The 115,343-nt window shown below is 50.3% G+C and carries 108 protein-coding genes (2 of these 108 cut by a window edge); 92 read left to right on the top strand and 16 right to left on the bottom strand.

Going from position 1 to position 115,343, the window contains the following annotated elements; genetic code table 11:
• On the bottom strand, nt 1-3 hold the start of the coding sequence (locus CFI03_RS15410) for a winged helix-turn-helix transcriptional regulator (RefSeq protein WP_248757885.1). The gene continues 336 nt to the left of window position 1, outside the view; the window shows 3 of its 339 coding nt (coding positions 1-3); its start codon is at nt 1-3; the stop codon falls past the left edge of the window.
• A gap of 153 nt (nt 4-156) precedes the next feature.
• Between CFI03_RS15410 and CFI03_RS15415 the strand changes: the two genes are divergently transcribed.
• Together CFI03_RS15415 and CFI03_RS15420 are read left to right on the top strand one after the other, a co-directional pair.
• Nucleotides 157-1,131 carry an aldo/keto reductase family protein gene (locus CFI03_RS15415; protein ID WP_201008369.1) on the top strand — a complete coding sequence of 325 codons (975 nt, stop codon included), beginning with the start codon at nt 157-159 and terminating at the stop codon, nt 1,129-1,131.
• Nucleotides 1,132-1,207: 76 nt separating this feature from the next.
• Nucleotides 1,208-2,362 (top strand): MFS transporter, encoded by a 1,155-nt coding sequence (locus tag CFI03_RS15420; protein ID WP_248757886.1) that lies wholly within the window; start codon nt 1,208-1,210, stop codon nt 2,360-2,362.
• A 51-nt stretch (nt 2,363-2,413) separates the two neighbouring features.
• Here the strand turns inward: CFI03_RS15420 and CFI03_RS15425 are convergent, their stop codons facing one another.
• Entirely contained in the window at nt 2,414-3,163 is a 750-nt protein-coding gene (locus tag CFI03_RS15425; RefSeq protein WP_127495362.1) for a hypothetical protein, read from the bottom strand.
• Between the two features lie 371 nt (nt 3,164-3,534).
• Between CFI03_RS15425 and coxB the strand changes: the two genes are divergently transcribed.
• The 12 genes from coxB to CFI03_RS15485 all read left to right on the top strand — a co-directional run bounded on the left by coxB (nt 3,535) and on the right by CFI03_RS15485 (nt 14,260).
• Nucleotides 3,535-4,581, top strand: coding sequence for a cytochrome c oxidase subunit II (gene coxB, locus CFI03_RS15430; RefSeq protein ID WP_015846853.1), 1,047 nt, complete (start codon nt 3,535-3,537; stop codon nt 4,579-4,581).
• A gap of 67 nt (nt 4,582-4,648) precedes the next feature.
• Nucleotides 4,649-6,493, top strand: a complete 1,845-nt coding sequence (ctaD, locus tag CFI03_RS15435; RefSeq protein ID WP_248757990.1) for a cytochrome c oxidase subunit I — start codon at nt 4,649-4,651, stop codon at nt 6,491-6,493.
• Complete coding sequence (locus tag CFI03_RS15440; protein ID WP_201008371.1) at nt 6,490-7,107, top strand: cytochrome (ubi)quinol oxidase subunit III; 618 nt, start codon at nt 6,490-6,492, stop codon at nt 7,105-7,107. The genes ctaD and CFI03_RS15440 overlap by 4 nt, the downstream gene beginning before the upstream one ends.
• A 3-nt stretch (nt 7,108-7,110) precedes the next feature.
• Nucleotides 7,111-7,428, top strand: a complete 318-nt coding sequence (locus tag CFI03_RS15445; protein ID WP_015846850.1) for a cytochrome C oxidase subunit IV family protein — start codon at nt 7,111-7,113, stop codon at nt 7,426-7,428.
• Nucleotides 7,429-7,514: 86 nt separating this feature from the next.
• A complete protein-coding gene (gene ctaG / locus CFI03_RS15450; RefSeq protein ID WP_201008372.1) occupies nt 7,515-8,444 on the top strand; it encodes a cytochrome c oxidase assembly factor CtaG in 930 nt (309 codons plus the stop codon).
• A gap of 104 nt (nt 8,445-8,548) precedes the next feature.
• A complete protein-coding gene (locus CFI03_RS15455; protein ID WP_015846848.1) occupies nt 8,549-9,013 on the top strand; it encodes a DUF420 domain-containing protein in 465 nt (154 codons plus the stop codon).
• Between the two features lie 161 nt (nt 9,014-9,174).
• Nucleotides 9,175-9,900, top strand: coding sequence for a hypothetical protein (locus CFI03_RS15460; protein ID WP_248757887.1), 726 nt, complete (start codon nt 9,175-9,177; stop codon nt 9,898-9,900).
• 19 nt (nt 9,901-9,919) lie between these two features.
• Nucleotides 9,920-10,309, top strand: a complete 390-nt coding sequence (locus CFI03_RS15465; protein WP_248757888.1) for a GntR family transcriptional regulator — start codon at nt 9,920-9,922, stop codon at nt 10,307-10,309.
• A 3-nt stretch (nt 10,310-10,312) separates the two neighbouring features.
• Entirely contained in the window at nt 10,313-11,221 is a 909-nt protein-coding gene (locus CFI03_RS15470) for an ABC transporter ATP-binding protein (RefSeq protein ID WP_248757889.1), read from the top strand.
• Between the two features lie 86 nt (nt 11,222-11,307).
• Complete coding sequence (locus CFI03_RS15475) at nt 11,308-12,213, top strand: ABC transporter ATP-binding protein (RefSeq protein WP_248757890.1); 906 nt, start codon at nt 11,308-11,310, stop codon at nt 12,211-12,213.
• Nucleotides 12,206-13,519 (top strand): ABC transporter permease, encoded by a 1,314-nt coding sequence (locus tag CFI03_RS15480; RefSeq protein ID WP_201008376.1) that lies wholly within the window; start codon nt 12,206-12,208, stop codon nt 13,517-13,519. The genes CFI03_RS15475 and CFI03_RS15480 overlap by 8 nt, the downstream gene beginning before the upstream one ends.
• Before the next feature lie 345 nt (nt 13,520-13,864).
• On the top strand, nt 13,865-14,260 hold the full coding sequence (locus CFI03_RS15485) for a hypothetical protein (RefSeq protein WP_248757891.1): 396 nt from the start codon (nt 13,865-13,867) through the stop codon (nt 14,258-14,260).
• 103 nt (nt 14,261-14,363) lie between these two features.
• On the opposite strand, the gene CFI03_RS15490 is transcribed toward CFI03_RS15485, so the two are convergent.
• The gene (locus CFI03_RS15490) at nt 14,364-14,747 is read right to left on the bottom strand and encodes a hypothetical protein (protein ID WP_248757892.1); all 384 of its coding nucleotides are present in this window, start codon (nt 14,745-14,747) and stop codon (nt 14,364-14,366) included.
• Nucleotides 14,748-15,036: 289 nt separating this feature from the next.
• Here CFI03_RS15490 and CFI03_RS15495 point away from each other — a divergent pair, with 289 nt between their 5' ends.
• The 4 genes from CFI03_RS15495 (at nt 15,037) to CFI03_RS15510 (ending at nt 16,707) form a co-directional block, all read left to right on the top strand.
• Entirely contained in the window at nt 15,037-15,624 is a 588-nt protein-coding gene (locus CFI03_RS15495) for a hypothetical protein (RefSeq protein WP_248757893.1), read from the top strand.
• Between the two features lie 83 nt (nt 15,625-15,707).
• Nucleotides 15,708-15,896: a hypothetical protein gene (locus CFI03_RS15500; RefSeq protein WP_248757894.1), complete on the top strand. Its 189-nt coding sequence runs from the start codon at nt 15,708-15,710 to the stop codon at nt 15,894-15,896.
• A 72-nt stretch (nt 15,897-15,968) separates the two neighbouring features.
• Nucleotides 15,969-16,205 (top strand): hypothetical protein, encoded by a 237-nt coding sequence (locus CFI03_RS15505; RefSeq protein WP_248757895.1) that lies wholly within the window; start codon nt 15,969-15,971, stop codon nt 16,203-16,205.
• Nucleotides 16,206-16,302: 97 nt separating this feature from the next.
• Nucleotides 16,303-16,707: a hypothetical protein gene (locus CFI03_RS15510; RefSeq protein WP_248757896.1), complete on the top strand. Its 405-nt coding sequence runs from the start codon at nt 16,303-16,305 to the stop codon at nt 16,705-16,707.
• Nucleotides 16,708-16,784: 77 nt separating this feature from the next.
• Here the strand turns inward: CFI03_RS15510 and CFI03_RS15515 are convergent, their stop codons facing one another.
• The gene (locus CFI03_RS15515; protein ID WP_248757897.1) at nt 16,785-17,171 is read right to left on the bottom strand and encodes a hypothetical protein; all 387 of its coding nucleotides are present in this window, start codon (nt 17,169-17,171) and stop codon (nt 16,785-16,787) included.
• A gap of 549 nt (nt 17,172-17,720) precedes the next feature.
• Between CFI03_RS15515 and CFI03_RS15520 the strand changes: the two genes are divergently transcribed.
• The 7 genes from CFI03_RS15520 (at nt 17,721) to CFI03_RS15550 (ending at nt 21,918) form a co-directional block, all read left to right on the top strand.
• Entirely contained in the window at nt 17,721-18,050 is a 330-nt protein-coding gene (locus CFI03_RS15520) for a hypothetical protein (protein ID WP_248757898.1), read from the top strand.
• A gap of 98 nt (nt 18,051-18,148) precedes the next feature.
• Nucleotides 18,149-18,526, top strand: a complete 378-nt coding sequence (locus CFI03_RS15525) for a hypothetical protein (RefSeq protein ID WP_248757899.1) — start codon at nt 18,149-18,151, stop codon at nt 18,524-18,526.
• A 149-nt stretch (nt 18,527-18,675) separates the two neighbouring features.
• The gene (locus CFI03_RS15530; protein ID WP_248757900.1) at nt 18,676-18,966 is read left to right on the top strand and encodes a hypothetical protein; all 291 of its coding nucleotides are present in this window, start codon (nt 18,676-18,678) and stop codon (nt 18,964-18,966) included.
• A 562-nt stretch (nt 18,967-19,528) separates the two neighbouring features.
• Nucleotides 19,529-20,005: a hypothetical protein gene (locus tag CFI03_RS15535; protein WP_248757901.1), complete on the top strand. Its 477-nt coding sequence runs from the start codon at nt 19,529-19,531 to the stop codon at nt 20,003-20,005.
• Between the two features lie 247 nt (nt 20,006-20,252).
• Entirely contained in the window at nt 20,253-21,131 is an 879-nt protein-coding gene (locus CFI03_RS15540; RefSeq protein ID WP_248757902.1) for a VOC family protein, read from the top strand.
• Between the two features lie 8 nt (nt 21,132-21,139).
• Complete coding sequence (locus CFI03_RS15545; RefSeq protein WP_248757903.1) at nt 21,140-21,553, top strand: VOC family protein; 414 nt, start codon at nt 21,140-21,142, stop codon at nt 21,551-21,553.
• Between the two features lie 62 nt (nt 21,554-21,615).
• Complete coding sequence (locus CFI03_RS15550; protein WP_248757904.1) at nt 21,616-21,918, top strand: hypothetical protein; 303 nt, start codon at nt 21,616-21,618, stop codon at nt 21,916-21,918.
• Between the two features lie 340 nt (nt 21,919-22,258).
• On the opposite strand, the gene CFI03_RS15555 is transcribed toward CFI03_RS15550, so the two are convergent.
• Nucleotides 22,259-23,071 (bottom strand): AraC family transcriptional regulator, encoded by an 813-nt coding sequence (locus CFI03_RS15555; RefSeq protein ID WP_248757905.1) that lies wholly within the window; start codon nt 23,069-23,071, stop codon nt 22,259-22,261.
• Nucleotides 23,072-23,191: 120 nt separating this feature from the next.
• Between CFI03_RS15555 and CFI03_RS15560 the strand changes: the two genes are divergently transcribed.
• The 11 genes from CFI03_RS15560 (at nt 23,192) to CFI03_RS15610 (ending at nt 35,640) form a co-directional block, all read left to right on the top strand.
• Nucleotides 23,192-24,712 carry an ABC transporter substrate-binding protein gene (locus CFI03_RS15560; RefSeq protein WP_248757906.1) on the top strand — a complete coding sequence of 507 codons (1,521 nt, stop codon included), beginning with the start codon at nt 23,192-23,194 and terminating at the stop codon, nt 24,710-24,712.
• Nucleotides 24,713-24,780: 68 nt separating this feature from the next.
• Nucleotides 24,781-25,758, top strand: a complete 978-nt coding sequence (locus tag CFI03_RS15565) for a carbohydrate ABC transporter permease (RefSeq protein WP_248757907.1) — start codon at nt 24,781-24,783, stop codon at nt 25,756-25,758.
• Nucleotides 25,755-26,606: a carbohydrate ABC transporter permease gene (locus CFI03_RS15570; RefSeq protein ID WP_248757908.1), complete on the top strand. Its 852-nt coding sequence runs from the start codon at nt 25,755-25,757 to the stop codon at nt 26,604-26,606. Before CFI03_RS15565 ends, CFI03_RS15570 begins: the two co-directional genes overlap by 4 nt.
• Before the next feature lie 67 nt (nt 26,607-26,673).
• Entirely contained in the window at nt 26,674-28,143 is a 1,470-nt protein-coding gene (locus CFI03_RS15575; RefSeq protein WP_248757909.1) for a sulfatase family protein, read from the top strand.
• A gap of 463 nt (nt 28,144-28,606) precedes the next feature.
• Entirely contained in the window at nt 28,607-29,128 is a 522-nt protein-coding gene (locus CFI03_RS15580) for a TetR/AcrR family transcriptional regulator (RefSeq protein WP_248757910.1), read from the top strand.
• A gap of 243 nt (nt 29,129-29,371) precedes the next feature.
• On the top strand, nt 29,372-30,814 hold the full coding sequence (locus CFI03_RS15585; RefSeq protein ID WP_248757911.1) for a DHA2 family efflux MFS transporter permease subunit: 1,443 nt from the start codon (nt 29,372-29,374) through the stop codon (nt 30,812-30,814).
• A gap of 23 nt (nt 30,815-30,837) precedes the next feature.
• The gene (locus CFI03_RS15590; RefSeq protein WP_248757912.1) at nt 30,838-31,707 is read left to right on the top strand and encodes a Rossmann-fold NAD(P)-binding domain-containing protein; all 870 of its coding nucleotides are present in this window, start codon (nt 30,838-30,840) and stop codon (nt 31,705-31,707) included.
• Nucleotides 31,700-33,172, top strand: coding sequence for a multicopper oxidase family protein (locus tag CFI03_RS15595; RefSeq protein ID WP_248757913.1), 1,473 nt, complete (start codon nt 31,700-31,702; stop codon nt 33,170-33,172). The genes CFI03_RS15590 and CFI03_RS15595 overlap by 8 nt, the downstream gene beginning before the upstream one ends.
• Before the next feature lie 42 nt (nt 33,173-33,214).
• The gene (locus CFI03_RS15600) at nt 33,215-33,757 is read left to right on the top strand and encodes a TetR/AcrR family transcriptional regulator (RefSeq protein WP_248757914.1); all 543 of its coding nucleotides are present in this window, start codon (nt 33,215-33,217) and stop codon (nt 33,755-33,757) included.
• 68 nt (nt 33,758-33,825) lie between these two features.
• Entirely contained in the window at nt 33,826-34,788 is a 963-nt protein-coding gene (locus CFI03_RS15605) for an NAD(P)H-binding protein (protein WP_248757915.1), read from the top strand.
• A 411-nt stretch (nt 34,789-35,199) separates the two neighbouring features.
• Nucleotides 35,200-35,640, top strand: coding sequence for a cell wall hydrolase (locus CFI03_RS15610; RefSeq protein WP_127495350.1), 441 nt, complete (start codon nt 35,200-35,202; stop codon nt 35,638-35,640).
• A gap of 62 nt (nt 35,641-35,702) precedes the next feature.
• On the opposite strand, the gene map is transcribed toward CFI03_RS15610, so the two are convergent.
• A complete protein-coding gene (map, locus tag CFI03_RS15615; protein WP_248757916.1) occupies nt 35,703-36,449 on the bottom strand; it encodes a type I methionyl aminopeptidase in 747 nt (248 codons plus the stop codon).
• Between the two features lie 7 nt (nt 36,450-36,456).
• Nucleotides 36,457-37,041 carry a TetR/AcrR family transcriptional regulator gene (locus tag CFI03_RS15620; protein ID WP_248757917.1) on the bottom strand — a complete coding sequence of 195 codons (585 nt, stop codon included), beginning with the start codon at nt 37,039-37,041 and terminating at the stop codon, nt 36,457-36,459.
• A gap of 359 nt (nt 37,042-37,400) precedes the next feature.
• Here CFI03_RS15620 and CFI03_RS15625 point away from each other — a divergent pair, with 359 nt between their 5' ends.
• The 5 genes from CFI03_RS15625 (at nt 37,401) to CFI03_RS15645 (ending at nt 42,484) form a co-directional block, all read left to right on the top strand.
• Nucleotides 37,401-37,991, top strand: a complete 591-nt coding sequence (locus tag CFI03_RS15625) for a DUF6199 family natural product biosynthesis protein (protein WP_248757918.1) — start codon at nt 37,401-37,403, stop codon at nt 37,989-37,991.
• A gap of 265 nt (nt 37,992-38,256) precedes the next feature.
• Nucleotides 38,257-38,988: a hypothetical protein gene (locus CFI03_RS15630; RefSeq protein WP_248757919.1), complete on the top strand. Its 732-nt coding sequence runs from the start codon at nt 38,257-38,259 to the stop codon at nt 38,986-38,988.
• Nucleotides 38,989-39,000: 12 nt separating this feature from the next.
• Entirely contained in the window at nt 39,001-40,689 is a 1,689-nt protein-coding gene (locus CFI03_RS15635) for a vWA domain-containing protein (protein ID WP_248757920.1), read from the top strand.
• A gap of 21 nt (nt 40,690-40,710) precedes the next feature.
• The gene (locus CFI03_RS15640; protein ID WP_248757921.1) at nt 40,711-41,850 is read left to right on the top strand and encodes a toxic anion resistance protein; all 1,140 of its coding nucleotides are present in this window, start codon (nt 40,711-40,713) and stop codon (nt 41,848-41,850) included.
• A gap of 94 nt (nt 41,851-41,944) precedes the next feature.
• Nucleotides 41,945-42,484 (top strand): RDD family protein, encoded by a 540-nt coding sequence (locus tag CFI03_RS15645; RefSeq protein WP_248757922.1) that lies wholly within the window; start codon nt 41,945-41,947, stop codon nt 42,482-42,484.
• Here CFI03_RS15645 and CFI03_RS15650 read toward each other — a convergent pair whose 3' ends face one another.
• Nucleotides 42,485-43,375, bottom strand: coding sequence for a YihY/virulence factor BrkB family protein (locus CFI03_RS15650; RefSeq protein WP_248757923.1), 891 nt, complete (start codon nt 43,373-43,375; stop codon nt 42,485-42,487).
• Between the two features lie 117 nt (nt 43,376-43,492).
• Between CFI03_RS15650 and CFI03_RS15655 the strand changes: the two genes are divergently transcribed.
• Nucleotides 43,493-43,948, top strand: a complete 456-nt coding sequence (locus CFI03_RS15655; RefSeq protein WP_248757924.1) for a DinB family protein — start codon at nt 43,493-43,495, stop codon at nt 43,946-43,948.
• Between the two features lie 4 nt (nt 43,949-43,952).
• Here the strand turns inward: CFI03_RS15655 and CFI03_RS15660 are convergent, their stop codons facing one another.
• A complete protein-coding gene (locus CFI03_RS15660) occupies nt 43,953-44,342 on the bottom strand; it encodes a hypothetical protein (RefSeq protein ID WP_248757925.1) in 390 nt (129 codons plus the stop codon).
• A gap of 344 nt (nt 44,343-44,686) precedes the next feature.
• Between CFI03_RS15660 and CFI03_RS15665 the strand changes: the two genes are divergently transcribed.
• The 4 genes from CFI03_RS15665 (at nt 44,687) to CFI03_RS15680 (ending at nt 49,551) form a co-directional block, all read left to right on the top strand.
• The gene (locus tag CFI03_RS15665; protein WP_248757926.1) at nt 44,687-44,941 is read left to right on the top strand and encodes a DUF896 domain-containing protein; all 255 of its coding nucleotides are present in this window, start codon (nt 44,687-44,689) and stop codon (nt 44,939-44,941) included.
• A gap of 20 nt (nt 44,942-44,961) precedes the next feature.
• Nucleotides 44,962-45,360, top strand: a complete 399-nt coding sequence (locus tag CFI03_RS15670; RefSeq protein ID WP_248757927.1) for a DoxX family protein — start codon at nt 44,962-44,964, stop codon at nt 45,358-45,360.
• A 68-nt stretch (nt 45,361-45,428) separates the two neighbouring features.
• Nucleotides 45,429-46,457 (top strand): LacI family DNA-binding transcriptional regulator, encoded by a 1,029-nt coding sequence (locus CFI03_RS15675; protein ID WP_248757928.1) that lies wholly within the window; start codon nt 45,429-45,431, stop codon nt 46,455-46,457.
• Between the two features lie 157 nt (nt 46,458-46,614).
• Nucleotides 46,615-49,551, top strand: coding sequence for a DUF4832 domain-containing protein (locus tag CFI03_RS15680; protein ID WP_248757929.1), 2,937 nt, complete (start codon nt 46,615-46,617; stop codon nt 49,549-49,551).
• Between the two features lie 46 nt (nt 49,552-49,597).
• Here the strand turns inward: CFI03_RS15680 and CFI03_RS15685 are convergent, their stop codons facing one another.
• Together CFI03_RS15685 and CFI03_RS15690 are read right to left on the bottom strand one after the other, a co-directional pair.
• Nucleotides 49,598-50,899, bottom strand: coding sequence for a Gfo/Idh/MocA family protein (locus tag CFI03_RS15685; RefSeq protein WP_248757930.1), 1,302 nt, complete (start codon nt 50,897-50,899; stop codon nt 49,598-49,600).
• Between the two features lie 29 nt (nt 50,900-50,928).
• Nucleotides 50,929-52,464, bottom strand: a complete 1,536-nt coding sequence (locus CFI03_RS15690; protein WP_248757931.1) for a glycoside hydrolase family 31 protein — start codon at nt 52,462-52,464, stop codon at nt 50,929-50,931.
• A 242-nt stretch (nt 52,465-52,706) separates the two neighbouring features.
• Between CFI03_RS15690 and CFI03_RS15695 the strand changes: the two genes are divergently transcribed.
• The 10 genes from CFI03_RS15695 to CFI03_RS15740 all read left to right on the top strand — a co-directional run bounded on the left by CFI03_RS15695 (nt 52,707) and on the right by CFI03_RS15740 (nt 70,783).
• Complete coding sequence (locus tag CFI03_RS15695; protein ID WP_248757932.1) at nt 52,707-54,041, top strand: ABC transporter substrate-binding protein; 1,335 nt, start codon at nt 52,707-52,709, stop codon at nt 54,039-54,041.
• 79 nt (nt 54,042-54,120) lie between these two features.
• Entirely contained in the window at nt 54,121-54,996 is an 876-nt protein-coding gene (locus tag CFI03_RS15700; protein WP_248757991.1) for a carbohydrate ABC transporter permease, read from the top strand.
• 20 nt (nt 54,997-55,016) lie between these two features.
• Nucleotides 55,017-55,847 (top strand): carbohydrate ABC transporter permease, encoded by an 831-nt coding sequence (locus tag CFI03_RS15705; RefSeq protein WP_201008245.1) that lies wholly within the window; start codon nt 55,017-55,019, stop codon nt 55,845-55,847.
• Nucleotides 55,848-55,967: 120 nt separating this feature from the next.
• Entirely contained in the window at nt 55,968-62,342 is a 6,375-nt protein-coding gene (locus CFI03_RS15710) for an S-layer homology domain-containing protein (RefSeq protein WP_248757933.1), read from the top strand.
• Nucleotides 62,343-62,479: 137 nt separating this feature from the next.
• A complete protein-coding gene (locus CFI03_RS15715; RefSeq protein WP_248757934.1) occupies nt 62,480-64,000 on the top strand; it encodes an ABC transporter substrate-binding protein in 1,521 nt (506 codons plus the stop codon).
• Nucleotides 64,001-64,035: 35 nt separating this feature from the next.
• Nucleotides 64,036-65,745, top strand: a complete 1,710-nt coding sequence (locus CFI03_RS15720) for a sensor histidine kinase (protein WP_248757935.1) — start codon at nt 64,036-64,038, stop codon at nt 65,743-65,745.
• A 2-nt stretch (nt 65,746-65,747) separates the two neighbouring features.
• A complete protein-coding gene (locus CFI03_RS15725) occupies nt 65,748-67,361 on the top strand; it encodes a response regulator transcription factor (RefSeq protein WP_248757936.1) in 1,614 nt (537 codons plus the stop codon).
• Between the two features lie 14 nt (nt 67,362-67,375).
• Nucleotides 67,376-68,197, top strand: a complete 822-nt coding sequence (locus CFI03_RS15730; protein ID WP_283094556.1) for an acyltransferase domain-containing protein — start codon at nt 67,376-67,378, stop codon at nt 68,195-68,197.
• 90 nt (nt 68,198-68,287) lie between these two features.
• Nucleotides 68,288-69,145 carry a sugar phosphate isomerase/epimerase family protein gene (locus tag CFI03_RS15735; RefSeq protein WP_248757938.1) on the top strand — a complete coding sequence of 286 codons (858 nt, stop codon included), beginning with the start codon at nt 68,288-68,290 and terminating at the stop codon, nt 69,143-69,145.
• 138 nt (nt 69,146-69,283) lie between these two features.
• The gene (locus tag CFI03_RS15740; protein WP_248757939.1) at nt 69,284-70,783 is read left to right on the top strand and encodes a PAS domain-containing sensor histidine kinase; all 1,500 of its coding nucleotides are present in this window, start codon (nt 69,284-69,286) and stop codon (nt 70,781-70,783) included.
• 41 nt (nt 70,784-70,824) lie between these two features.
• On the opposite strand, the gene CFI03_RS15745 is transcribed toward CFI03_RS15740, so the two are convergent.
• Complete coding sequence (locus CFI03_RS15745) at nt 70,825-71,007, bottom strand: hypothetical protein (protein WP_248757940.1); 183 nt, start codon at nt 71,005-71,007, stop codon at nt 70,825-70,827.
• Nucleotides 71,008-71,073: 66 nt separating this feature from the next.
• A complete protein-coding gene (locus tag CFI03_RS15750; RefSeq protein WP_248757941.1) occupies nt 71,074-72,759 on the bottom strand; it encodes a ribonuclease J in 1,686 nt (561 codons plus the stop codon).
• Nucleotides 72,760-72,920: 161 nt separating this feature from the next.
• On the opposite strand from CFI03_RS15750, the gene CFI03_RS15755 reads away from it, so the two are divergent.
• The 3 genes from CFI03_RS15755 (at nt 72,921) to CFI03_RS15765 (ending at nt 75,132) form a co-directional block, all read left to right on the top strand.
• The gene (locus CFI03_RS15755) at nt 72,921-73,757 is read left to right on the top strand and encodes an SPL family radical SAM protein (protein WP_248757942.1); all 837 of its coding nucleotides are present in this window, start codon (nt 72,921-72,923) and stop codon (nt 73,755-73,757) included.
• A 93-nt stretch (nt 73,758-73,850) separates the two neighbouring features.
• Nucleotides 73,851-74,510, top strand: a complete 660-nt coding sequence (locus CFI03_RS15760) for an SGNH/GDSL hydrolase family protein (protein ID WP_248757943.1) — start codon at nt 73,851-73,853, stop codon at nt 74,508-74,510.
• 70 nt (nt 74,511-74,580) lie between these two features.
• On the top strand, nt 74,581-75,132 hold the full coding sequence (locus CFI03_RS15765; protein WP_248757944.1) for a hypothetical protein: 552 nt from the start codon (nt 74,581-74,583) through the stop codon (nt 75,130-75,132).
• Between the two features lie 43 nt (nt 75,133-75,175).
• On the opposite strand, the gene CFI03_RS15770 is transcribed toward CFI03_RS15765, so the two are convergent.
• From CFI03_RS15770 to CFI03_RS15780, 3 genes are all read right to left on the bottom strand, one after another.
• A complete protein-coding gene (locus CFI03_RS15770) occupies nt 75,176-77,563 on the bottom strand; it encodes an MMPL family transporter (RefSeq protein WP_248757945.1) in 2,388 nt (795 codons plus the stop codon).
• 36 nt (nt 77,564-77,599) lie between these two features.
• Nucleotides 77,600-78,214, bottom strand: coding sequence for a TetR/AcrR family transcriptional regulator (locus CFI03_RS15775; protein ID WP_248757946.1), 615 nt, complete (start codon nt 78,212-78,214; stop codon nt 77,600-77,602).
• A 226-nt stretch (nt 78,215-78,440) separates the two neighbouring features.
• Nucleotides 78,441-79,244, bottom strand: a complete 804-nt coding sequence (locus CFI03_RS15780) for an alpha/beta hydrolase (protein ID WP_248757947.1) — start codon at nt 79,242-79,244, stop codon at nt 78,441-78,443.
• 246 nt (nt 79,245-79,490) lie between these two features.
• Between CFI03_RS15780 and CFI03_RS15785 the strand changes: the two genes are divergently transcribed.
• From CFI03_RS15785 to CFI03_RS15945, 33 genes are all read left to right on the top strand, one after another.
• Nucleotides 79,491-80,042 carry a hemerythrin domain-containing protein gene (locus CFI03_RS15785; protein ID WP_248757948.1) on the top strand — a complete coding sequence of 184 codons (552 nt, stop codon included), beginning with the start codon at nt 79,491-79,493 and terminating at the stop codon, nt 80,040-80,042.
• Nucleotides 80,043-80,145: 103 nt separating this feature from the next.
• The gene (gene adhE, locus CFI03_RS15790; protein ID WP_248757949.1) at nt 80,146-82,752 is read left to right on the top strand and encodes a bifunctional acetaldehyde-CoA/alcohol dehydrogenase; all 2,607 of its coding nucleotides are present in this window, start codon (nt 80,146-80,148) and stop codon (nt 82,750-82,752) included.
• Between the two features lie 89 nt (nt 82,753-82,841).
• On the top strand, nt 82,842-83,411 hold the full coding sequence (gene mobA / locus CFI03_RS15795) for a molybdenum cofactor guanylyltransferase (protein ID WP_248757950.1): 570 nt from the start codon (nt 82,842-82,844) through the stop codon (nt 83,409-83,411).
• Between the two features lie 85 nt (nt 83,412-83,496).
• Entirely contained in the window at nt 83,497-85,767 is a 2,271-nt protein-coding gene (pflB, locus tag CFI03_RS15800; RefSeq protein ID WP_248757951.1) for a formate C-acetyltransferase, read from the top strand.
• 21 nt (nt 85,768-85,788) lie between these two features.
• Nucleotides 85,789-86,529, top strand: a complete 741-nt coding sequence (gene pflA, locus CFI03_RS15805) for a pyruvate formate-lyase-activating protein (protein WP_248757952.1) — start codon at nt 85,789-85,791, stop codon at nt 86,527-86,529.
• A 98-nt stretch (nt 86,530-86,627) separates the two neighbouring features.
• Nucleotides 86,628-87,338 (top strand): Crp/Fnr family transcriptional regulator, encoded by a 711-nt coding sequence (locus tag CFI03_RS15810; RefSeq protein ID WP_248757953.1) that lies wholly within the window; start codon nt 86,628-86,630, stop codon nt 87,336-87,338.
• 155 nt (nt 87,339-87,493) lie between these two features.
• Entirely contained in the window at nt 87,494-87,934 is a 441-nt protein-coding gene (locus CFI03_RS15815) for a hypothetical protein (RefSeq protein WP_248757954.1), read from the top strand.
• Entirely contained in the window at nt 87,934-88,587 is a 654-nt protein-coding gene (locus tag CFI03_RS15820) for a response regulator transcription factor (protein WP_283094557.1), read from the top strand. The genes CFI03_RS15815 and CFI03_RS15820 overlap by 1 nt, the downstream gene beginning before the upstream one ends.
• The gene (locus CFI03_RS15825) at nt 88,580-89,683 is read left to right on the top strand and encodes a sensor histidine kinase (RefSeq protein ID WP_248757955.1); all 1,104 of its coding nucleotides are present in this window, start codon (nt 88,580-88,582) and stop codon (nt 89,681-89,683) included. Before CFI03_RS15820 ends, CFI03_RS15825 begins: the two co-directional genes overlap by 8 nt.
• Nucleotides 89,684-89,759: 76 nt before the next feature.
• Nucleotides 89,760-90,185: a nucleoside-diphosphate kinase gene (gene ndk, locus CFI03_RS15830; RefSeq protein WP_248757956.1), complete on the top strand. Its 426-nt coding sequence runs from the start codon at nt 89,760-89,762 to the stop codon at nt 90,183-90,185.
• 118 nt (nt 90,186-90,303) lie between these two features.
• Entirely contained in the window at nt 90,304-90,834 is a 531-nt protein-coding gene (locus CFI03_RS15835; RefSeq protein WP_248757957.1) for a TQO small subunit DoxD, read from the top strand.
• Between the two features lie 21 nt (nt 90,835-90,855).
• Complete coding sequence (locus tag CFI03_RS15840; RefSeq protein ID WP_127498440.1) at nt 90,856-91,044, top strand: hypothetical protein; 189 nt, start codon at nt 90,856-90,858, stop codon at nt 91,042-91,044.
• Nucleotides 91,045-91,209: 165 nt separating this feature from the next.
• Entirely contained in the window at nt 91,210-92,349 is a 1,140-nt protein-coding gene (locus CFI03_RS15845; protein ID WP_248757958.1) for a glycoside hydrolase family 88 protein, read from the top strand.
• A 56-nt stretch (nt 92,350-92,405) separates the two neighbouring features.
• Nucleotides 92,406-94,184 carry a cache domain-containing sensor histidine kinase gene (locus CFI03_RS15850; RefSeq protein ID WP_248757959.1) on the top strand — a complete coding sequence of 593 codons (1,779 nt, stop codon included), beginning with the start codon at nt 92,406-92,408 and terminating at the stop codon, nt 94,182-94,184.
• A complete protein-coding gene (locus CFI03_RS15855; RefSeq protein ID WP_248757960.1) occupies nt 94,177-95,775 on the top strand; it encodes a response regulator transcription factor in 1,599 nt (532 codons plus the stop codon). The genes CFI03_RS15850 and CFI03_RS15855 overlap by 8 nt, the downstream gene beginning before the upstream one ends.
• Nucleotides 95,776-96,272: 497 nt before the next feature.
• Nucleotides 96,273-97,205, top strand: coding sequence for a carbohydrate ABC transporter permease (locus CFI03_RS15860; RefSeq protein ID WP_248757961.1), 933 nt, complete (start codon nt 96,273-96,275; stop codon nt 97,203-97,205).
• Between the two features lie 75 nt (nt 97,206-97,280).
• Complete coding sequence (locus CFI03_RS15865; protein WP_248757993.1) at nt 97,281-98,051, top strand: carbohydrate ABC transporter permease; 771 nt, start codon at nt 97,281-97,283, stop codon at nt 98,049-98,051.
• A 107-nt stretch (nt 98,052-98,158) separates the two neighbouring features.
• Nucleotides 98,159-99,535, top strand: a complete 1,377-nt coding sequence (locus tag CFI03_RS15870) for an ABC transporter substrate-binding protein (protein ID WP_248757962.1) — start codon at nt 98,159-98,161, stop codon at nt 99,533-99,535.
• Nucleotides 99,536-99,724: 189 nt separating this feature from the next.
• Nucleotides 99,725-101,542: a glycoside hydrolase family 35 protein gene (locus tag CFI03_RS15875; RefSeq protein ID WP_248757963.1), complete on the top strand. Its 1,818-nt coding sequence runs from the start codon at nt 99,725-99,727 to the stop codon at nt 101,540-101,542.
• A 70-nt stretch (nt 101,543-101,612) separates the two neighbouring features.
• Nucleotides 101,613-102,857 carry an alpha-L-fucosidase gene (locus CFI03_RS15880; protein ID WP_248757964.1) on the top strand — a complete coding sequence of 415 codons (1,245 nt, stop codon included), beginning with the start codon at nt 101,613-101,615 and terminating at the stop codon, nt 102,855-102,857.
• A 244-nt stretch (nt 102,858-103,101) separates the two neighbouring features.
• Nucleotides 103,102-103,986 carry a LysR family transcriptional regulator gene (locus tag CFI03_RS15885; protein ID WP_015846783.1) on the top strand — a complete coding sequence of 295 codons (885 nt, stop codon included), beginning with the start codon at nt 103,102-103,104 and terminating at the stop codon, nt 103,984-103,986.
• Between the two features lie 138 nt (nt 103,987-104,124).
• Nucleotides 104,125-104,658 carry a GNAT family N-acetyltransferase gene (locus tag CFI03_RS15890; RefSeq protein ID WP_248757965.1) on the top strand — a complete coding sequence of 178 codons (534 nt, stop codon included), beginning with the start codon at nt 104,125-104,127 and terminating at the stop codon, nt 104,656-104,658.
• A 23-nt stretch (nt 104,659-104,681) separates the two neighbouring features.
• The gene (locus tag CFI03_RS15895; protein ID WP_248757966.1) at nt 104,682-105,551 is read left to right on the top strand and encodes a transporter substrate-binding domain-containing protein; all 870 of its coding nucleotides are present in this window, start codon (nt 104,682-104,684) and stop codon (nt 105,549-105,551) included.
• 40 nt (nt 105,552-105,591) lie between these two features.
• On the top strand, nt 105,592-106,380 hold the full coding sequence (locus CFI03_RS15900) for an amino acid ABC transporter permease (protein WP_248757967.1): 789 nt from the start codon (nt 105,592-105,594) through the stop codon (nt 106,378-106,380).
• Nucleotides 106,370-107,080: an amino acid ABC transporter permease gene (locus CFI03_RS15905; RefSeq protein ID WP_127498466.1), complete on the top strand. Its 711-nt coding sequence runs from the start codon at nt 106,370-106,372 to the stop codon at nt 107,078-107,080. Before CFI03_RS15900 ends, CFI03_RS15905 begins: the two co-directional genes overlap by 11 nt.
• Complete coding sequence (locus tag CFI03_RS15910; RefSeq protein WP_127498468.1) at nt 107,077-107,829, top strand: amino acid ABC transporter ATP-binding protein; 753 nt, start codon at nt 107,077-107,079, stop codon at nt 107,827-107,829. The genes CFI03_RS15905 and CFI03_RS15910 overlap by 4 nt, the downstream gene beginning before the upstream one ends.
• A gap of 137 nt (nt 107,830-107,966) precedes the next feature.
• Complete coding sequence (locus CFI03_RS15915; protein ID WP_248757968.1) at nt 107,967-108,977, top strand: LLM class flavin-dependent oxidoreductase; 1,011 nt, start codon at nt 107,967-107,969, stop codon at nt 108,975-108,977.
• 21 nt (nt 108,978-108,998) lie between these two features.
• On the top strand, nt 108,999-110,186 hold the full coding sequence (locus CFI03_RS15920) for a M20 peptidase aminoacylase family protein (protein WP_248757969.1): 1,188 nt from the start codon (nt 108,999-109,001) through the stop codon (nt 110,184-110,186).
• Nucleotides 110,183-110,695: a DinB family protein gene (locus tag CFI03_RS15925; RefSeq protein ID WP_248757970.1), complete on the top strand. Its 513-nt coding sequence runs from the start codon at nt 110,183-110,185 to the stop codon at nt 110,693-110,695. Before CFI03_RS15920 ends, CFI03_RS15925 begins: the two co-directional genes overlap by 4 nt.
• A complete protein-coding gene (locus CFI03_RS15930) occupies nt 110,692-112,020 on the top strand; it encodes an LLM class flavin-dependent oxidoreductase (RefSeq protein WP_248757971.1) in 1,329 nt (442 codons plus the stop codon). Before CFI03_RS15925 ends, CFI03_RS15930 begins: the two co-directional genes overlap by 4 nt.
• Nucleotides 112,017-113,246, top strand: coding sequence for a M20 metallopeptidase family protein (locus CFI03_RS15935; protein ID WP_248757972.1), 1,230 nt, complete (start codon nt 112,017-112,019; stop codon nt 113,244-113,246). The genes CFI03_RS15930 and CFI03_RS15935 overlap by 4 nt, the downstream gene beginning before the upstream one ends.
• A 244-nt stretch (nt 113,247-113,490) precedes the next feature.
• Nucleotides 113,491-114,834 (top strand): LLM class flavin-dependent oxidoreductase, encoded by a 1,344-nt coding sequence (locus CFI03_RS15940; protein WP_248757973.1) that lies wholly within the window; start codon nt 113,491-113,493, stop codon nt 114,832-114,834.
• A gap of 22 nt (nt 114,835-114,856) precedes the next feature.
• Nucleotides 114,857-115,343, top strand: partial view of an ABC transporter substrate-binding protein gene (locus CFI03_RS15945; RefSeq protein ID WP_248757974.1) — the start only. 1,187 nt of this gene lie beyond the right edge of the window; only the first 487 of its 1,674 coding nucleotides appear in the window; the start codon lies at nt 114,857-114,859; its stop codon lies off the right edge, out of view.

Below are 115,343 nucleotides of genomic sequence, written 5' to 3' on the forward strand. Positions count from 1 at the left end.
CATTAAAGCTCCTTTCTTTCTTAACGAGCCAAAGTTACCTTCAGTATAGTATATATAATAGAAATAATAAATTAAAAAAACATTCACTACTTTAAAAAGAATACGGACTGCCTTACACTTAGCCTTGAAAGAGATCAGGCGAGGAGGAGTCAACGGATGAAATACAGAAGACTCGGAGGCAGCGGATTAAAGGTTAGCGAGATTGGTCTTGGAAGCTGGCTTACTTACGGCGACGCCACGGAGAAAGATACGGCAAGAGAATGTATCCGGTATGCGTACGAGAACGGGATTAACTTCTTCGATACGGCAAATGCGTATAACCGGGGAGAAGCCGAGAAGGTAATGGGTGAAGCCCTTAAGGAATTCCGGCGCAGCAGCTACGTGCTGGCTACCAAAGTGTATTTTCCGATGGACGCCGGCCCTAATGACCGGGGTTTGTCTCGCAAACATATTATGGAGCAATGCGATGCCAGCTTAAAACGTCTCGGCACGGATTATATTGACCTATACCAGTGCCACCGCTATGACGCGGAGACCCCGGTGGAAGAGACTCTTCGAGCATTGGACGATCTGGTTGCCTCCGGCAAAGTTCTCTATGCGGGAATCAGCGAGTGGACGGGCGCGCAAATTACCGATGCGGTTGGGATCGGCAAACGCCTTGGTCTTCGCCCTCTAGTCTCCAACCAGCCGATCTACAATATGATTGAGCGTTACATCGAGAAGGAAGTACTCCCGGTAAGCGAAAGAGAGGGCCTTGGGCAAGTCGTGTTCTCTCCTTTGGCGCAGGGCGTGTTAACGGGGAAATACAAACCGGGACAAGCTGCCCCTTCAGGCAGCCGCGCGGCTAATGACCGTACGAACTTCGTCATTAATAGCTATATGCGGGAGGATGTGCTGGCCTGCGTTCAAAAGCTGGAGCAGCTGGCGGGCGAAATCGGCGGTACCTTATCGCAATTTGCCCTTGCCTGGGTGCTGCGCCAGCCGGGTGTAAGCTCCGCAATCATCGGTTCAAGCCGGCCTTCGCAAATCAAAGAGAACCTGGGGGCTATCGATCTAGTATTGACGGACGAAGTACTTGCGCGCGCAGATGAAATTCTCTCCGAGATTGAAGGGTTTGCTCCGCTTCGTTAAGCAAGTTTCGAATGCATTCCTTCATTTAAATAGGGTATGATGGGTTCAGGTTTAATGAAGGGATGAAAGATAAGATATGAAGCTTGTTTTGCTAAGGGGATACAACTTCTTCTATTTCTCGATGTTTGCGATGTTTCTGTCGTTCCTTCCGTTATATTTCGCGGAGAAAGGCATTACGGCATCGGAGATCGGGGTTATTCTGGGGACGGGAAGCATGATCGGAGTGGTCTCGCAGCCGCTCTGGGGAATGATCAGCGATAAATATAAAACGGTCAAGGCAGTGCTCTTGATCCTGCTTATTGCTTCGATTGGCCTTGGGATGGCGCTGTTCTCGATATCGCTAATGCCAGCCGCATTTGCGCTGACGGCGGCAATGTACTTCTTCCTGATGCCGGCCGACCCGTTAACCGAGAGCATGAATTACCGCTTGGCGGAAAAAGCGGGGGTTGGCTTTGGTACCGTCCGGATGTACGGCGCGCTTGGGTATGCTGTCGCTTCCTATATAATAGGCTATATTGGCGACAGGTACGGAATGGGCAGCTTTATGTATCTGTTTGCCGCTTACGGCGTTCTCGCGTTTTTGCTCTGCGCCATGCTGCCTGAAACTCCGGCAGCCGGCAAGCCGGTGGCTTGGCGGGATATGAAGCCCTTCTTCAAGGACAAGCGTACCGTACAGTTTCTGCTGCTGGTGCTTCTGATCGCGATCCCGCACCGGATGAACGACAGCTACGTCGGCTTGTACGTGCAAAGCCTTGGCGGCGGGGTAGGGATGGTTGGATTGGCCTGGTTCATAATGACGCTGGCCGAGGTCGTATTCTTCGCTTTAATTAACCGGTTCATCAAGCCGGGCAAGGAACTGCAGGTCATCTCCGTAGCGGCGTTTTTTTATGTGCTTCGTTTTGTCCTGTCGGCCTGGTGGGATAACCCGGTAGCGATTGTATGGCTGCAGCTTTTGCAGGGCGTTTCGTTTGTCCTGTTCTATGCGGCATCCATTCAATATCTGTATACCTTGATTCCGGAGCAGTGGAAAGCGACCGGACAAACGATACTCGCGATGCTGCTGTTCGGGATATCGAGTATTATATCCTCGACGGTGGGTGGCTGGCTCTTTGACTGGATAGGGGGACCTGCCTTGTACGCTTGCATGTCGGCTTTGTCGTTTATCGGGGCTTGCTGCGGACTGCTTATTCAGCGGAATGTGAATCAAATGAAAAGGATCAGGGCAACCTGATCCTTTTTGCATATATACATATATAATAGAAGAGATTTTTTTGGAAATTCATTAATGGGTAGGAATAATGGATTGTCCGTTTTTTTGTTTGGCGCGCATATTATCGTAATCCTTAATCTTCTGAGGCATGATATCTCCGCCCGCAAACTGGTATTTCACGAGGGTATTAAAGTCCTGAAGCCATGGAGTAAGGGAATGATTCATCCAGGCTTCTTTCGCATATTCGTTAAGTTCGTTCACAAAATCCATGTTGGCCGAAATATGCACTTCCTGGACAGCCGGGGCAAGCTCCCTGACCTTCACGGCTACGGTCTGCTTCAGCTCAGGGGAAAGCATGCTGTGGTCATTTACAGTGAATAGGGAGTTATAGGGCGTGACAAGATGACGGTTATCCCAGCGTTGACTGCCGGTGTCATGATTGTATACGCCCTCGCTTGAACCGCTGCGGTCCTGTTCGTCGGTACGCCCTGCGCTCTTGGTGCCAACGGCCGACCAATCGAGAGCAAGGCCTACATAGGCATTCTTGTCGGTGAGCATTACGATGGCGGTGCCTACGCCGCCAAGCTTGGAAACTTCATTAGACAGCTTATTGCTGTATTCGAAAAAGGCATTGTCATGCTGGCGGGGATTGTTGGCGGAAGAAGTCCCGTACATTTTGCCGCCAAGCATTTTGGCGTCGCCGGCTTTCCGGCTACCGTAATCGTGATCGCTGCTTCTGCTGAGCTTCTCATAACCGCAGGCCGCAGTCATGCTTATCAATAAACAAGAAATCATCAATAATCCGGATACTCGTTTGTTCATGGGGAATCAGCCTCCATTCGGGCAGTTATAGGAATAGGGTTTGTAGGGAACGATGAAATATACACTTTGGCCTCCATACATAATTGACCATGGGTTTGGTGCACAATGTAGGGTAGGGAAACCGTGTTTGATAGCATGTTTTTAATCACTTTGTCAAAGCCGCGAAACCGTGAAAAACCTGAGTTTTTGACAGCTTTGAGAACAATTTGTGAACTCTCTGTGGAACATTGACAAATAAGTACAGCAACTTTATATTTAATTAAGTGATTTAGTTCCAGTAGTTGTCATAACATCTGTGAAACACGCAGTTTGCCGCATTATTACTAAGATGTTAGCATCTGCGAAAACGTCAAAAGTGGGGTTGATTATTGATGAATCGGTGGCAGTTTTTTAGAAAGCTTGCACCGCTTCTGGCCTTGATGGTGCTCGTGCTGTCGGCATGCGGACGAAGTGACTTGTCCACGCTGAGGCCCCAAGGTCCTGTAGCGGAAGAGCAGTTCGGACTGATGAAGCTGGCGATTTCAATCATGCTCATCGTGATTGTGGTCGTGTTTGCGATTTCTTTCTATGTAATTATTCGTTTCCGCAGACGTCCCGGCGACAACACCATTCCGAAACAAGTGGAAGGTAACCATAAGCTGGAGATTATCTGGACGGTCATTCCGATTATCCTGCTGATCATCCTGGGCGTACCAACCATCCAATCGGTATTTAACCTCTCAAAGGATCACACAAAAGATCCGGAGGCGGTTAAGGTTGTTGTAACCGCTCACCAATATTGGTGGGAATTCGAGTATCCTGAACTCGGAATTAAGACTGCACAGGAATTGGTAATTCCTAAAGGCAAGACGATCTCCATCGAAGCGAAATCAGCAGACGTTCTTCACTCGTTCTGGATTCCGTCTCTTGCCGGTAAAATCGATGCTAACCCTGGAGCTAACGTAAACATCATGTACTTCTCGGCTCCAAAAGAAGGCGTTTACTTAGGTAAATGCGCCGAGCTTTGCGGACCTTCGCACGGCTTAATGGATTTTAAAGTAAAATCGGTGGACGAGGCTTCGTTTGACCGTTGGACTGCTGCTTTGCAAGCTCCGGTTGCGCTTCCAAGCGACCCAGCTATTAAAGAAGCATTTGTCAGCAAGTGTCTGACTTGCCACGCCGTAGGCGATCAAGGCGGTCCGGCATTCCCTAACCTGACTGGTATCGGCAGCCGTGAGACTGTCGGTGGTATTCTCGTTAACACTGATGATCCGAAATATTCCAACGAAGGTTCGACTTACGACAACCTGCATCGCTGGATTGAAGATCCGTCGGCTGTAAAACCTGGCACGCTGATGCCTAAGGTTGATCTTACTCAACAAGAGCTTGACGGAATTTCTAAATATTTATCGGAATTGACTCTCGACTATCAACAATAATCATCGGTGATTAAAGGAGGTACCTACCTTGGCTCATGGACATGCGGTTAAACGTTATTCCGGCCTGATGGACTGGCTGACAACGGTTGACCACAAAAAAATCGGTATATTGTATTTAATCGCCGGCGGTTTTTTCTTCCTGGTCGGCGGGTTGGAAGCACTTCTCATTCGGATTCAGCTGTGGAAACCGCTTAACGACTTCGTTAGCGCGGATACATATAACGAGCTGCTTACGATGCACGGTACTACAATGATCTTCCTTGCAGCGATGCCAGTCATCTTCGCATTGATGAACGCGATTGTACCGCTGCAGATTGGCGCGCGCGACGTTGCGTACCCATTCGTAAACGCAATTGGCTTCTGGACTTTCTTCTTTGGCGCAGTCCTGCTGAATGTCAGCTGGTTTACTGGCGCTGCACCGGACGGCGGCTGGACGGCTTACGCCCCGCTTTCGGGCACTACATTTAACGGCGACCACGGTTTTGACTATTACGTGCTTGGCTTGCAAATTGCGGGTATCGGTACGCTGGTCGGCGGTATTAACTTCTTGGTAACGATTATTAATATGCGCGCTCCGGGAATGACCTTCATGCGCATGCCGATGTTTACTTGGTCCGTATTCATTACTTCGGCACTGATCCTGTTCGCATTCCCTGCACTGACGGTTGGCCTTGCGGCCCTCATGTTCGACCGCATATTCGACGCAAACTTCTTTGATCCTTCCGGCGGCGGTAATGCCGTTCTCTGGGAGCATATTTTCTGGATCTTCGGGCATCCTGAGGTTTATATCCTGATCCTGCCGGCATTCGGTGTTATCTCCGAAGTTGTCAGCACGTTCTCGCGTAAACGGTTGTTCGGATACAGCTCGATGGTCTTTGCTACGATCCTGATCGGTTTCTTGGGCTTCATGGTATGGGCGCATCACATGTTCACGACAGGTCTTGGACCGGTTGCGAACGGTTTGTTCTCCATTGCAACGATGCTGATCGCGGTTCCGACAGGTATCAAGATCTTTAACTGGCTGTTCACGTTGTGGGGCGGTTCGATTAAATTCAATGCAGCAAACCTGTTTGCCGTAGGATTTATCCCAACGTTCGTAATGGGCGGTGTAACCGGTGTCATGCTGGCTGCGGCTCCTGCCGACTTCCAGTACCACGACTCCTACTTCGTCGTAGCGCATTTCCACTACGTTATCGTTGGCGGTCTTGTATTGGGTCTCTTTGCTGGTCTTCATTACTGGTGGCCTAAGATGTTCGGCCGCATGCTTAACGAAGGTCTGGCAAAGCTGACGTTCTGGACATTCTTTATCGGCTTCCATCTGACATTCTTCGTACAGCATTTCCTTGGTCTGATGGGTATGCCGCGCCGGATCTGGACTTATCTGGACGGTCTGGGCTTCAATGAACTGAACTTGGTCAGTACAATCGGCGCAATGCTGATGGGTCTGGGTACGATCTTCTTCCTTCTGAATGTTGTCGTTACGGCGTTCAAGCCGAAAAACGCAGCAAACGATCCTTGGGAAGACGGCCGTACGCTGGAGTGGACGATTCCTTCGCCGGCTCCGGAATACAACTTCAAGCAAACTCCGCTTGTACGCGGTTATGATGCATACTGGAAAGAAAAAATGGATGGTCATAAAGAAATGACACCGGCTGAACCGATCGGTTCGATCCATATGCCATCCCCGTCTATTCTGCCATTGTTTATGGCGATCGGCTTGTTTATTACAGGTCTTGGTCTCATGTACTCGCATGGCGAATGGGGTAAAATCGCAGGTATTGAAGCAGGATTCGTTGTAGGCGGTATCGGTCTGATCATTACATTTACATGTATGATTATCCGTTCCCTGATCGATGATCACGGCTTCCATATCGAACCAGAAGAACTGCAAGATAAGGGGGTTAAAGCATGAGTGCACATTCCCATACTGAAGGCCAATTGCCTCATGAGCCTGAAAAAGCAACCCTCGAGGGTCGCAATAAGATTCTTGGTTTCTGGTTATTCCTTGGCGCGGAAACGGTATTGTTCGGAACGCTCTTCTCGGCGTTCCTTGCTCTCCGCGATCAAGTGCTTGACGGTCCCAAATCACAAGAGCTGTTCGAGCTTCCGCTCGTTGCGCTTGCAACAGGCTTGCTCCTGACTTCCTCGCTTACGAGCGTATTCGCAACTCAAGCTCTTCACCTGCAAAAGGTAAAAGCAATGATCTGGTGGCTGGTCATTACGGTCATTCTGGGTCTTGGCTTCCTTGGCCTGGAGATTTACGAGTTCACGAATTACGTTCATGAAGGACATGGATTTACAACGAGCGCATTCAGCTCCTCGTTCTATACATTGGTTGGCTTCCACGGCGCTCACGTAGCGTTTGGTATCGTGTGGATCTCGCTTCTGATCGGACAATTGCTGAAGAAAGGCCTGACGGTTACAACTGCTCCTAAAGCATACGTTGCCGGCATCTACTGGCACTTCATCGACGTTGTCTGGGTATTTATCTTCACCGTCGTTTACCTGATGGGAAAGGTGGGCTAATCCATGGCAAGCAATCATACCACGGAGGAACAACGTCCGGTTCGTCATAAGGTTGAAGGACCTAAGAAACACATCGTTGCCTTTATCTTCTCGATCCTGCTGACATTGATCGCTTTCGCGGCTGTCGCCGGCGGTGAGATTAACACCGACTTCATCTACATCATTCTTATCGGCTGCGCAATCTTGCAAGTATTTGTACAGATGGCGTTCTGGATGCATATGAAGGATCGCGGCCATACGTTTGCGATTATCGGTATCCTGTTTGGCGTATTCGTCGTATTCACGTGTGTCATCATGGCGGAATATTGGGCTTGGTGGTAACGTTATTGCATAATTGAAAAGAGGAGGGTCCCCAATACAGTTACGGGCCCTCCTTTTTTGCAGATATTTGAAAGGAGCTGCCATCGATGCTTGGCTTACAGTATTTCAGCTTTGAAGAGTTGTGGACCCCATGGTTTTTGTTCTTCATGATCGCCGTTGTGATTCTCTACTTCTATCTGATTGGACCATGGCGGGAGAAGCATGCACCGCACGCGGATAAGGCAACAGTCTGGCAGAAAATCATGTTCGTGAGCGCAGCGGTCATGTTCTACCTCGTGCAGGGAGGCCCGTTCAGCTTGCTGGGCCACATGATGTTTACGTTCCATATGATAGACATGTCCGTCTCTTATTTGATTGTGCCGCCAATGCTGCTGCTCTCGGTACCACCTTTTATCTGGCAGAGAATGCTCGCTGCCCAAGGCTGGAAGAAGCTACGCTTTATGACGCATCCGATTGCGGCGATTTTAACGTTTAACATGTTGTTCTCGCTCTATCATGTACCGCTTCTAAACGATTATGTGATGACGCATTTCTGGCTGCACCGGCTTGTTTATTTTATCCTGCTTGTTGCGGCCATGTTGATGTGGGCACAGATCGCGAATCCGGTACCGGAATGGAATCGCCTTACCGATCTGAAGAAGATGGCCTATGTATTTGCCAACGGCGTACTCCTGACGCCGGCTTGTGCTTTTATTATTTTCGCGAGCACGCCGATGTATGCGGTATATAGCAATCCCGATACTTGGGTGAAAGCGATGGGCTATTGCGTAAGCGATCCTTCCCAGCTGCTTACGCTGTTCGATGGACCACAGTTCTTCAACCTTCTGGGAAGCCCGGAGGAGGATCAGCAGCTTGGCGGTATCGTCATGAAGCTGCTGCAAGAGTTCATGTACGGCGTCATTCTGGCTTATATCTTCTTCCACTGGTTCAAACGCGAGCATAAGGATGACGATGTAACAAATGCGACAAATGAAGCGCCAATTGAGCTGCCCAACATGAACAAAGGCACGGTATAATAGAGCGGATAATATTTTTTGGCATGTGCTTTCGAAGCAAGAATCATCATAATCAGACTACACCTAGTCTGTTTATGTGATAATTCTTTTTAGGTGGGATAGCATTGGACAAGTACACAATTTTTCCTACGATCAGCACGAGCTTTATCGTCATAAGCGCGATTCTGGTCGCGATCGGCTGGAATCTGGCTATTAAGCGGAGGCTCGATCAACATAAGAAAGTGATGATTGCCGCGGCTATTGCAGCTCTCATCTTCTTCATCATTTATTCGTCCCGGACCGTACTTGTCGGTAATACGGAATGGGGGGGGCCGGATAGCTTAAAACCTTATTACCTAACCTTCTTGTTGTTCCATATCGTTCTTGCAACGGTAGCAGCCGTATTTGGCATAACAACACTTGTACTGGGCTTCAGGGAGAAATACGCGAAGCACAGGAAGTGGGGAAAAGTAACTTCGGTCATCTGGTTCTTCACGGCGATTACAGGCGTTGCCGTGTATATCCTTCTTTATATGATGTATCCGGGAGGCCATACCAAGCCGGTTATTGATGCGATTTTTGGCTGGTAGGATTGTATTTCTGAAAAGCTAGAGTGTGTCTCAGTTCATGAGACACACTCTCTTTTTTTGTCAAAATGGTAAAATCTGTTGACTCTTTAGTATTGCTGTGTATATACTGTGTATAAGGATATACACAGTATAATGACTGTGCTTCGGAAGGAGATGGCCTGTTGAATTTACGGCAAGGAGCCTGGCATATTGCTAAGCATGAGCTTACGCGGGATTGGGTTGGAATTTTATTTACTTTTTTATTTAGTCTATATCTGGCTTTGATAACAATTGCGGTCTACAACGATACGGAAAGAATCATGTCTTGGGTGCTCGATATGATCTTTATCGTTACATTCCCAAGCTTGGCATTCGTAATGAACAAGACGACGATGCGCTTCTGGCGGGAGGATACCTTCACCGGCAAGCTGGCCGAATGGCGGACGCTGCCGATTCCGCTCTCCCACCTTGTAATCGGAAGAATGCTTCAGCTGGTTATGGTGCTGGCTTTGGTACTGACGTTATTTTTCACGACCCAATATATACTGGTTGACCGCCTGCATGACCATTTATCTATCGGAGCTTATCTGTTGTTCGCTTTATTCTGGTATTTTTACGCCCTATCGATGGCTGTCTTGTACGTGTACTTTGAAATCGGTCATACCGGAAAGGCCTACGCGATGTTCTGCTATATCAGCGTTGTTGTCTATGCGGCAATTTGCGCGGTGCTTGGTTTTTTCAATGCCGGTATCGTGCTTGGACTCTTGGACGGACTAGAGAAGGGACAATGGTGGTATACCGCTGCCGCATTCCTCGTGTGCGTCATTACGATGTACTTGGGCTATATGATTATCAAAAAGCGGCTTAAGAACCGCCATTATACAAAAAAGACTACGGTAAGCTCCTGATTTGGAAGAAGGTGAGACTGTGTGGCTGCCAATTCATATTAACGAACAAAGCGCGGAACCGCTCTATTATCAGATTGAAGTGCAGCTAAGAGCGCTAATCGTAAGCGGGCAGCTGGAAGAAGGAACGTTATTGCCCTCCATCCGGGAGCTGGCGCAGCTGCTCAAATGCAGTGTAATTACGGTGCGCCGGGTTTATCAGGATTTGGAGAATGAAGGGCTGCTCCGGACGAAGCAAGGAACCGGAACGTATGTAGCCCGGATTGAGCAGAATGCGATGGACCGGTACCGTCTGGACGCGGTTACGGAAGCGCTCGAGGCGGCCGTTGAAGCCGGCAAGCTTGTACAATGCACGCGGGAAGAGCTGACGAAGCTGTTCCAGGAAGTGCTGGATCGAAAGTTTGGAGGGTAGAAGATGAACGAAAATGCAATAAGTTTGAAGGAAGTTGAGCTGCAACGGACGCATTTTCAACTGGGACCCATTCAGCTCGAAGTACCAAAGGGTTACGTGACGGCCATCGTAGGGCCTAACGGCTCCGGTAAAAGCTCAACCTTTAAGCTCATTCTGGATTTGATTAAGCCTCAAAAAGGGGATATCAAGCTTCTGGGGAAAAACATTTCCGAGGATGAAGACTGGCAGACGAAGAGCAGAGTCGGTTTTTTGCCGGAATTGTTTTCCCCGCATGATAATAGACTGAAGGCTTCTGCCAAGACGGAATTTGTGAAGAAGTGGTATCCCGAATGGGATGTAAACCGCTATCAGGAGCTGCTTCGGTTGTTTGAAGTCGATGACGGCATCAAGCTTGGCAAAATGTCCAAAGGGATGCGGCGCAAATACGAATTCGCTTTAATCCTGTCGCATCACCCGGAATTACTCCTCTTGGATGAGCCTTCGTCGGGGCTTGATCCGCTTGCATGGCGGACGATGATTGATGTCCTTCACCGTTACATGGAGCCTGGCGACCGGACGATTCTGATGGCGTCCCATATCGTTGAAGAAGTGAAGCGTCTCGCCGATTATATCGTATTTATGATCCATGGGCGCGTGCTAGGCGTATACGAGAAGGATGAGTTGTTCGGAAGCTGGCATGCCTTCTATGTGCATGGGGAGCAGGTCAACCGCAAGCGGGTTCAAGCCATGCCGGGACAATGCGGGATTGAGGACACTGGCGGCGGTATGCTCCGCGTCATTACGCGGATGGCTCCGGATGCCGAAGAATGGTGCGGGCAGGAACATATTACGATTACGCACCGGCAGGCTTTGCAGCTGGATGATATTTTGGCCATATTGGTTGAGCAGGAACGGACACGGCTCCGGTCATAGTTTGAGGAATGCTTTCGAAGTAAGAATCATCACGAACTGCTAAACCTAGCAGTTTGGGTGATCATTCTTTTTAGGAGGAATAATACATGAAGCCATTAATAGTAGATCGAGTGCATAAGCAATACGGGGAGAAGACGGCGGTAAACGGAATCAGCTTTGAGGTGGAACAAGGGGAAATTTACGGATTGCTGGGGGCTAACGGAGCCGGCAAAACGACCACGATGCGGATGGTGCTGGGACTGATCTATCCGGACGAGGGCAGGATTTTGTACAACGGCCAGCCTTATACTCAGGAGCAGCTCAGCATGCTTGGCTACTTGCCGGAAGAACGCGGACTGTATCCGCGCGTTAAGGTTAGCGATCAGCTGATCTACCTGGCGCAGCTGCGCGGGATGGACAAGAAGGACGCGGATGCCAACCTGAAGCGTTGGCTGGACCGATTCGAGGTTCCCGAATATTACGGCAAAAGAATCGAGGAGCTGTCCAAAGGCAATCAGCAGAAAATCCAGTTTATCGCTTCGGTTATACATCGTCCGCGTATCGTTATTTTGGACGAAGCTTTTAGCGGTCTAGACCCGGTTAACGTGGAACTGTTGAAGTCTACCGTCAAGGAATTGCGGGATGCCGGAACTTCGATGCTGTTCTCGACGCACCGGATGGAGCATGTGGAGGAGCTGTGCCGCAACATTACGATTCTTCATCGTTCCAATCCTGTTCTGCAAGGCAGCTTAAGAGAGATTAAGAAACGTTACCCACGGGAGAAGGTTGTTCTGCGCACGGTAGGCGAAGTGACCGGCCTTGAAGGGTTAAGCGGGGTGACCGGCGTGCAGAAGCATGAATACGGCTACGTGGTTGGCATTGCGGAGGAGAGCTCGGCGTCGAATATTTTGCGCCATGCCCTAGAGCAGACGACCATTCACAAGTTCGAGATTATGGAGCCGACATTAAACGAAATCTTTATTAAAGCGGTAGGCGGTGATCTGCATGAATAGTTTCTGGACGGTAGCAGGCTTTACGATGAAGAACAAGTTCAAGGGTAAATCCTTTTTAATTACGACATTGATCTTTGTCGTCATCTTATGTATCGGTTCAAACTTGCCTTATATTATTTCTTTGTTTGATAAGAATAGCGATAAACCCGCTAACATTGGTTATGCCATTGATGCGCGTGCAGTTGAAGGCACCAAAATCGCGGAGCAGCTGCGCCAAACGTACGCGGGTCAAGACAAGCCGGCAATCAAGCTGATTGAGTATCCGGATACGGGCTCCACGGAGCAGAACGAGAAGACGTTAAAAGCCGCCGTTGCGGATAAGAAAATTAAAGGCTACCTGCTATTTGGTCCTGTCAACGAGACGGGGCTGCCTACCGTAACTTATAAATCCGAGAAGCTGATGGACGAGAAAACGTCGCAGGCGCTGGAGCAAGGCATTCAAATCGTAAAAACCGACATTGTCCTGAAAGACAGCGGATTGACGGATCAGCAAAAATCTATGCTGCTAAATCCAGTTGTTATTAATACGATGCAGATCGCGGCAAGTGATGGTGCAGGCGGAGCGGGCAATGGCAAGACCGAGTCTCAGCAAGGCGTGGATATGGGCTTTGTAACCCTTCTCTTGCTGCTCTTGTTCTTCGGCATTATGGTTTCCGGCCAGATGATTGCCTCGGAAATTACGGCGGAGAAAAGCTCGCGCGTCATGGAGATTATCGTCACTAGCGTATCGCCGCTAAAACAAATGTTTGGCAAAATTTTCGGCATGTTTGTGGTAAGCCTAACGCAAATGGTAGCTTACTTGGTTGTTGTCATTATCAACATCAACCTGCCTCATAACAACTCGGCGTTCATGCAATATAATATTGATCTTTCGAAGGTGGATCCGCTGCTTCTGGTATATGGCTTGCTGTTCTATGTAATGGGCTTCCTGTTGTACGCGACTTTGTTCGCGGCAGTTGGTTCCATCGTCAGCCGTACCGAGGATCTGGGTCAAGCCGTTATGCCCATTACCATGCTGTCGCTGGCTGGCTTCTACATTACCACGTTCAGCATTTCCAGTCCGGATACGATGCTTGTAAAAGTCACTTCGTTTATCCCGTTCTTCTCGCCGTTCGTCATGCTGCTTCGCGTCGGTCTCGCCAATCCGCCAATCTGGCAGGTTATTGTCTCCATCGCGATCCTGCTCGTAAGCATTTACGCGGCGGGCTGGCTGTCCGCCAAGATTTACCGTACCGGCGTCTTGCTCTACGGTAAGCGTCCGAGCTGGAAAGAGTTAAGAAAGGCTATGAAGGCGTATAAAGTATAGCAATTATAGGTGAAAAAAATGTGAGTAACGGTTATAGATTAGACAGTTTACAAGATAAAACAAGACAATTCACAGGTAAAAATAAGACAATTTACAAGATAGACAATTAAAATCAAAGAAAATGAGCCTCTAGAATCGCTTCTAAGGCTCGTTTTTTCGTTCATAAAGCCATTTACAAACCCTGATAAATATTTAGACTGCCGTAAACATCATTAAGCTAACGGGCAGGATACTTCCAATAATGCCATCTATCTAGGAAAGTAAAACGACCATGTAAATGTGATAAATGTAGGGTCCTGTCCATACATATAGAAAAGCGAAAATGTATGGAGGGCGATGATAAAAATGAAAATTGCGGTTTACATTATAACTGTGCTTAGCTTTTTTATATCTGCGGGTTGCAGCAATTCGTTTAGTGAATCGGATGCAGTAAAATATACATTTACCAAGCTGCATAATTTAAATGAGCCGCATCTAAATGCCGACTTTCCCAAACGAAATGGAACAAGGAATATGAAGGTCTCAATTGGTGGTATGTATGGAAATACAACGATTTTAATGTTAACAACAAGTGTTAAATTGATTGATACAGAAACATACGAAGTTACCTTTATCAAAGATTGGAACTATATAGTGGATGATAAAAATGTGATTAGTTATTGGAAATTTAGGGTTACGCCAAACAATGTGACTCTTTTAGGAAAAGATGACAAGGATGATTTACTGTCTGCAATAGGTTAAGATTCAAGTAGACCAACCAAGTACATACCGGCGGCTTTACGCTAACGGGAGACTTTAGTTCAACAACAAAACAGCTGCCGGCAATCATTCGGCAGCTGTTTATTCATAAGACTTCATTAACCTTAATGGCTTCGATTCTATATTCACACAGCTCTAAAAACGAACCTAAATCAAAGAGGAAGAGCTTGATTTCGTCGTATCTCTGGCTCTTACGTATAGTAAGGAATTCGAGAAAAATTAGCGTATCAGCTACTTGATGTGTTTTAAGTTTAAAAGCCTTAATTCTTCTATCTTCTCCCCAAGTCCAAAAAGATGCTAAAGAGGAAACCATGTTGGAATCTATGTCATCAAGCGGTTTTTGAGTCTTTATTTCGATAGTAAATATTGTTCCCTTCTTATGTATGAAGTTGGGGGATTGGTAATATTTCATTATCCCTGTCCACTCAAATTCTTTGTCTGTATAGTAGTCAAAATTGTCTTTAGTCACCTTTTTGCCCCTTTATTAGCCCATTGATCAGATTAAATTACATCATCTAACACAATTCAATTTAGCATGCATTGTTTCGCTTTTATACTGGATATTTTTATCATCTGTGATTTCAACTAACGGAGAACTATAGCTCAACAATCACAGCACGGCAGCTCGCACATGAGCTGCCGTTTCTCAACTAAAGGGCAGGTTAGTTCCAATATGTGGTATCATGTCTGTGGGACTTCTGGGACTGAATGAAGAAATAAGTGATAAATCCATCGGACACAGATTGTGGGGCACTCTAATGAACATGAGAATGGTAATATATTCGTTAATAGTCATCATCGCGCTAGGTGGCGGCTATATATACCGAACCTCCGTGACATATCCCATTAGCAATAATAATGAAGCGATTGACGTAGCGATCGAAAGCTTCATAATCAAGGGAAGTACTAGCGAGGACAAGAAAACGATTGATATCCAACTTTCTAGGGATATCGATAACAAGCAGATCGTCCTGTTTACGCTGGACGATCAGACTGGCGTAGCAGAGTTAAGCCGTGGGAAAAACGGCAAATACAAAATTGAGAATGCTGGATACGGGACTAATTGGATTCACCACCATGTTATTCAGACAAACAATGGATTCTATTACCAAGTAGCAGGTAAAAGAGATGGTATTGGCCGGATCCGCGCATATCTTGACGAAGAAGCAATAGACATTCCCGTTGAAGAAGGTGAGTATTACATCTCTTACTTTAACCTTTTAGAGGAGCCTGAAGCCTGGATGGCCAATCGTATGGTCGTCTATGATGTGGATGGTAACGAGCTGGTGCGAATCGGCATATCTAAAGATGAAGTCATTATTGGATCATCTTTAGATGAAAAATGACAGGGAAGTAGCCATAAAGCTAAAGGGTAACGATAATTCAACTGAGACTTAAAGGCAGCGTAATAATTGAGAGGAGACTTTAAGTGAGTGCAAACAATGAAGAACTACTATCTTATTTACAGAAGAGATTATCACATCTTAAGAAGAAAAAACTGGTTCATTTTTTTAAAACTAGTGAATCTTTATATATGAAACAAGGCAAAATTGAAGAACTCGAGGATATTATTAAACGGATAGAAACGGGTAACTTCGAATATAAAGATTATGATTGAAGCTTTAAACTAACGGGAGACGATAGTCTGGACCAACTCGAAGGTTTATTATCAATAAACAGGAGTGTGGACATGAATAAGATGCTAGAAATTAATGATTTTCTAAATAAATTATCAGCTAGCAATATCTTTTATCGCCTAAACAAGGTTAGAAGTGAAGCAATAATGGTCGAGGTTGCAGTACCAGGACAGAGATGGGAAATTGAGTTTATGGACGACGGTACTATTGAAATAGAGAAATTTATTAGTGATGGTGCAATGTATGATGTGGCAGAACTAGAAGTACTGTTTAAAGAGTTCTCGGATTAGCGGATTATTATAGGATGTTACGCTAACGAGGAACGTTAGTTGATTAAACATTACAGTATTAGATAAAACAGGGCATTCTGTTTGGAGGAATTTGATTTTGTTTAATGAAATCGTTTGGCATGCATTTTTTAAAACGAAAACATCTGACAAGGCACAAAAATTAATCAAAAACATTGAAGATGTTTGCAGTACCCAGGTCACGTTATGCAAATGCGAACGTTACTGGAAGGACAGCAGTCTATTTGACGTTACCTTCACTACCCCCTTAAACAATTCCAATGTCTCAGAAGCAGTCTTTCAAACTTTAGTGACCGCGCATAGTCTGGCTTACGAATGGGGAGTGTCTGGCCCATACACAAACCAAGAAAATAACTGGATGTTTAGTGGGATTACTACGAAAACGAAAGTAACTGGAATAGAATGGATTGAGTTTAGAATGATTTGTTGCGCTAGTTCAAAGCACCAAGAAGCAGCACGCGATACGTGGCTGCTTCTTTGCTAACCGAAACAGCAATTCCTAGCTGAGTCAGACACCGCGGCTAACATGCAACATCAGTTTAAAACTATACGACACCTTCGTTACTCAATCACCGTGATCCGGCTCGGAATATTGGCCAGATTCGTGCTCACGATCTCTACTCTATAGTCAGCTCGGAGCGCATCCAGCACCTCAGGTACGTTTATTCTGAAGCGCTTTAGCTTACCGTCATCCCGTAGCACGTTAATGATGCTGCCTTCTTTGTTTATGATACGGCCTTGAATCGTTCGCCGCGCCTTCGTCAGAAGGTCGATTAGCATTACTACGAGGAGCCCCAGAAATACTAGGCTCACGAGAAAATACGTAAAGCCAATAAAAGCGGGCACCATTTGATGGTCCGTAGTGAATAATCGAACGCCTGACAACGATAGCTGCAGTACACAAATTATTATGAAGGTCACAATGGTTTTGTTCGGTTTCAACTGCATAGTTGCTGCTCTCTCCTTTCTTTCTGTACGCTTTAGAATAAGCTCTAACATCACTGAGTGCGATGTATGATCAGAGTCAGGGCGTCATCTTCTAATCATCGCAGCTCATGATTTTCGTTCTGCACTCTACCTGCTTTTGCTTATCATCTATTTATAAAGGATGTCGTGTATGGAACCACACCCGATCAACTCAACCCCGGATTTGGTTTAATTTGGATATAGTATACACGATTGGGGGGGAGGAGAGAACAACTTTATGCGCTTATACCGCTGCCATCATAATGGCCACGGGGCCTTTATGTACTGCCATTAAGATCGAGTCACTCTATTAGCCCATTCAACTAACGGGACACGATAGTTCAGAAACACTGCGGCAGCTGATCAAAGGATCGGCTGTCGTTTTTGTTGTGTTGAAGTAAAGGGCAGATTACGTTAATGAAGGATCGAAGTAAGTTGGTCTAACCTTTAAAGTAATTGAGCAAAGGAACATGTTATAATTAATCAAAATATATGCTATATAGCTGGGGTAGCAACTAGCGGTGATAAGAGTTGAAAAGACGAGTATGGAAAAAACAACATTTAAAATATTTAGCGGATATCACATATGAAATTAGCCTTGAACCAAAGTGGAGGGAAATGCTGCTTGCAACTCCCTTTAGTAAAAAGTTTCGTATTAATTCCTCTTCGTATAATGGTTTAAGCGTTTATTTAGTAAAAGAAATTCGAAAAAGGGATTTAAGGTATTTTGTTTCTGTTGTTCCTCATTCAGAAACAATCGGTTGGGAAGATTGGGATCCTTCTTTGGTCTATTTTAAATTTGAAGCAGAAGGTTTTCCCGAAATGGTTTCCTTTTCTGCAAACACACCGAACTCCAAGTAAGCATTCAGCTTAACGAGGAACATTTTCTTAATGTTGACCTGAAGGCAGCCGGCCACAAAGATAATAACCGTAAGATTCTTGGAAATAAGGTGATGTTGGTGGACTTTTCGGAACAGGAAAGAATCATTGATTTTTCTGATTTTATCGGACAAAAGATAACAGAAATAACTTCAGTCGGACTCGAATTGGTAAACTTGAAATTTGTAAATGGAATCTTAAACGTGGAGTGTTCTTGGAGATTACGCTCTTCAACTGGTATTCTGGTTGGCATTAATGAACGTAAGGAAACTGAGTTTATAGCTATCTTAAAAGCTCATCTAATGTCCAAACCAATTACACAAATAAACTACTTTGAGTCCGGCGACTTAATTATTGAATTTGAGGGAAGATATTTTTTTGATTTATTTGCTGATTCGTCAACTTTTGAACACTTTCAGCTTTATCTCGGTGAGACATTGTTCTTAGTTGGCAGGTAAAGTTCGGTGAACGGGAGACTATAGCTCAACAACACAACAGCAGCCAGCATATAATGCTCGGCTGCTTTTTGCTGAATTAACGGGCTGAGTAGTTCCAATATGTGGTATTATTTTTAAAGAGTGATATGCAGAACAGGATGATGCCAATTATGGATGATTTTATTCAATTTGTTGAGCATCAAGCTATGGTACTGGGGAAAAGATTTTTCCCAAATAAATTTGAAGGAAGAACTTTTTTTGATTTAAATACAGGTTGGGAGCTAGAGGACATTAGTGGTTGGCTATTTGATAACAGTGAGGTCGATCTAGTAAAACGATTCATTATAATTCAAGGAAGCAAAGAAGAGTCAAGCTTCTCTACATTTTATTATAAAGCGGTTTGGAGCTTAAACGAAGGCAATCAAATAATTATAGAATTTATCAAGTACAGTAATAACTAAGATGGGATCCGGGCTGCAACGAGGTTGCTGCACTATAAGCTACAGCGGATTCTTGAAAGTCCGAAAATCAAGTATCTATTTCGTTTATTGGTTTGGGGGAGATTTAGATTCTAAAGCTGAAGCATTTTAATGATTTTAAGTGCAACGAAACGGTTTTAATTTCGGTTAATAAAGAATCCTTGATTGAGTTATTTGAAACCATAAGTAAACTTACTAATGTTTCTAATAAGGCTATGTATTTAAACAATTTGGACTATGTTGAATCCCTTGACGGAACAAAACTTACCTTTACTAGTTCAAATCATAATCTGGATTATACAAACTTAGAAATGAATTTATTCTTGAACTAACTAATCAGGAATGGGCTAATTTCAGAGAATCTTTAAAGGAACTGGTAGTAAGTGAACAAGGGCATCAGTACTGTGACTTTGCTCTATCAGCAGTACAATTAGTCATTTCATTAAACGAATACAATGATGATTGGATAGGTTGGAAGCAAGCTTAGGGACAGAATTCTAATGCTCTTTTAGGGAACGTTAATTCAGAACAGGGGAATGTACTTATGGAAAAGAGGCAACTTCATAGTGAAGAATCATTAATTATCAAAGCAAAACTAAACTCTGTCTGGGACATTACTAATTACTATTGGTACCCTTTGGCTAAAACGAATAGAAATGATGTAATTGCGATTGACTTCTCTTTTATAAATACTGATTTAAAGATGACTTATTTGAAAGAAAGCCTTATTACGCATGGTGTTACAGACATTTATGAATATTGGGCAGGCAAAGAACTTTGCTTTAAAATTGCTTTAAATTATGATACAGATCGGCTTTTCTGGAAAAGTGACCCTTACTTTTTTGAATGTTATAACGAAGGATTCTGGTTTTCAAAAGAAATGGATTGGATTATTTATTTTACTCATGAAGAAACATGTACAATAGGCGGCGAATGGTTGGTAACGAAAGTAAAACAGGAATGGTACGATTGGAATAAAAACATAAAGTGGGATACAAAGAACGATAAATCATTGAACTAACGGGGAACGATAGCTCAATAAGAACAGTTTCTCGGCCGGTCAATCATGACCGGCTGCTGACGTTTCTTAACTAATGGGCAGTTATCTTTCATGTTGACATGCAAACACTTGTTCTATAATATGGAATTGTATTCCATTTCATAAAGGACTGTGTATAAGTCAATGAATCGAGTTATTTCTTTCGAAATCAGCAGCCAAGATGCAGCCAAACATTCCAAATTTTCGAATTATTAAAGGAGGAGAAGAAATGGAGATTATCAATCAGCGGGAGAACACGCAAAAAGTCGTAGTGCGGAATTCCAGTCTAGCAGGAGCTGAGTTCGAAAATTGCCGCGCGGAAGAAGTATCGTTCCGAAATACTTCGCTGCCTAACTTCTGCGTCGAATGCGCAGATTTGAGCGATGCGAAGTTTAAAGACGTGAATATGTCGAGGATGTTCATTACCGATGCCAACCTGTCGGACCTTGAAATTGACGGGGCTCAGCTGGGTGGAGCTTTTATTCACAATATTGGACTGCCGACGAAAGGGCATCCGGCCTACCGGGAAGATCAAGGGCGCCAGCGCCCGCTGCGATTCGAGATGTGTGAGTTGGCGTGCAGCACGATAACCTCCTCTGATCTTAGCGGCATTCACATTCAAGGTTGTAACATCGAAGGGCTTACAATTGACGGAGTCGACATTTCAAAATTGCTAAAGCGCTACCAATCGGAAGGACAACCGGAAGTCAAGGCACTTCAGGAGGAGCCACCTCGGATGACGCCGCTCTTGAAACGGTCGGGCGCGGTATTCGTTCCGGTCCGCGATATCGAGAAGGCAAGAGATTGGTATTGCCGGATTATGGGGATACCTGTCGAGTCCGCTAATGTTATGAACGGTCATCTGTGTTCGCTTCCTGTTGAAGGTTCCGGAATCATTTTGGATACGATGCCGATGTGGGGCGGCGAAGAGCCCGGCGGTCCGCCGACATTCAAAACCCCAGCCTTTATGTTGCTGACGGATGATCTTGCCGCCTCATACACGTTTATGAAGGAGCAGGGCGCAGAGCTCGTCACCGCAATCGAGCACGACCACTGGTTCGCCTTCCGCGATCCGGATGGCAACCTGCTGATGGTCTGCAGGGCTTAGCTCAAAATATGAGAATCAGAGTCGGTGCTGTATTTATTCCTGTTTTGAACTTAATAGACAGTATTACATGGTATTCTGAATGTTTTTGTCTTCAATTAATTGATAACTGGGGAGCAGGAGCCAGCCTAAGTTTTAAAGAAGGAGAAGCATTAATTGCACTCATTCAGGTTGAAGAAATACGACCATTACAATTCCAAGTAAATATAAATCAGAAAAATGTGTATTTTCACTTTGAAACTAACGATATAAATGAAACTATTGATTTTTTAAAGGAAAAAGGAGTTGAAATTATTAGTTATATGGATCATGGTTTGATGAAAGAATGTTTTATTCACGATCCTTCTGGGAATCAAATTGCTATTTATTGCGAGAAGGAAGAATCTCCTTTTTATAAACATGCAACAGGGAAAACATCATGGTAAAGATAAACTTTAGATGCTGATTCGAGAAATCAGATTAATTCATGTTGATAGAGCGGAGTATCATGAAAAAACTAATTTTAAGTGTGATATCCCTTATTTTCATCGTTTTAGGAATTACATCTTCGCCATGGGTAACCGTAAGCTTTGCAGAACACAGAGCTATAAACACATTTGAAGGTCAATGGAAAAACGTATCAGATGGATGTGGCTTTGACTGTAAAAATTGTGGTGTTAAATCTACTGAAAAAGTTCTATTCGGTCGGAAGGTTGTTGTAGAGTATGCATGTGGTACTTTGCCATCTGATTCCACTGAATATCATAAGCGGAAAGAACTGTTTGTATCGTTTCTAGGCACCGTTCATTAATCTATCGGGGAACGATAGTTCAGCCATCCAGGAGCAGTTTGCTACAACGGCAGCTGCTCTTTTTTTATTAAACTAAAGGGAGATTAGTGTAACAACAAATACAATTTTATAACGTCTAGCAGTAAGATGAATTTATTATGGAGCAGGGAAACCCTGGCAGACGACATAGCGATTGGACGAGTAAGGCTGCTCTTCGAGGCGGCCTTTTTGTCATACTGCCGTATTCGGTCCCTGATGCTGTCCGTTTGCACGTGGGAACCTGCTAGCAAAACTAACAATGCCGACAATGTCAGCAGCGCAAAATACTTCACCACGTACAGAGGCAACGAAAAGAGGCTGATTATAAGAACCTTGCATGCGGTTTGGCAAGGGCGGCCTCGGCGGATCCGTTCAACCGGTAAGCGGACGGGGAAAAGGACGTATGCTTTTTGAACATGCGGTAGAAGTAGGAGTGGTCGTAATAACCCAGGAACGTGGCAATCTCGGATACCGTCAGATCTGAGCTGCAGAGTAGCCGGCAAGCTTCCTTCATCCGCAGCTGGTGCATGTACTGGATCGGGGACAATCCCATGACCTCGCGGAAGAGCGAAATCGTGTAATTCGGGGACCGCTGGATAAGCCCGGCCAGCTGGTCGATGGGGATAGCATCCCGGTAATGCTCGACCATATACTGCTGGAGCTTCCCGGCAAGCTTGAGCTTATACGGTGCGATGTCCGAGCTTTCCATCTCACGTGTGGCAATGCCGATGATCTCCTGGACAATTCCGGTGGAGACCATCCGGCGATTCTTCCCTTCTACTGTCCATTCCCGGTACAGTCGCTCGAAGCGGTGCTGGATATATTCGAAGCTCCGTAGCTTGCCCATGCGAAATTCGGATCTTGCCAGAAGCTCAATCTCGCCGGCTTCTTCCTCGCCATAGTCGAACAGCAATGTTAGCTTGGCGTGCTCCCCTTCATAATTCTCGCTGGCCCGCCACGATCCCGCAGGGATGAAGAGCAGATCGCCTTTGATCGCGATATAGGATTTCTGGTTGATCGTATAGCGGATCTTGCCCTCGGTAATGAGCGCCAGAATATTGCAGGTCAGCTTGTCCATGCCGTTGCGCCAGTTCGGGATACGGTTGTCGTAATGGACGGAGATGAGCGATAACATGTCAGCAACCTCTTTTCTTTTAGAGAGAGAATCGTACACGAAGCCGTTGGATTCTACATGACCTGGTCCAGGCGATCGGGTACTATTGAATTATATCATAGTATACAGGGAGGAATAATAATGAAGAAGAGGTTTGAGCGAAAAAAGAGAGCCGCTATCATGATGCTTGCCGCAATGAGCTTGCTGTCGGCATGTTCGTCGAACGCGTCTGCGCCAGCCAATGCACACAATCAAGGCTCGGGGCAGACAAGTAACGCGGGCGCAAACACGGGGCAAGCCGAGCAAGTAACGCTGCGCGTGATGGATTGGAGCGACAGCACGAAGGCGATCCGGGAGGAGTTCCACCGGAAATTTACTGAGAAATACCCGAATATTAAGATTGAATACACACAGCTGACGATTGACCAGTTCAAGAACACGATTCTAACGGCGGTGAAGTCGGAAGAGGCACCGGATTTGTTCCCGGTCCCGACTGGCATGAAGCTGCCAACCTTGGTGAAGGACGGCTGGTTCCAGCCGCTTGACCCTTACATCGACGATAGTTTTAAGAGCTTGTTTGTTGACGGGACGTTCCAAGAGGGGACGACGAAAGTGGACGGCAAAATTTATGCGATTCCCGAATCGCTGTCTCTGCCAGGCACTCTGCTCTTCTACAATAAGAAGCTGTTCCAGGAGGCGGGGCTTGATCCCGAGAAGCCGCCGGCTACGTACAGCGAATTCCGCGAAGCTGCCAAGAAAATTACGGAAGCGGGCCGCGGAAAATACTATGGCATTATCGAAGGCGGCAAACAGACGAACCGCTGGACGGATACCGCAAGAGACTGGTCTGCCCTTGCAGGAAGCGGATTAAACAGCCAGTCGCCGGTTAGTCTAGTCACGAAAAAAACGACGTACGATTCAGAGGCCGTACTAGGTCTGTTCAACCTGTTCCGATCGATCGCCAAGGACGGCAGCTATCATCCGAAGACGATGAGCTTGTCCGCGCCGGAAGCCCGGGCATTATTCGCGCAAGGCCAGGCCGGGTTCATAATTCAAGGCGCCTGGAATGTCGGGGTATGGAAGCGGGATAACCCCGAGCTTGACTTCGGCGTCGCGCCGCCTCCGGTTCCGGATAGCGGGCAGAAGGGCGCGCTTCCATTGACCAGCTCAGGCGGCTGGCTCGGCTTGTCCGCGAAGTCGGAGCACCCGAAGGAAGCGGCGCTCTATCTGAAGGAATACTACGGGGGAGATTTCTTCCAAGCGAAGAAAGTGGAGTCCGGTGATTCCTTCTCCATCGTCAAAGGCATTAATGAGAAATATGCGACTTCCGAGCAGCTGAAGCAATATTACGATATCGCGATCCAGTATGGCCGTACGGTCCCGGATCCGAACATCTTGAACCCTGCCGTTTCCGAGGTGTTCGCGGCGTTCAAGGACGTGCATCCAAGCTTAGGCGAGCTGCTGGCCGGCGTGGTCGGCGGCGCGATCTCGGATGCGCCGGAGAAGCTTCATAAACTATCCCAGCAGTTGGACCGTGCGTGGTCGGAAGCGATCGAGGCCGCCAAGAAGAGCGGCGCTGCTGTCGACGCCAACGATTTTGAATTTGCCAATTGGAAGCCGTTGGAGAATTACGAGGCAGATGATTATGCTGCGGCCAAATAAATTGGGAGGCCGAACAACGGTGTGGAGGAATGGCGTTATCCCCATTCCTCTCCCTGAAGGAGGACGCCATGAAGTTGCAAACTGAAGTTTTACCTTCTACGGTAACATTGGGACAACGGCAGACAGCAAGATCCCGCCAAACTCGCATCCAGTTTTGGTGCTGGTTGTTCGTGGCCCCGAATCTGACGCTGTTCCTCTTGTTCACGGGCTGGCCGATTGCGGTCAGCTGGTATTATTCGCTGCTGGACTGGTCGGGGCTCGATTCTCGTTCCGCCTTCGTCGGTCTAGATAATTTCAAAGCGCTGATCGCCGACTCGTACTTCTGGAAGGCGTACCGGAACACATTCGTCTTTATGCTGGGCGCCGTCCCGCTGCAGATTGGGCTTGCGCTTGCCGCAGCGGTCATTCTGAATCACCCGAAGCTGCGCTTTGCAGCCTTTTTCCGAACGGTTATCTTCCTGCCCGTGGTGACGACGGCCTCGATCGTCGGGATTATCATGGTGTACATCTGGGCGTCCGACGGCGCGGTCAATTGGCTGCTCCAGCGTCTCCACATCCTGAATTCGCCGATCAACTGGCTGGGCGATGCGGATTGGGCGCTGTTCACGGTCATCATCATCTACGTATGGAAAAATCTCGGCATTAACGTCGTGTACTGGCTGGCCGGATTGCAGAGCGTTCCGCGCGAACTGCAGGAAGCGGCCAAAGTGGATGGCGCCGGGTTCTTCGCGGTATTCGGGTACATTACGCTCCCGCTAATCTTGCCGATTGGCCTGATCATTCTGCTGCTTGACATCGCAGGCGCGCTGAAAGTATTCGATCTGGTGAAAACGATGACAGACGGCGGACCTTTCTTCGCTACGGATGTTGTGTCCACCTATATTTACCGTTACGCGTTCTCCAGCGAGCTCGGGCTGCCAAGACTCGGCTACGCATCGGCGGCGGGTATTCTATTCGCGGCGACCGTGCTCGCGATTGGCGTCATCCAGCGGCTGGGCACCGGGCTTCTTAGGCGCGGCGGTGCTGAAAGGAGCGTGAAGTCATGAGCGCGATCGCCGTCAAGAAGAAGCTGCGGAACATCAGAGAATTGCTGCTGTACCTCATCTCCGCCGGTTTGCTCGTCATTTGGGTGTATCCGTTCCTATGGATGGTTTCGGCTTCCTTCAAGACGGAGGAGGAATTCTTTAACAACGGGCTCAGTCTCATTCCGAGCTCGCTGAGCTTCGCGAACCTAAGCCGGGCATGGAATGAAGGGAACTTCAGCCACTATTTCGCCAATTCGGTCGTCATTACGGTTACCGTCATCCTCATCGTCTTCATCGTCACGGCTACCTGCGGCTACGCGATCGGGCGTTATTCGTTCGGCGGAAAAAAGCTGATCGTGGCCCTGTTCGCGGCCAGCATGTTCGTCCCGCTCGAGTTCGCGATCATCCCGATCTTCGAGCTGATCAAGAAGCTCGGGCTGATGAATTCGCTGCCCGGCGTGATCGCGGCGGAGTCCGGCGGCAGCCATGTCGTCTTCGTACTCCTGTTCGCCGGGTTCTTCCGCCAGCTGCCAAGGGAACTGGAAGATTCGGCCACTATCGACGGCTGCGGGTTCTTCCGGACCTTCGTCTCCATCATGCTCCCGCTCGCCAAACCGGTCATCGGAAGCGCGATTATCATGCAGTTCATTTGGACATGGAATTCCTTCCTGCTGCCGCTCGTGCTCACTTTAAGCAAGCCGGACATCCGGCCGCTGGCAGTCGGGTTATACGCGCTGCGCGGCGAGAATGTCGTAGATTGGACAGGAATCGCAGCCGGAGGGACGATCGCCCTCGTGCCCATCATCGTCATCTTCTTATTGCTGCAGCGGTTCTTCGTAGACGGGATCGCCGGCGCGGTGAAAGGGTAAGGTCGGCATCTAGGGGCATCGCGATGCCGCGGACAGACTATTACTAATGTTCAAAGGAGTGCTCGACATGAGGATTTTACTGCTCGACCTGGATTCTACGCGGCCCGATCATCTCGGCTGCTACGGCTACCATCGGAATACGTCACCAAACATTGACCGGATCGCCGAAGAAGGGGTCCGTTTTACGAACTATTACACCTCGGATGCGCCATGCTTTCCGTCGCGTACAGCGCTTATGACCGGACGGTTCGGCATCCATAACGGCGTCGTCGGCCATGGCGGAACGGCGGGCGATGTGAGGCACGACGGCGAAGACCGTCAATTCCGCAGCCGGCTGAATCATGAGAGTTTCCCTTCGCTGCTGCGGTCCGCGGGCCTTCGCACCGCGCTGATCAGCCCATTCGGCGAACGCCACTCGGCGTGGACGTTCTACGCCGGCTTCAACGAGATCCACAATACCGGACGAGGCGGGTTGGAGTCCGCCGAAGAGGTCACGCCAGTCGTTCTGGATTGGATCGAGCGGAATGCAAGTCAAGATAACTGGTTCCTGTACGTCAATTATTGGGATCCGCATACGCCGTACAGGGCGCCGGATGCTTTCGGCCATCCTTTCGAAGACGAGCCGCTGCCGGATTGGATTACGGATGAGGTGCTGCTCGCGCATACGACGACGAAGGTTGGTCCGCACAGCGCGCAGGAAATCAATATGTTCGATAACAAAACCAATCCCAAGTATCCGAGGCATCCCGGCGAATTCAAGGACCGGGAGGGGCTGCGCAGGATGATCGACGGTTATGACACCGGCATTCGCTATATGGACGATAATGTCGGGCAGCTGTTCAAGGCGCTGGAATCACAGGGAGTCATGGATGATTTGGTCGTCATCATTACCGCCGATCACGGCGAGAATATGGGCGAACTTGGCATCTACGGCGAACACGGGACGGCCGACCAAGGAACGTGCCGGATTCCGATGATCATCCGGTGGCCGGGATTGGCGCGGGGGCAGGTCGACGAAGGACTGCATTATCATCTGGACCTGCTGCCGACGCTCGCGCAGCTGCTGGGCAAAGAACCGCAGCCGGGCTGGGACGGATCGAGCTATGCGCAGGTTCTGATGGGGGGAGCGTCCAATGGCAGGGAGAGGGAGTATCTCGTCGTTTCTCAATGCGCGCATGTCTGTCAGCGCAGCGTACGCTTCGGGGATTATCTGTACATTCGAACGTATCATGACGGATTCCACTTGTTCGATAAGGAGATGCTCTTCAACTTGAAGGAAGATCCGTACGAGCAGCATAATCTGGCTGAATCGTGCAAGGCTCTGTGCCGCGAAGCGGTCTATTACTTGAATGAATGGCATGATGGCATGATGGCTTCGATGAAGAGCGATATCGATCCGCTGTGGACGGTAATCCGGGAAGGAGGACCCTACCACGCAAAGGGCCATCTGAAGGATTATGTAACTCGGCTTGTGGATACCGGAAGAGGCGAGGCGGCTCAGGAGCTGATCCGGCGGCATCCGCGCGAAGGATTTTAAAGACCTGGCGAAGCCGGGGAATACAATAGCTACCTGCCCCAGCTCTTGACCATGTCTTTATCTGCGATGACAAGAGCATCCTTATGGTCACTTCTAGAAAGTGTGTTATCTCGGTTTTACTTATTCTATTGACAAGATTATTAAACGATAGAAACGGGTAACTTCGAATATCAAGATGACGATTGAAAATTTCAACTAACGAGAAACTATAGTTCAATAAAAAAGCTGCAGCAGATCCGAAGATCAGCTGCAGCTTTTTTATTGAAGTAAAGGGCAGTTTAGCGTGGTTAAACAAGGTAAAAATTAACTGAAAAAGTCATGACTTTATTCTTATCTCAAAACATAAATTAGAGGAAATTTCTATACGACACTCGAAAAGCGCATGCCTGTTGCATTGATCAGATAACTAATGTATATTGGTTTTATTATTGATCAATCACTATCAAAAAAGAGGAGTTTTGAAATGGCTAAATCTGATGCAACATCTGTCAATCGAAGATCAGACATTATTTCTGCAGCAATTGAAGTTTTCGCGGAAGTGGGTTACTATCGGGCAACGACGGTACAAGTGGCAGAACGGGCAAATATTTCCCAGCCCTACGTATTCCGATTTTTTTCAACAAAGGAAAACTTACTGCTGAGCGCGTTAGAGGTTTCTTGGACTAGGGTCGTTGATTCGTTCCGTAAGGTGGTGGAAACGACATCGCCGGAATTGCTGGAGGCTACGCTCATCATGGAATACGAGAACATTCAGGAGAAACATCGGAATGAGATCCTGTTGCAAATGCAGGCGCAGACCATTCAGGAAGAAGCAATTCAGAATACGATGCGAGGCGGCTTTAAGGAAGTCCGAGATATGGTATTAACAGCGTTCCGTGGGGCTGGTATCGAGAAGTCCGAAGAGCGGACGATGCTTTTCCTGGCCCGTGGAGTACTGTGCAATGTAGCCCTCGCGCTTAATATGCCCGAATTAATGAAGGGGTGAGGAAAAATTTTTTAAATTTGTTATTGATCAATCACTAACCATGTGATATAGTTGTTTCAAGAGTTAGTGATTGATCAATCACTAACAGTAAAAAGAGAGGTGATACCGGTCTTTTCTCATTAGAGCAATTTGAAAGACAGCGGCAATCAGGATCAGACCTGATCATCAAAATAGGGATGACTGGATGGTTCAAAAATTTTATTTGATTGTAATTGATCAATCAATAACTAGGAGGAGATTGAAATGAGTTCTATGGTTCAAACGGCAATAACGAATTCTCGCGCGGTATCCTATAGGTGGTGGGCATTGATCGCGTTAGCTCTCGCGCAATTCTTAGTGGTGCTGGACGCATCGATCGTTAACATCGCACTCCCATCACTCGGCTCGGAGCTTCACCTAAGTACGAATACGCTAAGCTGGGTCATTACCGCTTATGTGCTTCCTTTCGGGGGAATGCTGCTTCTCGGCGGAAGGTTATCGGACCGATTCGGGCACCGCAAACTGTTCATGATCGGAGTCACCGGATTTGCACTGGCATCAGCCGCGGCTGGTCTTGCAACATCAGGAGCCTGGCTGCTCACTGCGAGAGCGATTCAGGGGGCATCGGCCGCCTTGCTAGCCCCTGCGGCACTTGCTCTTGTTACTAAGTTGTTTGCAGATCCACGTGATCGGGCTAAAGCGCTTGGCATATGGGGGGCAGTAGCAGGCATCGGCAGCGCGGCGGGCGTGCTTTTAGGTGGTGTGCTGACGGCATCGCTCGGCTGGTCATCGGTGTTCTATGTGAATGTACCTGTAGCTGTTTTGGTTCTTGTGACCGTGCCCTTCCTTATCGCAAAAGATTCCCTCGGCGAACGCGTAAGTTTAGACGTACCGGGCTCAGCTACAGTAACATCCGGCATTGTGGCACTCGTAGCCGCTCTATCTGGGACGGAGCAAGTGGGCTGGACAGCTCCGCAGACGCTGGTGCTTATAGGCTTGGCAGTTGTATTGCTCGGATCGTTTATTTTCCTCGAGAAGCGTGCTACTAACCCGCTTATGCCGCTTGGCATTTTCCGCAACAAGTCAGTCGCTGGTGGTAATCTAGCGATGCTCCTCATCGGAGGAGCGACGACAGGACTGTTCTTCGCACTTTCCGTGTACATGCAACAAGTCCTTCATTACGGAGCGTTAAAAGCAGGGCTCACCCAGCTCCCGCTGGCCGGCGCACTGGTCATGATTGCTGGAGTTGTTCCGGCCGTAATAAAAAGCATCGGTACACGCAATACGTTGGCTGGGTCGCTCATTGTACTTGCTGCAGGGCTGATCTGGTTGTCTTTCTCACCAAGTGACGCTTCGTTCATAACTCATCTGCTTGGGCCTTCTATCTTGATTGGGATCGGACTCGGCGGCGCATTCGTCTCAGGTACGGAGTTGGCGGTGCATGGCGTAGCTGACGCAGAGGCGGGACTTGCAAGCGGCTTGATTAATACAAGTCAACAGATCGGCGGAGCTATTGGACTTGCGCTGCTTACAACAGTGGCGTCGTCTCGAATGGATCATTTGATGGGCAGTGGTGCATCCGAAGCAAAAGCATTGACTGGGGGATTCTCCTGGGTATTCCTTGGCGCAGCCGGGTTTGCAGTAATTGGCGCGATTGTGGTTCTTACGCTGATACGGTCATCTTCATCTTCTAAAATTAGTGATTAATCAATTACAAAGGAGTGTTCAAAATGATTAAAGCAATGGTAGTTAGAGCAGGCAGTGGCTGGGGAACGGCAATGATTAAGCAGTTAATTGGTTCAAATATAGAAGTCGTAGCTTATTCCGGTTCGAAACGGAAACTGGAGGGGCTTGAGAAGAAATTATCTTCTTCATCGCTTCTACGGACCGTACGAGGAGATGCCGGGAACCCGCGCGAATTACTTGCAGCAGCGGAAGGTGTTGATGTCATTTTCTGCGGGACCTACTTAACCTACGACGATAAGCCGGATAAGGTACGGCGGATGCTCGAGGCGGTTCGGGGCGTCTCTGCGCTGACCGGAGCGAGGACGGTCATTCTTGAAGGGGTCTATTTTCCTGCTGATGACAATCCGAGCTCTCCGTCTGAAGCATCTATGCGAATCATGATCCCGGAGTTGTTCGGCGAGGGTGTCTCCAACACAATTATTCATTATGCGCTTCGCAAAATCATCCAAGAGAAACCTATCAAACGGCTCATCGATCCATCTGTCAGAAGAGACTATCTATACGTGGAGGATGCCGCGAGGTATATACAGGAGCTGGCCATCGCGGATTCTGCTTACGGAAAGAACTGGCGCTTACGGAGCAATGGTCAGATCTCACAAAACGAACTGCTCGATCTGGCGGGTTCCGTTATTCAAAGATCCCCACGAATCGAGTCGAGCGGTGGCTGGCAGCTGCGCTTGCTGAGATGGTACGAATCCCGGGCGGAAAGAATGCTGAATCAATATGAACAGATCGGTACGAATAAAAAGGTGCAAGGCATCGAATTTTGCGGTCCCATTACCACTCCTTATCAAGAAAGCATAGCTTCAACGGTAAGGCACATGGCGAAGAAAGGAGGCATGCTCTTTGAATAGAAGGAGAACGGTAGTCTATGTAGGGATCCCTATGCTATTGGTGGTTTTGATCGGTGCGGCGCTAATCACCTATTTCTGGCAAATGCGGCTTCAAAAGCCGGTGGACATGAACATGGCCCATCATACGATGACCGGAATGGCGGGAATGGAGCATATGGAGCACATGGCGGGCATGAAGAACTCCCCCGCAGGAGGCGAGGTGTCTTGCGATTCCCTGACTGCTCCTGAATCATCCGCCCCGATTCGCAAGTTCGAACTGACGGCAGCACGGACGACATTGAAGCTGGATAACGGCAAGACGGTTAAGGCATGGACTTTCAATGGTTCTTCTCCTGGGCCCGAGCTTCGTGTGACGGAGGGCGATAGAGTGGTCATTACCCTCCACAACAAGGACATCGAAGACGGTGTTACGATTCATTGGCATGGGATCGAGGTTCCGTGTTCACAGGACGGCATCGCAGGACTGACGCAAGATGCTGTGCCGCCCGGGAGTCAATTTACCTATACGTTCATCGCGACGACTCCGGGTACTTATTGGTATCACTCCCACCAGATGAGCTCGATTCAAGTCAGCAAGGGACTTCTGGGGGCACTCATCGTCGAACCAAAAGCAAAATCCGATGCTTCAACATCGGAGACGACTGCGCTGTATCAACAACTGGGATCTACCATGCTGGTAAACGGAAGCGCGAAAGGGCTGACAGTCCCAGGCCTGCCGGGCGAATTAGTCAGGCTGAGGCTGATCAATGCGGGTAATGAAACGATGGAATTCAATGTCGACGGGGCTTCTTTCCGGGTTGTGGCGATGGATGGTCATGATCTTCATGAACCCGGGTTGCTGGATGGAGTGATAGTTCCGATCGGAGCCGGACAGCGCTACGATCTGCTCATTCAAGTTCCGAATACGGGAAAAGTTATCATCACCAGAACCTCGGCTAAGAGCTTGCCGATTACGATCGGCAGTGGCGGCGATCCACAGCATTCGGCAGGCGGACAGTTATTCTCGTTCATCGATTATGGCACTCCGCTTCCTAACGATACCATTCTGCAAACAGATCGGCGTTTCAATCTTAAGCTAGGTCAGAACCTTTTTGTCAAATCCATTAATGGTAAAGCCTTTAGCGATATTCCCCCAATGACCGTAAAAGAAGGGGATCGTGTACTCATCACCGTTTCCAATGCAGGTGGAGGTGACCATCCGTTTCACGTTCATGGACACGTGTTTCGCGTTTTGAGTAAGAACGGCGTTGCCTTACACGGTAGTCCGGTATATCTGGATACGCTGCTAACGAAGAAGGGCGAGACCTATGAACTGTACCTGGAAGCCAATAATCCGGGCCTCTGGATGGTGCATTGCCACAATCTTAAGCATGCTTCGATGGGAATGAGCATGATGTTGAATTATGAAGGCATTACAACACCATACCGGGTGGGAACCCAATCAGGTAATCTTCCCGACCTTTAAAGAAACTCAATAATTCGTTATAAAAAAGGAGCTAAATTCCTGATGAGAGAGGCAAAATCATTCGTTAGTCGTCAGGCAGATATTATAGCCGCAGCCATTGAAGTATTTGCAGAGACCGGCTATTACCGAGCGACAACGACACAGATTGCAAATCGAGTGCAAATCTCCCAGCCTTATGTTTTCCACTTCTTCGCGTCGAAGGAGAAGCTGCTTCAATCCGCACTTGAGGTATCCTGGTCGAGGATTATCACATCCTTTCGAAAAGTGGTAGAGTCTGCATCTTCAGAACGTCTAGAAGCCGAACTGATCGCAGCCTACGAACAAATCACCGAAAGCTACCGCAACGAAGTGCTGCTACAGATGCAGGCGCAGACGATTCAGGAAGAGGCGATCCGAGAAACTATGCGGTATGGGTTCCGGGAGGTGCGCAAGATGGTGCTCAAAGCCTTCAGTCAAACCAAGATTCCACATCCCGAGGAGAAGGCGATGCTGTTCCTTGCGCGAGGGGTTCTATGTAATATTGCAACTGCTATTCGCATGCCGGAATTAAAGGAAAGCGAAAAGGCAGGCAATACTCCTTGTTGAAGCAGCTCACTGTTCGGATGAAAACTTGTTAGTGATTAATCAATTACAAAAAAAGAGGTTGAGATGAAATGACAATAGAAAAAGCGATGGTTATTGGAGCAACGGGCGGAACAGGTGCAGCAATTACGGAGGAACTGGTAAGACGGGGGATCCATACCATTGCGTTCGGCCGTTCGCGTCAGAAATTAGTGCAATTCGCGAATCGGTTAGGCAACCCTAAACATCTTAGGATTACTGTAGGGGATGCCATGAGACCCGAAGATATCGCTTCTCAAGCAGGAGGTGCCGATGTGTGGTTCCATTGTGCGAATGTTCCCTATCACGAAATGACGAGTAAGCTTATTCCGTTGGGCGAGTCGGTGATGGAGGCAGCGGAACGCAAGGGAGTCAGAGTTGTCGCGATTGACGGTATATACCCATATGGCAGGAGACAAAGCGACCTTGTAACCGAGGAGCATCCAAAAAAGCCGCATACCCGAAAAGGGAAAGTTCGCTTGGAATACGAACGGATGTTGTTCAGCGAACGATGGAATAAAGCAAAGGTTTTGATCGCGCGATTACCGGATTATTATGGACCTACGGCCAACGAAGCCTCCTATTTGGGCTCGACGCTAGAGGCGATCGCGGCGGGTAAGATGGCGTTTTATATCGGCAATATGCACATTCCTCGCGAATTCGTTTATTTGCCGGATGCAGCTGCCATGATTGTAGAGTTAGCCGGTAAAGACTTTGCTTACGAGCAGAATTGGCATATCCCTGGTGCCGGGTTAATTGCAGGGCAGGACATCGTGAAGATCGCGCAAACAGCAAGCGGCAATGTTAAGCCGGTTATTCCGTTAAAGAAGCTAGGCTTATCCTTGCTCGGAATCGGCTTACCCGTTATGAAGGAAGTAGTGGAGATGCTTTACTTAACCGAAGAACCGTTAACGCTAAGTCGAGATAAGTACCAACGGTTCATTGGCCCAGTCGTGGCAACGCCTTTCCAAGAAGGGATCGCTTCAACGATAAAATCTTTGAAAAATAGAATATAACAGTACCTTACCGGTTATTAGGAGATGCTTAAATTGTTATATTGGATTCCATGCTGGGAATGAGTGGTAGGGGGATTGAGCTAACGGAGAACATTAGTTTAAAACAACAAAATGGCAGCAGATTGTGCTCAAAGGTAATCCTTCATTGGCAAACTGTAGATAAAGGATCTGGATCTCAATAGTATCCATAAAAACACTGAATATCTCAATTGTATATATGAAGTCTCAGTAGCAGCTATAAATTGTCTTGGATTCAGCATGTTTTAGTCTCACTCGTAACTATTGCTCACAAAAAATCAGACTGCAAATCATGCAGTCTGATTTATTTTATTATCGAGCTCTCTTTGGTCCGAGTAACAATTCCGCTTTGCCTATAATATGATGAGTCTAGAAAGCTAAAGAGGTGAGTCAATGGCAGTTGTAAAAGCCAGGAGTCGCGATATCGATATGTTGGCAAGGTTACTCCGCGCTGAAGCTGAGACCGAAGGCGAAATGGGCATGCTGCTTGTTGGAAATGTCGGCATTAACCGTATAAGAGGAAATTGCTCCGATTTTAAAAATATCCGGACAATTCCCCAAATGATTGAGCAGCCTCATGCATTTGAAGCATTGCAGCATAGTTTATACTATCAGGGTGCGAGGGACAGGGAACGCCGTCTGGCGCAACGGGCAGTGAATGGGGAGCGGAATTGGCCGGGAGAATTCTCCCTATGGTATTTCCGTCCGGGATCGTTCGAGAATCCCGGACCATGCCCGGACACCTGGTACGATCAGCCGCTCGTAGGACGCTGGAAGAAGCATTGCTTCTATCAACCTACCGTGAAGGAATGCGAAAATATATATAATACGTAAAGAGCTCATAAGGAACTCTTAATCTCATTTAGTGCCGCGTAAATCGCGGCTTTTTTTGTTTTCTATTGCGCGGTCAAAATTTGCGGACCTTCGGCCGTAATGGCAATAGTATGCTCGTATTGAGCGGCAAGCTTATTGTCCAATGTTCGAGCGGTCCATCCGTCGGAATCGATTGTCATCAAGTAGGTGCCTTCGGTGATCATGGGCTCAATCGTGAACACCATGCCTTCCTTGATACGGGGGCCTTTTCCGGGCTTGCCGACATGCATATAAGTCGGCTCCTCGTGCAGGTTACGGCCAATGCCATGGGCGAGTAGATCGCGCACGACGCCGAAACCGTGTGATTCCGCATGCCGCTGAATCGCGCTCGTCACGTCGCCGAGCCGATTGCCTGGCAGCGCCTGCTCGATGCCCAGGTCAAGGCATTCCTTCGTGACACGCATCAGCTTCTCGGCCGTCGGGGAGATCTGCCCGACCGCGTAACTCCAAGCCGAATCGCCGAGCCAGCCATCGAGCTCAGCGACCGTGTCGATCGTGACAATATCGCCTTCCTCAAGCGGTTTATTGCTAGGGAAGCCATGTGCGATCACATCATTCGCGGAGGCACAGGTCGCGTACGGATAGCCCTTATAGCCTTTTTGGTATGGCCTTGCGCCGTGCTTCAGCATAATCTCCTCGAATATGCGCTCAATCTCGTTGGTGGTAATACCCGGTTTGATAAGCGGGGCAATTGTACGATGGCACTCAGCCACCACTTGGCATGCCTTGCGGATAGACTCGATTTCATGCATGCTTTTTAAAATGACCATGTTCGTCTCAGGACTCCTTCGTAATAGCTTGCATAGCGAGTAGGGCGATTCGTTCGACGTCCAGGCCGGAATTGCCCGAATAGTAGTGCATCCCGCAGCAACCGACCAGCACGGCAAGCATATGGTCGACGCTGTCGTCTTCGCACTGGGCGATCGATTGGAGTGGAACGTACAGCCGTTCCATAAAGTTTCTTTTGGCGTGCTGCCGATCTTTTTCAGGCAAGCCCGCATAATGTTCCGACGCCATTTTATAGACGAGATAGGCTCGGGCGTCCGACTGCCACAGCCGAAGCAGTGCTATGCAATACGCCAACAACTGGCGGTCATCCCGGGAGCTGCCACTGTTGTTTGCCCACTCTGCGGTAACTTGCTCGCATCGCTCGAAGCCGCTTTCTAACACATCTTCTATTAACAAATGCCGGTTGGGATAATAATGGTATACGGTGCCGTAACCAAGCCCCGCCTCGCGGGCGACGTCCCGAATATCAAAGCTGCCGCCCGTGCGGAAGTAGGAGCGCGCGGCGACGTCCAGGATCTGTTCTCTGCGCTGTAAACGAATCTGCTCATTTTGTTCTTTGGTACGGGGACACATAACGTGTTATCCTCCTTATTTAGACCTGCAAATATGTCAATATAAAAATAGTAACGCATGGAGCAGCGAAATGCAATTGTTGTCCGGAGTGTTTTGGGAATAGGCCGTTCATCTAGAGAGAGCAGGAAGTGCAACAAAAACGGAAAACGAAGCGTATATAAATATTGCATTTTATTGATATATATGGAACACGGGATTGCGATTAAGCTCGTCAAAGGAAAGGGTGACCTTCTATTAGCCCCATGATGCAGCCCAAAGGGTTTCGCTTAAAAACCTGCTTCATAATCATTGGCATAATTGCCGCGAGCGTAGTTATCGCCTTGTTCGCCAGATGGTATTTTTTCGAGAACGTCCTAAAAGTGGATGGAATCGCATATAAAACAACCAGCAATGAAGCAAATCTCATCGCTTACAAGTCCTCCTATGGTCCAGACATTAAAGTTGTCATTAAGGACCCTGTCCGGGAGGTATATATCGGAGAGGAATTATTTAGAGTGATTAGATCGCAAGGGTCTGCATCGACCGAATATAAAGTGGAATATGCCGATGGGCACTATTACACAATCGTGGACCAGGATGGTTCTCTACTGACTTATGATGAACGCGGAGAGCCTTCGATAATGATAGCCGCCTATGAAGGCAATAAAAGAATTTTGGGGGAGAACGATGAACGCTATTGGCCCTCTTGGATTTTGTTGGCTGCCTATCCCGATTATCAGCCGGAACGGGGAAACCTCTTTGCTTTTATCGGAGCGCTCGTGTTGATGGTATACGGCTGGTGCCTCTTTAAGTATCAGTGGTTTCAGAATTTCCTGTTCCTGATTTCCCTTAAGTGGATATGGACGAATAGCCAAGAGCCCAGCGATTTTTATTACTTTTCGTCAAAAGCAGGGGGAATTGTCGCAATCGTACTTGCAATATCGCTGCTTATCAAATCATTGTCGTATTAAGGATTTCCAAACCACCCGCCGAGGTGGTTTTTCTGCATAGCAGGTTCTATTCTCCAGCGCCTATTTACGATTTTTCTTGAAAACGGAAACGTGAGCTGCCGCACACGCGTATATGCCCAATAATGACTGCTTTTGTCAGTCTTTAAAACGTTGTGCGGTTTTGCTAGGAATTAAACTCTTAGCCATAAAATTCTAGCCCCAAGATTTAACAGTGTTGTACAATGATAGTGAGACGAGATTTTGGCAAAGGGGTGTTCGATTAAGCGTGACCAGATACATAAAACTGCTTGGTTTGACACTTGGTGTCGTAGCGTTGAATATTGTCGTTTTCTCCCGCGGATTTATCGGGATCGAGATTGGCGGCAATGCGCTCTCCTCGGCAATCGGCGTGACTTTTCTCGTCGCCAGCGCCATCACGCTGACCTATGGGTGTTATTCCTTCCTATTTAAAGCCAAGGCAGCTCTGCCGGTGAAGGAGATGAAGACGCATGACGATTATGTCGAGGCATTATCTCGCTTCCGGCGTATTAAGGTTTTAGAAGAGGATATCGGTATGGCTTTACGTCAACTGGAACGCATGCAGAAGAAAAGAAACACGCTGCTCGAGGTCTTGAAACAGCGATTCGATCCTTCGGAATTGAGCTATAAGAAGTTTTCCTCCGTCATCTACGAGGTGGAGAAGCTGTTCTATCTGAACGTCAGGAGCATTCTCAATCGGCTCCATACGTTCGACGCATCGGAATTCGAAAGCGTTTCGGCGCGGAAGCCGTCGCCATTATCGCCGGAGCTATTGCAAGCCAGAAAAAACGTGTACGGCGAATATCTTTCCTTCACCAAGCAATCGCTCGGCACAAACGAGGAAATCTTGTTAAAGCTGGATCAGCTCATGCTGGAGATCTCCCGCTTGGATAGCCTGGAGCCGGGCGACATCGACAGCATGCCTTGCATGCAGGAAATCGACACGTTGATCAAACAAACCCAATACTACAAGAATTAAGAGGTGACCTGGATGCAAAGAAAAGGTAATTTCCTGTTAATCTCCGTTGTTCTTCTGGTGGTCGTCTTCGGACTTGTTTACGCCGGGGTAACCTTGACCTCCAATCTGGGCAAATCGAAGGCGGAGGTGACGGCCGAGAATGCCGGGGATCGATTAAGCAAGCTGTACAAAAAGATCTCCCCGGCCGTTGAAACGCCCGTGAAGGGCCAGATCGACCTGGACCCCGTCGATGTCGCCGCGACCTTGCCCGACATCGGAAAGTTTCCCATCACGGTGAACAACACGAACGACAATTTCGTCGAGATTTTCTCCTCCACGGAAAAGTCGGGAACGGGCGTGGATGGTTGGCTGACGGACGTAGCGACCGAGTTTAACAAGGCGAATATAACCGTGAACGGAAAGCCCGTGTCGGTCAAGATTCGCAATATCGCCTCGGGCACGGCCGCGGACTATATCAAATCCGGCAAATACGTACCCGATGCGTTTACTCCTTCGAATGAGCTATGGGGCGAAATGGTTCAGGCAAGCGGGGTTAAAACGCAGCTCGTGACCAAGCGTTTAGTCGGCAATGTTCCCGGAATCGTCATTGCCAAAGCGAAGTACGACGCCATGATCGACAAGTACGGCTCCGTCAATATCCAATCCGTAACGGAAGCTATCGCTAATAACGAGCTCTCCATGGGCTATACCGATCCTTTCGCAAGCTCCACGGGCCTGAATTTTCTGGTAACGGCACTTCATACCTTCGATAATACCAATTTGTTGAGCGATAAAGCTGTGCAGGAGTTTGAAAAGTTCCAGTCCAATGTGCCGTTTATCGCCTCTACGACCATTCAGATGCGCGATGCGGCCAAATCGGGCGCCCTGGACGGATTCGTCCTTGAATACCAGACCTACGTTAACGCCGCGGACTTGAAAAGCGGGTACGTATTTACGCCGTTTGGGTTCAGGCACGATAGTCCGCTCTACGCATTAGGCGATCTGCCGCAGGAGAAGCTGGATATTCTCAAGAAATTCGCCGAGTTCGTTACGCAAGACAAATACATGAAGTCCGCGCAGGAAAAAGGATTTAACGGTCTTGAAACCTACAAATCGGAGCTTGCTCCCGTGGATGGAAACCTGCTTATATCCGCGCAAAAGGTATGGAAAGAGAAGAAAAACAGCAGTAAGCCGATTACGGCGGTTTTCGTCACCGACGTTTCCGGAAGCATGGACGGCGAGCCGCTCAATCGTTTGAAAGAGTCGCTGTTGAAAGGGCAGAAATATCTGGGCAGGGACAACAGCATTGGTCTCGTCTCGTATTCGGACGGCGTCACCATCAAGCTGCCGATCGCGAAGTACGACACGAATCAGCAGTCCTTGTTCGTCGGAGCGGTGGATAGTCTGCAATCCGGCGGCGGTACGGCCACCTTCGACGGAATCGTTGTGGCGCTGAAGCTGCTCGAGGATCAACTGGCCATCGACCCCAACACCAAGCCTGTCATCTTCGTCCTAAGCGACGGCGAGACGAACCAGGGCTATACGCTGCAGGACATCAAGGGATTAATCGAAACGTATAAGATCCCGATCTACACGATCGGCTACAACGCCAATATTCAAGCGCTGCAAAATATCTCCAGCATTAACGAAGCGGCTAGCATAAATGCGGATACGGACGATGTCGTGTACAAGATCGGCAATCTATTCAATGTGCAAATGTAACCAATTCGAGGGGGGATTTCAATGGCATTTTCGATGAACGTATCTAGTCCGGAGGAGCTGAAGGCCGAGATCGAGCCTACCATACAGCCATTGCCGGAGGAAGAGGCGAAGCTGAAAGAAGAAGCGGATTCCAACGTTAAAATGATTATGACGATGGATGTCGAGTCGCTGGAGCAGCGCAAAGAGATTCTTCAATCGATCGACGCCTACGGGCTGAACACCATGAAACGCTCTTCCGACAAAAACACCCTGCTGCAGGTCTCGGTCGGCAATCTTGCGAAATCCGGCGATGAGGGCGGCCCGGTTGCGAAGGGGCTAGCCGAATTGCATACGCAGTTGAAGGATCTGGATCCAAGCATGATCGACTTTGCCAAGAAAGGATTTCTCGGCAAGCTATTTAATCCGCTGCGGGCGTACTTTCTCAAGTTCGAGAAGGCCGACGAGGTGATTGCCGATATCGTGGTATCGCTGGATAAAGGCGGTGCCGTGCTCAGAAACGACAATACGACGCTGGAGCTCGAACAGCATGAAATCCGAAAGCTGACCAAAACGCTCAAGAAAGAAATTCAGCTTGGTATGCTCATGGACCAATCCATCGAAGCCCAGATCGAAGCGGCCAAAAGCCGCAGCGAGGACCCCGAGAAGATTCGGTTCATAACCGAGGAGATCCTGTTCCCGATGCGCCAGCGCGTCATGGATTTGCAGCAAATGCTGGTCGTCAATCAGCAAGGGATGTTGGCATACGAGGTCGTTATCCGCAATAATAAGGAGCTCATTCGCGGCGTGGACCGGGCGAAGACCGTTACGATTTCGGCTTTGAAAATAGCTGTTACGGTGGCGAGCGCCTTGTACAATCAAGGTATTGTTCTCAAAAAAATAGAATTGTTGAATCAGACCACGACGAACCTTATCGCCGGCACGTCCCGGATGCTTAAGGAGCAAGGCGTTGCCATTCAACAGCAAGCCATTGAAGCTACGGTTTCGGTCGATACGTTGAAACAAGCGTTTGCGGATGTACTGTCCGCGTTTGATTCCATCAGCTCGTACAAACAGCAGGCGCTTCCGAAAATGAGGGAAACCATCAACCAGTTCAGGACATTGGCCGACGATGGCGAGAAGCATATATCGCGGCTTGAAAAGGGCAATGCTTTGGGGCTGTAATGAAGCGTTCCAGCAGAAAAGCGACCGTAACGGGTCGCTTTTCTGCATGTTCCTAAGTAGCTTAGTTCCCGATCAGCTCAAGAGGGGTAACGTTGTGAATAAACAGGCAAATGAAATAAACGTATCTATAGGCACCCGTATCATCGCATTTTTGTGGGATTATGTGATCATTGCGGGCTACATCGTCTTTCTGATCGGTGTATCTTATCTAATACGCCCGTTATTGATTCCGTTGTTTACGACAGATCCGATATTGGCGGAGGTCACTGGTTTTCTGTTCATTACCCTGCCTGTATATCTTTACTTTGCCTTATGCGAAGGATCCGCATCGCATGCGACATGGGGGAAACGAAAAATGGGGATTGTGGTAACTGGCATTCATGGCCAATCAATCGGACTCGGTTCCTCGCTTTTTCGTTCCGCCCTGAAATTCGTCCCTTGGGAGCTTGCTCATTTTACCGTCTGGCATATGGTCATTCCTACTAATTATTCCGATTCATTCTATTATTCTTTATTGGGAACGGTCTACGGTCTGGCACTCCTATACTTGATAAGTCCATTATGGAGCAAAAATAGACAAACTCTATATGACTATATTTCGGGTACCGTTATCAGGTATAAGGATAAGGATTAACTATAGCTTAATCGAATGAGTTTTTTGCTTGCCGCGGCCGTTCGCCAGCGTTTTACCGACAGAAGGCTTGGCTTGCCCGCCCTCAAGCGTAGCGTTGACCTCTCCGCCTAGAATAATAATATTGGAGCTGATGTAGAGCCAGATCAGCAGGATGATAATGCCGCCAATGCTTCCGTACGTTTTGGAATAGTTGCCAAAGTTGTTAATATAGAATTGGAACAGCAAGGAGGATGCAATCCACCCAAAGGTCGCAAACAGAGCTCCCGGAAGGGCGGCTTTGAAAGGAACTTTGCGGTTGGGTACAATCCAGTAGAGCAGCGAGAAAACAACAATCATGAACGAAATGGGAAAGACGTATTTCAATGTGCCCCAGATGAGTCCGAAGCCTACCGGGGAATTGAACCAATCGAATAGAAAATTACCGATGACCTCTCCGAAAATAACCAAAACAATCGCCAGCAAAATCGCAAGGGCTAACACAACCGTCGCCGCAAGCGAGATCGCTCTCACCTTCCAGAACGGGCGGTTTTCCTCGACATCATAAGCTTTATTGACACCTTTAATGACCGCGTTAACGCCATTGGACGCTGACCAGAGCGTAGCGATCATACCGATTGATAGCAGCGTGCCTCTGCTGTCCTTTGTTACCTCTTGCAGAATCGTCTGAATCGCTTCACCCGTTTGCTGCGGAAGCAGACGAATAAGCTCAGCTACGACACTGTCTCCGGACAACCGGACAAAGCTCATCAAGCTCACCACAAAGATTAGAAACGGAAAAAAGGATAAAATAAAATAATATGTAAGCTGTGCCCCTAGAGCAGGAACATCGTCATCGCGAAAACGGCTGTACAAATTTTTGAAAAACGGAAGAATCGCGGAAACTCGTTTCATTGCTCTCACCCCTCTTAATTAGAAGGTAAACAAGAGAGGCCAAATGTTAAACAGGATTTGAGAAAACGGATTACAGGAGAGTCGAGTAATTGACGAGACGAAGAGGAGGAAAACGAAATGAAGACGATTAGACGCATGATGGACCACCTGTACTGGGCGGACGGGCGAATTTTGGACGCGCTCGAGGAGAGTGAAACGAAGAACAAGGATCTTCTGAAGCTGGTTCGGCACGTCGCTGTTGCGGAGCAAGTCTGGCTCTCCCGATTGCAGGGCAGGGGCAGCGCGCAATATTCATTGTGGGAGGAAGCGGAAGACCTGACGGCGATCCGGACGATGTTCGAAGAAAACGCCAAGCAATATCGGGTTTATATCGAACGGCTTGATGAATCCGGGTTGGACGAAATGATTGATTATTCGAATCAGAGCGGTGTTCCGTTCCGAACATCCGTCCGCGATATTCTGCTGCAGGTCCTCCTACACGGGCAATATCACCGGGGACAGATCAACCGGGCACTTCGGACCCTATCGGCAGAGCCTGTCCAAGTCGATTACATCACGTTCGCAAGGCTATAACTTGCTATTCTTTCCGCTCTAATCTTGCCACTTCATCGTCATGTAGAGCTGCTCGACGCTTCAAGAGCTCATAGGTCTCGCTCCATTCGTCAGGGTATCTTGTCCGTTGAATGCGCTTATGCAACTCGCCTAGAGCATGCTCTACATCATTTCTAAATTGTTTCCATACCATCATAGCTTTGTGATAGCCACCGTTATCGGTAGCATTCACTACGTCATAACAGAGTTTATCTTTTTTGGAGATCTCCATACTGATTTCATCAACTTTAAAAAGAATTTCCTTTTTGAGTTTGGCGTCATACTCCATAGTCGCGATCATTTCGGCCATTATAGAAAGGATAGTGGTATTATTTTGAGATAAGTGATTTATACGTTCAGCGAGTTGGGTCGTCATCGGTTTTTCCCTCCTAGCATCGGGGATAGATGGATAAGGTACGGAACCATTCCGGTTCTATACCATACTGTTCGTTAGAAGGGAATTTTTTCAGTCACAAAGAGAAAGGTCCGGAAGGTTAAGCGAAGGAACAAATTTTATTTTGCCTGTTGACAGCAGTACGAATTTATATTATCTTTAATTCAAGATATTTAATTTAAAGATAACAACCGAATCAAATGTACAGCAAAATGCAATGGGAATGAAGGAGTGAGCAGAAAATGGGTAATCTTTTATGCCATATATCTTTAAGTTAAGATAATTGAATTAAAGATAAAATCAATTGAACAAAGGAGCCTACGATTATGATTGCTATTCTGGGACGCATTAACGAATTGAGCAGAAAACAGCATGCTGAAGGACTTAACGAGCAGGAGACAAAAGAACAGGCAGAGCTTCGCAAGGAGTATATTCAGCAGATTCGAGGTCAAGTTCACGATATGCTGTTGGGTGTCTCGATCATCGATGACAATGGGTATGACGTAACTCCGAAGAAGCTGGCTGCCGACAAAGCGATTTTGCTAAGAGATGAACGCCAGACGGATTCATTTATTAATTAAAATTGGGGAGATGAATGAAAATGATGGATATGGGACTTCTTATTATTCGGGTAGTGGTAGGTTTGTTGTTTGTTGGACATGGTGCACAGAAATTGTTTGGCTTGTTCGGGGGATACGGTCCGAAAGGGACGGGAGGCTGGATGGAATCGGTTGGCATTCGTCCTGGCGTTGTTATGGCGGTCTTTGCGGGAATGTTGGAATTGCTGGGCGGCGCACTGTTCACCGCTGGACTGTTCACCGTAGCGGCAGGAGTAATGATTGTGCTCACCATGGCAGGCGCTATAGTGAAAGTGCATCTGCCTAACGGCTTGTGGTCAACGGCAAACGGGTTTGAATATCCGCTGGTACTCGTTGCAGTAGCGATCGGCGTAGCGCTGACCGGAGCAGGGGCTTATTCGCTGGATGCATTGTTGTTCTAAAGGTACGTTGACTGGATGAGATAACAACCGCTATAATTTTCTTATTATGCAAAAAAGTTTCTTAGGAAATGGAGGGAGCTCGCATCAAGCTAAAAGAAATCGCAAAAAAAGCAAACGTTTCGATTAGTACGGTATCCAGAATCATTAACAACCAGGGCAATTTCAGCGAAGAGACTCGCAAAAAAGTATTGGATATTGCCAATGAGCATTTAAAGCCGGGGATTGCTCCCTCCAACCAGGTTGGAATATCTTATAATATCGTCGTTATCGTACCGGGCAACAATGACTTTTTCGATAACGATCCGTCTACCTCCGCCGACTTGAATCACTTAAAGGATGAGTTTGAAGCATACGGACATCAGGTTCATATAGTGAAGCATTATTCGGACTCGCAGTCGTCTCCGGCCTATAAGCTTTTGGGCGAGGAGAAAGTGGACGCTGCCATCCTATTCGACCCGGTTGAGGGCGATAAGATGTATGAGGAATTGAATAGACTCGGGATCCCTTATGTGTTTACGAACGGAAGAACCTACAATACGGGGCAAAACTATATTGACTACGACAACCGAAAAGGCGCTTACGGGGTGATCCGTTATTTGCACGGATTAGGCCATCGGAGAATCGGAATGATTGCGGGACCCCGCAATCATCTCGTCAATTTGAACCGGCTGGACGGATGCAAAGACGCATTCCGCGATTTGGGGATCCCATGGACCGACGCCAATGTTGCAATGGGCGCGTTTGATCCCTCGCACGGTTATGAAGCCGTGAAGCAATTGATGCGGGAGCAGCCGTCTATCACCGCGATTTTCGCGTTTAACGACATTATTGCTTACGGAGCCATGAAGGCTTTGGCCGAAATGAACCTCCGTATTCCGAAAGACGTTTCCTTGGTTGGCTTTGATGATCTGAAGCTGTCGGAGTTCATGGTTCCGCCGTTAACGACCGTAAGAAGGTTTAGATACGATATCAGCTCCGTCATCGTAAAAGTGCTGACCGAATTGATAACAAGCAAGAACATTTCCGAAGTTTACATTAGCCTTAAGACCGAGATGATTGAGCGGGAATCCTGCTCGAAAGCGGCAGGCAAAGCGTAATAAACGGATGCGAATAGCCGTCCTCCGATCGCCGGATCGGAGGACGGCTATTTTTGTTTTTAGATTGACGAAGTAAACGCTGGTAGAATATACTAAGAGCGCAAATAAATTGCGCAAATTATTTGCGTAAATTTCATCACTATGGGAGGGATGATTGATGAGAAGGATAGGTTCCAGGCCAATCTTGAAAGCGTTTACCGTTTTGATGTCGTTTGTGTTATTGACTGGAGGTTCGTTTGCCTTTCCGTTTCCGGATAAGGCGTCAGCAGCCGTTGGCGCAATCACGGTTAATTTGACGGAAACGCAAGAGGCGTTCAAAAACCCCTTAATGGGATTTCGGCCAACCCGCTTTTTGAATGACACGAGTTTCTCGAATTCTGAATACGGCACTGTGTTTAAGCACTATATCAAATACACCGATTTGGAGAATGCGGCGTCAGACTCCGTTCAGAAGATCAAGGATTGGAGCAATACAGCTTGGGCGGGGATTGAAAGTCAGAACAAAAAGGTTATTCCTCGCGTAGTTATCGTTTACCCGAACACCGGAGAATATTGGCCGGAAGGCGTTCCTCACGGGGACGTGGCTACGCAATGGACAACGGACACCTTGAAAAACCGTCTGACCGCCTTCATCCAGAAGCTTGGCCAAGCTTGGGATAACGATCCGAGAGTGGCCTACATCGAGCTGGGGCTATGGGGGAATTGGGGAGAGCATCATATTTATCCGGATAAGCTTGCGGACGGGACCGACCGGATTCCGCTCGCCTTCCAGACCGCATTAGGCAACGCGGCTTCGCAGGCGTTTCAGAACAAGAAGGTGCAAGTGCGCTATCCCGATACCTTCCAAAATTTCAACTTCGGATTTCTGTGGGATTCGTTTGCTTTAATCGATGACCTATCGGGAGGCGAAGGCATTGCGACGAGAAATGTCTGGAGAACGCAGGTTAACGGCGGGGAGGTTGCTTACGATTGGGGGCAGAAAAATATTCAGCCGGGTGATTCCCCGAATGATACGTTAAGCGATCCGAACCATCGGAACTACGTGATCGACTGGATCAAAAAAACGCATACAACCAGTCTGGGCTGGATTGATTTGTACGATGCGAACAATTCCGCCGTCTCGCAAGGGGCTGCGCTAATGCAGAAGGAATTCGGCTATCGGTTCGTCATCAACCAGGCTACATACTCAGGCAGCGTGCAGCCCGGCGGATCCATGAATGTGTCCTTCTCGGTCGTGAACAAAGGCTCCGCGCCGTTCTATTATAACTGGCCGGTGGAAGCGAGCTTGCTGAGAAGCGACCGCACGGTTGCATGGAAGGGTATTTTCAGCGGCACGGATATACGGAACTGGATGCCGGGCGACGATTGGAACGCCGCGACGCGTCAATACAATCAAGCGCCAGCCGTTCAACAGGTTTCGGGTGCCTTTACGATTCCGTCCAATATGGCGGTGGGAACCTACACATTGGCGCTGACCATTCTGGATCCGGCCGGCTATAAGCCTAGCGCCAGATTCGCGAACTCGAACTATTACACGGGCGGAAGAACACCGCTTGGCAAAGTGGGAATCGGCATGGATCCCGCAGATCAGAACATCGGACCTTTCGATCAACTGAAGCCGGATAACACGCTTTCGTACAGCTTGACTCAGACGCCTTATGATGGCGGCTACAGCGGCGGAGGAAGCGCGGATACTCAGGCGCCAAGCGTTCCGGGGAATTTGACGGTAAGCGGCACGAGCTCGAGCAGCGTCAGCTTGTCGTGGTCGGCTTCAACCGACAACGTAGGCGTGACCGGTTATGACGTTTATCGCGGTGGAGTATGGGCAGGGGCTGCGACAGGCACTACCTTTACCGATAGCGGATTAAGTCCAAGCACGAGCTACGTCTACACCGTTAAGGCCAAGGATGGAGCGGGGAATGTATCCGGCGCAAGCGGCTCCGTAACCGCGACCACCAGCGCTTCCGGAGGAGGAGGCACTTTGACGGTTTATGAAGCGGAAGCTTCAGCGAATACGCGGACCGGAGCGGCGGTCATTTCCGCGTGCAGCACCTGCTCGGGAGGCTCGAAAGTAGGCTATGTCGGAAATAATGACGGTACGCTGCAATTTAACGGGGTCAGCGCATCTGCAGCGGGAACGTATACGATGACCGTGTCTTACCTCAGCGGAGAAGCCCGCTCCGCGCAAATACGGGTTAACGGAGGATCGCCAGTTACACTGAGCATGCCTAGCACGGGAAGCTGGACGGCCATTGGCACCGTTCAGACGCAAATACAGCTGAATGCAGGCAATAACACGATTCATTTCTCGAATCCGACAGGCTGGGCGCCTGACTTTGACCGCATTCAGATTAGCGCCGGCGGCGGCAGTGGGGATACCCAAGCGCCTGCTGCGCCAACCAACGTAAGCGTCTCTGGCAAAACCTCAAGCAGCGTCAGCTTGGCATGGAGCGCTTCGACGGATAATGTCGGCGTGTCGCAGTATGTCATTTACAGAGACGGGAATCAAGCAGGCACCTCGGCCTCAACCAGCTTTACGGACAGCGGGGTAAATGCCAATACGGCATACGCGTATACGGTCAAAGCAAAGGATGCGGCGGGCAATTTATCGGCAGCCAGCGCGACGGTTAATGTAACGACCAATGCCGGAAGCGGCGGAACAACTGCCTTGCTGGTCGATAACTTCAACAATTCGCCAAGCTGGCCGGGAACCAATGATCTCGGCAAATGGGCGGGCGCAAACAGCTTCGCCAACAATGCGGGCGTTATTGATTCGGGTGCTCTGAAGCTGGAGTATAACAACAACGGATGGTTAGGCACGGATATTACCCAGGATGTAGGAAGCTATACCAAGCTGGTCATTCGCATCAAAGGCGCAAGCGGCGGGGAACAAAACCATATGCAGCTCACGATTGGCGGAGTGACCAAGACACTGGGAGAATTCAGCGGGGACACGATTACGGCTGGCTACAAGGATATTACTATTAACTTGGCATCGAACGGAGTAGACCGAAGCAGCCCCGGACAATTGACGATGACCTTCTGGCATGGAGGCAATAGTACGGTCTGGATAGACGAGATTCGTTTCGAGTAAAAATAAGGCTGGCCTGCGGTTGCGCGGGCCAGCCTTTTCATTTTTTTTATACCGCGTTATCGCTTGGCATAGTTCCGGTTGCATTTAACGCAAAAGATTGACGGAAGAGCTTCATGTCGACGAGTGCGCCGCCATTCAACCTTGAATTCTCGGCAGCAAAAGCCATTAAGTGGCTCTCCAACGAGGCTTGCGCGGAGGTCAAGGTATCGATGTACCTTTCATGCCGGAGATCGGACACGAATTGCCGCATGATTCCGTCGTCGCCGCCTTGATGACCGCTCTGGCTGTTAGGGATTTGAATAACCGACAACGTGCCGGAGGAGAAATCGAACAGCTCGATACGGCCGTTTAACAGATCGCCGCGAATTTCCCCTTTGGTCCCCATGATTTGAACGATGCGGTTAATATCCCGCGTAAACCCGCTCATGCTGAACATAACGGTAACGCCATTCTCGAATTCCATGTTTACCGTCTGATGATCGACGACATTATTATCCGTTCTGTAAACGCATTTGCCGTAAGGACCTTCCAGGATCGCCTTCATTCTGTTCGTTTCGGTGGGAGGATCCGCGATAAGCGCCGCAAAATGATTCGCTTTCGTGTCCTGCATGTAGAATCGCAATGCGGAATAAGGGCAGGTCGATTCTACCGCGCAGCCATCCGTGCAGCGTTCGGTCGACCCTTCGGGCGCATTCTCAACCCGGAAGTGGCTTAACGAACCGAAGGAGCTGACCTTCGCGCAGTCGGCATCCACAAGCCAGCGAATGAGATCCATGTCATGACAGGATTTGGCCAAAATCATTGGACTGGAGAGCGTATCGTTACGCCAGTTGCCCCGCACAAAGCTATGAGCGTAATGGAGGTAACCGACGTTTTCGTTATGTTGAATGGACATGACGTTCCCGATGGAGCCGTCTTGAATAAGCTGCTTCATTTTTTGCCAGAAAGGGGTATATCTCGAAACGTGGCAGATCGAGAGCAGTCGTCCCTCTTCGCGGGCCACGGCCTCCATGGCTGCGCATTCGCTTGGACTGTTCGACATCGGCTTCTCCAGCAGGACATGATACCCTTTGCGGAGAGCGGCTATCGTAGGCTCGTAATGCATCTGGTCTTGCGTGCAGATCAGAAGCGCATCGCAAAGCTTGGGCTTGCCCAGCAATTCTTCCCATGTTGAATAGAGCTGATCCGCAGTTAAGTTTAGCGCTTCCGCAAATCTCGTTCTTCTCTCTTGGCTTGGTTCCGCGACTGCGACGACCTCAACCTCGCTCGGAAATCTTTGAACATAAGGCATATAGGACAAGAAACCTCGCGCACCTGCTCCTATAACGGCTAGTTTGATTTTTTTCATGTAAAGATCACCCTCCTCGAAGCAACGATTTAGATTTTTCGATACCACGGCAATCGGGACAGCGGCGCATGCACTTCTAGCCGGATAGGGCCTTCTACTACACTTTCGTCATCGCCGAGCCATCGACCTTCCGGAAATTGGATCATTCTAGTAAGTTGTCCTTTCATTAATACCGGGGCTACCAGAATAGAGTCGCCAACCATGAATTGATCCTGGATTGCATGGTAGCCTTGATTCGGAAAAACGAATTCCAAGCTCCGCAGGATCGGCAGTCCATCCACGGCAGCCTGGTTCGCAAGCTCGAGGAGAGCGGGTCCAAGCTTTGTCCGGAGCTGCACCGCATCCATGCACCAGGATAATTCTTCGCCGCTAAGAACCCTCCAAGGAGCCATGGAGAACTGCATAACGGGGAATAAAGCCGAGCACTGAACAAAACGGATAAAAAGTTCGGAATCGAATCGGAAATGAGGCGAGTTGATATCGCCATCCATTCCTCCGCCAATCATATCGGGACAATTATAGGCATATCCCATGAGACCTTGAGCGATTGCATTGGGAATGAGTCCCCCGAGCCCTGTCGCATCCCACGTGTGCGTCTTATCGCGCTGCCGCTGAATAAGCGCTTGGCCTCCAAGCTTCCAGCACATCCGCAGCTCGCTAAGCCCGTATCCGATTCCCAATCGCGCGTAAGCCTCGCAATCTTCCATCGGGAGAATAGGACGCGACCATTCGACTTCCCGGGAAACGTCATTCAGCAGGCCGGGCAGTATAGGCTCGCCCGCGTCCAGCTTGAAGCCGTCAACTCCGTAATCTAGGATCAGCCTGTCCAGCTGCCGCTTGAACCATGCGGAGCCTTCCTTGCGGGTATAATCCACGACCCCGCTGTACCCGTTCCACCATCTTCTCAACACAGGCGTGCCGTCAGCATGCTTCATCAACAGATCTTGGCTCATTAATTGCCGGAAGGTGATGCTGTCCGGACTCACGTACGGGCATACCCACAGCATGACCTTAAATCCTAATTCATGCAGGGCTTGAATCATTCGGGCTGGATCGGGGAAACGATGCTTCTCGAAATCCCAGGTTCCGTAATCCTGCATCCAATTATCGTCAATGATCAGGACGCCTGGAGGAAAGCCGTTCTCGATAATAGATTTCGCGTAATGAATAAGCTTCTCTTGCGTCGGCTCATAGAACATTTCCACCCAAGTACAGTATTGCGGCGCCGTAAAGGCCATTTCGTCCGGCGTAACGCCGGAAGTGGGGAAATGGTTGACGCAGGCATGCCGGTAAGCGCCTTGAAGGGTGAAATGACCTTCTTCAATCGTAATCTTCTGCGGGTGATCGATCGTCAAGGTGCTCTCATTAAAGGAGAAGGCAAAAGGCTCTTCGGACCAAATATATCTTCCTCGATTAGACAGCAATAAGGGGGAAGCTTGATTGTCGTCGGTCAAACGCAGGTCGCGCGAATGCGGCCGATCGCCAAACGGCATAAGATGACCCTCATTGATAACGCCTCCCCACCAGAATTCTCCGGGCTCTCGTTGCAGTGCAGTGATTGTCATAGTAGACACTCCCAATTTGTTTTATGAAATAATTTGCGCAATTATTTACTGATATTATGGAGGAATCTATATTTGAATGCAAACCTTTTTTCATCTTAACAATAAGGCATGCGATCTTAAAAATGAGGCATTTAAAGCGTTTATAGAGATCGATTAAACTAAAAGTGTAAGAGGCAAGGGTGATGCTGATGATAGAGTTTACGCAAAATTTTTGCCTAAACAATTTATTAGGGGGATATAAAATGGTGAAAAGAAACAAATTTTCATTCATGCTCGTGCTTGTCCTGATGGTTCTTTCCTTAATTACCGCTGCATGCAGCAACAGCTCGAACAACGCGCCAAACAACAAACCGGACGACAGCAAGAACGGCAACGCCGGTGAGGCAACGGATGCGCCTAAAAAGAACGTAACGCTTACCTATGCCATCTGGGACAAAATTCAGCAGCCGGCTATGGAAGCGATCGCAAAAGAATTTACGGCGCAAAACCCAAATATCAAGGTTAAGGTCGAAGTTATCCCATGGGCCGATTATTGGACAAAAATGTCCGCTGCCGCTCCTGCGGGGACGCTGCCGGACGTGTTCTGGATGCACGGAGGTCAATTCGCAACTTACGCCTCCGGTAAATTCCTTGAGCCAATCACAAGCAAAGTAGCTGCCGGGGAAATCGACCTCAATAATTACGCGGCGAATCTTGCTTCCATTTATACGCTGAACGGCGAGAACTATGGCATCCCTAAAGATTTCGATACCATCGGTCTGGCTTACAACAAAGAGTTGTTCGATCAAGCGGGCATCCCTTATCCGGACGACACTTGGACTTATGCCAAGCTGGCCGAGGTTGCCAAACAGCTGAGCCAGCCTGACAAGGGCATTTACGGCTTTGGAGCCAAGATGGATACGCAAACCGGCTATTGGAACGATATGCTGGCTAACGGCGGCAAAATCATTTCCGATGATATGAGCAAATCGGGGTACGACGATCCGGCTTCTATCGAAGCTTTGCAAGCCCGTTATCAAATGACGGTTGACGGCGCTTCTCCAACTCATCAGCAAATGACGGATATGGAAGCAACCGAGATGTTCAAGTCCGGCAAGTTAGCGATGATTTTCGACGGTTCCTGGCGGATCAGCGATATCGACAGCAGCGACATTATCAAGGGGAAATGGGATTGGGCGAAACTTCCTATGGGCAAAGTGAAAAGAGCCAATATCATTAACGGCCTTGGCAACGTAATGTCGGCAAGCGGCAAAAACAAGGAAGAGGCTTGGCTGTTCCTTAAGTTCCTGGGATCGCAAAAAGCAGCGGAAATTACGGCGCAGATGGGCGCGGCTATTCCGGCGTACAACGGCACGCAGGATGCATGGCTGACCTCGAGACCGTATCTGAATCTGAAAGTATTCACGGAGCAAGTAGCCGACGCAACTCCGTATCCAAGCGGTTCGATGTCGTATCCGGTATGGTTCGCGAAAGAGCCTGAGATTATGTCGCAGGCATGGGGCGGAGCCATCTCGGTAGAAGAAGGCGCCAAGAAGGTTGCGGAGATGATGAATCAAGCCATCGCGGATACAAAGTAATTAGGTAAGTATCGTTAAACTAAAGCGGAATTCGGGAGACGTTCCTTCTGTCAGGAACGTCTCCGATGAATAGGGAGTGGTGAAATTGAATTCCAGAAGCAGGTATGTGTGGGCTTATTTCATGATCGCGCCGACTCTCATAGGCACATTGGTTTTCTGGGGTTGGCCGGTTATCCAATCGATCCTGTTAGGCTTCCAGCATTCGGAAAATTTCGGGACCGTAAATCATTGGGTTGGATTCGATAACTATGCGAAGTTATTCCGTGATAAAGAGTTTTGGCAAAATCTGCGTAACACCTTAGTTTATGTAGCGATGTTTGTACCCCTTACGCTTGTGCTTTCAACCTTGTTTGCCGTACTGCTGAATACGAAGATCAAAGGGGTATCCCTTTATCGCGTTATATTTTTCCTGCCGCAAGTGACCATGCCTGCCGCGGCAGCGATGGTATGGGTTGTCCTGTTCGCTAAAGACTTCGGCCTCATCAACCATTTATTGGGGACGCATATCGCATGGCTGTCCAATGGCCATTATGCCATGCTTGTACTGGTTATCGTAGGCGTATGGGGAGCCATCGGCATGAATATGCTGCTTGTTCTCGCAGGCTTGCAAGGGATACCGAAATCGCTGTATGAAGCGGCGGATATCGACGGCGCCAAGCGATTCAACAAGTTTCGGTATATTACCATTCCGATGCTCACGCCAACTCTGTTTTTCACCAGTATTATTCTATTAATTGGAGCTACGCAGATTTTCGACTCGATCTATCTGATTATCGGAAAGACGAATGTCGCGCTACCGTCGGTTCGCTCGCTTGTGTATGCCTACTACCAGAACAGCTTCATTTATAATGACCGCAATTACGGCGCTGCCATTATCAATATTTTGCTGGTGATCAACCTTGCGCTGACAGGCATTCAATTCGCATTCCAGAAAAAATGGGTCGTCTACGACTGAGGAAGGGGGAGGACGCAACTATGATCAGCTCATCGGCGAGGAAGGCTCACCTGGTTGTTCACATCATTCTTATTATCAGCGCTATCGCTATGCTTGTTCCGTTTGTATGGATGGTGCTGACTTCGCTGAAGACAACGACGGAAGCCACGCAGATTCCGATCCGTTATTTACCGGATGCCCCCAGCTTAAGAGGATATATAGAGGCAATTAAGCAATCGGAGTTCCCGCATTATTACCTGAACACGGTTATATCGGCGGTCATGAAAACCGTGTTTCCCGTTATCTTTAGTTCGATGGCGGCTTATGCTTTTGCGCGTATCCGGTTTCCGGGAAGCTCGATTCTGTTTATCTTGCTTCTCTCGGTCATGATGGTGCCGAATCCGGTGTTCTATACGCCGCAATATATGATGATGAGCGAACTCGGCCTCGTCAACACCGTTACCGCTTTGTGGATTGCTTCCTTGATCAGCCCGTTTGCCACTTTCCTTTTAAGGCAATTTTTCATGAGCATATCCAAGGAGCTGGAGGAAGCGTCGGTTCTGGATGGCTGCAATCCGTTCCAAATTTATTGGCATATCATGCTTCCTTTAGTCCGGTCCGCTTTGGTAGCCATCGTTATTATTCAATTGCAGTGGGCTTGGAACGAGCTGCAATGGCCGCTTATTATCAACAGCTCTCCGGAGAAGATGACCTTGTCATCGGGCATAGCGACGTTAGTGTCCATGTTCGGAACGGATTATCCGGTGTTAATGGCAGGCGCCTTTATGGCGGTCGTTCCGATGATTATTCTCTTCTTTATCTTCCAAAAACAATTTATTGAAGGGATCGCCTTCAGTGCAACAAAAGGATAATGGGTATCCGGACTTCTGCGAGTCCGGATAAAGCCTGTTTCAGCTTGAATGACGGCAAAAGGGGTAACATTTAAAGCTTATTATTGACAGCGCTTTCAAATAGCAAAGAGGAGGATTTCGATGAAACTGTTATCCGTGCACGATATTGGAAGGACATCGCTTAAAGCGATGCTCATTGTCGCCTTGTTATTGAGCACGCTTTTTGGGAATGCCGCGAGCAGGGTAAGCGCGAATCCGGACCAGACGCGCGTACCAACGAATCCGTATCCAAGCCCCGCGGTGGATAGTGCTCTGACCAAGCATGATTTGACCTATGCGCCCAGCCCGCTGGACAATCCGCTAAAAGGATTTGCGCCGTTCTATCCGTGGGAAACGGAGACTTCCTTTCCCCATAGCCTGGAATGGTATTATGTTCCGCTGAGGGCTGTGATGAATGGCCCGGATTCCTTTACATTCGATACGGGCATTGAGCCGGCGCTGAATGCCATTGCGGCAAGAGGGAATCAGGCGGTGCTTAGAGTCTATCTTGAATATCCGGGCAAAGACGATGCCATACCGGCGTTTATTCATGACAGCGGCATTGCGATGCGTCATAACGATACCTTTAACCAAGACGAGCCCGATTACGACGACCCGCTTATGGTCACGTATTTGACTAACTTCATAAAAGCTTTCGGCGCAAAGTATGATGGAGATCCGCGTATTGGCTTTATTCATATGGGCCTCGTTGGTTTATGGGGGGAGTGGCATACTTACCCTTACGATGAGGATACGGCAGATGGTTTGCCGAACTATATGCCTAACGCCGATACAATCAAAGAGCTTTTTACCGCCTATGATACAGCCTTCAACTATACGAAGCTTGAGGTCCGGTATCCCGGATTGCCTGGCGCATCGGAGTACAATATAGGCTACCATGATGACTCCTTCGGTTATAAAGAAGGCGATCCGCCGCAAAGCGTAACGCAGCCCGAGAGTATGGGCGGAGCCTATTATTCGTTTCTGACCAAGATGCTGGAAGCCGGTTCGGAGAATAAATGGATAACGGAATCCGTTGGCGGGGAAGTACGCCCGGAAATTCAGAGCCAGCTGTTCAGCGGCGGGACTAACGTTGATCATGCCTTGGACGATATTGAATTAACTCATGCGACGTGGATGATTAACCAAGGCGGTATCAGCAACTATAATGCTGGCGATGCTGCCGTTGCCGCCGGCGTGAGAAAGATGGGCTACGATCTGAATGTGAAGAGCGCCTATTATAAGGACATTGCTCAAGGCGATCCTCTTAAGGTTGGCGTCACTATTCAGAACAATGGCGTTGCTCCTTTCGCTTATCCTTGGAAGGTAGAGCTGGGAGTCAAGAATGCATCGGGAAAAATCGTGAAAGAGTGGGATACAACCTGGGATTTGACGAAGGTGATGCCTTCGGAGATCAGAACGTATCCGGAATGGAATGTAGCCGGCGATCCAAAATATGTTCCATTTGGCGAGCCTTATTATTTCGATACAACAATTGCCGCTCCGGGGCTAAATGACGGCTACTACTATCTAGTGATGAAGGTCGTTAATCCGCTAGATACGATTAGCAATAAGGCGAAAAAAGTAGGATTCGCAAATACCGATCAAGACAAAGAAGGCTGGCTGAATTTGGGGCCTGTGAAGATAGGAGATTGTGCTGCACCGTGTTCGGAGCCTCCAACTTCACCGCCGGCACCGCCTAAACGCCTGCTAGTGGATGATTACGACGGAACGCCGGCATGGTCGGCTGACACTCGGAACGATCTGAACCAATGGACCGGCTCAAGCGGCTTTGCCAATGGGAACGGCGCCGGTGTTGTAGAAGGCGGCGCATTAGTGCTGAAGGTTCAGAATATGTCGCGTATGGAAACGAATATCGGCCGGAATCTTGCCGATACGAGCAAGCTGGTCATTCGGGCGAAAGGAGCCGTCGGAGGCGAAGAGAATCTCGTCAATGTGAGCATCGGCGGAGTAACGAAAACACTTGGTCAACTCAGCGGCGATACGGTAACGACAAGCTACAAAGACTTTGTTATCGATTTGCCTAATCAAGGAGTAGATCTGTCGCAAACGATTTGGAGCATTGCGATTTCACAGGCAACGTGGGGGACTACGGGAACGATCTATATCGATGAAATCTACTTTACGGATAAGGTGGAGTCAGATACGGATAATCCTGGCACGAACCCTGGATCCGGTTCAGACTGGCCGGGGCTTATCGAAGATTTCGAATCCTATGCGGATGATGCCGCCCTTGGGCAGGCATGGACCGAAGCATGGTCCGACAAACCGGGCTCCGTTACTAGAGAGCTTGGAGAGTCGAGCGGAAGCAAGGGCCTACGGCTGTCGACCGCTATCGCGGATTCGGAGTGGGCGAATATGATCCATGCCATCCCTACAGGCAAGAGAGATTGGTCCAAGTATGACGGCTTAAGCTTCTGGGTGGACAATACAACAAACGACAATAAGGATTTCAGCTTAAATGTCGCGCTTCAGACGCCTGCGGCCAAAGGCGAGTTCGGATTAAAGGAAGGCGGGCATGCCTTAACGATTGCGGCGGACGGAAGCTTGCAGCCTGCCGCGTTTAATGGAGCGTCGCTTAACGTTCCCGCAGGCTTCAAGGGTGTCGTGAAGCTCGCTTGGGATCAATTCGTTCAATCCGCATGGCAATGCGACGGCGTTCAGGCAGACTGCGCAGCGGTGCTTGATCCAAGCGACGTAACGGGACTTCAGTTCGGATACCCGCCTGCGGGTTATCCGCATAACGTCATCACGATTGATGACATTATGCTCTATCGGGCGGATAAAATGTTGGACGATTTCGAATCGTACCCGGACGATGCTGCCTTGCAGAATATCTGGCGGATCGACTGGGAATCCGGAGAACCGTCTACCCTTCGTACGATTGATCATGCGAATGTCTCGAATGGCAATCAAGCGATGAAGTTTTCCGTATCCCCTCCTCCGGGCAAAACGGCATCCGATTGGGTAAACGTTAAACGCGCTGCCTTTAGCGGGTCGGATACGGATTGGTCCGCCTTTGACGGGCTTACCTTCTGGGTCAACAATGTATCGCCAAGCAGCAAAAATATGGATCTGAGTATCTCGCTTGTTACGGACGCGCCAAAAGGCGAATTCTCCTTGAAAGAAGGAGGAACCGTACAATTCTATCAAGGTGCCGAAGGCTGGAAAACAACCACTCTTGGCGGAGGCTCCCTATCCATTGCCGCAGGCTACAAGGGAATGGTGAGAATTCCTTGGAGCGCATTGATCCAGTCCGCATGGCAAGGCTGCGATGCTTGCGACGCGAAGTTTGATGCGAGCAAGGTTTTGCAAATTCAATTCGGCTTTGGCCCGAAAAATCAAGCCGACAATGTTCTCAGCATCGACCAAATTGCCCTCTATGCGTTAGCTGGCAGAACCGGCGGATCAGGAGGAGGATCAACAACCGAGCCTGTTGACCACCCGGCTCCTCCGGCTTGGGCAACAGCAGCCGGAACGGAGGCGCTTACGTATCGGAGTGCGCCGGTAGACAATCCGCTTAAGGGCTTCCTTCCTTTCTACGATGCTTCGGAGGAGTCTTATTTCACCGAAGGCGATGATTGGAGAGACCGTCCAACGCAGCTGCCTTACAGCTTAGAGTTCTTCTACCTTCCGCTTAATAAGCTGATGAACAACCTGAATGATTTTAATTGGACGGAGCTGGACAAACGGCTTGAAGCCGTTGCATCCAGAGGCAATCAGGCCGTATTCAGGGTCTATTTGGATTATCCGAACAAGCCGTCCGGAATCCCGCAATTTCTTCTGGACGAAGGGCTGGAGACTTACGCTTATTCGGAATACAACAACGGTAAAGACGCCACGAGTCTAGCGCCTGATTATAACGATGAGCACTTATTGGGAGCCTTGGACAATTTCATTGAAGCGCTTGGAGCCCGTTATGACGGCGATCCGCGTATCGGATTCCTGACCATTGGATTGATCGGCTTCTGGGGCGAATGGCATACGTACCCTTACGACGGAAATATCAAATCGCCGAATTTAATGCCGACAGACGCCAACCTGAAGCGGGTTCTTACCGATATGGACAACGCTTTTAACGAAACGCAGCTTGTCTTAAGATATCCGATGGACAACAGCACGCTCAAAACCAAAAACTTCGATGTCGGCTACCATGACGATTCCTTTGCTTTACAGACCCTCCCGCCAAGTCTCGGAGGCCAAGGCTGGCATTTCTGGGGCAAAGTCAAAGACGCCGGAGTGACGGATTTCTGGAAAACGAACAGCATGGGCGGAGAGATGAGACCGGAAATTCAATTGAAGATGTGGAACAATGATCCGCCAGTATACAATGAACCATCGGCACCGATCGAGGGAGCGCAAGGCGAAGATTATTACACCAGCCTGAACTTGACCCATGCCTCTTGGCTGATTACGCAAGGGGTCTTCCAAACGCCGCTGGAGTCCGAGCCGCTGGCAAGAGCTGTCGAAGGATCGCGTAGACTGGGCTATGAATATTACGTGCCTTCTGCCTATCTGGACGCTGCGGATGGAAATCTGAAGGTCGGCGTAGAGGTTGAAAACAGGGGAGTAGCGCCATTCTACTATAACTGGAAGGTAGAGCTTGCGGCCAAATCCGAAAGCGGCATCGTGAAGGTATGGGAACCCGGTTGGGACTTGAAAGACCTGCTTCCGAATACAAACGGATTCGACAACAATAAGCTGTTCGAATCGACGAGCAATCCGGCTTTAAGCAACGGAAGCTATCAAATCCTGATGCGTTACGTGAATCCGTTAGAGGAGATCAACGCAGATGCCAAGAAGTTCCGCTTCGCTAACGAGGAGCAGAATAGTGACGGATGGCTGGAGCTAGGCAGCGTAGACGTAACGGATAGTACGGCCGAGGCTCCGGTCAGAGTGACGGGCTTGACGGCGAATACGCCAAGCCAGCTTCAATTGTCTCCCGGTTCAAGCGCACAGATCAATGTCGCGGTTGTGCCGGCGGAAGCGGGCAACAAAAGAGTAGTATGGTCGTCTTCGAACGGTAAAGCTGCCTATGTATCCGCTGCTGGCCTGGTCAAGGCTGTCGGAATCGGCAGAACCGTCATTACGGCTAAATCTACCGACGGCAACCTGGAGAAGCAATTCGCGGTGACGGTTGCGTCCAATGATTCCAGCTCGAACCCGTCCTCCGGCGGAACAACCTCGCAGCCAGGGCCGGATTTAACGGATAAAGGAATCAAGCTGGGTCAAGATGCGGTAACCATTGTCCGGTCAACGGACGGCGTAACCGAAGCGGCCATTGACGCGAAGAAGCTCCAAGACGCCTTCCAAGCTCTTCGCGGCAAGCCATCCGGCGTAAAATTCAATTCCGTTATTATCGAGTTGAAAAACAACGGCGGAAGCGTGAAGGTGAATATTCCTTCGTCTGCCCTAGTGGATGCTGGGAAGAACCTATCGGATGCGTCCATCCTAATCCTGACGGATTTCGGAAGCTACAAGGTTCCCGTCCAAGCTTTAGGCTTGGCCGATATAGCGCAAAAGCTTGGCACGAACCTTGAGAATATGACCTTAAGCGTAGTTATCGATAAAGTTGCCGGCAGCACGGCGGATGTATTGGCTGAACAAGCAAGCAAGGAAGGGTTAACCTTGCTAGCCCCTGCCCTGGACTACAAAATCTATGCCCAAGCAAACGGACAATCGGTGGAGATAACCGGCTTCGGCAGCACTTACCTCGAGAGAACGGTTATTGTGCCTGGAGCCGTTAATCAAGCGAACGCGACTGCGCTTCTATTTAACCCGGATACAAGGACGTTTGCTTTTGTTCCTTCCGTCCTCCAAGTTAACGGGGGCAGCACGGAAGTTGTCATCAAACGCAACGGGAACAGCATTTACGCGGTGGTTTCGGATTCGGGCAGCAGAACGTTCGCTGATCTTCAGGGACACTGGGCCAAGCCGGAAATCGAATTGCTGGCCTCGAAACGAATCATAAACGGTACTGCGCCTGACCTCTTCTCGCCGGACAAACCGATTACCCGCGCGGAGTTTACGGCCTTGCTTGTTCGTTCCCTTGGGCTTAGCTCTCCGGCTGCGGGAGCCGATTTTAGCGACGTAGCACAAGGAGACTGGTTCGCGGATGCGGTTGCAGCGGCCGTTGATGCGGGGATTGTTAACGGTTATGCGGATGATTCCTTTAAACCGAATGAACGAATCACCCGCGAACAAATCGCGGTTATGACAGCCAGAGCTCTGAGCTATGTGAACAAGCCGGTCCAAGCGAACGGCAAAGCTCTTGAAAACTATAAGGATCAAGCCTCCATTAGTCCTTGGGCAAAAGCTTCGATAGCCGAATTGCTCACTGCTCGAATCATAAAAGGGAAGTCTATGGCGACCATAGATCCGGCAGCAAATGCAACCCGCGCGGAAGCGGCCGTTATGATCAAACGGTTTTTGCAATTCGTTCAATTTATGAATTAAAAAGCAGAGGAATACGGGAGCACATGGCGTTAGCGCCCATGTGCTCCCGTTCTATGACGGCATATTCACGTTATTGGAATTAGTGTAGACTAGCATTGAGACTCGAGACTCTATGGTGAAGGGGAAGCCTTACAAAGATGAAGCGTGCTGTGATCGGTACCGTTGCGATACTTTTCTTATCTCTCTTATTCGCCTTGTTCAGCCATTATATAAACCTTGACTCCTCCCAATCGCCAGGACCCCTTCATTCCGATACAGCGGATAACGCGGGAAAAGACGTACCGGAATCCTTTGTCACGCTGAAGGTGATTATGCCCGGAGACCAGTCGTCTCGCATGGGCGATTTTGTCGAGAATGAACTGAACGACCGGCTCAAGAAAGATTTGAACATGAACTTGGAATTGACTTATATTCCATGGTCCAATTACCAGCAAAAATTGGAGCTGGCCCTATCCACCGGAGAAGATTACGACTTGTTTTGGTATGGCGCGCCGTTCGTCTCCGTTTATTACAGCAAAGGCTATATTCAGCCGTTAGACGAGCTTCTTGGCCAATACGGGCAGGATCTTGTTAAACATATACCCGAAGATAATTTCAAGCAGAACCGGATCGACGGGAAGCTTTGGGCGATACCCTCTCAGGCCTTTACATCCGCCGGGAAATTCTCCTCCGTCATGGTCCGTCAGGACTTGCTGGAGAAGGCCGGCATGACGGACATTGAGACGATAGCGGATCTGGAACAATTCTATCAACGCATGCACGCGATAGATCCGAGCTATTACGGCTATTTGGAAACCGACCGCGGGCATGAATTGTTTTGGCGTGAGTTGACGGATCGGAACTATTCTTCCTTGGACGAGAGAATGCTGTTTATGGTGGACGAGGATTCGGGAGAGCTGCTCAGCTACGTGCAGTCCGATCTGTACAAGAAAGTAGCTCATTTACGAGAGTCCTGGGTGAACAAGGGGATTATCGACATGAACCTCGTGGGGAATCCGGCTGCGAAGATCGATCAGGAGAATGCGGGCAAGCTTCTTTTCCGCGTGGGTGCTGTTTCCCGGGCGATGGAAAATCTGCAAACGGCGCGTAATGCCGATCCGGAAGCGAGGCTCCGCGAGTACTATCTGGCGAAAGAGAAGCCCAAGTATATTACGACGCCAAGCAATGAAGCGTTTATGATTACTTCCGCGTCGAAAAATCCGGAACGCGCGATGATGTTTATGAATTGGATTTTGCAAAGCAAAGAAAATTACAACTTTATTATTTACGGGGTTGAAGGCAAGGATTACGTGCTGGATAACGGTAAAATCAAGCAATTGACTAATGATCAGCTGATGTACGAATGGATGTGGCGGAACAAGGATTATTTTATCGCTCCGGCTAACGTAGAGGATGACGTGATCGAGGATATGCTTGCGAACGACGAGAATTCGCGCATCTCCAAGCTATCCGGATTCCACTTCAACGAAGCTCCCGTTAAGAACGAGATCGCGCAAGTGATGGCGGTCTATAAAGAAAAATTCGAGCCTATCAACTTCGGGATAGCCAGTTACGATCAATATTATGACGACGCCCTCGCAGCTCTCAAGAAAGCGGGCTTTGATATTGTTTTTGCCGAATTGAAAAAGCAGTTCTCCGAATTCCAACGCCAGCATTAAATGCCATGAGCAAGAAGCTGAGAGGACGATCAGTCATGAGCAGATTCAACATATTTACCAAATTGATCGCTACGCTGTTGATTTTACTTATCCCGATCCTGCTCCTGTTTGCGGTGTCGAACCGAACAAGCACGGATGTGTTGACCGATGAAATTATAAAGGTGAAGCGGTATCAGATCGAAACGTTCGCCAATCAGCTCGACCAATTGTTCTTCCGGCTGGATACGTACAAGAAAATGCTGTATGAAAGCACGGACGTGCGAAATTTAGCGTATCCCGATTTACTGGACGATGTGCTGGGCAAATACAGAGTCAATCGAACCGTATCGGAAGAAATTAACCGGCTTGCCGGTTACGGCGATTGGAAAGCCGTCATCGCGGTTCTCTATCCCAAGACCGGTATCGCCATCAAAAGCAACTCAAGCTTGAATGCGCTTCCGAAGGAGTTTCCCCTGCAGGATACCTTTTGGCAGTACTATTCCGATCCTAACGAGGATTATTTCATGGAAATCTTGTCTTATCCCGAGAACTCGGCGGAGACGGGCGAGGCGCGTATGCGGGTTGTGCTTAAATTCGGCGTATCCGCGCTTCGAAGCGCCTTGTCGGAATTCAAAGCGAATGGCTCGGGCGATCCGTTCCTGTACCATCCCGGAGCGGACCCTATCTATAATTATTCGGTTAACGTAAAACAAATTGACGAATTTCTTCCCCGGCTCAAGGAGATCGATCCCTCAACGGAAAGCGGGTACATGCTTCTTCGATCCGACAAAACGAAGTATCAGGTTCATTATCAGAAGCTGGAATCGCTTGGCTGGTATCTCGTCGACTATGTACCTATCAGCCATATCATGGCGCCGATCAGCCGGAACCAGACCATGTTTTACCTCATAAGCGGCATGCTTCTGTTCATGGGGGCTTATCTAGCTTTCGTGATGTACCGCAACATTCAAATTCCGTTTCGGAAGATGATCCGGAACATGAATCTGATCGAGAAAGGGATTTATTCCGTAAGGATGACGGATAAGCCCAAGGGGGAATACCGGTTTCTGTACGACAGATTTAACTCCATGGCCTCCAAAATTGAGGAGCTGATCGTGGATGTGTACAAGGAACAGCTCAGGTCCAAGGATGCAACGCTGAAGCAGCTGCAGTCGCAGATCAATCCGCATTTTTTGTATAACACGCTTGCTTATATCAAAAGCATGATAGAGCTCAAGGAAAATAAAGCCGCTATCTCGATGACCATGAACCTAAGCAAGTATTACCGGTATACAACCAAGACGGGAAGCAAAATGGTGAAGCTGCAGGAGGAGCTGGACTTGATCCATTTCTATCTGGAAATTCATTGCATGCTGAGGGATGACTTCGAATTTCAGATCGAAGTTGAGCCGCAGCTCGCGGAGCTCGAAGTTCCGCGGTTAATCGTACAGCCGCTCGTAGAGAATGTCATCCTGCATTCGTTCAATAATCAGTCCGAATTCGGCATGATCCGCATTAGATGCTGGAGCGAAGAAGGAATGAACCATGTAGCGGTGGAGGACAATGGCACCGGGGGCGATTACGAAATGATTGAATCGATGCGTAAGAAGATTCATTCGAGCAGCGAGGAAATCGAATCCGGTCTGAAAAACGTTCACCAACGCCTGCGGTTAATGTACGGCAGCGATTCGGGCGTACATCTCAGCAAATCGGAGTTAGGCGGACTTTGCGTGCAACTAAGCTGGAGCGGCAAGGAAGGTGTGTAGGCATGTACGAAATTTTGATTGTGGACGATCATACGCATTTGGTGGACAGCTTGGCCATTGGACTTCCGTGGGAGCAAATGGGGATTTCCAATGTCTACAAAGCCTATTCAGGCGAAGAAGCTCTAGAGCTGCTGAATTACCGCTCCGTCGATATCGTGGTAACGGATATTCATATGAACGGGATGACCGGACTTGAATTGATTGCCCGAATCAATGAAAAATGGAAAAATACGAAGGCGGTTATTATAACCGGTTATGATGAATTTCAATATGCGAGGGAAGCGATTCAGCAGCAGGTATGCGACTATCTATTAAAACCGGTATCGAATGAGGAATTGGAGCAGACGCTGCGCACCATTATCTATCGGATTACGGAAGAAGGAAACGAGCTGCTCGATCAGCAGAAATTCGCTTACCGGTTCCGCGAAAGCCTGCCCAAATTGAGAGAAATGTTCCTGTTCGAATTGTTAGCCGGCAAAAGCTACCCGTTATCGGCTTTGCAGGATAAGCTTCAATTGTACGGACTTCCTTTTTCCGCCGAGAAGGAAGCTATTCTCTTGTGCATGAGAGTAGAGGAAGACTATTCGAATACGGATCTCTATAGTCTTTCGTTGATCGAATATGCCATGTTTAATATTGTGGAAGAGGTTTTTGCGAACAAATATCATGTGGCGTATTGCAAGGATTCGCATGATTATTTGATTTTCCTGGTCCAACCCAACGGGAGCGGACAATCAGGCAGAGACCACTCTGCGATAATAGAAGACCTAGCGAGGCTCTCCCAGCATCAGATCAAGCTTTATTTGAAGTCGAAGGTTTCCGTTGTGCTTAGCAGCTGGGGCGGGTTCCCGAACGATATTTTGCCCATGTACCATTCCGCATTATCGATCTACACCGATTATATTGGCTACCAGACCGAAAGCTTTTTTGACGCGGCGCAAAAGAAAGAAGTTTTCGAAATCCAGCCGCTTGCGGAGCTTTATCGTTCCCAAACGTTTATGGAATTGATCGATTTGGAGCAATGGAACGGATTCGAGAGCAAGCTGAACCGGATATTCGAAGAGCTTGAAGGCGCCGGCGGCGGAGCGCGCGAATACGGGCTGCAAATCTACGTTACCTTGCTGCAAACTTATTCTTATTATTTGCACAAGAAGGGCAAACGAATTTACGAAGTGTTCGGAAGAGAAATCGATAAGATGCTGAAGATTGATGCCGGCTGGAGCGTGGAGCCGTTAAAGGAATGGGCTTTCGACAGCTATGTTCAAATCAAAGCTTATAGCGGTAGCCGTTCGGACAACATACGGTCTGACCTGATGGAACGAATCCGCCGGTTCATTCAAGAAAATATAAAGGATATAACTCTGCAAACGGTGGCCGATCATGTCAATCTGCATCCCGTCTATGTATCCAACCTGTTTAAACAGGAGACAAAGGAAAATTTCTCGAACTACGTGCTTCGGCTGCGAATGGAGAAAGCGGTGCAATTGTTGAAGCACAAGGACTTAAAGATAAGCCAAATCGCGCATGAGGTCGGATACCAGAAGCCGCAGTATTTCATTAAGCTGTTTAAGACCCAATACGGAATGACGCCGCAGGAGTTTAAGAACGGTCTATGATGGGAGATGAATTGATGCAATTAAGAGAGTTTTGCAATGGAATTCAATTAGGTGAGGAAGCTAGCCGAATCATTATGGATTTTCGCATGGAAGAAGAGGAGTATGCGAGGCTGAAACAGCATTTTCAAACGGATCGTCATTCGTTTTTTCGTCAGGTTACGGGAACGGCGGGATACAGGCAAATGCTGCTTTATCTGTTCGCGAGATTTGCCGTGGATGCGTATGAAGAATACCGGATTCGGGAAATCGAAGACAACATTTATTTCGATACCTTCTCGGATATTCGGATTTGGAGCGAAGTCTGCTATCGGGATTACGGCGAGTATGGCCTAGAAGAGTACAACTGGCTTCAGGAGCATGTCAGGCTTCAGTTATTTCGACTCGGGCGACTGCAGTTTCAACCGATAGCTTATAACGGAGAGAACTTGAAGGTAGGTCAACGCTTGGTGGAAAAGCATCAGCTGGTGCTGAATGTTCACATTCCGGAAGGGGAACCGCTAACTCCGATTGAGGTGTCCCATTCTTTCCGTTTAGCCCGGAAATTTTTCCGGGGAATTCCTATGGTTTATATTTGCTCATCATGGCTGCTCTACCCCGGTCTTGAGCAGGTGCTGATGGCTGAATCAAACATTTTGAAGTTTCAACGGCTATTCTATATTTATGAATTGAACGAAGCATCAAGGGAAGCCGAGCAAAGAATCTTCCGTCGGTTAGAGGCAAATCCCAATGATTACGCGGAAGAGACAAGCTTGCAGCGAGCAGCCAAATCACTATTAAATAATGGCGGGAGACTTGGGAGCGGATGCGGTATTTACATACCCGGGGAACGCGATTAATAGATAGGATCGTTTCCTCGGTTTAATCATGCTATTATTTAATAGATATTTCCATTATGGAGTCAGCAACACTTGGGAGGAGATCGGATAATGAAATTTGGGATCAGCACCTATAGCTACTATCAAGCGCTTCAATCAGGGGAAATGGACGTTATTGACGTCATTGCCACGATTGCCGAAATTGGCGGCGAGCATGTTGAAATTGTGCCGCTTGGCTTCAATTTGACGGAGAATCCGGAATTAGTTGATGACATCCGCCGTAAAGCGGACGAGGTGGGCATTGCTATCTCCAATTATTTGATAGGAGCCAATTTCGCCGGTAAAAGCGAAGCGGAATACGAGCAAGAGATTGAGCGCGTTATGCGGGAAGTGGATATTGCGGCGAAGCTTGGCGTTGGTCTGATGCGCCACGACGTGGCATCGTCGCCGGATACGTCGATCCGAAATTTCAACAACGAGCTTCCCAAGCTGGCAGAGGCTTGCCGCCGGATCGCCGATTACGCGGCTGCGAAGGGAATTACGACAACGGTTGAAAACCACGGTTATTTCCTTCAAGCCAGCGATCGTGTCCAGGCTCTCCTGCATGCAACGGACCGGGACAATTTCAAAACAACGCTGGACGTCGGCAACTTCGTCTGCGTAGACGAAAATCCGGCTGTTGGCGTCTCCAATAATATCGAGTATGCGGCTATGGTACATATTAAAGATTTCTATGTGCGTCATCCCGAAAGCGACCTTGGAGACGGCTGGTTCCGCTCCGCACGCGGCAATTATTTGCGTGGAGCCATTGTAGGCCAAGGCGATATCGACATGCGCCGGGTGCTTGGCATTGTGAAGCAATCCGGGTATGACGGCTATATTTCCGTTGAGTTCGAAGGCTTGGAGCCATGCCGTTTCGGCGTTCAGCAGGGACTCAATCAATTGAAGAAGATCTGGCAATCTCTTTAATAAGGCCTAACAGAGGAGCGATACTAACGCTCCTCTTTTTGTTCGCAATATAGCAGTAAATTTGTTTCCCGCTATTCCGATTTAATATAAGGAGTGTATAATCACTACTAGAAAAAGACGGGAATGTAGGTGGATGCCATGCTGTCGCTAAGAGATCACTTCCAACATGAACTGTTCGTGAATCAAAATAGCGAGCTGACGCAATTTTTATTAAACCGGATTTTGAACATGAGATCGGAATTCGTCTGCATTACGACCTTCCATGACGGCGAATTCATTTACGCCAACGATTCCGTTGTTCGAAGGCTGGGCTATAGTGACGAAGAACTGCTTAAGCTTAATGTTTTTGATCTGGGGATCTGGACGAACGCGGTGGAGCGGGACAATGTCATGTCGGCTTTGGAGGAGAGCGGATTGATCCAGGATTTAGAGATCGAGGTCAGAGACCGGCAGAATAATATCGTGACCTGCGTCCTGAATTTGGAGCTGATCAACATCTTGGCGAAGCCGTGTATTCTGATCGCGGGCAGAGATATCTCGATCGTGAAAGCCATCGAGAAAAATAAATACGATGAAATGAAAGAAGAGCTTCTGCAGACGGTTCGTTCCGTGAACGGCTTTGTGATTCAAATGAAGAAGAGGGAAGACGGCGAGCTTTATTACGTCCTGGCCGAAGGGAGAATCGCGGAGGAGCTTGGTTATACGACGGCTAACAGCTACGGGAAAACGGTCAGGGAAATATTCCCTTTCCTCTACAAGACGGAGGGGCAATATTATGACCGGATTCTTCAAGGGGAAACGATCAGCTTCGAAACCGAGCTGCACGGAAGAAGCTTATACAAGACCTTAATCCCTTATTACAACCAGGGCCGCGTTACGGGAATTATTGCAACGGCCGTCGATATTTCCGAACGGAAAAACATTGAAAAGATGCTGCGCTTGTCGGAGATGAATGCGGCGCTTGGCGAATTGGCTGTTGGCGTGGCGCATGAGATTAGAAATCCGCTGACGGGCATACGGGGATTTGTTCAGCTGTTAGGCGAAACATTGAAAAGGTATGGCATTGAGAAAGAGCAGCGCTATGTCGACCTCATCCAGACGGAGCTTTCCCGCATTAACGACCTGGTCAGCGAAATGTTATGGCTCCGCAAGCCCAAAGAGAGCAGCATGGAAACGATCGACATGTTGAAGCTGGTAAACGATATTCTTCCCCTCATCCAAGTGGATACGAATATGAACAATATCCAGATGGACACTGACGGGGTTGTGGCCGGCAGGTCGATTATAGCCAATGTCGCTCTCTTGAAGCAGGTCATTTTGAATCTATGCAAGAACAGCATTGAAGCGATGGAATCCGGAGGCAGGCTGGTCCTTGGGCTGCGGGAAGCAGATCATACCGTCACTTTGTTCGTTCAGGATTCGGGGCCGGGAATTCCGCCTGACGTGATGGATAAGCTGTTTACGCCGTTTTTCACGACCAAACAGTCAGGCAATGGCTTAGGGCTGTTTATTTCCAAGCAAATTATTGTTGAAATGGGCGGGGAGCTGACGATAGAGACGAGTTCAAAAGGGACCGTCGTGTCCGTTACTTTTCCCGTGGAGATGGATAATGATCAGGATGAAGAAAAGAGTATTTGATCGCGAAAAGATCAAATACTCTTTTTTGCCGGTATTCCTTTTTACTCGTTATGCGTGTCGACGATTTCTTCCATTACGGAGGAAGGCTCCTGACTGGCTGCAAGCACCTCTTGGTCGGTCTCGCTGGTGCCTTGCATTTGTTCGGCAGCTTGCGCTTGACGGTTTAATTGCTTCTCTACTTGTCCGATTCCGTGGGCGCCTTGATGGCCGCGGCTTGATGTCATAGGTTTCTCCACCTTTCTTCTATGTCGTGCAACCGGTATATTAATCGGCCTGAATAGTATATCCAGCTAAACCAGAATAATGATCGGAAGTATCATGGGTCTACGTTTTGTTTTGGCGTACAGGAATTTTCCGACCGACTCTTTCAAGCTTTGCTTGTAGAGATTCCAAGGCTTATGGAGCTTGTTCTCCTTCTCCAGCAGCTGTTCCATTTCCTGGAGCGTGATCCGGTGTACTTCCTCCATTAATCCTTCCGATTCCTTCACGAATACGAAACCGCGGGAAATAATGTCCGGTCCGGACACAATCTTGTTGTCGTTCTTCCCAATCGTAACCACAATAATGAGAATGCCGTCGGCAGACAGCACCTTGCGGTCGCGCAGCACCACGTTGCCTACATCGCCGATCCCTAGCCCGTCGACGTAGGTATCTCCATTCGTAACGCTTCTTTCGTGAAAAGCCTCCGAGCCTGCAAAGTCCACGACATCGCCGTTATTCAGGATAAAGATATTGTTTGCTTTTACCCCAACGGATTCGGCTAATTCGCGATGCAAGTGCAGCATCCGGTATTCGCCGTGTATGGGAATAAAATATTGCGGCTTCATAAGCGTAAGCATCAGCTTCAGCTCCTCCTGGCTGGCATGTCCGGATACATGCATGCCGGTGCTTGATCCGGAGCCGTAAATGACCTTGGCTTTCCTCTCGAACAGGTTATCCACGATTCGGGCGACATTCCGCTCGTTCCCCGGAATAGGGGAGGAGGCGAAAATAACGGTATCGCCGGGATGAACGGCTAGCTGCCGATGATTGCCGCTGGCAATCCGCCCCAATGCGGCCATAGGCTCGCCTTGACTGCCCGTGCACATCACCGTGATTTCATTTCGTTTGTATTTATTGACTTCGGCAATGTCCACCAGCATATTGGGAGGCATATTGAGGTAGCCCAACGTAGAGGCGATATCCACCACATTAACCATGCTTCTGCCGGCCAGGGCGATTTTTCGGTCGGTTTTGACCGAGGCGTCAATAATTTGCTGAAGCCGATGGACATTGGATGCGAATGTTGTGATAAAAATCATGCCGTCCGCATTATAGAAAGCTTCCTGAATATTCGCCCCAACCAGACGTTCGGATGGGGTAAAGCCCGGACGTTCCGCATTGGTGCTTTCGGATAACAGCGCTAATACGCCGTTTTTCCCGATCTCCGCCATCTTGTGAATATCGGCGTATTGGTTATTGACCGGGGTAAGATCGAATTTGAAATCCCCGGTATGGACAACCGTTCCTTGGGGAGTGTGGAATACGATGCCTAGGCAATCCGGAATACTGTGGTTAGTGCTGAAAAAGCTGACGGGAACCGTTCCCAAGGTAATCTCCGACTGCGGTTCAATCTGATGAAGGGTTGTTGAACCCAGCAGACCATGTTCTTTCAGCTTCCCTTTGATTAGACCAAGCGTAAGCCTTGTTGCATAAATAGGCATGTTTAATTGTTTAATAATATAGGGGATTCCGCCAATATGATCTTCATGGCCATGCGTGACGACAAGGCCGCGGACTTTGTTCTCGTTTTCGATGAGATACGTAATATCCGGAATAATCACATCAATGCCAAGCAAGCTTTCATCCGGAAATTTAGATCCGCAGTCTACTACGATCAGATCTTCGCCGCATTCGATGACGTACATGTTTTTTCCGATTTCATTAACCCCGCCAAGAGGAATAACCGATAATTTGTGATTCTGATTTGCAGACATGCGTGCCTCCGCCTATCCATATTTGTTATTTTCTTCATTTGGTTGGTTTACCCGTTCCCAAAGGTCATTATTCCAGAAGAGATTGATTAAAAGCTGAAGTTTAGTTATGATAAATAACAGAACGTATGTTCTTGTGTGTTTTTTGAAGAAAGGGGATTGCCATGGCTGTCGAGATTAGAGATATCGTCTCCAAGAGTATTCTAAGCGAAGCAAAGGGTTACTTGGATATCGGCTTTACCCATTCCCTTAATCCATATAGCGGGTGTTCGTTTGCCTGCAAATATTGCTATGTGAGAGAAATGCCGATCCAGAAGTTCAAACAGATCCCATGGGGAGAATGGGTGGACATTAAGACCAATGCCGCGGACATTTACCGGAACGAAGTGAATAAGCTGCGCCGGAAAAATAAGCCGATTAATATTTTTATGTCCTCGGCAACGGATCCCTATCAGCCGGTCGAACGGGAAGCGGGGATTACAAGGCGGATTTTGCAGGAAATGCTGGAGGCTCCTCCCGATCTGATTCAGATTCAGACGCGCAGCCCGCTTATTAGGAAGGACCTCGATCTTATCGTGTCACTCAAGGACAAATGCGAGATTCTAGTATCGATGACGGTAGAGACGGACCGCGAGGATATGAAGCGGTTATTTGCTCCCTACGCGCCGGGTATCAAGCTGCGGCTGAAGGCTCTGAAAGAGGTGCATGACGCCGGGATAATGACGCAAGCCGCGATCTCTCCGGTGCTGCCGTTTACGCCGGATTTCCCAAAGGCACTGGAAGGAATAGCGGACCGGATCTGGATCGATACGCTAACAATCGGAGATGGTTCCATGGGGAAGAGGTCCAAGCGTTTAGGCATGCCTCAGCTGTTTGACGACCATGACCTGACGGATTGGTACCGGAGCGATATTCATTCCAGAGTAGAGTCGTACTTTCGGTCGTTCTATCCAGGCGAGATGATCCATGTGTCGAAGAGCGAAGCATTTCCGCTTAATTAAGCATGAATTTCAGTAGCCCTTTTTCGGTTTTTTGGTATGATGAATGTGGTAGATTCTTCAATATCTTATAGTTCGGCAGAGGGGGCCATATGAATGTTGTTAGGGCAAAATTCGAAGCTGGTCATGATCGGAGACTCGATTACGGATTGCGAACGGGCTAGACCTAGGGGAGAAGGACTGTTTGGCGCCATCGGGAAAGGGTATGTGTCGTTGGTGGATGCGCTGTTGACCGCAGCTTATCCGGAGCTGGGTATCCGCGTGGTGAACATGGGAACAAGCGGCAATAACGTTCGGGATTTAACGGACCGCTGGGAAACGGATGTGCTGGATCTGAAACCGGACTGGCTGTCTATTATGATCGGCACAAACGATATTTGGAGGCAATATGATTTGCCCGCTCAGACCGAGCAGCATGTCTACATAGACGAATATGAAGAGAAGCTGGAGGCATTGGTGGAGCGTACGAGACCAACACTGCAAGGGCTTGTGTTAATGACTCCATTCTATCTTGAGCCGAACGAAGCGGACCCGATGCGCAGAACGATGGATCAATACGGTCGGGTTGTCCAAAAGCTGGCATCCAAGTACGATGCCCGTTTCGTGGATACGCAGGCGGCGTTTAACAAGGTGCTTGGTCATATTTATCCGGCAACTCTCGCCTGGGACCGGGTTCATCCCAATATGTCGGGCCATGCGGTGCTTGCCCGGGCCTTTCTGCAAGCGATTGAATACGATTACAACCGCGGGTTGTAAGGCGGCATGATGTAACCTTTTGCTTACGCTCCCCGTCTGTTTTGGAAAGGGTGAATGGGGGGAGAACGTTATGAGAGCGGGTATTGTACTTCTGTTCATCCTTCTGCTTACCGCATGCGGGGGCAAGGCGCAGGAGAAGGAAATCGACGCTGACGTAGAAGAGAGGATGAATCATCCAAAGCTTGTGCACAAGGACGACATGTTCGAGTTTAAGCTGAATATCGAGAAAACGTCCTTTGCTGCTAATGAACCCGTTCCGTATTCCGCTAGTCTGACGTACGTTGGATTCGACGATTCATTTACCGTCTGGGGCGGGCACACAATCGTTGGATTCCGCATCACGGACGGATTGGAGTTTGATATGCAGGGTGCCAATACGACGGAGCTGACGTCAACGAAGCTGATAAAGGGGAAGTCGGTTGACTATCCTTTCGTGAAGAGCGGCGGCTATAGCAGCGATGACCCAAAGGCGGGTTTCTGGCGGGAGTTTTACTCCGAGAAGGAACTCATTTTACCTCCGGGAAACTATTTGATAGAGGCCGTGTGTCTATTTTCGTTGGACGAATCGGTCGTTCACAGTCATTACAACACAAGCGTCTATACGATGATTACGGTGAAATAAAAGAAAGGACCACTGCTGGCAGCGGTCCTTTCTTGATTTTCTTCTAATGAGCCCGGCTTGGTTTAGCCTTCTTTAACTCTTTATGGCCATTCGGATTCGACGATTTGTTAAGCTCCGCAATCAGCTTGTCGCCTTCAACGTCCAGGTTTGGAAGAATGCGGTCCAGCCATTTCGGCATACCCCATGCTTTGTCGCCAAACACCGCCATAATGGCCGGAACAAGCGCCATGCGGACGAAGAATGCGTCAATAAGAATACCGATGGTGAGAGCAAAGCCGATTTGCTTCAGCATAATATCTTCGGTCAGAATGAACCCGGCGAAGACGGATACCATGATAACGGCTGCCGCCACAACGACGCGGCTTGCTTGCTTATAGCCATCAACCACGCTAGTTGTTCCTTTATGTCCGTGGACATAAGCTTCCCGCATGGAGCTGACAAGGAAGACTTGATAGTCCATCGCAAGGCCGTACAGGATGCCGGATACCATAATCGGCATAAAGCTGAGAAGCGGACCGCCGGTATCAAAGCCGAACAGATCATGCAGCCAGCCCCATTGGAACACTGCGGTTGTAATCCCGAAGGTAGCGAGGATACTAAGCAGGAAGCCGATAGTTGCTTTCACCGGAACGATAATGGACCGGAATACGAGCAGCAGAATGATCAGCGACAAGATCAGAATGATGCCGATATAGAGCGGGAATACCTCAGCCAGCTTTGCCGACATATCGATGTTAATCGCGGTGAAGCCGGTAACGCCAAGCGTCACTTTGTTAGATTGCGAGATGCTGGAGTCTTGATCGCGTAGTTCTTTTACGAGCTTTTTGGTCTCGTCGTCCGTAGGACCCGATTTCGGAATAACGCTGATAATCCCGATATCGCCGGTCTTGTTAATGCCCATTGGCGTAACAACCGCAACATCGTCATGCTGTTGGATATCCTGCACAAGCTTGCCGAGAAGTTCAGGCGTAACCTTGTCGGAGGAGCTTGCAGGCTCGGCAACGAGCAGTAGCGGCGAGTTAAAGCCTTTGCCAAAGCCGGCCGAGATCGCGTCAAAGCTTTGTCTAGCCGGCGTATCCAGATTTGCGGTATCGCCGGATGGCATGCCTAATTTCATGTTGGCTGCCGGAATGGATGCGGCTCCAAGAATAACAATCACGCCTACAATCACAAGCCAGCGGCGTCTTACAACTCCGCTTGCCCAGCGATGAGCCGTACCTTGACGGGCAATGCCTGCTTGTTCGTTGTTTTTCTTCCGCGCTTTCTCGGAGACGATCCGCTCGCCAACCAGACCAAGCAATGCCGGAAGCAAGGTCAAGGCTACAAGGACGTTAATGAAGACACTTGCCGCAGCAACAAGCGCCATAGCGGTCAGGAAGTCGATATTCATAACAACCATGCCGCATAACGCGATAATAACGGTTAACCCCGCGAAAAATACCGCGCTGCCAGCCGTACCAACCGCACGGCTTGCCGCTTCGCGGGCGCTAAGGCCCTGATCTAGGATCATGCGGCGCTGGCGGTTTACGATAAACAGGGAATAGTCGATGCCGACGGCCAGACCAACCATCATAGCAAGCGCCGGCGTGATGTCGGTCATCGGAATAAATTTGGAGAGAGAATAAGCGCCGCCTACGCTGATGCCTACGCCAAGAAGTGCGGTAATAAGCGGAAGACCAGCTGCAACAACAGAACCAAGCGTTATAAACAGAACAACCGCGGCAACAACGATACCAATTCCTTCTGTAGCTCCGATTGCCGGTTTGCCTACAAGCGTATCGCTTGGCAGGGCTTTGATGCCCAGGTTTGCTTGCTCAACAGCCGTAACATCATCCACGACAGTGTCGATTACCTCTTGCGGAAGGGACATTTGCTGCACGGTGAACTGGAATTGGAACAAAGCGACGTTGCCGTCAGCTGAAATCATAACGCCGGGTACCGGATTGCCTTCAACAATCAACGGACCGTATGGAGCAGCCGCAGCCGCTTGGGATTGATCCGTCTGCGCTGCGCTTTGCGGAGCGTTTTGCTGCTCGCTGCCGGCAGCCGCATTGCCGGATTGAGCCGCATCCATTGCCGTTGCGCCTGCCGCGGCAGCTGCTTCAGCCGGATTAATGACATATTCAATGCCGTACACATCGTTAATAGCTTTCGTAATAGCAGCTATACGATCGGGCGTATCCAGCCGTTCGCCCCGCGGGGCAGTGAAGACAACGCTTGCTTGCCCGCCGGAAGCTTCCGGCAGTTCTTTTGCCAGCTGATCCAATACCTTCTGCGCTTCCGTGCCTTTGATTTTCATCTCGGAGCTGGTATGAATGCCGTTAATGCCGATCAGGGCGCCAACAACGCCAAGAATGGCGATCCACGCAATGATAAAATGCCAAGGCTTGTTATAAGCGGTTTTGCCTATTTTGTACAGGAAAGTCGACATAACAGTGTGGTTCTCCTTTTATATAGGGAATAAAATCTAAAAACCGTTTTTCAAGTAACCAAACATGTCGTCTAAATATTGATCGAGCGGGATAGAGTCCGGCGACTCATCGCTTGATTGACCCGGGAACAGGATGTTGCCGCTGCCGTACAGCATCGGAAGCGCGGCGCCGTAAGAAGCGCCAACGAGCAGCTGAATGTAGCCTTTTGCATAGTTGTCTTCGAACAAATCGAGCAGCAATTGCTCGGCAAGGCCTTGATGGCTATGAAGAGCGCTGAGAATGTAAGGCTCCAGGGTAGGGTGCTGTTTGGACAGCTTTACGAGCTCGCGTGTTTTTTTGAACAGGCCAGCGGTAAGCTCCATCCGGACCAGATGCTCCATCACCTCAAGCGGAGTGGAGTTCTCCGTCAAGCTCTCGATGAGCTGCTGCACCTCATCCACGTTGTTGAAGGCGGAAGCCCCCATAACAACCGCTTCTTCCTTGCAGGAAAAATGATTCGCAAACGTTCTTCTCGAATATCCCGCGCGCTGCACAACATCCTCCACTACAAAACTGTCCATCCCGCGTTCCATCGCGAGATCAAATGCCGCCTCCGCAAGCGCATTAGCCGTTGCTTCTCTTTTGACATCACGCAAGCTTTGCTTGTTCATCGTAGACCGGCCGCGTGCCTTCACCTCACTTCGTTCGTTGCCCAATGGGCAACAATTGTATAAGTATATTATTGCCCATTGGGCAATCATGCACAACGGGCAGAGTTTGACGTTTTTGTGGCGGAAGCTGCTGCAGCAGGCAAAATCGCTTGTTTTGTTCCCGCTTGAAAGAAAGAAAGAGAACGGCCAGGGATCCTAATCCCTGGCCGTTCTCTTCAAATCGATGTTACTCCAAACCCAGCCCAATCGAGTCCAGCCATTCGATACATAAGCCGAACCAGTGGGCGCAATGCGGATTCGGCGTATTTACTTCTTCATTGCACAGGGACAGGCCATGCTCACCTTTATTGAAGATATGGCACTCGAACGGTACTTGATGCTTACGCAAAGCGCTTATAAAGAGCAGTGCATTCTCCACCGTAACCGCCGGATCGTCCTCCGTATGCCAGATGAAGGTTGGGGGAGTTTCGCCGGTTACGCGTTTCTCCAGCGAATAAAAGCCCGATATCTCATCGTCTTCAGGCGAGCCGCTGATGTTGTAGAACGATTCGCGGTGCGCGAATTCACCGGAAGTAATAACCGGGTAGCCAAGAATGAGAGCATTAGGCTTCAGAATATCTCCCGCATAGTTCAAGCGTTTCATAAGCGCGGGCTCATTCCACATCGTACCGGTGGAAGCAGCCAAATGTCCGCCTGCCGAAAAACCGCAAACCGCGATTTTATCCGCAACAATATGCCATTTATCAGCATGCTCTCTTAGTATCCGGATTGACTCCAAAGCTTCCGCCATCGGCTGCATATGACGCGCATCCTCCATGCAGGAGTAGCGCAATACCGCCGCATGGTAGCCAGCGTTGTAGAAGGCAATCGCTACGGGCTCGGCTTCCCGCTCGGAGCAGAAACGGTATGCTCCTCCGGGCGTGACCAGAACAATGGGGCGCGCTTTTTCCCTTAACTCCATAATGTCGTGCAGATAAAGCGTTAACGTAGCCCCGCTGCTAATCTCCAGTTTAATGTTTTCCAGTTTCATAGATTATCCTGTCCCCCTCAACCGAGTCATGAATCGATAACAACTCTCCCAAGTTTAGCTTAAAACCAGCCGGGCTTCTCGCTCGATTTTGTGTTGTTTCGGTTAGATTTGCGCAGGGCAGGCCTTTTTATTTGAACGTTCTATGTCCGTCCGGCCAACTGTGATATGCGTCACAGCCGGCCATGACCGGCAGATGGTAGGCTGAGGCATGAACATTTTTAAGGAAGCGGTACGGGAGGGATTGGAATGAGACTGGATCCGTTTAATACGGCAAGGCCTAGCTCCTTTGCAAGGCTGGCGATGAGATTGGAATTGGACCATGAACAAATAAAAGCGATGTGCAGCGCTATATGCCAGCAAAGCATTCATTATGCTACGGGGATGAGCAGTTACGTTACGATAGAGGGCTTAATCGGACTTCGGGAAGAAGCCGAGATGCTCCTGCGCGAGCTGAAGCGGCATTCCGTTTGGGAAGAGGAGGAGCTGTTCCCTATTCTGATGCATTATTCGCACAAGAAGATCGAGCCAACCATTATGCCTTCGTTATGGGTGCTGGAAAAAGACCATGAGCTTGCTGTCCAGTATATCGAATCGTTTGTCCAGGCAAGCAGCGCCTTGCTCCATGCTTTACGGCTGGAGCCGTTAAGCGGCGCGGATCTGCAGCATGAACTGAAGGAAGGCTGCGATTGCTTGACCCAGGGCTGCTTTATTCTGACCGCCCACTTCCAGATGGAAGAAGAGCTGCTGTTTCCGCTGGCCGAAACGATTTTGACCGACATGGATTATTTATTCTCCTGAAGTCTTTTTTCAAAGTGTGAGAAATGTCATAGTGAGCCGGTTTGAATTTCTTTACGATGAAGGCATGAGGAGACGAGATCTCCGGTATGAGGAGGAGAAGAAGATGGCTGTAAAAGAAAGCAAGCTTGAAGCCCAACACTCCGCACAAGACGAAATCAACAAATTGGTGGCGCGCGCCAAGTCGGCGCAGGAAGCTTACATGCGCATGAACCAGGAACAGGTGGACCGCGTCGTGCAGGCCATGGCGCTTGCGGGCCTCGACCGGCATATGCAGCTGGCGAAGCTGGCCGTGGAAGAAACCGGCAGAGGCGTGTACGAGGATAAAATTACGAAAAATATTTTTGCGACGGAATATATTTACCACAGCATCAAGCATGACCGCACGGTTGGCGTCATCGAAGAGAATGTCTATGAGAACTACAAAAAAGTAGCGGAGCCCGTTGGCATTATTGCCGGTGTAACGCCGGTAACCAACCCGACCTCCACTACGATGTTCAAGGCATTGATTGCGGCGAAGACGCGCAATCCGATTATATTCGCCTTCCACCCTTCCGCCCAGAAGAGCAGCGCGGCTGCGGCGCAGACGCTTCTTGAAGCGGCGGTTGCCGCCGGGGCACCCGAGTTTTGCGTGCAGTGGGTCGAGACGCCTTCGCTGGAAGCGACGCAGCTCTTGATGAATCATCCCGATGTTGCCCTTGTGCTTGCAACCGGCGGATCGGCGATGGTCAAAGCCGCGTACAGCACCGGCAAGCCGGCGCTTGGCGTAGGGCCGGGCAACGTTCCTTGCTTTATCGAGCAGTCGGCTGACCTGAAGCAGGCGGTGACGGACCTGATTCTCTCCAAGACGTTTGATAACGGCATGATCTGCGCTTCCGAGCAGGCCGTTATTATCGAAGCTCCCGTCTACGAGGAGGCTTGCAGGCTGATGAAGGACAACGGCTGCTACTTCCTGAATGAAGAGGAAACGGAAGCGGTATCGAAGCTCGTCATTCAGGGTGACCGCTGTGCGGTAAACGGAAAGATCGTGGGCCAGCCAGCCGTCCGGATTGCGGAGATGGCGGGGATCGAGGTGCCCGCGGATACGAAAATTCTCATTGCCCCGTTGTCCGGCGTCGGAACGGATTTCCCTCTGTCGGCCGAGAAGCTGAGCCCCGTGCTGGCCTGCTATAAAGCGGACACGGCGGAGCAGGGCATAACGCTGGCGGCAGAGGTGGTCGCGTTTGGAGGCCTCGGCCACTCATCCGTTATCCATTCGGGCAATGAAGAAGTGATCCGGGCGTTTGCGGACCGGCTCAAGACCGGCCGGGTTATTGTCAACTCGCCGTCGACCCACGGCGCAATCGGCGACCTTTACAATACGAACCTGCCTTCGCTGACGCTTGGCTGCGGCTCGTACGGCCATAACTCGACGACCTCGAACGTAACGGCCGTCAACTTAATTAATATCAAACGGGTGGCTTACCGGACGGTGAATATGCAGTGGTTCAAAATCCCGCCGAAAATTTACTTCGAGAAAGGCGCGACACAGTATCTGGAGAAAATGCCGGATATCTCGCGTGTTCTCATCGTCACCGATGCGATGATGGTGAAGCTGGGCTATGTCGAGAAGCTGGAATACTACTTGCGCAAACGGACCGTTCCCGTCGCCATGGAGATATTCTCGGATCTTGAACCGGATCCGTCGGTTGAAACGGTTGAGCGCGGCACCCGGCTGATGGAAAGCTTCAAGCCGGACTGCATTATCGCTCTTGGCGGCGGATCTCCTATGGACGCAGCCAAAGCGATGTGGCTCTTTTACGAGTACCCGGACACCAGCTTCCATTCGCTGAAGCAGAAGTTTCTCGATATCCGCAAGCGGGTGTACAAATATCCGCGCCTTGGCAATAAGGCCCAATTCGTTGCGATCCCAACAACCTCGGGAACGGGCTCGGAGGTGACTTCTTTTGCGGTCATTACGGACAAAAAAGAAGGGCAGACCAAATATCCGCTGGCCGACTACGAGCTGACGCCGGATGTCGCGATTATCGATCCGGAATTTGTATACAGCCTGCCGAAGACGGCGGTTGCCGATACGGGAATGGATGTGCTTACCCATGCGATCGAGGCTTACGTATCGGTCATGGCGAGCGACTATACGGACGGCCTTGCGCTGCATGCAATCCGCCTCGTATTCGAGAATTTGGAGAAGTCGTATCATACGGCAGACCCGCTCGCCCGCGAGAAAATGCACAATGCTTCGACCATTGCAGGCATGGCCTTCGCGAATGCGTTCCTCGGCATCAACCACAGCCTGGCGCATAAATGGGGAGGACAATACCATACGGCGCACGGCCGCACCAATGCGATCCTGATGCCGCATGTGATCCGCTATAATGCGCAAAAGCCTACGAAGTTCACTTCGTTTCCGAAATATAGCCATTTCATTGCCGATCAGCGCTATGCGGAAATCGCCCGCATGCTTGGCCTGTCTGCCCGGACGACGGAGGAAGGGGTAAGCAGCCTGATTGAAGCGGTGCGGATGCTGAACCGTTCGCTTGGCATCCCGGAAACCTTCCGGGAGCTGGGCTTTGATCAAGCGGATTTCGAAGAAAGAGTTGACTATCTGGCAGACCGCGCATTCGAGGATCAGTGCACCACCGCTAATCCGCGCATGCCGCTTGTCGCCGAGCTGGCGGACATTTACCGTAACGCTTTTTACGGCAGATTCTAAGATTCATACCTGCAATTGGGGCTGCCGATCTCCGGATCGGCAGCTCTTTCTTACTTCTTAATGTCAGTCGAACGAAAGGTGTGATTAAGGTGGTATCGGGCGTCATTTTAGCAGGGGACGTTTGCGGAACGGAGAGGGCTGACGAGCGTGCTTTTCTTGTCGTTGAGGGTCAGTCCTTGCTGCATCGCCAAATCAAGGAAATGAAAAGTCTATGCGCGGAGGTCACGATTGTTACGAATCATCCTCAACCGTTTCTTCGCCATGTCGACCGGGATATTCGAATCATTAGCGATTATTATGCGGGTCAAGGCATACTGAGCGGCATGCATGCGGGGCTAGCGCTTGCGAGATACCCGGATGTATGGATGCTAGGATGCCACATGCCTCACCCGTCGGCGGCGGCGGCCAGCCTCTTATTGCTTTGGAGGCGGGAAGGGTATGATGCGGTTATTCCTTTGATCGGCGGCCGTATCTATCCTTTGCACGGGATCTATGACCGCGCCTTATCCGAGCCGATTGGCGCTATGCTGGAGGAGGGTCATACGGACGTCGAGTATCTGCTGCAGCAAATCCATTGGCTGAAGCTGAAGGAACCGACGTTTCGGAGCAACCGGATCGACAGCAGGTTTGTCCGTACGGTTCCCGTTCGGGAGCCGTAAATATCTCTTTCTTTGTGAGGAAGATCACAGCCGCGCGCCAAGCAAAGAAGTAACATGGAGACATAGAAAACGGAGGTGCTTGAAGATGGCGATGAAGGAAAACGAAGTCAGAAGAGGGACGGCCGGCAAAGAAGCATGGCGGGGGTTCGCTGACGGTAAATGGCGGAAGCAGATTGATGTCAATTCGTTTATCGAGAAGAACCTTACGCCGTATGAAGGCGGCGAACAGTTCCTCGCATCCGCAACCGAAGACACGAATGCGCTTTGGCGGCAGGTCAGCGCTCTGCTCAAGGAAGAGCGGGAGCGCGGCGGCGTCCATGATATCGATGTTCATACCGTATCCACAATCACTTCGCATGCGCCGGGTTATATCGACAAGGACAAGGAAAGAATCGTTGGCCTGCAGACCGACGCGCCGCTGAAGCGGTCCGTGCAGCCTTTTGGCGGTATTCGAATGGCTGCCGATGCTTGCGAGGCTTACGGCTATGAACTTGATCCCGAGATGCTCCGTCTATTTACGGATATCCGCAAGACGCATAATCAAGGCGTTTTTGATGCTTATACGACCGATATGCGGGCCGCGAGAAAAGCAGGGATCATCACGGGCTTGCCCGACGCTTACGGCCGCGGCCGCATTATCGGGGATTACCGGCGCGTTGCCCTATACGGCGTCGATCGGCTGATTCAAGGGAAAAAAGAGGAGCTGCTGCAGCTGGAAGTAGACGCCATGACGGAGGAGGTTATCCGGCTTCGCGAGGAATTATCCGAGCAGCTTCGGAGTCTTGGCGAGCTGAAGGCAATGGCTGCCGCGTACGGCTTTGACCTCTCCGCTCCTGCGGCAAATGCGCAGGAAGCGGTGCAATGGCTCTATTTTGCCTATCTGGCCGCTATCAAAGAGCAGAACGGAGCGGCGATGAGCCTTGGACGCGTATCCAGCTTCCTCGATATTTATTTCGAGCGGGATTTGAGGGAAGGTACCTTAACGGAGCGGGAAGCGCAGGAGCTGGTTGACCATTTTGTCATGAAGCTCAGAATCGTGAAGTTTCTCCGGACACCCGACTACAATGAGCTGTTCAGCGGCGACCCGACCTGGGTGACGGAATCGGTTGGCGGCATGGGCTTAAACGGAGCGACGCGGGTTACGCGCAATTCCTTCCGTTTCCTGCATACTCTCTATACGCTTGGACCGGCGCCTGAGCCCAACCTGACCGTTCTATGGTCGGCAAAGCTGCCCGAGCCTTTCAAAAAATATTGCGCCAAGGTCTCGGCCGAGACCAGCTCGATTCAGTACGAGAATGATGACCTGATGCGCCCCTATTTCGGAGACGACTATGGCATTGCCTGCTGCGTATCCGCCATGCGGATCGGCAAGCAAATGCAGTTTTTCGGGGCAAGGGCGAATCTGGCGAAGGCGCTGCTGTACGCGATTAACGGCGGCATAGACGAGAAGCTTGGCGTGCAGGTTGGTCCGGCTATCGCGCCTATTACCTCCGAAGTGCTGGATTATGAGGAGGTTAAGCAAAAATTCGCCGTCGTACAGGATTGGCTTGCCAAGCTGTACATGAACACGCTGAACGTTATCCATTACATGCATGATAAATACTGCTACGAACGGCTTGAGATGGCGCTGCACGACCGGGATATTATCCGGACAATGGCCTGCGGCATCGCTGGCTTGTCCGTAGTGGCCGACAGCTTAAGCGCGATCCGGTACGCGAAGGTCCGTCCGGTTAGGAACGAGAAAGGAATTGCGGTCGACTTCGAGATCGAAGGCGAATATCCGCAATACGGCAATAACGACGACCGTGCCGACCAGCTTGCCGTCGAACTGGCCGAAGGCTTTATGAACCGGCTGCGCCAGCATAAGGCCTACCGCGGGGCGATTCCTACCATGTCCGTCCTGACGATCACCTCCAACGTCGTCTACGGCAAAAAAACCGGCAGCACGCCGGACGGGCGCAAAGCCGGCCAGCCATTCGCGCCGGGCGCCAACCCGATGCACGGCCGGGACCGCAAGGGGGCGCTTGCTTCGCTCGCTTCGGTAGCGAAGATTCCTTACGAGCATAGCCTCGACGGCGTATCGAACACCTTCTCGATCATTCCGAAGGCGCTTGGCAAGGAAGAGGAGGCACGGTTCGGAAACCTGGCTGCCTTGCTTGACGGCTATACGGCAAGCGGCGGGCATCATCTGAACGTCAACGTCTTTAACCGCGAGCAGCTGCTTGACGCGATGGAGCATCCGGAAAATTACCCGCAGCTGACGATTCGGGTATCCGGTTATGCGGTCAACTTCATCAAGCTGACGAGAGAGCAGCAGCTCGATGTGATCAACCGGACGTTCCATGGCGAAATCTAAGGTGCGGAAGGAGCATGGGGCATGAAAGGACGCATTCATTCGATCGATACCTTTGGCACCGTTGACGGCCCCGGCATCCGGTTTGTCCTGTTCATGCAGGGCTGCGCGCTGCAGTGCCAGTTCTGCCATAATCCCGATACCTGGGATACGGCCGCAGGCCGGCAAGTGACAGTGGAGGAGGTTTTGCAGGAGATTGAGCCATATTTGCCTTACTACCGCGGCTCGGGTGGGGGAATTACGGTGACGGGAGGAGAGCCTACGCTGCAGGCTCCCTTCGTCGCGGCTTTGTTCAAAGCCTGCAAAGAGAGGTTTGGCCTGCATACGGCGCTGGACAGCTCAGGCTTCTGCGACCCGGCCCATGCAGCGGAACTGATGCAGCATACGGATCTTGTGCTGCTTGATCTGAAGCAGATGAACAGTGACAAGCATCAACGGCTGACTTCGCAGCCCAATGACCGGATCCTGCATTTTGCCGAGTGGCTGTCGTCCTTATCCAAGCCGGTATGGATCCGCCATGTACTCATTCCCGGCACAACCGATCATGCGGAGGATCTGCGCCGCTTGGGCAGGTTTGTTCGCCAATTAGGCAACGTGGAGAAGCTTGAGCTGCTGCCGTATCACCGGATGGGCGTTTACAAATGGCAGACCTTGGGACGCCCGTACCCTCTGGAGGGTGTTCCCGTTCCAACGGAGCAGGAGGTTGCCCGCGCTGCCTCCATCCTTCAGGCGGAATGCCCTCAGGGGCTTCTTCGCCATAAATAAGGAAATATTCCCCTGAAAATCAGGAGATTCCCCGATGTTGCCGCGTCTCGAATGACGTTATGATGAGGATAACGATGACTCGGAAGGGGATATCCGTAATGGGGACCAACAACGCTTCGATGGAAGGGCAACAGCCCGCTTTATCGCAGGACAGCTTCGAGAAGCTGGACAGCATTATGTACAAACGCAGCTATGACAAGGGAAGCTGCTTGTTCTGGGAAGGCGATGCTGCGGATAAGCTTTATTTTATTATAAAAGGCCGCGTTCGGGCCGCGAAGTCGACGGACAGCGGACGCGCGTTAACGTTGAATTTATATCAGAAGGGCGACCTGATCGGTCAAATGGACCCGTTCCCGGACTCCGTACACGGCTTCCGCGCCGAAGTGACGGAGGATGCGAGGATTGGCGTTATCCAGCGGAAGGACCTGGAGGTGCTGCTGTGGCAGCATGGCGACCTGGCCGTCGAGTTTATGAGATGGATGGGGCTTATGCACCGCCTGACGCAGACCAAATTCCGGGATCTCATGATGTTCGGCAAGACGGGGGCACTTTGCTCGCTGCTTATTCGTCTTAGCAATTCTTACGGCAGGCCGAAGGCGGAGCATATTTACATTACCCTCAAACTGAGCAATACCGAAATGGCCGATATGATCGGGGCGACGCGCGAAAGCGTTAACCGAATGCTGAGCGATCTCAAGAAGGAAGACGTTATCGCTTATGAGGACGGCCATTTTATCATCAAAAATTTGCGATACCTGCGGGATACATGCTGCTGCGAGAATTGCCCGAAGGAAATTTGCCGTATGTAACCCCGGCTGCGGTCAGCCGGGGCTTTTTCTGCCTTCTAGGGGAATTCCCTGACTCTAGTATAAGGGAACCCCCTTACATACAAGAAATTTTCCATCCCTTACAATAGGACAATGGGTAGGCGGTATCGAATACGAAAAACGAAGGGGATAGCACCTTGAGAGAGTTATCGCAGTCTGCCGGCGAAGAACATCTGTCGCCGGGCCTTCAGGAAATCCTTCACGGAAGCGGAAGCGACTTTATTGCGTTTGCCGGTTCTGCCGAGCATCACCGGAGCATGAAATGGAATGCGGCGATCGGCAGCCTGAACGGCAAAGTTGAACATATGAGAATTCAGCCGGGAATAGGAATAGGCGGAATGGTGCTGCGTCACGGAACGGCCTGGAGGGTGGATGAAAGGACTAATGCCGCCCTGCTCGGTGAATGTCCCGTCATGCTTGCGGAAAAGCTGCGGGCGGCACTAGGGCTGCCGGTTCCGGAGAGCCATCCCAATCACGCCAGCGGCATTATGCTGCTGGGCAGAAGGAAGGATCAGCCGTTTACCGAAGAAGAAGCGCAAAGAATATCATCATTGCTGCTTAAGAGAGGAGACCGCTAATGATAAAAATGATAATCGTCGATGATCATGCGATGGTCCGCTCCGGACTGAGGATGCTCCTGAACGGCACGGAGGATATGGAAGTTGTCGCGGAAGCCTCCGATGGAGATGAGGGCATCCGGACGGCGCTTCAACTGAAGCCCGATGTTGTCCTCATGGATTTAAGCATGCCGCAGGGAAAAGATGGCCTCACGGCATCCGCCGAGCTGAAGGAGCTGCTGCCGGATACCGCGATATTGATATTGACCATGCACGACGACGATGAATATTTGTTCCGTGCCATTCATGCCGGAGCGGCCGGATACGTTCTGAAGAATGCCCCGCATGAGGAACTTCTGACGGCGATTCGCACCATCGCGAGGGGCGACGCCTACCTTTACCCTACGGCAACGAAACGTTTGATGAAGGAGTACGTCGACCGGATGCAGCGGGGAGAAAGCGGAGATTTGTTTCATGCCCTGTCGGAGCGCGAGAAGGAAGTTCTCTCGCTAACGGCCAAAGGCTATGCAAACAAGGAAATTGCCGAGATGCTGGTCATCAGCGTCAAAACCGTCGAGACGCATAAGAGCAACGTCATGGAGAAGCTGGGGCTGAAATCCAGACCGGAGCTGATCAAATACGCCATGAAAAAGGGGCTGCTTAACTTTGATTAATCATCCACCCGGAAATAAGGTGCTCGCCGAGCATGTCGATTCTCTGCTGCTCCAGCTGGAGGAGCGGATCGAGGATTCGCAATTCCGAAGCGAGCTGCAGAGCTCGCTTAAGCAGCTTGCGGATGTGAAGCTGGCGCTTGATGCGTCTTCGATCGTAGCGGTAACCGACCGTAAGGGGAAAATCATCTACGTAAACGATAAGTTCTGCGAGATCTCCCAATATGACCGCTCCGAGCTGCTAGGGCAGGACCACCGGGTTATCAACTCGGGCACTCATCCGAAAGCTTTTATGAAGGAGCTATGGACAACGATATCCTCCGGACAAGTCTGGCATGGGGATATCAAGAACAAGGCAAAGGACGGCACTTACTATTGGGTAAATACGACAATCGTTCCTTTTGTAGGCGAGGACGGCAAGCCGTATCAATACCTGGCGATCCGCAACGAGGTAACCCGGCTCAAGAAGGTCGAGGAGGAGCTTCAGGAGACCTTGTCCAAAGTGATGACGATTCAGGAAGAGGAACGGCGCAAGTTTTCCCGGGAGCTGCATGACGGCATCGGGCAAAGCTTGTTTTCCCTGCTTATTCAGCTGGACCGCGTCATTTCCGCTCCTGCTCATGGCGAGGAGCAGCTGCCTTTCATCCGCAGTCAGGTGGCCGGCATTATCGAAGAGGTACGGAGCGTGGCCTGGCAGCTGCGGCCGTCGGTGCTGGATGATCTCGGCATAGTGCCGGCGCTGCGGACGCATCTCGAAAACTATACCTCCCATTACGGCATTAAGATATCGTTCCGGAACAATCTGAGCAAGCGTCTGAATGTCCAGGTGGAGACCGTCCTCTACAGGATTATTCAGGAGGCGCTGACCAATATTGCGAAGTATGCGGACGTATCCGATGCCGAGGTGGAAATCCGGGAGGACGAGAAGCAAGTAGTGGCCCGAATCGTGGACCGGGGTATCGGCTTTAATACAGCTTCGCATACGCAGGGCGTCGGTCGTTACAGCATGGCGGAGCGGGCTAAGCTGGCGGGGGGCAGTTTGTCCATTGAATCGTCTCCGGGCGAAGGGACAACCGTTACCCTAATTATTCCAAAATAATTTCAAAGGTGTGATTTTTATCACTTCTTCGGCTTACGTTAAGCGGTAAGATGAAATCAAGAAGGAGATGATAAACATGAACGAAAGAGCTTTTGTCATGATAAAGCCGGACGGCGTAAGGCGGGGGTTGATCGGCGAGATCGTCAACCGCTTCGAGAAAAAAGGGCTGAAGCCGGTATACGCGGAGCTGAAGGAGCTGTCCGAGGAAACGGCTCGCACGCATTACCGGCATTTGAAGGAGCAGCTGTTTTTCGAGGATTTGATTCAATATATAACATCCGGTCCCGTATTCGCGATGATCGTGGAGGGAAGGTCCGCGGTAGCAAACGCAAGAGCCTTGATCGGACCAACGAATCCCGTGAAGGCGCCTCCCGGTACAATCCGGGGCGATTACGGCTCCGATATCGACGAGAATGTCATTCACTGCTCCGATTCCTTCGATCACGCGGGTATGGAAATTCAGCTGTTCTTCGGAAAAACCGGAATGCTGCAAAAGCTGTAGCTTATATGAGGCAAAAACACTGGAGTCAACCGTTATACATGGGGCGGGAGCATTCGGTGCATACGCCTCCTTATAACTTTGTGATTTTATTCACAATTTCATTAAGGGAGAGATTATTATGTTGAAGTTTATGCGCGAGAACGTTTATGCCGCGGGGCTCGTTCTTCTGCTCCGTTTGTACGTAGGCTGGAAATGGCTGGACGCCGGTTTTCACAAGCTGAAAGACGGCTTTGATGCGGGAGGGTTCCTGAAAGGGGCGATTGCCAATCCCGTCATTGACCATGAGACAAATGCCAATGTCTATCCGAACTTTGTCCGGTTTATCGAGCATGTGGCGCTGCCTAATGTGAAGGCCATCAATATTCTTATTCCGCTTGGCGAGACGCTTGTTGGCCTTGGACTTATTCTAGGCGCTCTAACGGCAACTGCTGCATTTTTCGGAATGCTGATGAACTTCATGTTCCTGTTCGCGGGGACCGTAAGCACGAATCCTTGGCTGATTCTTCTAGGAGGCATTGTGATGATTGCAGGGCTTAACGGCGGTAAATTCGGAGCAGACTATTACCTGCTGCCGCTGCTGCGCAAATGGACCAATAAGCTGCGCAGAGGCGGACACGGCACCTTTCCTCCGGCGGACAAAGCGGCGTAAAGATCATGAAGGAGTGATAACATGGATGGCAACAATCGGGAAAGCGAAATTACGAAAAACATGATTAAATACTGCTATACCTGCGAGGATGCCCATAAATGCGATACGGAGGAGAAGTGCATCGCCTGCTGGGAAGCGAAAGGCATTATGGTAAAGAAACAGCGGAACGAGCAGACGACGGAAGAGCTGTTGAGGGAATATGCGCAGTAATAGGCAAGCGGCCGTGGGGATATACCCGCATGGCCGCTTCTTTGCGTTGTGCCGTTAGCTGCCAAAAGGTCAAAATTTTACACACTCGAAGCAAAAGTTATCGCTCCTAAGGCTCCCGCATTCGATTACGATAGTGGAAAATCGCAGGGCAAGGGGCGAACAGACATGTGGAAGACGGCAATTGAAGGGGCAATCGCCACGATTGCGAGCAATATCGATAGATTCGGAGATTCTTACCCTCATGTAGGGGAAGGCAGTCGTTATACGCGAATAGAGAATAACGATTGGACCAACGGATTTTGGAGCGGGCTGTTATGGCTTGGGTACGAATATTCAGGTGACAAGAGATTAAGAGAGGCGGCAAGAAAAACAACGGCAAGCTTCCGCCAGAGACTGAAGGACAATGTGGTGCTGGACCATCATGATATCGGCTTTCTGTATTCTTTATCCGCGAAGGCGGAATGGATCGTTGAAGGCAGCGAAACGGCGAAGGAGCTGGCTCTTGCGGCGGCTGACGTCATGATGAAGCGCTGGCGCAAGGCGGGAGGTTATTTTCAAGCTTGGGGGCCGGAAGGGGATCCGGTGGAAGGCGGAAGAATTATAATCGACTGCCTGCTTAACTTGCCTCTTCTGTATTGGGCCTCCGAGCAGACGGGCAATCCGGTCTATAAGGAAGCAGCCAAAGCCCAGGCGGAGAAAAGCAGGCGGTATCTGGTAAGAGGCGACGACAGCTCTTATCATACGTTTTTCTTCGACCAGCAGACGGGTGAACCGGTAGGCGGCGCGACCCATCAAGGCTTCGGCAACGGTTCGACCTGGACGCGCGGACAGGCGTGGGGCATCTATGGTTTTGCATTGTCCTATCGTTATACGCGCGATCCGTTGTTCCTGGAAACCTCGAAGCGGATGGCAGTCTATTTCCTTGAGCATCTGCCGGAGGACGGCGTGGCGTATTGGGACTTCCACTTGCCGGAGGAGCAGCCGAAATACCGGGACAGCTCTGCCTCCGCGATTGCGGCAGCCGGACTGGCAGAGTTATTGTCGCATTTGGATCAGAAGGATACTGCTTTTAAAGATTTGCGTGACGGGCTGCAGTATACAATGGAGGCGCTGGTTTCTAAATATTCGACTAATGGCGACGGGACTGAGGAAGGTCTGCTGAAGCATGGCTCTTATCATGTGCGGGGCGGGCTGGCACCGGATGATTATATGATCTGGGGCGATTATTTCTATCTGGAGGCTTTGCTTCGGCTTGAGAGAGGCATCGACGGTTATTGGTATGAAAGGAACCGGGATCGGGACTAACCAATCCTTGGGGATGTTCCCGGTATAACGATACTGCTACAATGAGGATATATCGTATGGGGAAAGAGGCGCGCGCAGCCATGACGAGATTAACCTACTACCGAAGAATTCAGTTGTCCTTTCTCTTGTTTATCATTTTTCCGATCCTCGCCGTTTCGGTTATTTCATATACGCTGTTAAAGCAGAACATGATAGAGAAGTTTCAGATCAGCAACAACAGCATGCTGAACGTTATTGTCGGGGAGATCGACCGGACGATAGACGACGTGACCTTTGCCTCGCATTATATCGTAAACGATTCCGAGCTGCGGGCATCCCTGAATCTGTTCGCGGATACAAGCAGGCTGAATACGTATACCGACTACACCCGTTTTATCCGGATAAAAGACAGCTTCTCCCTGATTACATCCAAGCCGCTGAACAACAGCATTCATATGTACCTGGTCAACCGGGCGAACTTTATTCTGTCGCCGGATTCGGAGAACCTGGCGGCGATTAACAGCAAGCTGGCACCGCTCCTTAAGAACGTAAATGCCTCGAAGCCTGTTGTCCTGCAATATCTCGGTCTTCTTCATGACAATGCGGATGACGACGGCACGTATTATCTCGCGAGAGTTATAGGCGACGGGGGCGGCAAGCCTTATACGGCTGTTTTGCTTGTCGGAATCGAAGGCTCCTATTTCGAAAAGCTGCTGGAGCGGGTTGAGTTCGGGCAGATTGCGTTGTTCGACGGGACGGGCAAACGGATTGCGGGCAGTCCGGATGTCCGGCTGCAGTCAAGCGATTCATCGGATTCGGTATACCGGAACCAGCTGACGCTGGACAAAACCGACTGGAAGCTCGCTTACGAGACGTCGGAGGATTCGCTTTTTGGCCAGATCTCGCGTGCCTTTTACATCGGAATCGGATTGGTGCTGGTGTTTACGCTTGTATTCTCGGTCATCTCGCTATTGTTCGCGAGGAAGCTGCATAATCCGATTCAGAAGCTGCAGCGGGTTGCCCGCCAGTTCGCTTTGGGGAACCGCGATATGCGGCTTGAAGTAAAGGGCAGGGACGATATTGCGGAGCTTGGGCATTCTTTTAACCAGATGCTTGACGAGATCGAAGTGCTCATTACGAACATCGAACAGGAACAGGAGCAAAAAAGGGTCATGGAGCTGGAGGCCCTGTTTATGCAGATTCGGCCGCATTTTCTGATCAATACGCTTAATTCGATTAAATGCAGTCTCATTCTCAGCAAGGACCAGGTGCATAGCGGCATTGTCGATTCTTTAATGAATCTGCTGCGCGCCTATCTGAAGGTAAATACGCCCTCCTCGCTTGAGGAAGAATGCAGGCTGCTTGGTTATTACGTGGATATTATGAAGGTCCGCAGCGAAATGCCGCTATCCATTGAAGCGTGCATCGAGCCGGAGCTGAAGAGCTTTGTTGTGCCGAAGCTGGTGCTTCAGCCTATCGTCGAGAATGCGATCGTACACGGATTGGACGAGAAAGACGAGCTTCATATCGTTGTTCATGCTTACCGGGAGCAAGGCCGTATTTATATAGCCATCGAAGACGATGGCGGCGGCATGGAGGAAGAGCAGCTTGTCTGGCTGAACAGGCAATTAAACGCTTCTTCGGACCTGGAGCTGGACCCGGATGCGGAGGATTATGCGCCGTATGAGCGGGTAGGACTGCGGAACGTCATCCAGCGACTGAAGCTGACGTACGGCTCGGCGGAGATGAAGCTGATCGCCAATGCCGCAGGCGGCATTACCGTTATTTTGTCTATTCCTATTCCTATTCCTATTCCAAGTCCAATTACGTCCGGGAAGGAGGTATCCCATGTATAAAGTCATGCTGATTGATGATGATGTCCCGATGCTGAAAGTGCTGCAGCAGATGATTGAGTGGGAGCAGCTTGATACGCATGTAGCCGCAAGCACGTTCTCCAGCGTGAAGGCGCTGCATCTGTTCAAGGAGACGATGCCGGATATCGTCATTACGGATATCGGACTTCCCAAGAAGAACGGAATCGAGCTGGCCGCGGAATTTACGGCAATAAAGCCGGGCGTCCGGATTATTTTTCTAACCTGCCACGAGGAATTTCATTATGCCCAGCAGGCGGTGAAGCTGGATGCGGACGATTATTTGATCAAGGATCAGTTGACGGCCGACCAGCTGGAGGAGAGTCTTGGCAAATCGATTGCCCGCCTGAAGGGACGGAAGGCGGAAGGCGGAACCGATTCCGATACGTATAGCATCGAGCTGCAGAAACGCGCGTTATTCCAGGTAATTATGGACGGAGCGGATCTGGAGAAGACGCGTGCTTATGCGTCGCGCGCGGGCATCGAGTGGCCTTATGTTTGCTTTATGATGGGGATGATTCATCTTCGTTATTCGGATTACGAGCTGCTCTACAACCGGAGCAATATTCCGCTTATCCGTTACGCCATCTACAACATTGCGCTGGAGATTGCCCAGTCTTATAAAGGGATCACGCCGTTTATCGATCCGGAGCATTTCATGGTGCTGTACAATTACCGTCAGAACCTGGCGGGGAATGATCAGGCGTATCTGCAATCGTATCTGAACGAGCTGCATCGTCAGGTGACGGCATACCTTAGGATTACGCTGCAGACCGTTCTTGTTACCGACAAGCTGGTTCTGCAGGCCGCCGGTTCCGTCTACCAGCAGATCAGAAGCGGCAAGCCGGAGTTTTACCGGATGGGTCAGATGGCCGCGGCTGCGTCCTCGCAGCTGCTTGGCCAGCTCTTTTACCCGCTTCCGCAGGACTTTAATGCGGCATTCCGCGGCGAGCTTGAACGCACCATTTTGGAGAAGAACACGGAGGAGATGCGCGAGGTTCTTCTCCGTTTCGGACAAGAGGCGGAAAGCCGCAGAATCGAGCCGGAGGAGTGGACCGAGGCGCTTGTACAGCTGCTTCGCGAAGCGGAAATCCTGTTCCCGCGGAGAAAGGCGGAGGAGGATGTCTACGCTTATATCGGCGCGGCAAGAACGATGGAGGATGCGCTTGAGCTGGCGGTCGGGCGGCTGGAGCGTCTAGCCCAGGAGCAGCTTGGGCATCCCGGAGGCGCAGCCAAATCGCGGGAGCCGCGGCTTCAGGTCATCCAAGCCTTTATCGACGAGCATCTGTCGGACAATATTACGTCCATCGATATCGCGCAATACCTGTATCTGAATCCAAGCTACTTCTCCCGTTATTTCAAACGGCTGACGGGGCTTAGCTTCACGGATTATGTGCACCAGTACAAGATGAAGATAGCCGCCAATATGCTGAAGAGCTCCGGCCAGACGCTCGAGACGCTTGCCGTTGGGCTTGGTTATTCCGACCGCGCTTATTTCTCGAAGGTGTTCAAGAAGTACATCGGCTTCACCCCAAGCCAGTTCAAGCAAAAGCATCAGCTCGTTCGCAAAACATAGTATCGCTAACAATAGTACCAACTGATCGTTAAGCTAGATTTCTCTCTAAAATGCCGCTTCTAGCAGCGGCATTTTGCATGCCCGGGTCATGTCCGGTTTTTTACGCTGCACGAAATACAGCATAATGCCTCCTATTGACCTAGTAACATGGATTATGTTGTATTTTTTGCAGTATATTTCTCTCGAAACGGCTCTAAGGACCCCCATTCAGTCCCATATGCTGCATTTCGTACAACGTAGGCAGCCGAATTGCATGATTTGGGCGTATTATGGTGATTTCGTGCAATGTAGATTGTGCGGTAGGGGCGCTGTCCCCCGGAACAAGGAACATGTAACAAGGAACAAGGCCGTGCCTCGGGCGCGGCTTTTTTGCGTAACCGACACTTTGCCGGCCCCCGAAAAAGGTCAAAATCTTCCCTGTATCGGGTCAGAATACTTCGCTTACAAACATGCCAAATCCCTTATTATGATCTCAACATAAGAGTTGAGGTGATTGTATGGAAGTCGTCAAACAAACGGCAGGCGCCAGCCATGCGGCAGAAGCCAAGAAGAAGTTTTGGACGCCGTCGCGCAGAGAGGCGCTGGTCGGCTGGTTGTTTCTAATCCCCGAGATTGTCGGGATGCTGCTGTTAAACGTATTTGCCTTAGGGTTCTCCTTATATTTAAGCTTCTCCAAATGGGACATGCTGTCCGGGCTTCCCGGCATCGAGTGGATCGGGCTTGGCAACTACAAAGAGCTGTTCCATGATCCGGCCATTCTGGAGGCGTTGAAAAACAATCTGCTGTACACCGTGATGACGGTGCCGATTCCGATCGCGATTGCGCTGGTGCTGGCCGTTGTCATCAACAACAGCGTTTTTCTAAAAAGCTACTTCAAGGTTGTTTTCTTTATCCCGTATATCTCCTCGATTATCGCCATTGCCGCGGTATGGAGCGCCTTGCTGCATCCGTCCCTCGGTCCAATAAATCAGCTGCTGATGCAGCTTGGCATTGACGCTCCGCCGAAGTGGCTGGTTGATCCGAAGACCTCGCTGCTCTCCATCGCGATCATTGGCACATGGGCGAGCCTCGGCTACACGATTATTATTTATACCGCGGGTCTGACCAACATCTCGAACGAAATTTACGAGGCATCCGAGATTGACGGGGCGTCTCCGCTGAAGAAGTTTTTCCGCATTACGGTGCCTCTGCTGCGTCCAACGACCTTTTTCCTTGCGATAACGATGCTGATCGGGTCGTTCAAGGTGTTCGATATCATCTCGTATCTGACGGAAGGCGGCCCTAACAATTCGTCTACCGTCCTGGTCTACCGGATCTACGAAGAAGGCTTCCGCAATTATGATATGGGCTATGCCTCGGCAATCTCCTGGCTGCTCTTCGCCATTATCGGCATCATCACGGCGGCGACGTGGAAGCTTGGGAAGGATTAAGAAAGGGAGGGATTACTTGTGGCAACCAAACTGTCAAAAAGCATTATTACCGTCTTACTCGGAGCATTCTCGCTAATGTTCCTGACCCCGCTGGTCTGGATGGTCTCGTCGGCCTTTAAGTTCGAGAAGGATGTCATGCGCTTTCCGATCCAGTGGATTCCGGAAAAAATCAACCTCGTCTATAACTTCAAATCCGTCTGGATGGGACGCGTTCAATTTTACGATTTCTACTGGAACTCCCTGAAGGTTGCCATCATTACAACGCTAATAACGCTGCTGATCTCGTCGATGTCCGCCTACGCGCTGACGAAGCTGCGTTTCCGGGGCCGTCACATGATCTTTCTGGCGATGCTGTCCTTTATGATCATTCCGGATCAGGCGACGCTTATTCCGAGGTTTCTCATCATCCGCTGGCTGGGGCTGTACGACACGCATGCGGCGATTATTCTGATGAGCATGTTCTCGATCTACTTCACGTTCCTGCTGCGGCAGTTCATGTCCGATATCAGCGATGAATATTTGGAGGCGGCGCGCATCGACGGCGCGGGACATCTGCGGACGTTCTTCTCGATTATGATTCCGCTTTGCCGGCCGGTTCTGGCGACCGTGGCGATCATCAAATTCATCTGGACGTGGAATGATTACCAGAACCCGCTTATTTTCCTCCTGAGCAAAAAGCTGTACACTATTCCGCTGGGCATTACGCTGTTCCGGGATGATTACACGAATAACTACGCGATTATGATGATGGCTGCCTTGTCGGCGATTATCCCGCTTCTGGCTATATTCATTATTATGCAGAAGCAAGTCATTAACGGGATTGCGCTAGGCGGCGTGAAAGGGTAAGGTAGTCAAAAAAGTACTCGTTTCACCTCAAAATTATACACTTGGCAAAATGGGACGATCGTTATACTGGGTGTGTAGTCATTATAAAGTTCTAGGGGGAAGCAGAAATGAAACAAGCAAAACGCAAGTTTACGGCGGTAGCGGGCTTGCTCTTGGCCGGCACGGTTGCGCTCAGCGCATGCGGAGGCAATTCGGCGAATTCGGGAAGCGAAGGCTCGTCCGGAGCAGGCAAATCGGAATCCGTAACGATCAAGTATTACAACTGGGATAACGAAGCCCAAGCGGTTGCGACCGATGCGATGCTGGATGAATTCATGACCAAGAATCCGGATATCAAGGTTGAGCATGTCGTGCTGGTACCGGGCGATTCCGTAGAGATGCTGAAAAAGCTGGACTTCCTGATCTCCTCGGGCGAAGCGGTTGACGTTGTAGCGATGCCGAGCCTTGGAGCTGTTTACGAACGCGCGACAAGAGGGGCATTGGCATCGTTAAATGATTTCTATAAGCAGGAAAATCTGGTTCCGGAAGACGAATATTATGTGAATCCGAAAATTAACGATAACTACTACGGCATGCAGCTGACTTCGAGCTTCAACTATGTGCTGCTGAACAAGGATGCGCTGGATGAAGCGGGCCTGCCGGTTCCAACCTACGGCTGGACCTGGGATGATTACCGCGACTACGCCAAGAAGCTGACCAAAGGAGAAGGCGTGGACAAGCGTTACGGTACGTACTTCCATACCTGGGAGCTGTACATGAATGCGCCGGCGCAGACGGTGATGAAGGATCCGTTCCGTTATGACGACGGTTCGACGATTTTGTCCGATCCTTCCTACAAATACTTCTTCCAGCTCCGAAAGGATATGGAGAGCGTCGACAAATCGGCTAAGCCTTATGCCGACGTGCTTGCGGCCAAGCTGAACTACCGTACGGAATTTTTCAACGAGCAGGCTGCAATGATTTTGACCGGAAGCTTTACGATTCCGGATGTAGGCAACCAGGAGCAATACCCGCATACGTTCAAGACGGCGTTCGCACCGGTACCGCTGCCTCCGAAAGGCGCCGAGCCGAAGGATTATGAAGGCGGCAAATATTTCACAAGCGGCAGCTCGGTTGTGATGGGCGAAAGCTCCAAGCATAAAGACGCGTCGTTTAAGCTGATGCGCTTTATGACAACCGCGGATTCCGACAAGCGCACCGAATTCTCCGGTTGGAAAAAAGCGGACAACAAAGCGCTGCTGGACCGCATCATTGGCGAGAACAAAGATTTGTACGACCTGGATTCCCTTCAAAGCACGCTGTTTGGCGACAACATTAAATACCTGGATGCTTCGAGCGTAATTACGGTGTCCACCGCGGCGCTTACCAAGGTCATCGATGATGGCTTCAGCAAGTTTATGCTGAGCAATGAGTCGATTGACGATGTGCAGAAATGGATGGTTAACGAAGCAACAAAAATCATTAACGAGAAAGAAAAGAAATAATCGCTCATAAGCTGACGGAAGAGAGCTTCGGAGACAACCTGCCGGTTGCTCCGGGGCTTTCTTTCAAATATAAGAATGTATATGTTTTCTTACATATACAGGGCTTATATTTCATTCGCGAAACGTATGTTGCCTTCCTAAGGCGGCACAGCCGTTTACGCTTGGGCATGAGCTAATTGGAGGTATAAGGTGAGCCGGTTAACGTGGAAGGATCAGAAATATTGGCTGGATGGCGAAGAGTTCCGGATTTTGTCGGGGGCGATTCATTATTTTCGGGTTGTGCCGGAATATTGGGAGGACAGGCTGCTGAAACTGAAGGCTTGCGGCTTCAATACGGTGGAGACGTATATTCCGTGGAACCTTCATGAGCCCCGGGAAGGCTGCTTTCGCTTCGACGGGATTGCGGATGTCGCCCGGTTCATTGAGACGGCGGGCCGGCTCGGCCTGCACGTGATTGTCCGTCCCAGCCCTTATATATGCGCGGAGTGGGAGTTTGGCGGCCTGCCGGCCTGGCTGCTGAAGTCGTCCATGGGCTTGCGCTGTATGGATCATGAATACCTGGAAAAAGTCGACCGCTATTATGACGAGCTTATTCCGCGCCTGCTGCCGCTGCTGGATTCGCAGGGCGGTCCGATCCTTGCGATGCAGGTCGAGAATGAATACGGCAGCTACGGCAATGACACCGCGTATTTGGCTTACTTGAGGGATGGCCTGATTAGGCGCGGAGTTGACTGTCTGCTGTTCACCTCGGACGGCCCAACGGACGAGATGCTGCTTGGCGGTACGGTGGACGGGCTTCATGCCACGGTTAACTTTGGCTCGCGCGTTGAGGAGTCCTTCGGGAAGTACCGGGAGTATAGACAGGAAGAACCGCTGATGGTGATGGAGTACTGGCTGGGCTGGTTCGACCATTGGCGGAAGCCGCATCATGTCCGGGAGGCGGGTGATGTCGCTAACGTATTGGATGAGATGCTGGAGCAAGGGGCATCCGTTAATCTCTACATGTTCCACGGCGGGACGAACTTCGGTTATTACAGCGGAGCCAACTACGGTGAGCATTATGAACCAACGATAACAAGCTATGATTATGATGCGCCTCTCACGGAGTGGGGAGATGCAACCGAGAAATACAAGGCCATCCGCGGCGTGCTTGAAAAGCACGGCATACCGGAAGGAGCGCCGTTCCCGGCCCCGATTCCGAAGAAGGCTTACGGCAAGGTCGCTTTAACGGAACGGGGAGATTTGCTGGATCAGCTCGAGCAGGTATCCGCCGATCGGGTGCAATCCGTCAGCATCCGGCCGATGGAGCATTACGATCAGGCTTACGGCTTTATTTTATATTCGACTCATGTTAAAGGGCCAAGAAACCGTCAAAAGCTGCATCTTCGCGAGGTGCGCGACCGAGCCCAGGTGTTCCTGGACGGCAAGCTGATCGGTATCGTCGAGCGGTGGAATTCGCAGCCGATTGAGATCTCGGTTCCGAGAGAAGGGGCTAGACTCGATGTCCTGGTCGAAAATATGGGGCGAGTCAATTACGGCCCTTATCTGCGCGATCATAAAGGAATAACGGAAGGCATCCTAATCGACAACCAATTCCAGTCGAACTGGACAGTTACCTTGCTGCCGCTGGAGTCCGAGCAGCTCGCCCGGGTGCAATTTGGAGCTGTGCGGGAGCGAGAGCTGGCCTCGCAGTCTGATGGACGTCCGGTCTTTTACCGCGGTTATTTTGAGGTGGATGAGCCTGCCGATACGTTCCTCCGGTTTGACAGCTGGCAGAAGGGGATTGCCTGGATCAACGGCTTCCAGCTTGGACGGTATTGGGAAGCCGGACCGCAGCGCGCGTTATACGTGCCGGGTCCACTGCTGCGCAAAGGGGAAAACGAAATTATTTTATTCGAGCTGCATGGCGTAACCGGACATCCCGAAGTGGATTTAACCGATGCTCCCGACCTTGGCGAGACGGCTGCGGTTGACGACCAGGTGCTAAACTTCGTACAGGAAGAATAGGCAATCTAATTTTCTAAATAGCTGGGCACCAGCTGTAATCTATTCGATGTTGAGAGGACAGAACAGGATCATGCATTCTTCTATCAATAGACCCCTTCCAACAGAGCATCAGCTACTGTGGCAGGACTTCGAGCTTGGATTTTTTTGTCACTTCGGGATAAATACGTTCTGCGATCAAGAATGGGGCGACGGGAGTGATTCGCCTCGTTTATTTCACCCGGCACAGCTGGATGCCCGCCAGTGGGTACGTACAGCCAAGCGGGCGGGCTTCCGATATTTCGTGTTGACGGCAAAGCATCACGACGGGTTTTGCTTATGGCCAACGTTGACAACCGATTATTCGGTTGCTTCTAGTCCCTGGAAGAAAGGCAAAGGCGATGTCGTGAAGGAATGCGCTGAAGCCTGCCGCGAGGAAGGAATCGGATTCGGACTATATTTATCGCCATGGGATCGTCATGAGCCTTGTTATTCGGATAAAGCTGCCTATGATGACTTCTATCTGCGGCAATTGGAAGAGCTTGTAACCGGTTATGGACAACTAGTAGAAATATGGTTCGACGGAGCTGGCTCCGAGGGCAGAGAGTATGATTGGAGCCGGATAATGAGCCTGGTCAAGCAGCATCAGCCCGCTGCCATGATTTTTAATATGGGAGCACCTACAATCCGGTGGGTTGGCAACGAAGAAGGAGTGGCACCGTATCCATCATGGAATACGGCGGAATCGGCAAGAGTCAGCATGTTCAGCGATGCCTCCTTAAACTGGCTGCCTGAGACTCCAGGCTGGGTTCCGGCGGAATGCGACGTACCGATTCGTAAAGATCGCTGGTTCTGGCATCCCGATGAGGAAGGACTTCTGCTGTCCCTGGATAGCCTGATGGATATTTATTATCGTTCCGTTGGCCATGGCGCGACTCTTCTACTGAATGTGGCGCCGGACAATCGCGGGCTTCTGCCGGATGCTGACGTTGAGCGGGTAATTGCGTTCGGTGATGAAATCAGGCGCAGGCTGGGCAAGGCCCTTGCGCAAACCGTGGATCAAGAAGGCCAATTTATTATCCTTGGACTTGAGCCCAATACAGTTGTAGAGCATGTAGTAATCATGGAGGACATACGATACGGAGAATGTGTGCGAGCCTATGCAATAGAGGCATGGTGCAGTGGGGAATGGCATGAGATTGTTCGAGGCAGCGCGATCGGACATAAGAAGATTGATCGTATCGCACCTGCTTCAATAGATGGTTTGCGGTTACGAATATTAGAATCCGACGATAAACCCAGAATAAGATCGTTTACAGCGTATGGAAGCAACGAATGACCGTTCTGTTTGAATTGCATGGCGAGACGGCTGCGGTTGACGAGCAGGTGCTGAACTTCGTGCAGGAAGAGGAATAGCAATTTAAGGCGGATCGAAGACCATTCGATTCGCCTTTTGACGTCATTTTGAAGTTTTTTACAATCTATCTATTCCCTAAATCCGATTAATCCTATAAGATAAAATTAATTTAATTTTATCGCCTATATAGAAAAAGTCTATCGATAAGGTCGCGGAGGGATTATTCATGAATATTGAGAACATCGAAGCTTTTGTGTATGTCAATCATTACGGCAGCTTTAATAAAGCGGCGGAGGTGCTCTTCCTCTCCCAGCCATCCGTTACGGCCCGTATACAGACACTGGAAAGGGAACTCGACTGCCGTCTGTTCGACCGGCTTGGCAAGCAAATTATGCTGACCGAGAAGGGCAAGCAGTTCCTGCCTTACGCCCAGCAAATTCTTCAAACGATTCAGAAGGGCCGTCTCCATCTGCAGGAGAAGGGAGCACGTCCGCAGGAGCTTCGGATCGGAAGCACCGTGTCCGTCTCGAACTATCTGATTCCGGATTTGCTGCCGCGGCTGACCCGGTTATTCCCGCGTTTAACCTTCAAATTAACAACGGCTCCTTCGGATGACCTGGTCAAAAAACTGCTCGACAAGGAGATCGATATCGCTTTTGTCCGAAAGCTTGTTCATCCGTCTCTGCAGTCGTTCTCCTATTATGAAGATCCTATCCGGCTGTATGTCTATGAAGGGCATCCGTTTGCGGAAGAAGGAAGGGTGTCCATCGACGAGATCCGTGATCAGCCGCTTGTTTTCTTCGAATGCGGCTCGCTCGATTGGCTGCGTCTTCACCGCGTATTCGAGCATCTGGAGCAGCCTCCGCGCATTGTTTTCCATGCGGATAACTCCGAGACGGCGAAGAAGCTTGTCCTGCAAAAGGCCGGTATCTGCTTCCTTCCGGGCTTATGCGCTAGGGAAGAAGTGAGCAAGGGCAGGCTTATCCCGATTGAAATTGAAGAGACCAAAGGGATTTCCCTGCATACGAACCTGATTGCGCTGACGGGGGAGAACGAAGAGTATATCCAGGCGCTGCTGCCCAAGGATAATTTAAGCTTTTACAGCATTTAGCATAGAGACCAATAGAATCAATCGATCGATAGAGAAAGTCTATTAGCGCGGTTAGGCGGATAGATGATACATTTATACCATCTTAATTCTTAGTAAGTTTATAGGAATTATCTAATTAGACGTTTAAGGGGTGGAACTATGAGTGAATTGTTTAGGCAAGCGGGAGTCGAGGACGCGGAACGTTTGCGTGAAGTGACGTATGAAGCCTATTCGCTCATTCGGGAGCTGAAGCTGAATTGGCCAGCGGCGAATGCCGGTCTGGATCAAATACGGGATAACATTACGCAGAACGAGTGTTACGTATTGGAAGCGGACGGCGTTATCGTCGCAACGATAACTTTATCGAGAAACGATGAAGTGAAGGCCATTACGGACCTGCCGTTTATCAAATGGTTCGCGGTCCATCCCGGCGAGCAAGGCAAAGGGTACGGCGACAAGCTTCTGACGTGGGTCGAGAATACGATTATTCGAGACAAGGAAGGGGCAGCTGCGGTAACGCTTGGCACGGCCGAGAAGCATCCATGGCTTCTGCCGATGTACCAGCGCAGAGGTTACGAAAGCATCCGTTCCTTCGACTCCGGCAACGGGGACGGAACGATGCATCTGCTCCGCAAGATTGTGAATCCGGAGCTGTTCGAGAAAGCAAGCGAAGAACAAACTACGGCAAATTAATGAAAAAGACGGGGGTACTTAAAATGAAGAAAACAGCATTAGTCGTTACAGCTGCATTGTCATTGATTCTGGTGGCGGCAGGCTGCGGCTCGAACAATAAATCGGATAACACGCAAGCGCAAAACGGCAATAAAGCGGCTGCCAACGTATCGGCATCCGGCAACGCAAGCGGTGAAGTGAAGAAGGTTGTCATCGGTACGGGCACCGGATTCCCGCAGGTATGCTTTATCGACGAGAACGGGAAGCTGACGGGCTTTGACGTTGAACTCATCAAAGAGATCGACAAGCGTCTTCCGCAATACGAATTCGATATTCAAACGATGGAATTCTCGAACCTGCTTCTGAGCCTGGAGACGAACAAGATTGATCTTGTTGCCCATGAGATGGAGAAAAATCCGGAGCGCGAAGCGAAATACCTGTTCAACAAAGAGCCTTACGCTCACTGGAGAAATAAAATCGTTGTTCCGCAGGACAACAACACGATTCATTCCCTTGATGATCTGGCAGGCAAGAAGGTGCTCGTTGGCGCAACTAGCGCGCAGGCGCAAATTTTGGAGAACTACAACAAGGATCATGACAAGAAGATCAACATCGTATACCAAAACGGCGCAGCTAACGATACGGTCAGCCAAATTACGACCGGCCGGGTAGACGCTACGCTCGCAGCCGACTTCACATTGTCCTTGATCGATCCGCAAGCGAAGCTGAAGACAACGGGCGATAACCTGTCCGAAGCCGACATCCTGTTCGTGCTCCGCAAGAACGATCCGGCAGAGCAAGAGCTGTCCGATGCGATTGACGTTGCTCTGAAGGAGCTTAAAGCAGACGGAACGCTGGGCAAGTTGAGCACCGAATGGCTGGGCGGCGACTTTACGGCAGAAAGCTCGAAATAGCAAGCGAAAGTGAATGAGTAATGAGAGGTGAGTCCGCAAGATGGAGTATGGCTTCGATATTAATTATGTGTTCGATTTTATTCCCAAACTGCTGAGTACGCTGAATATTACCCTGCTAATCGTGGCAGGCGCTATCGGACTGGGGCTGCTTGTCGGTTTTCTTGTCGCCTTGCCCCGCCTATACAACGTACCGGTGCTTCGGAATGTATCGATGGTGTATGTTTCCTTCTTCCGGGGCACGCCGGTTCTCATTCAGCTGTTCCTGTTCTATTACGGCCTTCCGGAAATTTTGAAGCTGGTGTCGATCGACATCTCAAAGCTTCCCGTCCTTTATTTCGTTATTCTCACCTTTGGTCTTAACGTTGGTGCCTATGTATCGGAGACGATCCGTGCGGCCGTGCTTGCGGTTAACCGGGGTCAGGTGGAAGCGGCTTATGCCGTAGGCATGACCGGGTATCAGGCTTTTACCCGGATCGTGCTGCCGCAGGCGGTAGGGATTGCCGTTCCGGTATTCACCAATCTTGTCATTGCGATGCTGAAGGATACATCGCTTGCTTTTACGCTCGGCGTTATGGAGATGACGGGCAAAGCTCAGACGCTTGGCTCGCTGTCCCAGCATTTTATCGAAACTTATATTGCGCTAGCCCTTATTTATCTCGTTATGAGTATCGTATTGGAACGTCTTATGCTGCTCGCAGAGCGCCGCTTGTCCCGCCATCTGCGCAGGGATAGCAATGAGAAGAACCGGTTCTTCAGCAGAAAACGGGGGCGCCTGTCCTTGGGCGGCTTAACCCGCGAATTAAAGGAGGTGCCGCGTTATGAAGCTTGATCCGTCGTTTATATGGACCGCATTCCTGCAGCTATGGTCGGCTGTTCCAACAACGCTGCTTATTACTCTCGTATCCGTGTCCGTCGGATTTGTGATCGGCGTAATAACGGCGCTTGCCCGGATTTACCGGATTCCGGTACTGTCCCAGCTGTCGAGCGGTTATGTGACCTTTATCCGCGGGACGCCGATGCTGACGCATCTGCTCCTCATCTATTTCGGATTGCCGATGCTTGTAGACGGATTGTCGGCGCAATTCGATCTCGGATGGAATTCGGCCAAAATCCCGATGATCGGCTTTGCTTACATCTCGTTCTCGATTACGGCAGGCGCTTATTTGTCGGAGGTAGTCCGCTCCGGATTATTGGCGGTGGACCGCGGGCAGATGGAAGCGGCCTGGTCGATTGGGATGACAACGCCGCAGGCGCTCCGCCGCATCGTATTTCCTCAAGCGCTGGCAGCAAGCTTGCCGAACCTGTCCAACTCGGTTATCGGGATGCTTCACGGCTCGACGCTTGCTTTTACCGTATCGGTTGTCGACTTGAACGCCAAAGCGCAGATCGTAGCTTCGACGAACTGGAAGTTCTTCGAATCTTACGTAGCCGCCGCTTTAATATTCTGGGGTTTAACAATCCTTATTGAACGTTTTACCGGTCTTATCGAAAGAAGAATCCGCGTGTACAGCAAGGGAGGGGTAGCATGATTAAGCTTAGCGGTATCCACAAATCGTTTGGACGCCACGAGGTCCTGAAAGGGATTGATCTCACCGTTAATAAAGGCGAGGTTGTTGCCATCTTGGGGCCAAGCGGCTCCGGCAAAACCACGCTGCTGCGCTGCATCAATTATTTGGAGAAGCCAAACGACGGAGAGATCCGGATCGGCGATTTCGCCCTTAACGCGAAGCATGCGGGGAAAAAGGACATTTATTCGCTGCGCCAGCGCTCGGCGATGGTGTTCCAGCAATACAATCTGTTCAGCCATAAGACGGCGCTCGAGAATGTCATCGAGGGACTGATCGTGGTAAAGAAGATCGGCAAGGAAGAAGCGCGCAAACGCGGCATTGAGCTGCTCGAGAAGGTAGGTCTCGGCGCTAAGCTGGATGCTTATCCAAGTCAATTGTCCGGCGGTCAGCAGCAGCGCGTCGGCATCGCAAGAGCGCTTGCGCTTGAGCCCGAGGTAATCTTGTTTGACGAGCCGACGTCGGCGCTCGACCCAGAGCTTGTGGGTGAAGTGCTGGCCGTTATCCGCCGGATTGCCAAGGAAGGCATTACGATGATTATCGTGACGCACGAGATGGGCTTTGCCCAGGATGTAGCGAATCATGTGGTGTTTATGGACGGCGGCGTTGTCGTTGAGGAGGGCCCTCCGGCCGAGCTGTTCGGGAATCCGCAGGAAGAGCGGACCAAACAGTTCCTGAAGCGGTTTTCAACGGAGCCGAGCTATTCGATTTAGTACAAAGAATCATCACGAACAGCTCTTCCCAGGCTGTTTGTGCGATCATTCTTAAGCTTAGGCTTTCGATGCAAGAATCATCACGAACAGCTCTTCTCAGGCTGTTTGTGTGATCATTCTTTTTAGGAGGTTATGGCATGTCCATTACAATAAGCATTTTGGATCAAAGCCCGGTCTACCCGGGCGAAACTTCAACCGAAGCATTCGCTCATACGGTTGCGTTGGCGCAAAAAGCCGAGGAGCTTGGCTTCCGCCGCTTCTGGGTGTCGGAGCATCATGATTCCGAGCATGTAGCGGGCTCTTCGCCGGAGGTTCTAATCTCCTATTTGCTCGCCCGCACTAATAAGATTCGGGTTGGCTCCGGCGGCATCATGCTGCAGCACTATAGCCCTTATAAGGTGGCGGAGAACTTCCATGTTCTTGCTTCCCTCGAGCCAGGCCGCGTTGATCTTGGCGTAGGCCGAGCTCCCGGCGGACTTCCGCGCAGCACGCAGGCGCTGCAGAAGAGCATCGTAAACCCATTGTCGCTGACGGACAAAATCGTTGAGCTCCGCGGATACGTAGAGGGACGGACGGAGGAAGAAGGTCCGCTGGCAGGTATTAAGGCGACGCCTATCCCGGCTGTTGCACCGGAGCTGCATGTGCTGGGTGCTTCCGCGGACAGCGCGGAGCTGGCTGCAAGTCTTGGCCTGCCTTACGTATTCTCCCTGTTTATCGGAGGAGACGAACAAGCTGCCGTTGATTCGGTTCTTAAATATAAGCAAGCCTTTAATTATGAGCTGGGTGCAGCGCCGCAGGCGATTCTGGCATTGGCTGCAATCGTGGCGAATACGGACGAGGAAGCCGTCAGCCTGATTCCGCCGCAAAAGCTGGTGAAGGTGCATTTGGCCAGCGGCCGCAAGGTTACGCTTGGCACGGTGGAGCAAGCCGAGGCTTACGGTCAGCAATCCGGCGAGGAATACACGATTGAAGAGAAAGAGCCGCTTATTGCGGCAGGCTCCAAGGAAACGGTGCGCGGCAAGCTGCTTGCCCTGCAGGAAGCGACCGGCGTAGACGAGTTTATTATCACAACGAATATTTCACCGTTTGAGAAACGGATCCGCTCGTATGAGCTGCTTAGCGAGGCATTTGCCGAAGTAACGGCTTAAGCTGGGAGGTGAGGTGGACAAATGAGTAACGATACAACAACCCGCAGCGCTGCTGCGTTGGCAAGCCGGTTGACGGATATCCGCAGGGAGCTGCACCGGAATCCGGAGCTGTCCCACGAGGAATTTGAAACGACAATCCGCATCAAGAGCTGGCTTGAAGCGGGCGGCATCCGTATCGCGGATTATCCGCTGAAGACCGGCGTTATCGCCGAGATCGGAACGGGAACGCCGGTTATTGCGCTTCGCGCCGATATCGACGCCCTCCCGATTCAGGAAGAGACGGGATTGCCGTTTGCTTCGGCTGTTCCTGGCAAAATGCATGCCTGCGGCCATGACTTTCATACGGCTGCCCTCATCGGAGCCGCTTATTTATTGAAGGAACGCGAGCAGGAGCTGAAAGGTACGGTACGGCTGATCTTCCAGCCGGCCGAAGAGAAGGCGAAAGGCGCGCGGCAGGTCATCGCAAGCGGTGCGCTGGAAGGCGTGCAGGCAATCTTCGGCCTGCATAACAAGCCGGATCTGCCGGTTGGCACGATTGGCATTAAAGGCGGTCCGCTTATGGCTGCCGCCGACGGCTTTGTTGTTGAAGTTGCGGGACGCGGCTCGCATGCCGCCGTACCGGAAGCCGGCAATGACCCCGTTCTAACGGCTGCGCATATCGTTACCGCGCTGCAATCGATTGTCAGCCGCAATGTAGGGGCGCTCGACAGCGCGGTCATCAGCGTGACGAAGCTGAACAGCGGTACGGCATGGAATGTGATTCCGGAGAAGGCCGTACTGGACGGCACGATCCGTACTTTTGATCCCGATATCCGCCGCCGCGTCCGCGAGCGATTCGACCAGGTGGTAGCGGGCGTTGCCGCTGCCTTCGATACTACCGCCGTAGTCCGCTGGATTGAAGGTCCGCCGCCGGTTCACAACGATGAAGGGCTAGCGGATCTGGCATGGCGGGAAGCCGAGCGATTGGAGCTGCTTCCGGTTAATCCGGTACCATCTCTTGCCGGGGAAGATTTTGCGGCCTACCAGCAGCAGGTTCCGGGACTATTCGTGTTTGTAGGGACGGACGGTCCACAAGAATGGCATCATCCGGCGTTTGATCTCGATGAGCGGGCACTGCCGGTTGCGTCTGATTTCTTAGCCGGTACGGTTATTCGCGCATTATCACACTTTGCGGCCGAGCCGCAAGATCCAAAGGAGGATTTCCAATGAGTGCCATCGATATTCAAGCTTATTTGGACACGCATCTTCAATTGACCCAGGCGATCGCAGGGGTAGAAGAAACGCAGCTGAAATGGAAAGAAAACGAAGCGAAATGGAGCATTACCGAGGTGCTGTCCCATTTGGCCGATCATAATATCGTTGTATCCTTCCGCATCCGCGACATTCTCGCGGATACGAAGGCGCAGCTTCCCGCTTTTAACCAGGACCTGTGGGTATCTGGCCAGCATTCCAATGACGGTAACGCGTCCGACATTTTGAACGTGTTCTGGGCGCTGCTGCAATACAACGGTCTGCTGTTTGGCCGTCTGAGCGAGCAGGATCTGGATAAGACCGGCATCAACTTCAAAGGGGAAACGGTCCGCGTCCGCGACATTATTCAAGGCTTCACGAAGCATGTGCAGCATCATCTGGGTCAGATTGACCGGATCAAAGCCGCTTACATCGCTCAAGGACCGTCCGTTACGATATCGACAGCAAAAGGGGGAAATGCGCAATGACAGCACGCAAACAATTAAAGCTGGGCGCGATGCTTCATGGCGTCGGCAGCAGCACTTCGCTGTGGAGACATCCGGAGATTCCGTCCGATGCAAGCGTCAATTTCGAGCTGTACAAATCGTGGGTCGAGAAAGCCGAAGCGGGCAAGTTCGATCTGGCGTTTATCGCGGACGGTCTTTATATTAACGAAAAATCGATTCCGCATTTCCTGAACCGCTTCGAGCCGATTACGATCTTAAGCGCGCTGGCGGCTGTCAGCAAGCATATCGGTCTTGTCGGCACGCTCTCGACTTCGTACAGCGAGCCGTTTACGGTTGCACGCCAGTTCGGTTCGCTTGACGTGATCAGCGGCGGCCGCGCAGGCTGGAATATCGTCACTTCCCCGCTTGAAGGCTCCGCGCTGAACTACGGTAAGAAGGAGCATCCGGACCATGACAAGCGTTACCGGATCGCGACGGAATACTTGGAGGTCACGCGCGGCCTGTGGGATTCGTGGGAAGACGATGCGTTTGTCCGCGACAAAGAGTCCGGCGTCTTCTTCGACCCTGCCAAGCTTCATACGCTGAATCACGAAGGAGAGTTCTTCTCCGTAAAAGGTCCTCTGAACATTGCCCGCTCGAAGCAGGGCCAGCCGGTTATTTTCCAGGCGGGTGCGTCTGATGTGGGCAAGGACTATGCCGCCAAACATGCGGATGCGATCTTTACCGGTCATGATTCGGTTGAAGACGCGGTTTCGTTCTATCAGGACGTGAAGCGCCGCGCGGCCGCATTTGGACGCAATCCGGATAACGTTCTTGTCTTCCCGGGCATCGGTCCGATTATCGGCAGCACGGAGGAAGAAGCGGAGCGCAAATACCAGGAGGTTGTGGACCTTGTATCGGCGGAAAATGCGCTCATCTACATGGGACGCTTCTTCGAGCATCATGACTTCTCCCAATACGATTTGGACGCGCCGTTCCCTGAACTGGGCGATCTCGGCCGCAACAGCTTCCAAAGCGGCACGGACAAAATCAAAGCCAATGCGAAGGAGAAAGGTCTGACGCTGCGTCAAGTGGCTCTGCAGGTTGCGACTCCTCGTCCTATCTTTATCGGAACGCCTGAGCAGGTTGCGGGCCGAGTACAAGAGTGGTTCGAAGCCGGCGCTGCCGACGGCTTTATGGTTGGTTCTTCGGTGCCGCACGGGCTTGAGGATTTTATTGAGCATGTGGTTCCGATTCTGCAGGCACGCGGCTTGTTCCGCACAGAGTACGAAGGCGATACGCTGCGCGGCAATCTAGGCCTGCCAATCCCGGCTAACCGTTATACGAAAGCAGCCGAGCACGTTTGAGCTTGAACATCAATAAAGCAGCCATAAAGGAAATGCTGGCGTATGCGGGTTCGCTGCATGACGAGCTAATCGCAATTCGCCGCGACCTGCACCGTCATCCGGAGCTGCTGTACGATACGCATCGTACGGCGGCACGGGTTGCGGGGCTGCTCGAAGAATGGGGGATCGACGTCCAGACGGGCGTCGGCCCCCATTTTGGCAAGGGAGTAGTTGGCGTGCTGCGCGGCGGGCTTGAGGGAGGCCGGACCCTTCTGCTGCGTGCCGATATGGATGCCTTGCCGATTACGGAACAAAACGATGTCGATTATAAATCCTCGGTCGACGGCGTGATGCATGCCTGCGGTCATGATGCGCATACCGCTATGCTGCTTGGAGCGGCAAAGACGCTTGCGGCTTACCGGGAGAGCTTTGCCGGGGAGATCCGTTTTGTCTTTCAGCCTGCCGAGGAAGGAGCGCTGCCAAGTCCGCTGGACGGACGGCTGCTCTCCGGCGGAAGGGATATGATCGAGGCGGGAATTCTCGAAGGCGTTGACCGTTGTTATGCCCTGCATGTATGGCCGGAGCTTGATGCGGGCATGATTGGCATCCATTCGCAATATGCGATGGCGGCCTCTTCCCATTTCCACGTGACGTTTCAAGGGAAGAACGGCCATCACAGCTCGCCTCATCTAGCCGCCGATGCCATCCAAATGACAGGGGCTTATATTGCCGGGGTAAACGGGATGATGGCTAACAGCATTGATCCGCGGGAGCAAGCCGTGCTTGCTTTCGGAACCGTGCGAGCCGGTATGGTCATTAACGCGATTGCCGAGCAAAGCGTCTTAACCGGGACCTTCCGCGCGTTCAGCAAGCAGACCGTTGCGGCCATTACGGCCGGACTGGAACGTCATGCGCAAGCGGCATCGCTTGCCTATGGCGGCTTCTACCATATTGCTCTTCGCGAAGGGATTGCGGTTGTGAATGACAGTGAAGCGGTCGAAGAGGTTATCCGCGCCGGCACGGCCGTGCTTGGCGGGGATAATGTGCGGCAGCAGCTTGAGCCAAGCCTGGCCGGAGAAGATTTCGGCTGGTATTTGGACCGGGTGCCGGGCGCTTTTATTTTGCTGGGCTGCGGGAATGAATCGCTTGGCATCCGGGAAGGGCTTCACCGGCCTAAGTTTGATCTGGATGAGTCCGTGCTTGTTCATGGCACCAGACTGTTCGTTCAGCTTGCTGCGGGAACATAGTCATAGTAGGAAGAAAACACCGATTGCTGCGTGATGAAGCGGCAGTTGGTGTTTTTTTTCTTCGGAAAGCCTTGACCCATAGATGATGCCTAACGGTCGATAGAAGAGATTTATATGCTATTGTGCCGCGGAAAGCCGGGTGTTAGAGTATTGCCAAGATAAATTCCTATTAAACAGATGGGATATGTTACTTTACCGGAATTTTATTGAGTCATACAAAAAAGAAGATAAGGGTGGAGTGTATATGTCGAAGAAGAGAGCATTGAAATTGGGAGCTATTATTCATGGTGTTGGCGGCAGCAGCTCAGGCTGGAGACATCCCGATATTCCGGCGGATGCAAGCGTTAATATCGGTTTCTATAAACAGCAGGCGCTTAAAGCGGAAGAAGGCAAATTCGATTTTCTCTTTATCGCCGACGGACTGTACATTACCGAAAAATCAATCCCTCATTTCTTGAACAGGTTCGAGCCTATTACGATCCTGTCCGCGCTTGGAGCGGTTACCTCCAACATCGGGCTTGTAGGGACGTTGTCGACCTCCTACTCCGAGCCGTTTACGGTTGCTCGCCAGTTCTCGTCGATCGATCATATCAGCGGAGGCCGCGCAGGCTGGAACGTCGTCACTTCCCCGCTTGAAGGCAGCGCGCTTAATTTCGGCGGCAAGCCGCATCCCGAGCACAGCGAACGTTACCGGATCGCCGAGGAGTACCTGGAGGTTGCGAAGGGACTGTGGGATTCGTGGGAAGACGACGCTTTTGTCCGCGACAAAGAAACCGGCGTGTTCTTTGATCCGGAGAAGCTGCATCGCCTGAATCACAGAGGGGAATTCTTCTCCGTGCAAGGTCCGCTGAATATCGCGCGTTCGAAGCAAGGTCAGCCCGTTGTATTCCAAGCAGGCTCCTCCGAGAGCGGACGCAATCTGGCCGCAAAGACGGCTGATGCCGTATTTACCGGTCCGGAGTCGCTCGAAGAGGCGAAGGAGTTCTACCGCGACGTGAAGCGCCGCGTGGCCGAGAATGGCCGTAATCCCGAGCATACGCTTATTTTCCCTGGCATTGGGCCGATTATCGGACGTACGCAGGAAGAGGCGGAAGAGAAGTATCAGCAGATTGCGGGCCTGGTTACGATCGAGAAGGCGCTCGATCATCTGGGAAGATTTTTCGAGCATCACGACTTCTCGCAATACGAGCTGGACGCACCGTTCCCGGACCTCGGCGCCTTTGGCTCCAACAGCTTCCGCAGCACAACAGACCGGATCAAGCGCCGTGCGAAGGAACAAGGGCTTACGCTTCGCGAGGTTGCTTTGCAGGCGGCAACGCCTCGGAACTCTTTTATCGGCACGCCGGAATTCGTAGCGGATAAAGTGCAGGAATGGTTCGAGGAAGAAGCGGCGGACGGCTTTATCATTGCGTCGGCTACGCCGCGCGGTCTGGATGATTTTGTCGAGCTGGTTGTTCCGATTCTGCAGGAGCGCGGATTGTACCGCACCGAGTACGATGCCGATACGCTTCGCGGCAACCTGGGGATTCCGGTACCGGAGAACCGTTACGCCGCGGCGCGCAAACAGGCTGGAGTGACTGTTAACTAATTGAATAGGAGAGAGAAATCCGATGAATACATTCAAATCGAAACGCAAATCACTCCACAGCTCGGCGGCGTTATTGTTAGTTCTGGCACTGGTGCTGTCGGCGTGCGCGTCAAATAAAGGGAGCGGCAATAACAGCCAGCAGGCGCAGCAGCAGTCGACGGATACACCTGCAGCTTCCACGGAAGTGAAGCAAGGCGGAGAGCTGACCTACGCTCTCGCTACTTCGCCGGATACGCTTGATCCGCATCGCAGCGGCCTCGCCGTTGCCGTACGCGTCATCCGCACGATTTACGACTCGCTTGTTGTACAGCTTCCGGACAATTCCATCAAGCCTTGGCTTGCCACTTCGTGGGAGATTTCGGAAGACGGTCTGAGCTATACCTTCAAGCTGCGTCAAGACGTGAAGTTCCAGGACGGCACGCCGTTTAACGCCGAAGCGGTCAAATATAACTTCGACCGTATTCTCGATCCGGCTACGAAGGCTGCGAACGCGGCGGCTCTGCTCGCTC

Source organism: Paenibacillus sp. ATY16, from assembly GCF_003399985.2.
Lineage (GTDB): Bacteria > Bacillota > Bacilli > Paenibacillales > Paenibacillaceae > Pristimantibacillus > Pristimantibacillus glycanilyticus.

Coding starts and splice junctions, on each gene's coding strand:
- CFI03_RS15415 (WP_201008369.1), top strand. CDS start 157: ATGAAATACAGAAGACTCGGAGGCAGCGGATTAAAGGTTAGCGAGATT.
- CFI03_RS15420 (WP_248757886.1), top strand. CDS start 1,208: ATGAAGCTTGTTTTGCTAAGGGGATACAACTTCTTCTATTTCTCGATG.
- CFI03_RS15425 (WP_127495362.1), bottom strand. CDS start 3,163: ATGAACAAACGAGTATCCGGATTATTGATGATTTCTTGTTTATTGATA.
- coxB (WP_015846853.1), top strand. CDS start 3,535: ATGAATCGGTGGCAGTTTTTTAGAAAGCTTGCACCGCTTCTGGCCTTG.
- ctaD (WP_248757990.1), top strand. CDS start 4,649: ATGGACTGGCTGACAACGGTTGACCACAAAAAAATCGGTATATTGTAT.
- CFI03_RS15440 (WP_201008371.1), top strand. CDS start 6,490: ATGAGTGCACATTCCCATACTGAAGGCCAATTGCCTCATGAGCCTGAA.
- CFI03_RS15445 (WP_015846850.1), top strand. CDS start 7,111: ATGGCAAGCAATCATACCACGGAGGAACAACGTCCGGTTCGTCATAAG.
- ctaG (WP_201008372.1), top strand. CDS start 7,515: ATGCTTGGCTTACAGTATTTCAGCTTTGAAGAGTTGTGGACCCCATGG.
- CFI03_RS15470 (WP_248757889.1), top strand. CDS start 10,313: ATGAACGAAAATGCAATAAGTTTGAAGGAAGTTGAGCTGCAACGGACG.
- CFI03_RS15475 (WP_248757890.1), top strand. CDS start 11,308: ATGAAGCCATTAATAGTAGATCGAGTGCATAAGCAATACGGGGAGAAG.
- CFI03_RS15480 (WP_201008376.1), top strand. CDS start 12,206: ATGAATAGTTTCTGGACGGTAGCAGGCTTTACGATGAAGAACAAGTTC.
- CFI03_RS15485 (WP_248757891.1), top strand. CDS start 13,865: ATGAAAATTGCGGTTTACATTATAACTGTGCTTAGCTTTTTTATATCT.
- CFI03_RS15495 (WP_248757893.1), top strand. CDS start 15,037: ATGAACATGAGAATGGTAATATATTCGTTAATAGTCATCATCGCGCTA.
- CFI03_RS15505 (WP_248757895.1), top strand. CDS start 15,969: ATGAATAAGATGCTAGAAATTAATGATTTTCTAAATAAATTATCAGCT.
- CFI03_RS15515 (WP_248757897.1), bottom strand. CDS start 17,171: ATGCAGTTGAAACCGAACAAAACCATTGTGACCTTCATAATAATTTGT.
- CFI03_RS15530 (WP_248757900.1), top strand. CDS start 18,676: ATGGATGATTTTATTCAATTTGTTGAGCATCAAGCTATGGTACTGGGG.
- CFI03_RS15535 (WP_248757901.1), top strand. CDS start 19,529: ATGGAAAAGAGGCAACTTCATAGTGAAGAATCATTAATTATCAAAGCA.
- CFI03_RS15540 (WP_248757902.1), top strand. CDS start 20,253: ATGGAGATTATCAATCAGCGGGAGAACACGCAAAAAGTCGTAGTGCGG.
- CFI03_RS15545 (WP_248757903.1), top strand. CDS start 21,140: ATGAGAATCAGAGTCGGTGCTGTATTTATTCCTGTTTTGAACTTAATA.
- CFI03_RS15550 (WP_248757904.1), top strand. CDS start 21,616: ATGAAAAAACTAATTTTAAGTGTGATATCCCTTATTTTCATCGTTTTA.
- CFI03_RS15555 (WP_248757905.1), bottom strand. CDS start 23,071: ATGTTATCGCTCATCTCCGTCCATTACGACAACCGTATCCCGAACTGG.
- CFI03_RS15560 (WP_248757906.1), top strand. CDS start 23,192: ATGAAGAAGAGGTTTGAGCGAAAAAAGAGAGCCGCTATCATGATGCTT.
- CFI03_RS15565 (WP_248757907.1), top strand. CDS start 24,781: ATGAAGTTGCAAACTGAAGTTTTACCTTCTACGGTAACATTGGGACAA.
- CFI03_RS15570 (WP_248757908.1), top strand. CDS start 25,755: ATGAGCGCGATCGCCGTCAAGAAGAAGCTGCGGAACATCAGAGAATTG.
- CFI03_RS15575 (WP_248757909.1), top strand. CDS start 26,674: ATGAGGATTTTACTGCTCGACCTGGATTCTACGCGGCCCGATCATCTC.
- CFI03_RS15580 (WP_248757910.1), top strand. CDS start 28,607: ATGGCTAAATCTGATGCAACATCTGTCAATCGAAGATCAGACATTATT.
- CFI03_RS15585 (WP_248757911.1), top strand. CDS start 29,372: ATGAGTTCTATGGTTCAAACGGCAATAACGAATTCTCGCGCGGTATCC.
- CFI03_RS15590 (WP_248757912.1), top strand. CDS start 30,838: ATGATTAAAGCAATGGTAGTTAGAGCAGGCAGTGGCTGGGGAACGGCA.
- CFI03_RS15600 (WP_248757914.1), top strand. CDS start 33,215: ATGAGAGAGGCAAAATCATTCGTTAGTCGTCAGGCAGATATTATAGCC.
- CFI03_RS15605 (WP_248757915.1), top strand. CDS start 33,826: ATGACAATAGAAAAAGCGATGGTTATTGGAGCAACGGGCGGAACAGGT.
- CFI03_RS15610 (WP_127495350.1), top strand. CDS start 35,200: ATGGCAGTTGTAAAAGCCAGGAGTCGCGATATCGATATGTTGGCAAGG.
- map (WP_248757916.1), bottom strand. CDS start 36,449: ATGGTCATTTTAAAAAGCATGCATGAAATCGAGTCTATCCGCAAGGCA.
- CFI03_RS15620 (WP_248757917.1), bottom strand. CDS start 37,041: ATGTGTCCCCGTACCAAAGAACAAAATGAGCAGATTCGTTTACAGCGC.
- CFI03_RS15635 (WP_248757920.1), top strand. CDS start 39,001: ATGCAAAGAAAAGGTAATTTCCTGTTAATCTCCGTTGTTCTTCTGGTG.
- CFI03_RS15640 (WP_248757921.1), top strand. CDS start 40,711: ATGGCATTTTCGATGAACGTATCTAGTCCGGAGGAGCTGAAGGCCGAG.
- CFI03_RS15650 (WP_248757923.1), bottom strand. CDS start 43,375: ATGAAACGAGTTTCCGCGATTCTTCCGTTTTTCAAAAATTTGTACAGC.
- CFI03_RS15655 (WP_248757924.1), top strand. CDS start 43,493: ATGAAGACGATTAGACGCATGATGGACCACCTGTACTGGGCGGACGGG.
- CFI03_RS15660 (WP_248757925.1), bottom strand. CDS start 44,342: ATGACGACCCAACTCGCTGAACGTATAAATCACTTATCTCAAAATAAT.
- CFI03_RS15665 (WP_248757926.1), top strand. CDS start 44,687: ATGATTGCTATTCTGGGACGCATTAACGAATTGAGCAGAAAACAGCAT.
- CFI03_RS15670 (WP_248757927.1), top strand. CDS start 44,962: ATGATGGATATGGGACTTCTTATTATTCGGGTAGTGGTAGGTTTGTTG.
- CFI03_RS15675 (WP_248757928.1), top strand. CDS start 45,429: ATGGAGGGAGCTCGCATCAAGCTAAAAGAAATCGCAAAAAAAGCAAAC.
- CFI03_RS15680 (WP_248757929.1), top strand. CDS start 46,615: ATGAGAAGGATAGGTTCCAGGCCAATCTTGAAAGCGTTTACCGTTTTG.
- CFI03_RS15685 (WP_248757930.1), bottom strand. CDS start 50,899: ATGAAAAAAATCAAACTAGCCGTTATAGGAGCAGGTGCGCGAGGTTTC.
- CFI03_RS15690 (WP_248757931.1), bottom strand. CDS start 52,464: ATGACAATCACTGCACTGCAACGAGAGCCCGGAGAATTCTGGTGGGGA.
- CFI03_RS15695 (WP_248757932.1), top strand. CDS start 52,707: ATGGTGAAAAGAAACAAATTTTCATTCATGCTCGTGCTTGTCCTGATG.
- CFI03_RS15705 (WP_201008245.1), top strand. CDS start 55,017: ATGATCAGCTCATCGGCGAGGAAGGCTCACCTGGTTGTTCACATCATT.
- CFI03_RS15710 (WP_248757933.1), top strand. CDS start 55,968: ATGAAACTGTTATCCGTGCACGATATTGGAAGGACATCGCTTAAAGCG.
- CFI03_RS15715 (WP_248757934.1), top strand. CDS start 62,480: ATGAAGCGTGCTGTGATCGGTACCGTTGCGATACTTTTCTTATCTCTC.
- CFI03_RS15720 (WP_248757935.1), top strand. CDS start 64,036: ATGAGCAGATTCAACATATTTACCAAATTGATCGCTACGCTGTTGATT.
- CFI03_RS15725 (WP_248757936.1), top strand. CDS start 65,748: ATGTACGAAATTTTGATTGTGGACGATCATACGCATTTGGTGGACAGC.
- CFI03_RS15730 (WP_283094556.1), top strand. CDS start 67,376: ATGCAATTAAGAGAGTTTTGCAATGGAATTCAATTAGGTGAGGAAGCT.
- CFI03_RS15735 (WP_248757938.1), top strand. CDS start 68,288: ATGAAATTTGGGATCAGCACCTATAGCTACTATCAAGCGCTTCAATCA.
- CFI03_RS15740 (WP_248757939.1), top strand. CDS start 69,284: ATGCTGTCGCTAAGAGATCACTTCCAACATGAACTGTTCGTGAATCAA.
- CFI03_RS15745 (WP_248757940.1), bottom strand. CDS start 71,007: ATGACATCAAGCCGCGGCCATCAAGGCGCCCACGGAATCGGACAAGTA.
- CFI03_RS15750 (WP_248757941.1), bottom strand. CDS start 72,759: ATGTCTGCAAATCAGAATCACAAATTATCGGTTATTCCTCTTGGCGGG.
- CFI03_RS15755 (WP_248757942.1), top strand. CDS start 72,921: ATGGCTGTCGAGATTAGAGATATCGTCTCCAAGAGTATTCTAAGCGAA.
- CFI03_RS15760 (WP_248757943.1), top strand. CDS start 73,851: ATGTTGTTAGGGCAAAATTCGAAGCTGGTCATGATCGGAGACTCGATT.
- CFI03_RS15765 (WP_248757944.1), top strand. CDS start 74,581: ATGAGAGCGGGTATTGTACTTCTGTTCATCCTTCTGCTTACCGCATGC.
- CFI03_RS15770 (WP_248757945.1), bottom strand. CDS start 77,563: ATGTCGACTTTCCTGTACAAAATAGGCAAAACCGCTTATAACAAGCCT.
- CFI03_RS15775 (WP_248757946.1), bottom strand. CDS start 78,214: ATGAACAAGCAAAGCTTGCGTGATGTCAAAAGAGAAGCAACGGCTAAT.
- CFI03_RS15780 (WP_248757947.1), bottom strand. CDS start 79,244: ATGAAACTGGAAAACATTAAACTGGAGATTAGCAGCGGGGCTACGTTA.
- CFI03_RS15785 (WP_248757948.1), top strand. CDS start 79,491: ATGAGACTGGATCCGTTTAATACGGCAAGGCCTAGCTCCTTTGCAAGG.
- adhE (WP_248757949.1), top strand. CDS start 80,146: ATGGCTGTAAAAGAAAGCAAGCTTGAAGCCCAACACTCCGCACAAGAC.
- pflB (WP_248757951.1), top strand. CDS start 83,497: ATGGCGATGAAGGAAAACGAAGTCAGAAGAGGGACGGCCGGCAAAGAA.
- pflA (WP_248757952.1), top strand. CDS start 85,789: ATGAAAGGACGCATTCATTCGATCGATACCTTTGGCACCGTTGACGGC.
- CFI03_RS15810 (WP_248757953.1), top strand. CDS start 86,628: ATGGGGACCAACAACGCTTCGATGGAAGGGCAACAGCCCGCTTTATCG.
- CFI03_RS15820 (WP_283094557.1), top strand. CDS start 87,934: ATGATAAAAATGATAATCGTCGATGATCATGCGATGGTCCGCTCCGGA.
- ndk (WP_248757956.1), top strand. CDS start 89,760: ATGAACGAAAGAGCTTTTGTCATGATAAAGCCGGACGGCGTAAGGCGG.
- CFI03_RS15835 (WP_248757957.1), top strand. CDS start 90,304: ATGTTGAAGTTTATGCGCGAGAACGTTTATGCCGCGGGGCTCGTTCTT.
- CFI03_RS15840 (WP_127498440.1), top strand. CDS start 90,856: ATGGATGGCAACAATCGGGAAAGCGAAATTACGAAAAACATGATTAAA.
- CFI03_RS15845 (WP_248757958.1), top strand. CDS start 91,210: ATGTGGAAGACGGCAATTGAAGGGGCAATCGCCACGATTGCGAGCAAT.
- CFI03_RS15850 (WP_248757959.1), top strand. CDS start 92,406: ATGGGGAAAGAGGCGCGCGCAGCCATGACGAGATTAACCTACTACCGA.
- CFI03_RS15855 (WP_248757960.1), top strand. CDS start 94,177: ATGTATAAAGTCATGCTGATTGATGATGATGTCCCGATGCTGAAAGTG.
- CFI03_RS15860 (WP_248757961.1), top strand. CDS start 96,273: ATGGAAGTCGTCAAACAAACGGCAGGCGCCAGCCATGCGGCAGAAGCC.
- CFI03_RS15865 (WP_248757993.1), top strand. CDS start 97,281: ATGTTCCTGACCCCGCTGGTCTGGATGGTCTCGTCGGCCTTTAAGTTC.
- CFI03_RS15870 (WP_248757962.1), top strand. CDS start 98,159: ATGAAACAAGCAAAACGCAAGTTTACGGCGGTAGCGGGCTTGCTCTTG.
- CFI03_RS15880 (WP_248757964.1), top strand. CDS start 101,613: ATGCATTCTTCTATCAATAGACCCCTTCCAACAGAGCATCAGCTACTG.
- CFI03_RS15885 (WP_015846783.1), top strand. CDS start 103,102: ATGAATATTGAGAACATCGAAGCTTTTGTGTATGTCAATCATTACGGC.
- CFI03_RS15890 (WP_248757965.1), top strand. CDS start 104,125: ATGAGTGAATTGTTTAGGCAAGCGGGAGTCGAGGACGCGGAACGTTTG.
- CFI03_RS15895 (WP_248757966.1), top strand. CDS start 104,682: ATGAAGAAAACAGCATTAGTCGTTACAGCTGCATTGTCATTGATTCTG.
- CFI03_RS15900 (WP_248757967.1), top strand. CDS start 105,592: ATGGAGTATGGCTTCGATATTAATTATGTGTTCGATTTTATTCCCAAA.
- CFI03_RS15905 (WP_127498466.1), top strand. CDS start 106,370: ATGAAGCTTGATCCGTCGTTTATATGGACCGCATTCCTGCAGCTATGG.
- CFI03_RS15910 (WP_127498468.1), top strand. CDS start 107,077: ATGATTAAGCTTAGCGGTATCCACAAATCGTTTGGACGCCACGAGGTC.
- CFI03_RS15915 (WP_248757968.1), top strand. CDS start 107,967: ATGTCCATTACAATAAGCATTTTGGATCAAAGCCCGGTCTACCCGGGC.
- CFI03_RS15920 (WP_248757969.1), top strand. CDS start 108,999: ATGAGTAACGATACAACAACCCGCAGCGCTGCTGCGTTGGCAAGCCGG.
- CFI03_RS15925 (WP_248757970.1), top strand. CDS start 110,183: ATGAGTGCCATCGATATTCAAGCTTATTTGGACACGCATCTTCAATTG.
- CFI03_RS15930 (WP_248757971.1), top strand. CDS start 110,692: ATGACAGCACGCAAACAATTAAAGCTGGGCGCGATGCTTCATGGCGTC.
- CFI03_RS15940 (WP_248757973.1), top strand. CDS start 113,491: ATGTCGAAGAAGAGAGCATTGAAATTGGGAGCTATTATTCATGGTGTT.